The organism is Priestia sp. J2 (genome assembly GCF_020790095.1).
GTDB classification, from domain to species: domain Bacteria; phylum Bacillota; class Bacilli; order Bacillales; family Bacillaceae_H; genus Priestia; species Priestia zanthoxyli.
Genome location: NZ_CP086208.1, coordinates 1,200,632 through 1,315,974, shown reverse-complemented (window position 1 = coordinate 1,315,974; position 115,343 = coordinate 1,200,632). Strand labels below are relative to the sequence as shown.

The 115,343-nt window shown below is 38.4% G+C and carries 120 protein-coding genes and 5 riboswitches (2 of these 125 running past the window's edge); of the genes, 40 read left to right on the top strand and 80 right to left on the bottom strand.

The genetic code is table 11. From position 1 onward, the window contains the following. A protein-coding gene (locus LJY09_RS06700) for a hypothetical protein (RefSeq protein WP_033578411.1) crosses the window boundary here: on the top strand, nucleotides 1-58 show its final stretch. It extends 377 nt beyond the left edge of the window; the window shows 58 of its 435 coding nt (coding positions 378-435); its start codon lies off the left edge, out of view; the stop codon is at nucleotides 56-58. A 26-nt stretch (nucleotides 59-84) separates the two neighbouring features. Here LJY09_RS06700 and LJY09_RS06695 read toward each other — a convergent pair whose 3' ends face one another. After that, on the bottom strand, nucleotides 85-402 hold the full coding sequence (locus tag LJY09_RS06695; RefSeq protein WP_013056067.1) for a YlaH-like family protein: 318 nt from the start codon (nucleotides 400-402) through the stop codon (nucleotides 85-87). Between the two features lie 160 nt (nucleotides 403-562). Beyond that, nucleotides 563-2,401, bottom strand: a complete 1,839-nt coding sequence (typA, locus tag LJY09_RS06690; RefSeq protein WP_013056066.1) for a translational GTPase TypA — start codon at nucleotides 2,399-2,401, stop codon at nucleotides 563-565. A 113-nt stretch (nucleotides 2,402-2,514) separates the two neighbouring features. On the opposite strand from typA, the gene LJY09_RS06685 reads away from it, so the two are divergent. Continuing rightward, a complete protein-coding gene (locus LJY09_RS06685; RefSeq protein ID WP_028414104.1) occupies nucleotides 2,515-2,700 on the top strand; it encodes a YlaF family protein in 186 nt (61 codons plus the stop codon). 108 nt (nucleotides 2,701-2,808) lie between these two features. Here LJY09_RS06685 and LJY09_RS06680 read toward each other — a convergent pair whose 3' ends face one another. Both LJY09_RS06680 and LJY09_RS06675 read right to left on the bottom strand, forming a co-directional pair. After that, a complete protein-coding gene (locus tag LJY09_RS06680; protein WP_014460992.1) occupies nucleotides 2,809-3,615 on the bottom strand; it encodes an inositol monophosphatase family protein in 807 nt (268 codons plus the stop codon). A gap of 195 nt (nucleotides 3,616-3,810) precedes the next feature. Next, nucleotides 3,811-3,996: a hypothetical protein gene (locus LJY09_RS06675; RefSeq protein WP_013056063.1), complete on the bottom strand. Its 186-nt coding sequence runs from the start codon at nucleotides 3,994-3,996 to the stop codon at nucleotides 3,811-3,813. Between the two features lie 268 nt (nucleotides 3,997-4,264). On the opposite strand from LJY09_RS06675, the gene LJY09_RS06670 reads away from it, so the two are divergent. Further along, a complete protein-coding gene (locus tag LJY09_RS06670; RefSeq protein WP_028414105.1) occupies nucleotides 4,265-4,900 on the top strand; it encodes a YktB family protein in 636 nt (211 codons plus the stop codon). Here the strand turns inward: LJY09_RS06670 and LJY09_RS06665 are convergent. Beyond that, the gene (locus LJY09_RS06665; RefSeq protein WP_028414106.1) at nucleotides 4,881-5,132 is read right to left on the bottom strand and encodes a hypothetical protein; all 252 of its coding nucleotides are present in this window, start codon (nucleotides 5,130-5,132) and stop codon (nucleotides 4,881-4,883) included. The genes LJY09_RS06670 and LJY09_RS06665 overlap by 20 nt on opposite strands. Before the next feature lie 125 nt (nucleotides 5,133-5,257). Next, a complete protein-coding gene (locus LJY09_RS06660; protein WP_013056061.1) occupies nucleotides 5,258-5,527 on the bottom strand; it encodes a UPF0223 family protein in 270 nt (89 codons plus the stop codon). 531 nt (nucleotides 5,528-6,058) lie between these two features. Between LJY09_RS06660 and LJY09_RS06655 the strand changes: the two genes are divergently transcribed. Next, nucleotides 6,059-7,534: an aminotransferase class I/II-fold pyridoxal phosphate-dependent enzyme gene (locus LJY09_RS06655; RefSeq protein WP_028414107.1), complete on the top strand. Its 1,476-nt coding sequence runs from the start codon at nucleotides 6,059-6,061 to the stop codon at nucleotides 7,532-7,534. A 39-nt stretch (nucleotides 7,535-7,573) separates the two neighbouring features. On the opposite strand, the gene LJY09_RS06650 is transcribed toward LJY09_RS06655, so the two are convergent. After that, complete coding sequence (locus tag LJY09_RS06650) at nucleotides 7,574-7,699, bottom strand: GapA-binding peptide SR1P (RefSeq protein WP_013056059.1); 126 nt, start codon at nucleotides 7,697-7,699, stop codon at nucleotides 7,574-7,576. Between the two features lie 393 nt (nucleotides 7,700-8,092). Here LJY09_RS06650 and LJY09_RS06645 point away from each other — a divergent pair, with 393 nt between their 5' ends. Further along, nucleotides 8,093-9,613 carry a glycine betaine uptake BCCT transporter gene (locus LJY09_RS06645; RefSeq protein WP_033578409.1) on the top strand — a complete coding sequence of 507 codons (1,521 nt, stop codon included), beginning with the start codon at nucleotides 8,093-8,095 and terminating at the stop codon, nucleotides 9,611-9,613. 49 nt (nucleotides 9,614-9,662) lie between these two features. On the opposite strand, the gene LJY09_RS06640 is transcribed toward LJY09_RS06645, so the two are convergent. The 6 genes from LJY09_RS06640 to LJY09_RS06615 all read right to left on the bottom strand — a co-directional run bounded on the left by LJY09_RS06640 (nucleotide 9,663) and on the right by LJY09_RS06615 (nucleotide 16,318). After that, on the bottom strand, nucleotides 9,663-9,905 hold the full coding sequence (locus tag LJY09_RS06640) for a hypothetical protein (RefSeq protein ID WP_228307617.1): 243 nt from the start codon (nucleotides 9,903-9,905) through the stop codon (nucleotides 9,663-9,665). A gap of 249 nt (nucleotides 9,906-10,154) precedes the next feature. Further along, nucleotides 10,155-11,567, bottom strand: coding sequence for a dihydrolipoyl dehydrogenase (gene lpdA / locus LJY09_RS06635; protein ID WP_013082295.1), 1,413 nt, complete (start codon nucleotides 11,565-11,567; stop codon nucleotides 10,155-10,157). Between the two features lie 3 nt (nucleotides 11,568-11,570). Next, complete coding sequence (locus LJY09_RS06630; protein WP_028414110.1) at nucleotides 11,571-12,872, bottom strand: dihydrolipoamide acetyltransferase family protein; 1,302 nt, start codon at nucleotides 12,870-12,872, stop codon at nucleotides 11,571-11,573. Nucleotides 12,873-12,974: 102 nt separating this feature from the next. Continuing rightward, nucleotides 12,975-13,952, bottom strand: a complete 978-nt coding sequence (locus tag LJY09_RS06625; RefSeq protein WP_013056055.1) for an alpha-ketoacid dehydrogenase subunit beta — start codon at nucleotides 13,950-13,952, stop codon at nucleotides 12,975-12,977. Nucleotides 13,953-13,955: 3 nt separating this feature from the next. Next, the gene (gene pdhA / locus LJY09_RS06620; protein ID WP_013056054.1) at nucleotides 13,956-15,071 is read right to left on the bottom strand and encodes a pyruvate dehydrogenase (acetyl-transferring) E1 component subunit alpha; all 1,116 of its coding nucleotides are present in this window, start codon (nucleotides 15,069-15,071) and stop codon (nucleotides 13,956-13,958) included. Nucleotides 15,072-15,652: 581 nt separating this feature from the next. Next, nucleotides 15,653-16,318 carry a YkyA family protein gene (locus LJY09_RS06615; protein WP_028407940.1) on the bottom strand — a complete coding sequence of 222 codons (666 nt, stop codon included), beginning with the start codon at nucleotides 16,316-16,318 and terminating at the stop codon, nucleotides 15,653-15,655. A gap of 169 nt (nucleotides 16,319-16,487) precedes the next feature. Between LJY09_RS06615 and LJY09_RS06610 the strand changes: the two genes are divergently transcribed. Both LJY09_RS06610 and def read left to right on the top strand, forming a co-directional pair. After that, nucleotides 16,488-16,598 carry a YjcZ family sporulation protein gene (locus tag LJY09_RS06610; protein WP_016763434.1) on the top strand — a complete coding sequence of 37 codons (111 nt, stop codon included), beginning with the start codon at nucleotides 16,488-16,490 and terminating at the stop codon, nucleotides 16,596-16,598. A 174-nt stretch (nucleotides 16,599-16,772) separates the two neighbouring features. Continuing rightward, nucleotides 16,773-17,327, top strand: a complete 555-nt coding sequence (gene def / locus LJY09_RS06605; protein ID WP_028414111.1) for a peptide deformylase — start codon at nucleotides 16,773-16,775, stop codon at nucleotides 17,325-17,327. Between the two features lie 29 nt (nucleotides 17,328-17,356). Here the strand turns inward: def and LJY09_RS06600 are convergent, their stop codons facing one another. Further along, nucleotides 17,357-18,139 (bottom strand): Cof-type HAD-IIB family hydrolase, encoded by a 783-nt coding sequence (locus LJY09_RS06600; protein WP_028414112.1) that lies wholly within the window; start codon nucleotides 18,137-18,139, stop codon nucleotides 17,357-17,359. Between the two features lie 549 nt (nucleotides 18,140-18,688). On the opposite strand from LJY09_RS06600, the gene LJY09_RS06595 reads away from it, so the two are divergent. Further along, on the top strand, nucleotides 18,689-18,898 hold the full coding sequence (locus LJY09_RS06595) for a DNA-dependent RNA polymerase subunit epsilon (protein WP_013056049.1): 210 nt from the start codon (nucleotides 18,689-18,691) through the stop codon (nucleotides 18,896-18,898). Nucleotides 18,899-18,903: 5 nt separating this feature from the next. Next, the gene (gene rnjA, locus LJY09_RS06590; protein WP_013056048.1) at nucleotides 18,904-20,571 is read left to right on the top strand and encodes a ribonuclease J1; all 1,668 of its coding nucleotides are present in this window, start codon (nucleotides 18,904-18,906) and stop codon (nucleotides 20,569-20,571) included. 42 nt (nucleotides 20,572-20,613) lie between these two features. Here rnjA and LJY09_RS06585 read toward each other — a convergent pair whose 3' ends face one another. From LJY09_RS06585 to LJY09_RS06560, 6 genes are all read right to left on the bottom strand, one after another. Continuing rightward, nucleotides 20,614-21,276 (bottom strand): potassium channel family protein, encoded by a 663-nt coding sequence (locus LJY09_RS06585; protein WP_028414113.1) that lies wholly within the window; start codon nucleotides 21,274-21,276, stop codon nucleotides 20,614-20,616. A 149-nt stretch (nucleotides 21,277-21,425) separates the two neighbouring features. Further along, nucleotides 21,426-23,231: an ABC transporter ATP-binding protein gene (locus tag LJY09_RS06580; protein ID WP_099000134.1), complete on the bottom strand. Its 1,806-nt coding sequence runs from the start codon at nucleotides 23,229-23,231 to the stop codon at nucleotides 21,426-21,428. 15 nt (nucleotides 23,232-23,246) lie between these two features. Then, nucleotides 23,247-24,983: an ABC transporter ATP-binding protein gene (locus tag LJY09_RS06575; protein ID WP_033578405.1), complete on the bottom strand. Its 1,737-nt coding sequence runs from the start codon at nucleotides 24,981-24,983 to the stop codon at nucleotides 23,247-23,249. A gap of 259 nt (nucleotides 24,984-25,242) precedes the next feature. Beyond that, a complete protein-coding gene (gnd, locus tag LJY09_RS06570) occupies nucleotides 25,243-26,139 on the bottom strand; it encodes a phosphogluconate dehydrogenase (NAD(+)-dependent, decarboxylating) (protein ID WP_025749395.1) in 897 nt (298 codons plus the stop codon). Nucleotides 26,140-26,326: 187 nt separating this feature from the next. Further along, the gene (locus tag LJY09_RS06565; protein ID WP_028414116.1) at nucleotides 26,327-26,773 is read right to left on the bottom strand and encodes a TlpA family protein disulfide reductase; all 447 of its coding nucleotides are present in this window, start codon (nucleotides 26,771-26,773) and stop codon (nucleotides 26,327-26,329) included. A 102-nt stretch (nucleotides 26,774-26,875) separates the two neighbouring features. After that, nucleotides 26,876-27,424 (bottom strand): peroxiredoxin, encoded by a 549-nt coding sequence (locus tag LJY09_RS06560; protein ID WP_014461006.1) that lies wholly within the window; start codon nucleotides 27,422-27,424, stop codon nucleotides 26,876-26,878. Nucleotides 27,425-27,780: 356 nt separating this feature from the next. On the opposite strand from LJY09_RS06560, the gene LJY09_RS06555 reads away from it, so the two are divergent. Next, entirely contained in the window at nucleotides 27,781-28,644 is an 864-nt protein-coding gene (locus LJY09_RS06555) for a mechanosensitive ion channel family protein (protein ID WP_014461007.1), read from the top strand. A gap of 34 nt (nucleotides 28,645-28,678) precedes the next feature. On the opposite strand, the gene LJY09_RS06550 is transcribed toward LJY09_RS06555, so the two are convergent. The 6 genes from LJY09_RS06550 to LJY09_RS06525 all read right to left on the bottom strand — a co-directional run bounded on the left by LJY09_RS06550 (nucleotide 28,679) and on the right by LJY09_RS06525 (nucleotide 33,154). Continuing rightward, complete coding sequence (locus LJY09_RS06550) at nucleotides 28,679-28,924, bottom strand: YkuS family protein (RefSeq protein ID WP_154989286.1); 246 nt, start codon at nucleotides 28,922-28,924, stop codon at nucleotides 28,679-28,681. Between the two features lie 56 nt (nucleotides 28,925-28,980). After that, nucleotides 28,981-30,108 (bottom strand): N-acetyldiaminopimelate deacetylase, encoded by a 1,128-nt coding sequence (locus tag LJY09_RS06545; protein WP_154989287.1) that lies wholly within the window; start codon nucleotides 30,106-30,108, stop codon nucleotides 28,981-28,983. A 144-nt stretch (nucleotides 30,109-30,252) separates the two neighbouring features. Further along, entirely contained in the window at nucleotides 30,253-30,972 is a 720-nt protein-coding gene (dapD, locus tag LJY09_RS06540) for a 2,3,4,5-tetrahydropyridine-2,6-dicarboxylate N-acetyltransferase (protein ID WP_013082280.1), read from the bottom strand. A gap of 129 nt (nucleotides 30,973-31,101) precedes the next feature. Next, nucleotides 31,102-31,980 (bottom strand): transcriptional regulator CcpC, encoded by an 879-nt coding sequence (locus tag LJY09_RS06535; protein WP_013056037.1) that lies wholly within the window; start codon nucleotides 31,978-31,980, stop codon nucleotides 31,102-31,104. Nucleotides 31,981-32,079: 99 nt separating this feature from the next. Next, nucleotides 32,080-32,535, bottom strand: coding sequence for a cyclic-di-AMP-binding protein CbpB (cbpB, locus tag LJY09_RS06530; protein WP_013056036.1), 456 nt, complete (start codon nucleotides 32,533-32,535; stop codon nucleotides 32,080-32,082). A 382-nt stretch (nucleotides 32,536-32,917) separates the two neighbouring features. Then, nucleotides 32,918-33,154 (bottom strand): YkuJ family protein, encoded by a 237-nt coding sequence (locus LJY09_RS06525; protein ID WP_013056035.1) that lies wholly within the window; start codon nucleotides 33,152-33,154, stop codon nucleotides 32,918-32,920. 280 nt (nucleotides 33,155-33,434) lie between these two features. Between LJY09_RS06525 and LJY09_RS06520 the strand changes: the two genes are divergently transcribed. Continuing rightward, entirely contained in the window at nucleotides 33,435-33,671 is a 237-nt protein-coding gene (locus LJY09_RS06520; protein ID WP_013056034.1) for a glutaredoxin domain-containing protein, read from the top strand. A 29-nt stretch (nucleotides 33,672-33,700) separates the two neighbouring features. On the opposite strand, the gene LJY09_RS06515 is transcribed toward LJY09_RS06520, so the two are convergent. From LJY09_RS06515 to fadH, 3 genes are all read right to left on the bottom strand, one after another. Further along, nucleotides 33,701-34,183 carry a DUF3993 domain-containing protein gene (locus LJY09_RS06515; RefSeq protein ID WP_028414118.1) on the bottom strand — a complete coding sequence of 161 codons (483 nt, stop codon included), beginning with the start codon at nucleotides 34,181-34,183 and terminating at the stop codon, nucleotides 33,701-33,703. A gap of 156 nt (nucleotides 34,184-34,339) precedes the next feature. Further along, nucleotides 34,340-35,551, bottom strand: coding sequence for an EAL domain-containing protein (locus LJY09_RS06510; RefSeq protein WP_013056032.1), 1,212 nt, complete (start codon nucleotides 35,549-35,551; stop codon nucleotides 34,340-34,342). A gap of 105 nt (nucleotides 35,552-35,656) precedes the next feature. Beyond that, nucleotides 35,657-36,421 (bottom strand): 2,4-dienoyl-CoA reductase, encoded by a 765-nt coding sequence (gene fadH, locus LJY09_RS06505; RefSeq protein ID WP_028414119.1) that lies wholly within the window; start codon nucleotides 36,419-36,421, stop codon nucleotides 35,657-35,659. 171 nt (nucleotides 36,422-36,592) lie between these two features. Here fadH and LJY09_RS06500 point away from each other — a divergent pair, with 171 nt between their 5' ends. After that, on the top strand, nucleotides 36,593-37,459 hold the full coding sequence (locus tag LJY09_RS06500; RefSeq protein ID WP_013082275.1) for a metallophosphoesterase: 867 nt from the start codon (nucleotides 36,593-36,595) through the stop codon (nucleotides 37,457-37,459). A gap of 145 nt (nucleotides 37,460-37,604) precedes the next feature. After that, nucleotides 37,605-37,898: a hypothetical protein gene (locus tag LJY09_RS06495; protein WP_013056029.1), complete on the top strand. Its 294-nt coding sequence runs from the start codon at nucleotides 37,605-37,607 to the stop codon at nucleotides 37,896-37,898. Between the two features lie 39 nt (nucleotides 37,899-37,937). On the opposite strand, the gene LJY09_RS06490 is transcribed toward LJY09_RS06495, so the two are convergent. After that, complete coding sequence (locus LJY09_RS06490; protein WP_028414120.1) at nucleotides 37,938-40,061, bottom strand: RNA degradosome polyphosphate kinase; 2,124 nt, start codon at nucleotides 40,059-40,061, stop codon at nucleotides 37,938-37,940. Between the two features lie 73 nt (nucleotides 40,062-40,134). After that, nucleotides 40,135-41,661 (bottom strand): Ppx/GppA family phosphatase, encoded by a 1,527-nt coding sequence (locus LJY09_RS06485; RefSeq protein ID WP_228307616.1) that lies wholly within the window; start codon nucleotides 41,659-41,661, stop codon nucleotides 40,135-40,137. Between the two features lie 102 nt (nucleotides 41,662-41,763). Here LJY09_RS06485 and LJY09_RS06480 point away from each other — a divergent pair, with 102 nt between their 5' ends. Beyond that, entirely contained in the window at nucleotides 41,764-42,276 is a 513-nt protein-coding gene (locus LJY09_RS06480; protein ID WP_098112877.1) for a L,D-transpeptidase family protein, read from the top strand. A gap of 254 nt (nucleotides 42,277-42,530) precedes the next feature. Next, nucleotides 42,531-42,998, top strand: a complete 468-nt coding sequence (locus LJY09_RS06475; protein WP_013056025.1) for a YkyB family protein — start codon at nucleotides 42,531-42,533, stop codon at nucleotides 42,996-42,998. 50 nt (nucleotides 42,999-43,048) lie between these two features. Here the strand turns inward: LJY09_RS06475 and LJY09_RS06470 are convergent, their stop codons facing one another. Further along, nucleotides 43,049-43,954 carry a chemotaxis protein gene (locus tag LJY09_RS06470; protein ID WP_099000136.1) on the bottom strand — a complete coding sequence of 302 codons (906 nt, stop codon included), beginning with the start codon at nucleotides 43,952-43,954 and terminating at the stop codon, nucleotides 43,049-43,051. 297 nt (nucleotides 43,955-44,251) lie between these two features. Here LJY09_RS06470 and LJY09_RS06465 point away from each other — a divergent pair, with 297 nt between their 5' ends. The 5 genes from LJY09_RS06465 to LJY09_RS06445 all read left to right on the top strand — a co-directional run bounded on the left by LJY09_RS06465 (nucleotide 44,252) and on the right by LJY09_RS06445 (nucleotide 47,608). Continuing rightward, nucleotides 44,252-44,851, top strand: a complete 600-nt coding sequence (locus LJY09_RS06465; protein ID WP_013082269.1) for a TetR/AcrR family transcriptional regulator — start codon at nucleotides 44,252-44,254, stop codon at nucleotides 44,849-44,851. A gap of 113 nt (nucleotides 44,852-44,964) precedes the next feature. Beyond that, on the top strand, nucleotides 44,965-45,159 hold the full coding sequence (locus LJY09_RS06460) for a hypothetical protein (protein WP_013056022.1): 195 nt from the start codon (nucleotides 44,965-44,967) through the stop codon (nucleotides 45,157-45,159). 203 nt (nucleotides 45,160-45,362) lie between these two features. Next, on the top strand, nucleotides 45,363-45,584 hold the full coding sequence (locus LJY09_RS06455) for an IDEAL domain-containing protein (protein WP_028414125.1): 222 nt from the start codon (nucleotides 45,363-45,365) through the stop codon (nucleotides 45,582-45,584). Nucleotides 45,585-45,680: 96 nt separating this feature from the next. Then, nucleotides 45,681-46,844: an aminotransferase A gene (locus LJY09_RS06450; protein ID WP_028414126.1), complete on the top strand. Its 1,164-nt coding sequence runs from the start codon at nucleotides 45,681-45,683 to the stop codon at nucleotides 46,842-46,844. Between the two features lie 152 nt (nucleotides 46,845-46,996). Then, nucleotides 46,997-47,608 carry a nitroreductase family protein gene (locus tag LJY09_RS06445; RefSeq protein ID WP_014461024.1) on the top strand — a complete coding sequence of 204 codons (612 nt, stop codon included), beginning with the start codon at nucleotides 46,997-46,999 and terminating at the stop codon, nucleotides 47,606-47,608. A gap of 36 nt (nucleotides 47,609-47,644) precedes the next feature. On the opposite strand, the gene LJY09_RS06440 is transcribed toward LJY09_RS06445, so the two are convergent. Further along, entirely contained in the window at nucleotides 47,645-48,430 is a 786-nt protein-coding gene (locus LJY09_RS06440) for an SDR family oxidoreductase (protein WP_099000140.1), read from the bottom strand. A 144-nt stretch (nucleotides 48,431-48,574) separates the two neighbouring features. On the opposite strand from LJY09_RS06440, the gene LJY09_RS06435 reads away from it, so the two are divergent. After that, nucleotides 48,575-49,270, top strand: a complete 696-nt coding sequence (locus LJY09_RS06435; RefSeq protein ID WP_155010287.1) for a GNAT family N-acetyltransferase — start codon at nucleotides 48,575-48,577, stop codon at nucleotides 49,268-49,270. A 139-nt stretch (nucleotides 49,271-49,409) separates the two neighbouring features. Here the strand turns inward: LJY09_RS06435 and LJY09_RS06430 are convergent, their stop codons facing one another. Beyond that, a complete protein-coding gene (locus LJY09_RS06430) occupies nucleotides 49,410-50,186 on the bottom strand; it encodes a hypothetical protein (RefSeq protein ID WP_033578396.1) in 777 nt (258 codons plus the stop codon). A gap of 241 nt (nucleotides 50,187-50,427) precedes the next feature. Here LJY09_RS06430 and LJY09_RS06425 point away from each other — a divergent pair, with 241 nt between their 5' ends. From LJY09_RS06425 to LJY09_RS06415, 3 genes are all read left to right on the top strand, one after another. Next, entirely contained in the window at nucleotides 50,428-51,303 is an 876-nt protein-coding gene (locus tag LJY09_RS06425; protein ID WP_014461028.1) for a LysR family transcriptional regulator, read from the top strand. A gap of 497 nt (nucleotides 51,304-51,800) precedes the next feature. After that, a complete protein-coding gene (locus tag LJY09_RS06420) occupies nucleotides 51,801-52,169 on the top strand; it encodes a CidA/LrgA family holin-like protein (RefSeq protein ID WP_014461029.1) in 369 nt (122 codons plus the stop codon). Further along, complete coding sequence (locus LJY09_RS06415) at nucleotides 52,166-52,852, top strand: LrgB family protein (protein ID WP_155010288.1); 687 nt, start codon at nucleotides 52,166-52,168, stop codon at nucleotides 52,850-52,852. Before LJY09_RS06420 ends, LJY09_RS06415 begins: the two co-directional genes overlap by 4 nt. Before the next feature lie 40 nt (nucleotides 52,853-52,892). Here LJY09_RS06415 and ptsP read toward each other — a convergent pair whose 3' ends face one another. The 9 genes from ptsP to LJY09_RS06370 form a co-directional block, all read right to left on the bottom strand. Continuing rightward, complete coding sequence (gene ptsP / locus LJY09_RS06410) at nucleotides 52,893-54,614, bottom strand: phosphoenolpyruvate--protein phosphotransferase (protein WP_013082261.1); 1,722 nt, start codon at nucleotides 54,612-54,614, stop codon at nucleotides 52,893-52,895. Beyond that, the gene (locus LJY09_RS06405) at nucleotides 54,614-54,880 is read right to left on the bottom strand and encodes a phosphocarrier protein HPr (RefSeq protein WP_013056011.1); all 267 of its coding nucleotides are present in this window, start codon (nucleotides 54,878-54,880) and stop codon (nucleotides 54,614-54,616) included. Before LJY09_RS06405 ends, ptsP begins: the two co-directional genes overlap by 1 nt. An 18-nt stretch (nucleotides 54,881-54,898) precedes the next feature. Further along, on the bottom strand, nucleotides 54,899-56,953 hold the full coding sequence (gene ptsG / locus LJY09_RS06400; RefSeq protein ID WP_028414132.1) for a glucose-specific PTS transporter subunit IIBC: 2,055 nt from the start codon (nucleotides 56,951-56,953) through the stop codon (nucleotides 54,899-54,901). Nucleotides 56,954-57,223: 270 nt separating this feature from the next. Next, the gene (gene glcT / locus LJY09_RS06395) at nucleotides 57,224-58,072 is read right to left on the bottom strand and encodes a glucose PTS transporter transcription antiterminator GlcT (protein WP_013056009.1); all 849 of its coding nucleotides are present in this window, start codon (nucleotides 58,070-58,072) and stop codon (nucleotides 57,224-57,226) included. 131 nt (nucleotides 58,073-58,203) lie between these two features. Then, the gene (locus tag LJY09_RS06390; RefSeq protein ID WP_098112875.1) at nucleotides 58,204-59,076 is read right to left on the bottom strand and encodes a hypothetical protein; all 873 of its coding nucleotides are present in this window, start codon (nucleotides 59,074-59,076) and stop codon (nucleotides 58,204-58,206) included. A gap of 382 nt (nucleotides 59,077-59,458) precedes the next feature. After that, nucleotides 59,459-59,929 carry a 6,7-dimethyl-8-ribityllumazine synthase gene (gene ribE / locus LJY09_RS06385; protein WP_013056007.1) on the bottom strand — a complete coding sequence of 157 codons (471 nt, stop codon included), beginning with the start codon at nucleotides 59,927-59,929 and terminating at the stop codon, nucleotides 59,459-59,461. A gap of 89 nt (nucleotides 59,930-60,018) precedes the next feature. Then, nucleotides 60,019-61,212 (bottom strand): bifunctional 3,4-dihydroxy-2-butanone-4-phosphate synthase/GTP cyclohydrolase II, encoded by a 1,194-nt coding sequence (locus tag LJY09_RS06380; protein ID WP_098112894.1) that lies wholly within the window; start codon nucleotides 61,210-61,212, stop codon nucleotides 60,019-60,021. A gap of 16 nt (nucleotides 61,213-61,228) precedes the next feature. Next, nucleotides 61,229-61,888 carry a riboflavin synthase gene (gene ribE, locus LJY09_RS06375; protein ID WP_028414136.1) on the bottom strand — a complete coding sequence of 220 codons (660 nt, stop codon included), beginning with the start codon at nucleotides 61,886-61,888 and terminating at the stop codon, nucleotides 61,229-61,231. Nucleotides 61,889-62,166: 278 nt separating this feature from the next. Continuing rightward, nucleotides 62,167-62,317: riboswitch (FMN riboswitch) on the bottom strand. 107 nt (nucleotides 62,318-62,424) lie between these two features. After that, on the bottom strand, nucleotides 62,425-63,459 hold the full coding sequence (locus LJY09_RS06370; RefSeq protein WP_223546455.1) for a YkvI family membrane protein: 1,035 nt from the start codon (nucleotides 63,457-63,459) through the stop codon (nucleotides 62,425-62,427). Nucleotides 63,460-63,791: 332 nt separating this feature from the next. Then, a riboswitch (SAM riboswitch) is annotated at nucleotides 63,792-63,898 on the top strand. Between the two features lie 107 nt (nucleotides 63,899-64,005). Between LJY09_RS06370 and LJY09_RS06365 the strand changes: the two genes are divergently transcribed. From LJY09_RS06365 to LJY09_RS06355, 3 genes are all read left to right on the top strand, one after another. Then, the gene (locus LJY09_RS06365; RefSeq protein ID WP_047751399.1) at nucleotides 64,006-65,844 is read left to right on the top strand and encodes a bifunctional homocysteine S-methyltransferase/methylenetetrahydrofolate reductase; all 1,839 of its coding nucleotides are present in this window, start codon (nucleotides 64,006-64,008) and stop codon (nucleotides 65,842-65,844) included. Beyond that, the gene (gene metH / locus LJY09_RS06360) at nucleotides 65,845-69,288 is read left to right on the top strand and encodes a methionine synthase (protein WP_098112874.1); all 3,444 of its coding nucleotides are present in this window, start codon (nucleotides 65,845-65,847) and stop codon (nucleotides 69,286-69,288) included. It abuts the gene before it with no gap. Nucleotides 69,289-69,665: 377 nt separating this feature from the next. Beyond that, nucleotides 69,666-70,463, top strand: a complete 798-nt coding sequence (locus LJY09_RS06355) for an HAD family hydrolase (RefSeq protein WP_155010290.1) — start codon at nucleotides 69,666-69,668, stop codon at nucleotides 70,461-70,463. Between the two features lie 57 nt (nucleotides 70,464-70,520). Here the strand turns inward: LJY09_RS06355 and LJY09_RS06350 are convergent, their stop codons facing one another. The 5 genes from LJY09_RS06350 to LJY09_RS06330 form a co-directional block, all read right to left on the bottom strand. Beyond that, complete coding sequence (locus tag LJY09_RS06350) at nucleotides 70,521-70,727, bottom strand: hypothetical protein (protein ID WP_014461041.1); 207 nt, start codon at nucleotides 70,725-70,727, stop codon at nucleotides 70,521-70,523. A 48-nt stretch (nucleotides 70,728-70,775) separates the two neighbouring features. Further along, a complete protein-coding gene (locus tag LJY09_RS06345) occupies nucleotides 70,776-71,039 on the bottom strand; it encodes a hypothetical protein (RefSeq protein ID WP_013055998.1) in 264 nt (87 codons plus the stop codon). Nucleotides 71,040-71,243: 204 nt separating this feature from the next. After that, nucleotides 71,244-71,618, bottom strand: coding sequence for a cytochrome-c oxidase (locus LJY09_RS06340; RefSeq protein WP_155010291.1), 375 nt, complete (start codon nucleotides 71,616-71,618; stop codon nucleotides 71,244-71,246). Between the two features lie 173 nt (nucleotides 71,619-71,791). After that, the gene (locus tag LJY09_RS06335; protein ID WP_028414142.1) at nucleotides 71,792-73,090 is read right to left on the bottom strand and encodes an NCS2 family permease; all 1,299 of its coding nucleotides are present in this window, start codon (nucleotides 73,088-73,090) and stop codon (nucleotides 71,792-71,794) included. Between the two features lie 230 nt (nucleotides 73,091-73,320). Beyond that, complete coding sequence (locus LJY09_RS06330; protein WP_097824009.1) at nucleotides 73,321-73,605, bottom strand: hypothetical protein; 285 nt, start codon at nucleotides 73,603-73,605, stop codon at nucleotides 73,321-73,323. A 676-nt stretch (nucleotides 73,606-74,281) separates the two neighbouring features. Between LJY09_RS06330 and LJY09_RS06325 the strand changes: the two genes are divergently transcribed. Continuing rightward, entirely contained in the window at nucleotides 74,282-74,641 is a 360-nt protein-coding gene (locus tag LJY09_RS06325; protein WP_033578386.1) for a YueI family protein, read from the top strand. A gap of 162 nt (nucleotides 74,642-74,803) precedes the next feature. Here LJY09_RS06325 and LJY09_RS06320 read toward each other — a convergent pair whose 3' ends face one another. The 4 genes from LJY09_RS06320 to LJY09_RS06305 all read right to left on the bottom strand — a co-directional run bounded on the left by LJY09_RS06320 (nucleotide 74,804) and on the right by LJY09_RS06305 (nucleotide 77,361). Then, nucleotides 74,804-75,517, bottom strand: coding sequence for a cell wall hydrolase (locus tag LJY09_RS06320; protein WP_154989297.1), 714 nt, complete (start codon nucleotides 75,515-75,517; stop codon nucleotides 74,804-74,806). A 312-nt stretch (nucleotides 75,518-75,829) separates the two neighbouring features. After that, nucleotides 75,830-76,156 (bottom strand): hypothetical protein, encoded by a 327-nt coding sequence (locus LJY09_RS06315; RefSeq protein WP_013082248.1) that lies wholly within the window; start codon nucleotides 76,154-76,156, stop codon nucleotides 75,830-75,832. Nucleotides 76,157-76,303: 147 nt separating this feature from the next. Next, the gene (locus LJY09_RS06310; protein ID WP_033578384.1) at nucleotides 76,304-76,498 is read right to left on the bottom strand and encodes a hypothetical protein; all 195 of its coding nucleotides are present in this window, start codon (nucleotides 76,496-76,498) and stop codon (nucleotides 76,304-76,306) included. A gap of 17 nt (nucleotides 76,499-76,515) precedes the next feature. Next, entirely contained in the window at nucleotides 76,516-77,361 is an 846-nt protein-coding gene (locus LJY09_RS06305) for a patatin-like phospholipase family protein (RefSeq protein ID WP_028414145.1), read from the bottom strand. Nucleotides 77,362-77,669: 308 nt separating this feature from the next. Between LJY09_RS06305 and LJY09_RS06300 the strand changes: the two genes are divergently transcribed. Together LJY09_RS06300 and LJY09_RS06295 are read left to right on the top strand one after the other, a co-directional pair. Next, a complete protein-coding gene (locus tag LJY09_RS06300) occupies nucleotides 77,670-77,855 on the top strand; it encodes a YkvS family protein (RefSeq protein ID WP_013055988.1) in 186 nt (61 codons plus the stop codon). A gap of 316 nt (nucleotides 77,856-78,171) precedes the next feature. Continuing rightward, nucleotides 78,172-78,399 (top strand): hypothetical protein, encoded by a 228-nt coding sequence (locus tag LJY09_RS06295; RefSeq protein ID WP_028414146.1) that lies wholly within the window; start codon nucleotides 78,172-78,174, stop codon nucleotides 78,397-78,399. Nucleotides 78,400-78,430: 31 nt separating this feature from the next. Here the strand turns inward: LJY09_RS06295 and LJY09_RS06290 are convergent, their stop codons facing one another. The 9 genes from LJY09_RS06290 to LJY09_RS06250 form a co-directional block, all read right to left on the bottom strand. After that, nucleotides 78,431-79,132 (bottom strand): NAD(P)H-binding protein, encoded by a 702-nt coding sequence (locus tag LJY09_RS06290; RefSeq protein WP_028414147.1) that lies wholly within the window; start codon nucleotides 79,130-79,132, stop codon nucleotides 78,431-78,433. 68 nt (nucleotides 79,133-79,200) lie between these two features. Then, entirely contained in the window at nucleotides 79,201-79,698 is a 498-nt protein-coding gene (queF, locus tag LJY09_RS06285; RefSeq protein WP_013055985.1) for a preQ(1) synthase, read from the bottom strand. Nucleotides 79,699-79,796: 98 nt separating this feature from the next. Then, complete coding sequence (gene queE / locus LJY09_RS06280; RefSeq protein WP_025749424.1) at nucleotides 79,797-80,528, bottom strand: 7-carboxy-7-deazaguanine synthase QueE; 732 nt, start codon at nucleotides 80,526-80,528, stop codon at nucleotides 79,797-79,799. Further along, nucleotides 80,521-80,961: a 6-carboxytetrahydropterin synthase QueD gene (gene queD, locus LJY09_RS06275; protein ID WP_013055983.1), complete on the bottom strand. Its 441-nt coding sequence runs from the start codon at nucleotides 80,959-80,961 to the stop codon at nucleotides 80,521-80,523. The genes queE and queD overlap by 8 nt, the downstream gene beginning before the upstream one ends. Next, nucleotides 80,961-81,626: a 7-cyano-7-deazaguanine synthase QueC gene (gene queC / locus LJY09_RS06270; RefSeq protein ID WP_228307615.1), complete on the bottom strand. Its 666-nt coding sequence runs from the start codon at nucleotides 81,624-81,626 to the stop codon at nucleotides 80,961-80,963. The genes queD and queC overlap by 1 nt, the downstream gene beginning before the upstream one ends. Nucleotides 81,627-81,856: 230 nt before the next feature. Next, a riboswitch (PreQ1 riboswitch) is annotated at nucleotides 81,857-81,900 on the bottom strand. 72 nt (nucleotides 81,901-81,972) lie between these two features. After that, nucleotides 81,973-83,094, bottom strand: a complete 1,122-nt coding sequence (locus tag LJY09_RS06265; RefSeq protein ID WP_028414149.1) for a GerAB/ArcD/ProY family transporter — start codon at nucleotides 83,092-83,094, stop codon at nucleotides 81,973-81,975. A gap of 22 nt (nucleotides 83,095-83,116) precedes the next feature. After that, the gene (locus tag LJY09_RS06260) at nucleotides 83,117-83,353 is read right to left on the bottom strand and encodes a hypothetical protein (protein ID WP_033578382.1); all 237 of its coding nucleotides are present in this window, start codon (nucleotides 83,351-83,353) and stop codon (nucleotides 83,117-83,119) included. A gap of 11 nt (nucleotides 83,354-83,364) precedes the next feature. Beyond that, nucleotides 83,365-84,564, bottom strand: a complete 1,200-nt coding sequence (locus LJY09_RS06255; RefSeq protein ID WP_028414151.1) for a Ger(x)C family spore germination protein — start codon at nucleotides 84,562-84,564, stop codon at nucleotides 83,365-83,367. 24 nt (nucleotides 84,565-84,588) lie between these two features. Continuing rightward, nucleotides 84,589-86,187, bottom strand: a complete 1,599-nt coding sequence (locus LJY09_RS06250; RefSeq protein ID WP_028414152.1) for a spore germination protein — start codon at nucleotides 86,185-86,187, stop codon at nucleotides 84,589-84,591. Nucleotides 86,188-86,394: 207 nt separating this feature from the next. Here LJY09_RS06250 and LJY09_RS06245 point away from each other — a divergent pair, with 207 nt between their 5' ends. Then, the gene (locus tag LJY09_RS06245) at nucleotides 86,395-87,114 is read left to right on the top strand and encodes a 3-ketoacyl-ACP reductase (RefSeq protein ID WP_028414153.1); all 720 of its coding nucleotides are present in this window, start codon (nucleotides 86,395-86,397) and stop codon (nucleotides 87,112-87,114) included. A gap of 65 nt (nucleotides 87,115-87,179) precedes the next feature. On the opposite strand, the gene LJY09_RS06240 is transcribed toward LJY09_RS06245, so the two are convergent. The 3 genes from LJY09_RS06240 to nhaC all read right to left on the bottom strand — a co-directional run bounded on the left by LJY09_RS06240 (nucleotide 87,180) and on the right by nhaC (nucleotide 89,950). Next, nucleotides 87,180-87,305: a DUF6254 family protein gene (locus LJY09_RS06240; RefSeq protein ID WP_013082238.1), complete on the bottom strand. Its 126-nt coding sequence runs from the start codon at nucleotides 87,303-87,305 to the stop codon at nucleotides 87,180-87,182. Between the two features lie 87 nt (nucleotides 87,306-87,392). Beyond that, nucleotides 87,393-88,274, bottom strand: a complete 882-nt coding sequence (locus tag LJY09_RS06235) for an alpha/beta hydrolase family protein (RefSeq protein WP_228307614.1) — start codon at nucleotides 88,272-88,274, stop codon at nucleotides 87,393-87,395. A 293-nt stretch (nucleotides 88,275-88,567) separates the two neighbouring features. Beyond that, the gene (gene nhaC / locus LJY09_RS06230; protein ID WP_033578380.1) at nucleotides 88,568-89,950 is read right to left on the bottom strand and encodes a Na+/H+ antiporter NhaC; all 1,383 of its coding nucleotides are present in this window, start codon (nucleotides 89,948-89,950) and stop codon (nucleotides 88,568-88,570) included. A 419-nt stretch (nucleotides 89,951-90,369) separates the two neighbouring features. Between nhaC and LJY09_RS06225 the strand changes: the two genes are divergently transcribed. Next, the gene (locus LJY09_RS06225; protein ID WP_228307613.1) at nucleotides 90,370-92,484 is read left to right on the top strand and encodes an ATP-dependent Clp protease ATP-binding subunit; all 2,115 of its coding nucleotides are present in this window, start codon (nucleotides 90,370-90,372) and stop codon (nucleotides 92,482-92,484) included. A gap of 51 nt (nucleotides 92,485-92,535) precedes the next feature. Here LJY09_RS06225 and LJY09_RS06220 read toward each other — a convergent pair whose 3' ends face one another. Next, nucleotides 92,536-92,814, bottom strand: a complete 279-nt coding sequence (locus LJY09_RS06220) for a hypothetical protein (protein ID WP_033578378.1) — start codon at nucleotides 92,812-92,814, stop codon at nucleotides 92,536-92,538. 340 nt (nucleotides 92,815-93,154) lie between these two features. On the opposite strand from LJY09_RS06220, the gene LJY09_RS06215 reads away from it, so the two are divergent. Further along, nucleotides 93,155-94,738 (top strand): PAS domain S-box protein, encoded by a 1,584-nt coding sequence (locus LJY09_RS06215; RefSeq protein WP_228307612.1) that lies wholly within the window; start codon nucleotides 93,155-93,157, stop codon nucleotides 94,736-94,738. A gap of 25 nt (nucleotides 94,739-94,763) precedes the next feature. Here LJY09_RS06215 and LJY09_RS06210 read toward each other — a convergent pair whose 3' ends face one another. Both LJY09_RS06210 and LJY09_RS06205 read right to left on the bottom strand, forming a co-directional pair. Next, the gene (locus tag LJY09_RS06210) at nucleotides 94,764-96,458 is read right to left on the bottom strand and encodes a M3 family oligoendopeptidase (protein WP_155010451.1); all 1,695 of its coding nucleotides are present in this window, start codon (nucleotides 96,456-96,458) and stop codon (nucleotides 94,764-94,766) included. Between the two features lie 170 nt (nucleotides 96,459-96,628). Beyond that, on the bottom strand, nucleotides 96,629-97,099 hold the full coding sequence (locus LJY09_RS06205) for a MarR family winged helix-turn-helix transcriptional regulator (RefSeq protein WP_014461070.1): 471 nt from the start codon (nucleotides 97,097-97,099) through the stop codon (nucleotides 96,629-96,631). A gap of 199 nt (nucleotides 97,100-97,298) precedes the next feature. On the opposite strand from LJY09_RS06205, the gene LJY09_RS06200 reads away from it, so the two are divergent. Next, entirely contained in the window at nucleotides 97,299-98,066 is a 768-nt protein-coding gene (locus tag LJY09_RS06200) for a DUF4931 domain-containing protein (protein ID WP_028414160.1), read from the top strand. Between the two features lie 156 nt (nucleotides 98,067-98,222). Further along, a complete protein-coding gene (locus tag LJY09_RS06195; protein WP_028414161.1) occupies nucleotides 98,223-98,954 on the top strand; it encodes a ZIP family metal transporter in 732 nt (243 codons plus the stop codon). Between the two features lie 64 nt (nucleotides 98,955-99,018). Here LJY09_RS06195 and LJY09_RS06190 read toward each other — a convergent pair whose 3' ends face one another. The 11 genes from LJY09_RS06190 to LJY09_RS06140 all read right to left on the bottom strand — a co-directional run bounded on the left by LJY09_RS06190 (nucleotide 99,019) and on the right by LJY09_RS06140 (nucleotide 109,541). Next, nucleotides 99,019-99,258, bottom strand: a complete 240-nt coding sequence (locus LJY09_RS06190) for an aspartyl-phosphate phosphatase Spo0E family protein (RefSeq protein ID WP_013082228.1) — start codon at nucleotides 99,256-99,258, stop codon at nucleotides 99,019-99,021. A gap of 277 nt (nucleotides 99,259-99,535) precedes the next feature. Further along, nucleotides 99,536-99,673, bottom strand: coding sequence for a hypothetical protein (locus tag LJY09_RS06185; RefSeq protein ID WP_165573317.1), 138 nt, complete (start codon nucleotides 99,671-99,673; stop codon nucleotides 99,536-99,538). A gap of 126 nt (nucleotides 99,674-99,799) precedes the next feature. After that, entirely contained in the window at nucleotides 99,800-101,140 is a 1,341-nt protein-coding gene (locus LJY09_RS06180; RefSeq protein ID WP_028414162.1) for a CoA-disulfide reductase, read from the bottom strand. Between the two features lie 86 nt (nucleotides 101,141-101,226). Then, on the bottom strand, nucleotides 101,227-102,261 hold the full coding sequence (locus LJY09_RS06175) for an ABC transporter permease (RefSeq protein WP_028414163.1): 1,035 nt from the start codon (nucleotides 102,259-102,261) through the stop codon (nucleotides 101,227-101,229). Then, nucleotides 102,258-103,763: a sugar ABC transporter ATP-binding protein gene (locus LJY09_RS06170; protein ID WP_028414164.1), complete on the bottom strand. Its 1,506-nt coding sequence runs from the start codon at nucleotides 103,761-103,763 to the stop codon at nucleotides 102,258-102,260. The genes LJY09_RS06175 and LJY09_RS06170 overlap by 4 nt, the downstream gene beginning before the upstream one ends. A 16-nt stretch (nucleotides 103,764-103,779) precedes the next feature. Then, nucleotides 103,780-104,856, bottom strand: a complete 1,077-nt coding sequence (locus tag LJY09_RS06165; RefSeq protein WP_028414165.1) for a sugar ABC transporter substrate-binding protein — start codon at nucleotides 104,854-104,856, stop codon at nucleotides 103,780-103,782. 122 nt (nucleotides 104,857-104,978) lie between these two features. Then, nucleotides 104,979-105,494 carry a 1,2-dihydroxy-3-keto-5-methylthiopentene dioxygenase gene (locus LJY09_RS06160; protein ID WP_013055961.1) on the bottom strand — a complete coding sequence of 172 codons (516 nt, stop codon included), beginning with the start codon at nucleotides 105,492-105,494 and terminating at the stop codon, nucleotides 104,979-104,981. A 15-nt stretch (nucleotides 105,495-105,509) separates the two neighbouring features. Beyond that, complete coding sequence (locus tag LJY09_RS06155; protein WP_028414166.1) at nucleotides 105,510-106,148, bottom strand: methylthioribulose 1-phosphate dehydratase; 639 nt, start codon at nucleotides 106,146-106,148, stop codon at nucleotides 105,510-105,512. Then, a complete protein-coding gene (locus tag LJY09_RS06150) occupies nucleotides 106,145-106,810 on the bottom strand; it encodes a 2-hydroxy-3-keto-5-methylthiopentenyl-1-phosphate phosphatase (RefSeq protein ID WP_028414167.1) in 666 nt (221 codons plus the stop codon). The genes LJY09_RS06155 and LJY09_RS06150 overlap by 4 nt, the downstream gene beginning before the upstream one ends. After that, nucleotides 106,807-108,051 carry a 2,3-diketo-5-methylthiopentyl-1-phosphate enolase gene (mtnW, locus tag LJY09_RS06145; RefSeq protein WP_155010294.1) on the bottom strand — a complete coding sequence of 415 codons (1,245 nt, stop codon included), beginning with the start codon at nucleotides 108,049-108,051 and terminating at the stop codon, nucleotides 106,807-106,809. Before mtnW ends, LJY09_RS06150 begins: the two co-directional genes overlap by 4 nt. Before the next feature lie 80 nt (nucleotides 108,052-108,131). Further along, nucleotides 108,132-108,238: riboswitch (SAM riboswitch) on the bottom strand. A gap of 130 nt (nucleotides 108,239-108,368) precedes the next feature. Beyond that, complete coding sequence (locus LJY09_RS06140) at nucleotides 108,369-109,541, bottom strand: pyridoxal phosphate-dependent aminotransferase (RefSeq protein WP_155010452.1); 1,173 nt, start codon at nucleotides 109,539-109,541, stop codon at nucleotides 108,369-108,371. 112 nt (nucleotides 109,542-109,653) lie between these two features. Here LJY09_RS06140 and LJY09_RS06135 point away from each other — a divergent pair, with 112 nt between their 5' ends. The 5 genes from LJY09_RS06135 (at nucleotide 109,654) to LJY09_RS06115 (ending at nucleotide 113,686) form a co-directional block, all read left to right on the top strand. Then, nucleotides 109,654-110,436, top strand: coding sequence for a carbon-nitrogen family hydrolase (locus LJY09_RS06135; protein ID WP_028414170.1), 783 nt, complete (start codon nucleotides 109,654-109,656; stop codon nucleotides 110,434-110,436). 91 nt (nucleotides 110,437-110,527) lie between these two features. After that, a riboswitch (SAM riboswitch) is annotated at nucleotides 110,528-110,679 on the top strand. A 135-nt stretch (nucleotides 110,680-110,814) separates the two neighbouring features. Then, on the top strand, nucleotides 110,815-111,987 hold the full coding sequence (gene mtnK, locus LJY09_RS06130) for an S-methyl-5-thioribose kinase (protein ID WP_028414171.1): 1,173 nt from the start codon (nucleotides 110,815-110,817) through the stop codon (nucleotides 111,985-111,987). Nucleotides 111,988-112,022: 35 nt separating this feature from the next. After that, nucleotides 112,023-113,081: an S-methyl-5-thioribose-1-phosphate isomerase gene (mtnA, locus tag LJY09_RS06125; RefSeq protein WP_028414172.1), complete on the top strand. Its 1,059-nt coding sequence runs from the start codon at nucleotides 112,023-112,025 to the stop codon at nucleotides 113,079-113,081. Between the two features lie 192 nt (nucleotides 113,082-113,273). Then, entirely contained in the window at nucleotides 113,274-113,447 is a 174-nt protein-coding gene (locus LJY09_RS06120) for a hypothetical protein (protein ID WP_014461080.1), read from the top strand. 74 nt (nucleotides 113,448-113,521) lie between these two features. Continuing rightward, a complete protein-coding gene (locus LJY09_RS06115) occupies nucleotides 113,522-113,686 on the top strand; it encodes a hypothetical protein (RefSeq protein ID WP_014461081.1) in 165 nt (54 codons plus the stop codon). Here the strand turns inward: LJY09_RS06115 and LJY09_RS06110 are convergent, their stop codons facing one another. Continuing rightward, on the bottom strand, nucleotides 113,687-114,190 hold the full coding sequence (locus LJY09_RS06110) for a methylated-DNA--[protein]-cysteine S-methyltransferase (RefSeq protein ID WP_028414173.1): 504 nt from the start codon (nucleotides 114,188-114,190) through the stop codon (nucleotides 113,687-113,689). Nucleotides 114,191-114,209: 19 nt separating this feature from the next. After that, on the bottom strand, nucleotides 114,210-115,343 hold the 3' portion of the coding sequence (locus tag LJY09_RS06105; RefSeq protein WP_224979971.1) for a PAS domain S-box protein. 1,023 nt of this gene lie beyond the right edge of the window; the window shows 1,134 of its 2,157 coding nt (coding positions 1,024-2,157); its start codon lies beyond the right edge, outside the window; its stop codon occupies nucleotides 114,210-114,212.

Genomic DNA, 115,343 nt, shown 5'->3' with positions numbered 1-115,343 from the left:
TTTAATTTTCGCAGCCGCTCTTGTCTTCGGCTATATCATACTAAAAAGACGCTTGTAGCTACAAGCGTCTTTTTATGTAGTCTTTTATGAACCCAACGTGGAGTTTTGCTTTTTAGCCTGATACAGCCGTATTTTATAAATAATTAATACAAGCGCTGCAACCACAAGCCCTTCAGCTACAGGTAAAAAAATGCCTAAAAACGTTAAAATCGTACATCCAAAAGCTAAAAATAGATAAATAACCACAGATTTTAAAAGCGGCAGCTTCTTTGCAAACCCGAGTTTGTACACAAGAACAGATAGCCCTAAAATAGTAAAGTATAACAGCCACATTCCTATTTTTGCATGTTCATCTACTTGATACAAAGCAGCAAAAAATGAAAGGTGTTCTTTTACATCCATCTTCCTTCCCCCTATTCCTTACTTTACATTATTCGATATAAGCCACCTTTTTCCTTTCCAAATCATCTCTTTATAAAACGCTTTCAAAAAATAGAAAATTCTGATATAATTGATAAAAAACAAGCCGCTAGCAAATAAAGCTAACGACTTCCTTTTTTTATTATTTCGTGTCAGCGTATTTTTTCTTTTTCGCTGCTTTTTCACGTTCATTTTTATCAAGAATTTTTTTACGTAGACGAATAGATTCTGGTGTGATTTCACAATATTCATCTTCGTTTAAATATTCAAGTGATTGCTCTAAAGACATAATACGAGGTTTTTTCATACCTGTTGTTTGATCTTTGTTAGCAGAACGCATATTCGTCATTTGCTTCATTTTACAGATGTTAACAACGATATCGTTTTCACGAGTGTGTTCTCCTACGATCATACCTTCGTATACTTCTGTACCTGGCTCCACGAAAATTGTACCGCGGTCTTCTACGCCTTGGATTCCATAAGTAGATGATTTACCGCTTTCCATAGAAACAAGCACACCTTGACGGCGACCTCCAACTTGACCTTGCTGCATTGGTTGGTAGCTATCAAATGAATGGTTAATGATACCGAATCCACGAGTTAACGATAAGAACTCAGTTGTATAACCGATTAAACCACGTGCAGGAACCATAAAGATCAGACGAACTTGACCGCTGCCGTTGTTAATCATATCAACCATTTCACCTTTACGAGCACCCATTGATTCCATAATAGAACCCGTATGTTCTTCAGGCACGTCGATTTGCACACGTTCAACTGGCTCACAGCGAACGCCATCAATTTCACGAACGATTACTTCAGGTTTTGATACTTGAATCTCATATCCTTCACGACGCATATTTTCAATTAAAATAGATAAATGAAGTTCTCCACGTCCTGAAACGACCCATACATCCGGTGAATCAGTATTTTCCACGCGTAAACTTACATCTGTCTCAAGTTCAGACATTAAGCGCTCTTCAATTTTACGAGATGTAACAAATTTACCTTCACGACCAGCAAACGGTGAATTGTTTACTAAGAACGTCATTTGTAAAGTAGGTTCATCAATACGTAAAATTGGCAGTGCATCTTGGTGGTCAAACGGACATACTGTTTCACCTACGTTGATGTCTTCCATTCCTGATACAGCGATCAGGTCTCCTGCTTTTGCTTCTTCGATTTCAACACGCTTTAAGCCTAGGAAACCGAATAATTTTGTTACGCGGAATTGTTTTACCGTACCGTCAAGCTTCATTAATGCAACTTGCTGGCCTACTTTCATTGTTCCGCGGAATACGCGCCCTACACCGATACGACCAAGATAGTCATTGTAGTCAAGCATTGCCACTTGGAATTGAAGTGGTTCGTCGCTGTTGTCTACTGGTGCTGGAATGTGCTCGATGATTGAGTCAAATAGAGATGACATGTTCTCATCTTGCTTTTCAGGGTTCGTGCTAGCCGTTCCGTTGATTGCTGAAGCATAAACAACAGGGAACTCAATTTGTTCCTCACTTGCACCTAGTTCAATAAATAAGTCAATTACTTCATCAACTACTTCAGTTGGACGAGCAAAGTCACGGTCAATTTTGTTAACAACAACAATCGGCGTTAAGTTTTGCTCTAATGCTTTTTTCAATACAAAGCGCGTTTGAGGCATACATCCTTCGTATGCGTCTACTACAAGTAGAACACCGTCTACCATTTTCATAATACGCTCAACTTCTCCACCGAAGTCAGCATGTCCTGGCGTATCCATAATGTTGATACGCGTATCTTTATAATTAATAGCTGTGTTTTTCGCTAAAATTGTAATTCCACGCTCACGCTCAAGGTCATTTGAATCCATCGCACGTTCTTCAACATGCTCATTAGTACGGAATGTTCCGGACTGATGTAATAATTTATCTACTAACGTTGTTTTCCCATGGTCTACATGGGCAATAATGGCAATATTACGTAAATCTTTACGAATGTTCACGCATTTCACTCCTATGCTTGTAATAACTAAGCTATTATATCACACTAACTCTAGAATTGCAGAATGATTTTGTTGTACACTATAAATATCCGTTACAAATGGGAGGAATCAACATGAGAAACATTAAGTGGGTATTCGTTTTATATGCATTCATCGCAACTGCAGCTATTATGTCAATTGGCATATTTATCGGAGAAGGAAGCGCTCTCGGGGTCATTTTAGCTATCGTAGCTTTAATTGTTGTAATGGGTCTTGGCTTTACGACTAAGAAAAAAATGCGAGAAAAAGGGCAGCTGTAATTTTTTTGCGATGATTGAAAGCGTCATGGCCATTTGCAACATCAAAATGGTTCATGACGTTTTTTCATCACAAAATTCTTTGACTACACGTAAGTCTTCACTTCTATTTTATTTATTCCACTTTCCTTCAAGGTACGTACGAAAGATTTCGTCATGTAATGTTGGTTTGCTTACAAATACACTGCTTTTTTCAAGAATCTCTAACGGCTTCCCTTCTAAATCCGTCATGACTCCTCCAACTTCTTCAATCAACACTTTACCGGCAGCAAAGTCCCATGGAGCCAAACGTAAAGTAATGTATCCATCCAAGCGTCCAGCCGCTACGTAAGCAAGCTCAATAGCTGCGGATCCATATGAACGGGTCCCTCTTACTTTACGCACAAGCGGACTTAATACGGAAGGATCAATACGGCGGTTCTCCGTCACCCACGTTGCATTTAAGCTAATAATAGCTTCTTCAACTGGTACAGGTTCAAGTTTCGGCAATTGGATGTCATTCATAAACGCGCCCTGTCCTTTTAAAGCATGATACAGCTCATTATGAATAACATCATAAATATAACCTGCTTGTCCTACACCATTTTCGAATATACCGATGGAAATAGCAAAATTTCGCTGCTGATGAACAAAGTTCATCGTACCGTCGATCGGATCGATAATCCAAATCGTTCCTTCTTCTGATTCAAGCTCTTCCCCATATCCTTCTTCTCCGAGAATATGATGTTCCGGAAAGGTTTCATTGATTTTTGAGATAAAAAACTGTTCAATTTCTTTATCCATATTTGTTACTAAATCATTTGGATTCGATTTCGTTTGAATGAGAAGTTCTTTACTAAACGACTGTTGAATTTTTTGTCCAGCTTCTTTTAGCCACTCTTTAACGTATGTATCAATTTCTTTCCAGCGTTGTGTCATCTCAATTCCCCCTCAAAAATACGTCTCTTATTTAAGCTTAAAAAAACCTCTGCAAGATGTCAATTAACAGAGCACGTGGGAGAAGAACTGCCGCTTCTTCTCCCACGTGCTCTGTTACCACTTATGAATCTGCTCATTCAGTTTAATCCTTTTTTACAGTTTACCCATATTTGTTCTATTTTATTCCCGTGTCTGCTACTGAAGAGATATCATTTCTTCACGAAGTTTCTCGAGCTTTCGCTTACATTTTTGTTTTTGTTCCTCATTATTCTCCATCATGGCTTCATATAACGTCGCTAACTCGTAATCTAACTCCAACCGAATTACACCTAATCTTTTTTGTCCATCATTCTTCTTATACATATTCACCACTTGTTTCATGTTTCAAACACCCCTCTCAAATTATTGAACCCACTTATAGAAAACTAAATTTTCAGATATTTTGATTGATATAGTCTATGTCGAAACCTAATCTCATGCAACTAAATTGTGTGATTACCTATAAAAAAATGATAGACACGTTTTGACAAGCATATGCGAATTAATTGGTGTTTATGCTTTTCATGTGGTAGAATCTTCGCGTAAATCATACTTACTTGCATAGATGCACAGCAGCTATACATATTCACTAAAAAAACGGAGGTTTCACATGGCATTCTCAGGATTTTCACAAGATGACTTTAACGTATTCCGTATCGAGGGGCTTGATGCACGTATGGAAGCCATCAAGACAACGATACGCCCAAAATTCGAACAATTGAGCAATCATTTTGCTCCTACTCTTTCTTCACTTTGTGGAGATGAAATGTTCGTACACATTGCCAAACATGCACGAAGAACAGTTAACCCGCCAGCAGATACGTGGGTAGCCTTTGCTAACAGTAAACGCGGGTATAAAAAGCTCCCTCATTTTCAAATTGGCCTTTGGGAAACACACGTCTTTGTGTGGTTCGCCGTCATTTACGAATCACCTATTAAAGAACAATTTGGAAAGCTGCTAAAACAAAACATGGAGGAGATTTGTCAAAATATCCCAGACTCGTTTGTTTGGTCGAAAGATCATACAAAACCTGATAGTGAAAAAATGGGCGACTTATCTTCTGAAGACTTAGAGAGTTTGTTTGAACGTCTAGAGACGGTTAAAAAAGCTGAGATCCTATGCGGCATTACGATTCCAAAAGAAGAAGCGATTGCAATGAACGGCGAAGAATGGATGGCTCGTATTGAACAAACATTTCATACGGTAACTCCATTATATGAACTAACTAAAAAAGCATATGCATAATTTTAACGAATTGATATAAAAAAATGAGGGTGACACATAACGAAAGGAAGCTCATCGAAAGACCAATAAATGGGATACATAAGCTGAAAAACGCTTGTGACACCGCAGTTGATTTCCCTGCAAGACTTCGCTTTCCGCGGGCTGCCGGTGAGCCTCCTCGTTGCTTGCGCTCCTGCGGGGTCTCGCCTGTTCCGCTTTCCCCGCAGGAGTCTTCGCCTTGCCTTCCAATCAACTAGAAGAAACGAAACAGATAAACTCTATGTTCACCGTAACAAAAAAAACGAATCATTAATCAAACAATTTGATTAATGATTCGTTTTTTACTTCGGCTAAACTACTTTTGTCCAGTCTCAGTTTTTACATTTTTATGATATCTCCAGAAGAAGCAGCCTTTGCTTTTTGAATCGTTCGATAAGAAGAGTATTTGCTTTGGTCTTCAAAATCGTTACAGATTGTTTTTTCTTCTGCTTTACTTGGCACAATTTCTTTAAATCGGCGATAGACTGCCATTAGGTGATCACGCTCAATACCTTTTTCATAAGCTCGTTCAATGCTTTCAAAAAACTTCACTACATCAATAATTTCTTCTGTACTCCAATCAAGGGAGATAGGGTATTGATATTCCACTTCTCATCACTCCATTTATTTCTTCATTCTATGTATATCTATATTCTTAACTCTATCACAATCTATAATGTACACAAAATTTATTCTCTTTTCACCCAAAAGAATTTCTCCTTTTTTTTCTTTTTATTTTCTCTTTAAAATATCTTTGCAAATAGGTTAATAAGTGCTATAATTCTTTTGTTTTATGGGGATTTTCAAAACATAAAGAACTATAAAATAATAAGTAATAAGCAGTTTACAATTACTTGTATTTTTTTAACTAAAAATTGTATTTATATTATCAAACAGTAGTAAACATACGCGTTTCATTCATTTATATAATGGTTAAAATCAAGAAAACTGCGGAGTAGAATTTCTGTTGAATTTCTTTTGTAGAAAAAAGATCTGATATTTTAATATGTATAATTCAACAGCCATTAGTTTTTGGTATATAAAATTGAATGCTGTAATTTGATAAAAAAACAATCAAAGTCCCTCTAAGCTTTGCTTAGAGGGACTGACAATTTATGATAAAAGAGGTGTATAGCAAAGTTGTCTTCTCAATTTTCAACTCCATTATTTACTGGATTAGTTAATCACGCTAAGAAAAACCCAACACAATTCCATATCCCTGGACATAAAAAAGGAAATGGAATGGATCCTGAATTCCGCTCATTTATTGGCGATGATGCTTTATCCATTGATTTAATTAATATCGGTCCCCTTGATGATCTTCACCAGCCAAAAGGCATTATCAAACAAGCGCAGGATTTAGCTGCAGAAGCATTTGGTGCTGATCATACTTTTTTCTCTGTTCAAGGAACGAGCGGAGCAATTATGGCAATGGTTATGGCGACATGTGGACCTGGAGATAAAATTATCGTTCCTAGAAACGTGCATAAATCTGTTATGAGTGCGATTGTTTTTTCAGGAGCTACGCCTATTTTTATTCATCCTGAAATTGACGAAAATCTTGGCATTTCTCACGGTATTACATCGGACTCTGTAGAAAAAGCCTTAAAGCAGCACCCTGAAGCAAAAGCAGTGCTTGTTATCAATCCAACTTACTTTGGAATTTCCGGAGACCTTCGTAAAATCGTAGAAATTGCCCACTCGTATCAAGTGCCTGTACTTGTTGATGAAGCTCACGGCGTTCATATTCACTTCCATGATGATTTGCCTCTGTCTGCTATGCAGGCCGGTGCAGATATGGCAGCAACAAGCGTTCATAAATTAGGCGGTTCTATGACGCAAAGTTCCATTTTAAACATACGCGAAGGCTTAATTTCTCCAAAACGCGTACAGTCTATTTTAAGCATGCTGACAACAACATCAACCTCTTATCTGCTGCTGGCTTCTTTAGATGTTGCACGAAAACGTCTAGCTACAGAAGGAAAAGAGCTGGCTGAACGTGCAATTTCTCTTGCTGAAAAAGCACGAAAAGAAATTAATACAATTGAGCATATCCGATGTATAGGCAGAGAAATTTTAGGCACAAAAGCTACGTATGATTTAGACCCTACTAAATTAATTATTTCTGTTTCAGATTTAGGAATTACGGGCTATGACGTAGAAAAATGGATGCGTGAAGCTCATAATATCGAAGTGGAAATGTCTGACCTTTATAATATTCTATGTATTATCACGCCCGGAGATACAGAAGAAGATCTTTCACGTCTTGTCACAGCTCTGCGTGAGTTGTCCGCAAAATTCCATAACCTTTCTGAGACAACGGCAAAACCGGCTATTTTATTACCTGATATTCCTGTATTGGCTTTAACACCTCGTGATGCTTTTTACGCTGAAACCGAAGTGGTACCTTTTCATGAGTCAGCAGGTCGTATTATTGCAGAATTTGTAATGGTCTATCCTCCTGGTATTCCTATTTTTATTCCTGGGGAAATCATCACTGAGGAAAATTTAACCTACATTGAAACAAACTTAGAGGCAGGTTTACCAGTGCAGGGTCCGGAAGATTTTGAATTAAAGACATTTCGTGTCATTAAAGAACATAAAGCAATTCAATAAAAAAAAAGGTGCGGAATTCCGCACCTTTTTTTTATTGAATTAATCTAAATCTTCATCTGCTTTTTGACATTCTCCGCTTTTACATGTTGAGTATAATCGCGTCACTTTCTCATCTTCGAAATGATCAATTGTGCAGTTACATGTTTGACATACGATTGTTCCCATTTTGTAAACTCCCCTTTAACCGTCTTTTTTTGTAAGCGTTTTACAACTCTTGATATTATATTATTATGTCACATTGAATATGTCAACAACTAATTAGTATGTCACATTAAAAATATTTTTCTCATAAATGTTATATTTGTTTTCAAAAAACTGACCCCTTAGCATCATCTCTATTTATATGAAAAAACTATGTCTAATTTCATATCTATTTCGGTACTTTAAAATAATTACGAAAAATAAGAATTTGAGATCTTGCGTTTTTTTCTTACTAATAGGGTAGACATTTCATACAAACTTTACTAGAATGTATAACCATGTGGTTTCATGTATAGCTAAAAAGGTTATATGAGAAACTATGTTATGTAAAATAGAATAGGAAAGGAGTGATAATCGATGAAAAAACTGACTCCTGTTTTTATCATTTCGGTTATTATTGCTGCAGTATTTATCGTATGGGGTGTTATTCCGGAATCTGTGCTAGGAAGCGCAGCGCTTACACCTGTCACATCGGCAATACATAGTTTTATCATCGAGAAATTTGGCTGGTATTATTTATTAGCAGCTACATTATTCTTAGTTTTTACGCTGTACTTAATTTTTTCAAAGTACGGAAACATTAAACTAGGTAAACCTGACGAAAAGCCTCAGTATGGTTATGTCTCGTGGTTTGCTATGTTATTTAGTGCTGGTATGGGGATTGGACTTGTATTCTGGGGTGTTTCAGAACCAATCAATCATTTTCATACTCCACCTTCTGGTGAAGGCGGTACAGCAGAATCAGCTCGTGCAGCTCTACGTTATTCGTTTTTCCACTGGGGTTTACATCCTTGGGCTATTTATTCCGTTCTTGCACTGGCCCTTGCATATTTTCAATTTAGAAAAGGTTACCCGTTCATAATCAGTAATATTTTACGTCCACTATTAGGAAAACGTGTTGATGGACCTCTTGGAACGATCATAAACGTCATCGCCGTATTTGCAACTATTTTTGGGGTGGCAACATCTCTAGGACTGGGCGCTATTCAAATTACTGGTGGAGCCTCTTACTTGTCGCCAAGTATTGATAATAATTTCACGACTCAATTAATTGTTATTATTATCGTGACGTTCTTGTTCATGCTGTCAGCACAGACAGGTCTGAACAAAGGTATTAAGTATTTGAGTAACATTAATATTGTTTTAGCTATTCTGTTAATGCTATTCTTGTTATTTGCAGGTCCAACCAACTTTATTATGGACTTATTCGTTACAACAATTGGCAGCTACATTCAAAACTTGCCGTCGATGAGTTTTCGATTGAGCCCGTTTGATAACAGCACCTGGGTTCAAGATTGGACAATTTTCTACTGGGCATGGTGGATCGCCTGGGCACCGTTCGTTGGTACGTTTATTGCTCGTATTTCACGAGGTAGAACCATTCGAGAATTTTTAATTGGTGTACTAGCTGTTCCGACCGTATTTGGCGGATTATGGTTTGCCGTATTCGGAGGTTCTGGGGTCTACTTAGACTTTTTCAAGGATCTTCCTGTTATGGATGTTATCAATAATAAAGGAACAGAAGTTGCTTTATTCTACGTACTTGAACAGTTTCCATTTGGTACGTTCATGTCCATTGTCGCTATTTGCTTAATTGCTACATTCTTCATTACATCAGCTGACTCAGCTACATTTGTTTTAGGAATGCAGACAACAAATGGTGATCTAAATCCTTCAGGCTCTATTAAGCTTACGTGGGGCTTAATTCAATCGTTAACAGCAATCATTCTGCTTTGGACAGGTGGCTTGGATGCACTCCAAACGGCTGCGATTATAGCAGCACTTCCATTTTCAATTGTGCTGGTGTTAACGGTCTTCTCATTAATGAAAGCATTTAAAGAAGAAGGCGCATTAAAAAGAGAAAAAAAATCTGTGTAAGACAAAAAAAGCGTTAGCTTATATAAGCTAACGCTTTTTTTATGCACTCTTACGCCGTGCAAAATAAAATTAGTTGATAACATGTCAAGCAGATAGCTGACGTTGTGCCCGTCATCATAAGCGCCAGTCTTTTAGATTTGACGTTAATTTCTGCTATGCCGTAAGCTAAATAAGCAAATACTAAAAACAAAATAATTTTAGATGTCAATTGATCACGTTTTGATAGCAATTCAACCAGTGAATAACCTATCCAAATAACAATGTGTAAGCTCCAAACGAAATATGTCTTCATAGCTCCTTCGCCGCCTTTTCATTCGTTATCCAAAGAAGCAATTTTTTATCTACCTATAAGGAAAGCACGTCCCACTTCATATGTATGCATCTAGAGCTCATTTAAGACTGCCTCAGCGCTTTTTACACGTTTCTTCTAAAGGAGATATTCATCAGCAATAAAAACTGTCTGACAAGCATCTGATACTTGATGAAAACCGTTTTCTTCAAAAAAAAAAGCTGATGCATACGCATCAGCTTTTTAAAAACATTATTTTACAATGTGAATTGGGCTTCCAATAGCTACTTCAGCAGCTTCCATTGTGATTTCACCTAATGTTGGGTGAGCGTGAATTGTTAATGCGATATCTTCAGCTGTTACGCCAGCTTCGATAGCAAGACCAAGCTCAGCGATCATGTCAGATGCGCTAGGTCCAGCGATTTGAGCACCAACAACTACTCCGTCTTCTTTACGAGTGATAAGCTTCAAGAAGCCTTCTGCAGCGTTAAGTGCAAGCGCACGTCCGTTAGCAGCGAATGGGAATTTAGAAGCTTTAACAGCTAATCCTTCTTCTTTCGCTTGTGCTTCAGTATAACCTACAGATGCAAGCTCAGGCTCAGAGAATACAACTGCTGGAATTCCTAAATAGTCAATTTCAGCAGGTTCGCCAGCGATTACTTCAGCTGCGATTTTACCTTCGTAAGAAGCTTTGTGTGCAAGTGGTGGTCCAGTTACGATATCACCAATTGCAAAGATGTTGCTTACAGATGTACGAGTTTGGTTATCGATTTCGATAAGACCACGGTCAGTCATTTTAACGCCAACTTGCTCAAGACCAAGCTCATCAGTGTTAGGACGGCGACCTACAGTAACTAATACGTAGTCAGCATCGATTACTTTTGACTCTCCGCCTACTTCAAACGTAACTTGTACGCCATCAGCAGTTTCTTCAACACCTTTAGCCATTGCTTTTGTATAGATTTCAACGTTTCCTTTTTTCTTAAGGTTACGTTTAACAAGAGAGCTCATTTGTTTTTCAAAACCAGCTAGAATTTCATCAGCAGCTTCTACAAATGTAACTTCTGTACCGAAGTTAGCAAAAGCAGTACCAAGCTCAGTACCGATGTAACCTCCGCCGATTACAACTAATTTTTTAGGAACTTCTTTAAGCGCTAATGCACCTGTAGAGTTGATTACGCGCTCAGAGAATTTGAATCCAGGGATCTCGATTGGACGAGAACCAGTTGCAAGGATTGCATTTTTGAATTTGTACGTTTGTGCTGAATTTTCATCCATTACACGTACAGTTTCGCTGTCAACGAAGTAAGCTTCACCTTTTACGATGTCAACTTTGTTACCTTTAAGAAGGCCTTCAACACCGCCAGTAAGTTTGTTTACAACGCCGTTTTTGAATTCTTGAACTTTAGAGAAATCAACTGTTACGTTCTCAGCGATAATCCCCATGTCTTCAGAATGTTTAGCATGTTCAAAACGGTGACCTGCAGCGATTAATGCTTTTGAAGGAATACAACCAACGTTTAAGCATACGCCTCCAAGATTACCTTTTTCTACGATTGTAACTTTTTGACCTAATTGAGCTGCACGAATTGCTGCAACGTAGCCACCAGGGCCAGCACCAATGACAAGAGTATCAGTTTCGATTGGGAAATCTCCTACTACCATTTATTACGCCTCCATTAATAATAATTCTGGATCATTTAATAAACGCTTGATTTGGTTAAGAGCGTTTTGAGCTGTTGCGCCATCGATAATACGGTGGTCAAAGCTTAGTGATAATGCTAATACTGGAGCAATTACAATTTCACCGTCGCGTACAACTGGTTTTTCAGCGATACGTCCGATACCTAGAATTGCAACTTCTGGATGGTTGATAACTGGAGTAAACCATTGTCCACCAGCAGAACCGATATTTGTGATTGTACAAGAAGCGCCTTTCATTTCAGCAGGAGCTAATTTACCATCACGTGCTTTTCCAGCAAGGTCGTTAATTTGATCCGAAATTTCGAATACAGATTTACGATCAGCATTTTTCACAACTGGTACTAAAAGACCTTTTTCAGTGTCAGCAGCGATACCGATGTTGTAGTAATGTTTTTGAATTACTTCATCTGTAGAATCATCAATTGAAGTGTTAAGAGCTGGGAACTTCTTAAGTGCTGAAGTTAACGCTTTTACCACGTAAGGTAAGAATGTTAATTTAATACCTTGATCTGCTGCAACTGTTTTGAATTTTTTACGATGAGCAACAAGAGCTGTTACATCGATTTCATCCATTAATGTTACGTGTGGAGCAGTGTGTTTAGAGTTAACCATAGCTTTTGCGATTGCACGACGGATACCGCTCATTTTCTCGCGAGTTTCTGGTAGATCGCCTTCAGGAATAGCTTGTGCTGCTGCTGCTTTTGGTTCAGCTGAAGCAGTTTCCTCTTTAGCTGGAGCTTCAGCAGTTGCTGTAGCTGTAGAGCCACCAGATAAGAAGCTATCGATGTCATCTTTAACAATACGTCCGTTTTTACCTGAACCAGGAACAGCTTTAATGTCTATACCTTTTTCACGAGCATATTTGCGCACTGAAGGCATAGCAATTACTTTGCGGTTAGGATCAACATCAGCTTGTGCTGCAGGAGCTGTTGCTTCTTCAGTCACTTCTTCAGTTGAAGCTTCTTCTTTAGCTTCTTCTGCTGGTGCATCATCATGATCGTCACCTTTGAATTTTAAGTCTTCGTATCCAGGAGCATCAAAAGTAACGATAACTTGTCCTACAGTAGCTACTGTACCTTCGTCAACTTTTACTTCTAATACTTTACCTTTTACAGGAGATGGGATTTCAACAACAGCTTTGTCATTTTGTACTTCTGCTAGTACATCATCCTCATCAATTTCATCTCCAGCTTTTACGAACCATTTTACAATTTCACCTTCGTGGATACCTTCACCGATATCCGGCAGTTTAAATTCAAATGCCACGTGTCTTCACCCTCCTAGTTAGTTGCGTTCAATTTGTTAGTGTTTATTTTATCTAAGACAGAAATCAGCACAAAGCTGATTTCTATCACAGTAAAATGCTAATTAAAATTCAAGTACTTTCTTAGCTGTTTCAACGATGTCTTTGTGGTCTGGTAACCATACGCCCTCAGCTTGAGAGAATGGGAACACAGTATCCGGTGCTGTTACACGTAATACTGGTGCTTCTAAGCTTAAGATTGCACGATCGTTAATTTCAGCTACAACGTTAGCTGCGATACCAGCTTGTTTTTGAGCTTCTTGAACTACTACTACGCGACCAGTTTTTTCAACTGATGCAAGAATTGTATCGATATCTAAAGGTTGAACTGTACGTAAGTCCACTACTTCAGCAGAGATACCTTCTTTTTCTAGTTCTTCAGCTGCTTTTAATGATGAGTGTACCATTGCACCGTAAGCGATAAGCGTTACGTCTGTACCTTCACGTTTCACATCAGCTGTACCTAAGTCAATAGTGTATGATTCTTCAGGTACTTCTTGACGGAATGAACGGTAAAGCTTCATGTGCTCTAAGTATACAACCGGATCGTTATCACGGATTGATGAAATTAAAAGACCTTTTGCATCGTATGGAGTTGAAGGAATTACAACTTTTAGACCAGGTTGAGATGCTACGATACCTTCTAAGCTATCAGCGTGAAGTTCTGGTGTATGAACGCCTCCACCAAATGGTGAACGGAATGTGATTGGTGCATTCCAGCGACCGCCAGAACGGTAGCGCATACGTGCAGCTTGACCTGATACAGAATCAAGTACTTCGTATACGAAACCAAAGAATTGAATTTCAGGAACCGGACGGAAACCTTGAGTCGATAGACCCACAGCAAGACCACCGATACCAGATTCAGCTAATGGCGTATCGAATACGCGATCTTCGCCGAATTCTTGTTGAAGACCTTCAGTCGCACGGAATACTCCACCGTTTACGCCAACGTCTTCACCAAAAACTAATACGTTTTCGTCGTTTTTCATTTCTGTGCGTAACGCATCAGTAATCGCTTGAATCATTGTCATTTGCGCCATGGCTTACTTCGACTCCTTCTCTTTGTAGATTTCATATTGCTCTTGTAAGTTTGAAGGCATAGTTTCGTACATGATTTCCATTAAATCTGTAACTTTTTGTTTTGGATAATCGTCAGCCTTCTTAATAGCTTGTTTGATATCTTCTTTAGCTTGCTCGATTACTTTGTTTTCTTCTTCTTCATTCCAGATGCCTTTAGCTTCTAAGAATTTACGGAAGCGAACAAGTGGATCTTTCTTTTCCCACTCAGTGTCAAGCTCAGCTGTACGATAACGAGTTGGATCGTCACCAGCCATTGTATGTGGACCATAACGGTAAGTTAATGTTTCAATTAAAGTTGGACCTTCACCGTTTACTGCACGCTCACGAGCTTCGCTTACTGCAACGTATACTGCTAGTGCATCCATACCGTCTACTTGAACGCCTGGGATACCAACAGCCGCTGCTTTTTGAGCGATTGTACGTGCTGCAGATTGCTTTTCAACTGGTGTTGAAATTGCAAAGCGGTTGTTTTGTACAACAAAGATTGCTGGAGCTTTGAATGCACCTGCGAAGTTCATACCTTCGTAGAAGTCACCTTGTGAAGCTCCGCCGTCACCTGTATAAGTGATCGCTACTGCTTTTTTACCGCGCTTTTTAAGACCTAGTGCCACACCAGCAGTTTGCACGATTTGTGCACCGATGATGATTTGTGGAGAAAGTACATCTACACCTTCTGGCGCTTGGTTACCGTGGAAATGACCACGAGAGAATAAGAACGCTTGATATAGTGGAAGACCATGCCAAATTAACTGAGGCACATCACGGTACCCAGGTAAAATGAAGTCTTCTTTTTCTAATGCGAAATGTGAAGCGATTTGAGAAGCTTCTTGCCCAGCAGTTGGTGCATAGAAACCTAAACGACCTTGACGGTTCAATGAAATTGAACGTTGATCAAGAATACGAGTGTATACCATGCGAGTCATTAACTCTTTTAATTTTTCGTCAGATAAATCTGGCAACGCTGATTTATTTACTACTTCGCCCTCTTCATTAAGAATTTGGAACGTTTGGTACTGCTCAGCGATTTTATCAAGTTGCTTTGATACATCAATAATAGCCTTTTTAGTTTTAGCAGCCATCTAAGTCACCTCTTCCTTTCATTTAAGCCGTATAAATTCATTTTACTAATCAAACAAACATACACGCTTTTAGAATGTCCCAAATGGACAAGTAAAAGTCATATTTTGTCGAGTAGCTTTTTGAATTCGCTAATCCTTAACATTTCTATGTATTCCCCAGCGAATTCTGTGCAAACATTTACGTAAAAGGAAAGTTTAAGCGAAACGAGCGTTTCGTTAAACTGTATTAATTATTTTGCAAAAATGATTAATACAACACTTACTACGCTACCTAGTTTACAATACACTAAAACAGTTCGTCAATGCATTTACATCAAGAAATTACGCTTTTTTAGTTTGTGAAATAAAACACATAAAAAAGACATGCTGTACTATTACACAGATACAAACTGTATTATATGTTTTATAATAACCTTCTCTTTTTTTACGTCTGCACATCTCCTATCTTGCCACAAATAAACGATTTTTTAAAACAATAACCTTTTGTAATTTTTACTTGAATCGTGTCGAAACTCTTTCTTTATTTCAGAAAACCTTCCTTTTCAGCCAAAAAAAAAGACCTGTAAACTTCACAGGCCTTCTTATTTATCCTCGCTATTTTTCACCTTTAACTTCGTTTTGTTATAAAAATCTTCTTTGGCTTTGTTATAGTCAGCTGTTAGTGTGTTAAACGTTTCTTTTTTCTTTTCAACTTCTTTATAAGTAGCATTGATCGAAGCGATTTGTGTTTCAAGATTCTCTAATTTCACATTGTCTTTTTCAAAGAGCGTATATAGCTGACGATCTAATTCAATGGAATGAAGATAGGCATCATGTAAGGACTGGTAGGCCTTATAACGCTTCTTCATTAACGAAGATAGTTCAAGCGCCTCTTCTTTTGCTTTGCCGTCCTCTAGCTTTTGGATCTTTGGCTCTGTCGCTTCAAACTGTTTTTGCGAAGCGCTGATGCTTTTTTCTTCTTTTTGTAATTTATTTTCACGCTCATCTAATAACTGCTGCGCTTTTTGTGCTTTATTTTTTATTTTCTTTTTATCTTTAATCCCTAGCTCAATAATTTGGTCGTATATCGCATTTTCTTGCTGTTCTAAATCAGCTAACGGTTTTTGCTGATCAGCAAATTGCTTTTCTTGTGCTACCACTTTTTCTAATCCATTATATACCTCAAGTTCAGGCGATGAGCCCTCTGCACAGCCTGCTAGTGACATAGCAGCAATGCCAATAACTATATATCTTCCGACGCATTTCATATTTGGTAAATCCTCCCTTATTCATGGGTCATTATACAATTTTTGTAGGAAATTAGCAATTTATCTACACCCTTTTTCCACCTTTTAATATATTATACTAACCCAATCGTGAAAAAAAGGGAGTTTATTACTTTTTACCTTGGGATTGATAACTACGGGAGGTTACATTATGTTGGGTTATGGTGGATATGGCTGCGGCGGTTCTAATAAAGGTTTCGTGTTATTAATCGTACTGTTCATTTTATTAGTTATTATCGGCTGCAGCTGTGGCGGCTGGTAATTATACAATAAAAGCGGCTAACTGCCGCTTTTATTTTTTCTTATGCATGTTTTTCCAAATGTTTGATACATATAATTAGTAGAAACATTTATGTGGTCAAGGTCGAGGTAATGACTTTTTTATACGGATTTGGTACACTTTATACCTATAAAATAGCCTAGGGAGATGTGAAAGTTGATTACAATGAACGATATTATCCAAGACGGACACCCAACGCTGCGAGAAGTAGCAAAAGAAGTACCGTTACCTGCTTCTGAAGAAGACAAAAAGATTTTACATAGCTTATTAGAATATGTGAAAAACAGCCAAGACCCTGAAATTGCTGCTAAATATGGACTGCGATCTGGTATCGGACTTGCCGCTCCTCAAATTAATGTATCAAAACGAATGATTGGGGTACACGTTACGGATGAAAAAGGCAAGCTATACAGCTATGCATTATTTAACCCTAAGATCATTAGCCACTCAGTTGAAAAGACATACCTTACAGGCGGTGAAGGCTGCTTGTCTGTCGATCAAGATATCCCAGGATTTGTTCCTCGATATGCACGCATCACAGTAAAAGGCACAACGCTTGAAGGCGAAGAAGTGAAAATTCGTTTGAAAGGCCTTCCTGCTGTCGTATTTCAGCACGAGATTGATCATTTAGACGGAATTATGTTTTATGATTACATTAATAAAGAACATCCATTTCAAGAACCTGAAAATGCTTTTCCATATGAACGCTAAAAAACGCGAGCTAGAGCTCGCGTTTTTTCTTATTTTAACAATCCTACTAGCTCTAATCCGTGGAGAATACCACCTTCTGCTACATCTTTTGTAACAAGATCAGCCACTTCTTTCACGACTTCTTCCGCATTTCCCATCGCTACGCCATTTCCGACAAACTCAAGCATTTCGATATCGTTTAAGCCGTCTCCGAATGCATATACATCTTTTTTATCAAAGCCAAGCTTTTCAATCATGGTCTCAATTCCTCGCGCTTTTGATCCACCTTTTGGGAGAACATCAGTTGAAAATTCATGCCAGCGAATAAAGTCAAATTTCTTAAATTTTTCTTCATAAGGAGCTTCTTCTCCCGCTGTACAGAATAAGAGGGATTGATAAATTTCACGCCCTTTGAAATAAGCAGGATCGTGGTGAGGGTGGGTAAATCCAATTTTCAGCGTGCTGATGCTGGATTCGATATAATCATGAAATTCAATGTTTGATTTCATATCTTCATGATCCATGTATACGACAGGATGATCATGCTCAACAGCAAAAGCCGTTAAATCCTGAAGCTCTTCTTTATTTAACGGCTTTTTGTAAAGAACTTCTCCATTTAAGACAATGTACTGACCATTAAAGCTAATATATGTTTGAATATCCAACTCTTCACGCAGATCTTTAAACATAAAAGGAGCCCTTCCAGTTGCAATTGCCACTTCATGCCCCTGCTCTTTTAACAGCTGGACAGCTTTTTTTGTAGAAGCAGGCAGTTTTTTATCATGATCCAATAACGTTCCATCAATATCAAAAAAAATAATCTTTCGTTCCACGTTTATCACCTTATTTTTTATAATTTTTTATCTCTTTGTTAAGCCTTTCCAATTATACCAAACAAGCACTGATTTCTCTATAAATGGACGTTCCTATTTACAATTTTTCCATATTTAACCACGAGAAACCTCTCCCTTTTCATCATATAATAAAAGTACAGAGAGAGACAGGCAGGTATCGCAAAAAAACAAAGGAGCTGAAAAATCATGTTAAAAGATTTTCGAAAAAGGCTGCTAAAACGCTGGAATGAATTATTGCGTAAAAAAACGATGGCATAATCGATTTTTTTAGGGCTTTCTGTTGTAAAATTTGCAGAGTGTGTGTCTGCATCGTACAATGGAATAGCCCTTATTTTTTATACGCCCGGAAAATATAGTCTTGTATCCGTTTCCTATTAATATTATTCTATAATTAATTGACTTGTTATATTTAGATGACTAAAATGTAGTGAAAGCAAGTTTCTTTAGAAAATACATGAAATACATACACATTTTATAATATAATAAAATAAGTTATTTGAATTTCGGAATTAAGGAGAGATTTTTGTTATGATTTTTAAAGTTTATTTTCAAGAAAAAATGAGTGAAGTAGCTGTACGTGAGAATACAAAAACAGTGTATGTGAACGCAGATTCTGAGCGTGACGTTCGTAAAAAGTTAAAAGCGCGTTCAATTAATATTGAGTTTGTTCAAGCAGTGACTGGAGACTATCTAGAATATGAACAACAGCATGAAGATTTTAAAGTATTGGAGATATGATGAAAATGAAATTTGTAAAAAATAATCAAACGGCAGTTTTCGCCCTGGGTGGACTAGGCGAAATCGGTAAAAATACGTATGCCGTACAGTTTCAAGATGAAATTATTCTTATTGATGCAGGAATTAAATTCCCTGAAGATGAGCTTTTAGGAATTGACTACGTTATTCCTGACTACAGTTATTTGGTAAAAAATGCAGATAAAATCCGTGGCCTTTTCGTTACACATGGTCATGAAGATCACATCGGCGGAATTCCTTACTTATTAAGAGAATTAAACATTCCTATTTATGCAGGGAAATTAGCCCTTGGACTTCTTCGCAACAAATTAGACGAGCATGGGTTGCTTCGTACAGCTCAGCTTCATGAAATTACTGAAGATGACGTAATTAAATTCCGTAAAACATCGGTAACGTTCTTCCGCACAACTCACAGTATTCCTGATTCTTACGGAATTGTGGTAAAAACACCAAACGGACAAATCGTACATACAGGAGATTTCAAGTTTGATTTTACACCAGTGGGCGAACCGGCTAACTTAACAAAAATGGCTGAAATCGGTAAAGAAGGCGTTCTATGCTTGCTTTCAGACAGTACAAACAGTGAAATTCCTAACTTTACGATGTCTGAGCGCCGCGTAGGTGACAGCATTCATGACATTTTCCGTAAAGTAGACGGCCGTATTATTTTTGCAACGTTTGCTTCAAATATTCACCGCTTACAGCAAGTAGTGGAAGCAGCCGTATTGCATAACCGCAAAGTTGCTGTATTCGGACGCAGTATGGAAGCAGCTATTGAGATTGGCCAACAGCTTGGATATATTTCATGTCCAAAAGATACGTTCATTGAGCCTTCTCAAATTAACCGAATTCCAGCTAACCGCGTGACTATTTTATGTACAGGCAGCCAAGGTGAACCGATGGCAGCGCTATCTAGAATTGCAAATGGTACTCACCGCCAAATTCAAATTATCCCTGGAGATACGGTTGTATTCTCATCTTCACCTATTCCAGGAAATACAGTAAGTGTTAGCAAAACAATTGATATGCTATTCCGTGCAGGAGCAGAGGTTATTCACGGTGCTCTAAACGATATTCATACTTCTGGACACGGCGGACAGGAAGAGCAAAAATTAATGCTTCGTTTGATGAAACCAAAATACTTTATGCCAATTCACGGTGAGTATCGCATGCAGAAGATGCACATCAAACTTGCAACAGACTGTGGAGTTCCTGAAGAAAACTGCTTCATTATGGATAATGGAGAGGTGCTAGCTTTAAGCGACAGTGAAGCTTCAGTAGCTGGAAAAATCCCTTCAGGCTCTGTATATATTGACGGAAGCGGAATTGGTGACATTGGAAATATCGTACTTCGTGACCGCCGTATTTTATCTGAAGAAGGACTTGTTATTGTCGTTGTAAGCATCAATATGAAAGACTTCAAGATCGCTGCTGGTCCAGACATTATCTCTCGTGGTTTTGTTTATATGCGCGAATCTGGCGACTTAATTAATGATGCACAGTCCCTCATTACAAAACACTTGAACAAAGTGATGGAACGTCGTACGTCACAATGGTCTGAGATTAAAAATGAAATCACAGACACATTGGCTCCATTCCTTTACGAAAAAACAAAGCGCCGTCCAATGATTTTACCAATCATTATGGAGGTTTAATAAAAGAAAAAGAGCAGATGCAATTGCATCTGCTCTTTTTTATTAGGAACTGGCAAATTTATTTTCGAAGCGGTTGATATCTGCGTCTGCTCCAATAACAATCAACACGTCTCCTTCTTGTATCGTTTCGGACGCCTGAGGAGAAACGATGATATCTCGATCACGCTTAATGGCTACAATGTTAATACCATATTTCGCACGAATGTCTAACTCAATCAGCGTATTGCCAGCCATTCTTTTGCTTGCTACTAATTCGACAATGCTGTGTTCTTCAGATAGCTCCAAATAATCCAGCACGCTGTTTGAAATCATGTTATTGGCAATTCTTCGTCCCATATCTCGTTCGGGATGCACGATAAAATTGGCGCCAATTTTTGATAATACTTTGGCATGATAATCATTTTGCGCTTTTACCGTTATTTTTTCAACCCCCAGCTCTTTTAGTATAAGGGTCGTCAAAATACTTGCCTGAATATTGTCGCCAATAGCTACGATAACGTGATCAAAATTACGAATTCCTAAACTTTTTAGAACCCCTTCATCCATTGAATCGCCTACTACTGCATGCGAAGCAACGTTAGCATACTCATTTACCTTTTCTTCATCAATGTCAATCGCCAGAACTTCCATTCCTTGATCGCTTAATGTTTTACAAATACTTCCACCAAATCTACCTAATCCGATGACTGCAAATTCTTTTTTCATTTGAATTCCTCCATTATGTACAGGAAAAAATCTGAACTACCGTTATTTTACCACAATTCTTTTGTATCAACCTCATTTTCCCGTTAACAACGCTTATATGTCTTTACTATTTCTCATAGAAAAACAGAAGGATCAGCTCCTTCTGTTTTTTAAGCTGTAGCATGGGTTTGAACAAGGTAATAATATACGCCTTTTTGCTGCATAAGTTCCCCGTGATTGCCTGTTTCAATAATGCTTCCGTGATCTAACACAATGATGTTATCTGCTTCTCGTATAGTCGATAGCCGATGAGCAATCATGATGGCCGTTCTGTTATTTAACAGCGTTTTAAGCGCTTGTTGAATCTTCACTTCTGTTTCTGTATCGATGCTTGCTGTCGCTTCATCTAAAATGATAATACGAGGATCAGCCAACAGCGTTCGAGCAAATGAAATCAATTGACGCTCTCCCACCGATAAGACGTTTCCTCGCTCTTCTACTTCCGTATCATAGCCTTTTTTCAGACGCTTTATAAAATCTGCAGCCCCTACCGCTTCTGCGGCCTTAATTACTTCATCATCGGTAGCATCCGGTTTTCCAAACCGAATATTCTCCGTGATGGTTCCTGAAAAAATAAAGGTTTCTTGCAGCACAATACTAATTTGTGCTCGTAAACTCGCTAACGTAATATCTTGAATAGGCATATTATCAATTAAAATCTGCCCTTCGTTCACATCATAAAAACGTGTGATTAAATTAGCAATGGACGTTTTTCCAGATCCAGTATGCCCCACTAAAGCAACCGTCTGTCCTTCTTTTATTTCAATTGATACGTTGTTTAGAGCTTTCCGCTTCCCATCATAAGAAAATGAGACGTGCTTGAACTCAACTTTCCCCTTCATATTCTCTAAAGACGTAGCGGTTTCCAAATCTGCGACGAGAGGTTTTTCATCTAGAAATTCAAAAATGCGCTCGGATGAAGCCATTCCCATTAATAATTGATTGTACACTTGCCCTAAACGAGAAATCGGTTCCCAAAACATCCCCAGATAAAAAGCAAATGATACAAAAATACCAATTGTTAGCCGCTCATCTTGAATAAGTGCAGCACCGAACCAAATTAAAATGGCCGTTCCGACAGCATTTGTGAATTCTACAAACGGTCGAAACATGGCATTTTTTCGAGTAGCTTGCCTCCAGCTCTCGTAATTTTCACTGTTTATGCGATCAAAAAACAGCATATTTTCTTGTTCTTGAGCAAATGACTGAGTAACGCGAATGCCTTGAATACTCTCATTTAAATGTGAATTTAATACTGACTGCTTCATACGAACAACTTGCCATGACCGGCGGATTCTTCTTCTCAGCTTTGTAGAAATCAAAAACATAATCGGTAAAATGACTAAAACAGCACATGTCAAAGCAGGACTGAGAGAAAATAATATAACCACAATTCCCACTAACAATAAGAGGTCCATAAACAGGTTAACTACCCCGTTGGTAAATAAATCTTGAAGAGAGTTAATATCATTCATAATCCTTACAAGAATAGAGCCTCCTGAACGCGTATCAAAAAACCGATGCGACAGCCCTTGAACATGCGTAAATAAATGTTTTCTTAAATCATATATCACGTGCTGCCCGAGTTGATTCATCCATTTAATCCGAAAGACATTCGCAATATAAGATAGGATATACAAGCTAAAAATGATGAAAACTAACTGCATGAGCAGCGTGCTATTCTTATTTTTTACAGCATGATCAAGCGTATAGACACCTATCAAAATAGGAATAGCGAGTCTAATGACCGTCGTGATAATGACCATAAGAAACGAGAAAGGAAGCAAGTTTTTTCGATATGGATGAAGATAACGAAACAAGCGGGCCATTTGCTTCCAGTTAAACGTCTTATCAATGATTTGATCTGTTTGATAATAAAAGCGCTCTCGCACAACTTTATTTTTTTCGCCTGCCATTCTATTCCTCCCTTGTTATACGTTCATCACCGACGTACTGCTTTCATATTGAATGTCGTAAATGTTTTTATAAATCCCTTGCTTTTGAATGAGCGTTTCATGGCTTCCTCTCTCTTTTATACGACCTTCATGTAAGACCAAGATTTCATCGGCATGTCGCAAAGAAGAAAGGCGGTGCGCGATAATAAACGTCGTACGATTTTTCATCACTTCTTTTAAAGCCAATTGAATTTCTCTTTCTGTTTTCATATCAACGGCACTGGTGGCATCATCTAATACTAGAATACTAGGATTTAAGATAAGCGCTCGTGCAATCGCAATACGCTGCTTTTGCCCCCCTGATAACCCCAGTCCTCTCTCTCCCAGCATCGTATCATATCCATCTGGAAGTTCCATAATAAAATCATGCGCCTGCGCCCGTTTTGCAGCATCAATAATGTCTTCTCTAGAAATACCCGGCACGCCATAAGAGATGTTGGTTCCTATGCTGCTTGAGAACAAAAACGTTTCTTGAAGTACAAAGCTAATTTCTTTCCGAAGAACAGAGAGCGGATACTCTTTAATCGGACGATGGTTAACTAAGATCTGTCCTGAAGTCGGTTCATAAAACCTCGTGAGCAGCTGTGTTAAGCTTGTTTTGCCGGCTCCAGTTGCTCCGATTAAACCTACTACTTTCCCTTTAGAAGCAGAAAACGATATGTTCTCAAGCGATTTTTTATCCTCGTTTGGATAGGATAAGCTAACATGCTGAAACTCGACCGTTCCATTAATAGAGAAACTTCCGGCATGCTCATGGACTTTTTCTTCTTCTTCTAAAATTTCTAGCAGCCTTTCACCTGAAGCTTTAGACTGTGAAAACATATTGATAACAAACCCTAGATTCATAATCGGCCACATTAAATAAGAGGTTAAGCTAAAGAAAGCAACAAGCTCTCCAGGACGTACGCTTCCGTTCATAACAAGCGCTCCTCCGTAAGCAAGGAGACCAACAATAGATAAATTCCCTATAAACTCCATTAAGGGGAAATAAGTTGCCCACACATTCGCTGTTTCAATGTTTCGATTTTTATAAACTCCGTTGGAATCGTTAAATTTAGAGGTTTGAAATTTTTCTCTTGATAATGATTTGACCGTCTGTATGCCGCTTATATTTTCTTGAACATTTGTATTAAGTTCTCCAAACGATTGGCGAATTAAGCGAAACGCTGGATGAACGCGTTTATCAAAACGATAAACAGCTACCCCCAAAAAAGGCAGCAGGCAGATTGTGACAAGAGTGAGTGAAATAGAGTAATAGAACATAACGGAAAAGCTGGCAGTAAGTAAAATGACGAAGCGAATTAATTCTGAGAAGCCAAAAGATAGAAAAAAACGAAATCCTTCTACATCAGCTGTCAACCTGGACATCAAGTCCCCTGTTTTAGCATTGTCATAATAAGAAAACGGTAAATACTGAAGTTTGCGGTAAAGTTTATTGCGAAGAGTATACACGGACTTAATTCCAAATAAGTCGCCGTAATATTGCTGAATATATGTAAAGATTCCTTTGATGATCATCAGTCCAATAAAAATAAATGCTACATTATCGACTAGCTGATATTGTTTTCCTAACACGATATGATCAATCGTATATTGCAGCACAATAGGGTAAATCACAGTGATGGAGGTTACAAATAACAAGCAAATAGCAGAATAAAAAAAGTACATTCGGTACGGCAAATAAAAATCTTTTAGTTTTTTAAACGTTCCCATATACCCCGTCCTTTCCCTTAGCTAAGATGTGGCACACATATTTAAATATATCGGTTCCCGAAATAAATTACCATAATTTTTAGATATTTTTTCAAAAAAAGGTAAATAGTCATAAAAAAGAGGTTGGGATATAGCTAAATGAATTCCATCTAAAGACGAAACTATTCACCCAAACAAAAAAACGAACCACTAATCAAACATATTGATCAATGGTTCGTTTTTCACTTCGTCTAAAATACTTTTGTCCCAGCTTCTTTTTTTATTGTTTTTCCACTGCATGTCCGCCGAACTCATTGCGAAGAGCGGCAACTACTTTACCTGTAAACGTATCATCTTCAAGTGAGCGATAGCGCATCATTAAAGATAAAGCAATAACTGGCGTTGGCACTTGTAAATCTAAAGCTGATTCAACCGTCCATTTTCCTTCACCGGAAGAATGCATAACTCCTTTAATACTGTCAAGTTTTGCATCTTTTGAAAATGCACGTTCCATTAATTCGATTAACCATGAGCGAATAACAGAGCCATTGTTCCATACGCGGGCTACAGCTTCGTAGTCATAGTCAAATTCACTTTTCTCTAACACATCAAAACCTTCAGCAATTGCTTGCATCATGCCGTACTCAATTCCGTTATGAACCATTTTCAAGAAGTGACCGCTTCCTGCTGCACCTGAATAGAGATAGCCGTTTTCTACGTTGATGTCGCGGAAAATAGGTTCGATTGTAGCAAATGCTTCTTTATCTCCGCCAATCATCATACAAGCGCCGTTTCGGGCACCTTCCATTCCGCCGCTCGTTCCAACATCGAAGTAGTGAATTCCTTTTTCAGCAGAAGCTGCAGCACGTCGTACGGAATCTTTATACTTAGAATTACCGCCTTCGATAATCATATCTCCTTCTTCAAGTAATTCTTGAAGCTCAGAAATTACTTTTTCTGTGAGCTCTCCAGCTGGAACCATTACCCAAGCAATGCGTGGTTTTTCTAATTTGCTTACTAATTCTTGAATGGAAGAAGCGCCTTCTGCTCCCTTTTCTGATACTTTCTGTACGGCTTCGTTGTTCACATCGAATGCTACCACAGAATGGTTATGATCTAGTAAATTCAATACTAAGTTTGCTCCCATTTTCCCTAAGCCAATCATACCTAATTTCATATGTAAATTACCTCCAATAGTAAGTTTCGTATCATGTTGTTAGTGTTAGTATGGTGTAAACTCACAAGAAAAAATCCACATTTTTATATTTCCTTTATCAGTTACTTCCTACACACAAAAAAGAAAAACATTCGATGCAAGTTCTACTAAGCATCGAATGCTTTTCACCTGTTACAACTGCCTGTATTTATTCGTTCTCGCCTAATACACGATTCACGCGCTTTTCAAGCATTTTCATACCGCTTCCACCAGCTTGGAAGTGGCGTAGCTGACCTGTTTTGTCAAATACATAATATGCCGGTACATATTGATTTTCAAATGCATCCGTTAATTTATGTTCACTGTCTACAAAAATTGGCTGCGTAATATCGTGTTCTGCTGCTACTTCTTTAATTTTTGTTAAGTCTAAATCATCTTCAGAGCGCGGCATATGAACGGCTACTACGTTTAGTTGTTCTTTGTATTGGTCGCGAAATTCATTTACTTGAGGCATTGCTTCTTTACATAGATGACAGCTTACTGACCAAAAATGAATAAGCGTTGGCTTTTCGCCAATTAGCTGCTCTTTTGTAACCTCTCCGTTTAACCATTCTGTAGCGCCCGTTAACTCAGGCATTGGCTGACGTAATTTCATGAATAAAAGCCTCCCTTGTTTTCACTATTATTGACTATATGTTCTTTATTATCCGATGAAAAAAAGGCCTAACGTGGACGTTAGACCTTTTAAACGTTGTGCTTACGCGTTTAAAGTAGCTTGACCTGGTTTCCAGTTAGCTGGGCAAAGTCCGCCAGTTTGTAACGCTTGAAGAACACGTAAAGTTTCATCAACGTCACGGCCAATATTGTTGTGGTTTACAACTGAATATTGTAATTCGCCTTCTGGGCTGATGATGAATAAACCGCGAAGTGCTACACCTTCTTCTTCAATTAAAACGCCGTACTCACGAGAAACAACGTGATTTGTATCAGCTGCTAATGGATATTTAAGATCACCTAAACCATTATCTTTACGATCAGTGTTGATCCAAGCTAAGTGTGTATGGATTGTGTCTGTAGAAACACCGATTACTTCTGCGTCAAGATCTTCAAACTCATCATAACGGTCAGAAAGTGCAGTGATTTCTGTTGGACATACAAATGTAAAGTCCATTGGATAGAAGAATAATACTGTCCATTTGTCATTTTTAATATTTTCTTCTAAGCTAACTTTACCGAATTCTTTGTTTGATAATACAGCTTCCATTTCAAAGCGTGGAGCTTGTTTACCTACCATACGTTCTGGCATACATGATCCCTCCAAATAATTATTAAATGAGAAAATGTATAAAACATTCTCACTTATGTACTGTTATAACGGTTTTCATTATAATGGATATTGTTTTTTTAGTCAATATTAATTAAGAATGAATTTAAACAACATCTTATAATGGTAACATAGTTGTTATGCCCGCCTTTAGGGCAAATTAAACCCCGACTTCAGCAAAAAAATGCTATAAAAGGGTTGCATTTATTTACCTTCTCAGTTTAGCATGTCTAATATCGGGAATAAACAAATGTGCTCATACTCTTACAAAATCTTTTCCACAGAATACATTCCCACTTATTAATATTGAAACAGAACATAGGAAGGATGAACAACGAATGTTTAAGATGCAAGACATCAACTGGGAACAGCTTCTTACCAATGCTGGAGTTATTGTGTTAAAACTTATTGCCATTACCATTGTATTTTTGCTTGTACGAGCAATTGGTAAAAAAGTTATTGAGCGTTCTTTTGAAAAAATGAGTGAGCGCGAAAATACTACGCGCGGACGCATGCTCACACTCAAAAGTTTAACCGTTAATGTGTTTTCATATGTACTTATTTTTATTTTTGTCGTCATGCTGCTTGAAGCAGTAAATATCCATGCGACAGCTCTATTAGCCGGTGCCGGAGTTGTGGGTCTAGCAATCGGGTTCGGTGCTCAAGGACTAGTTAGCGACGTTGTAACAGGTTTCTTTTTACTTCTTGAAAAACAGCTGGATGTTGACGACTATGTAACAACCGGAAGTTTTTCAGGAATTGTCGAATCAGTAGGTCTGCGTACTACTCAAATTCGCGGATTTGATGGAACTTTACACTATGTGCCTAACCGTGAAATTACAAGTTTAAGCAATCATTCCCGAGGCAATATGCGCGCGTTGATTGATATTGGCATTTCGTATGATGATGATATTGACAAAGCAATTTCCGTACTAGAAAAAGTATGTGAGCGCGTTGCTGCAACAAATGAAAACATTGTAGAAGGACCAAGCGTGATAGGAGTTCAAGGTCTAGGCGCATCGGACGTTGTGCTTCGTGTAGTTGGCAAAGCTAAAAACGGTGAGCAGTGGGGGGTTGAACGTCAGCTTCGCAAAGAGTTTAAAGAAGCATTTGACGCAAACGGTATTGATATTCCGTTCCCTCATCAAGTAAATATTGATAAAAAGCAGCCTGAAGATGCCAAGCAGCCTCAGCATGCATAAAAATAGCCGAAGGATTTATTCCTTCGGCTTTCTTTTATCCTTGTACCTTGTTGCCTACTTGCTGACAAATTTCTTCTGCCGTTAATCCGCTAGCTGTAATAACTGAGCCTTGCGTTACTGCATCAGAAATCCCCATTACGTTTGAATCCTGTCCTGTTACAACACAGCATTCGCACCCTTGTGCATCACTTTCGTTGCGTAATTGTACCACTTCATGTCCGAGCTGCTGAAGTGCAGCCTGTACATCTGTTAAACCGTATTCTACACCAATTCGTGCCATCGTTGCCCACCTCCTCATGGTATTAATTTAGCCATAAGGAAAAATGATTATACGATTTATTGATTGCCTTTATGTTCAAAATATTTTGTAATAAGTAAAATCGCCGTATCTATTGCGCCTTCATGAGGCTGCAGCTTTGCATGATGAAGCCCATATTCAGACTGAACACCAAGCCAAAACATAAATCCAGGAATATCTTTTAGCATATAGCCAAAATCTTCTCCTGTCATTGCTTCTTTGCACTCAATGACATCCACGTCGGTTTGCGCTTTGGCAAATTCCATAAACTCTCGCGTGACTTCATGGTGATTATATACTTGATGATACATACATCCATAATCAATGGCTGTTTCACACTGATACCCTACTTCTACTCCTTTAACAATCGCTTCAATTCGTTCTTTAACACGCGTCATTGATTCAGGAGATAGCGTGCGAATGGTTCCTTCTATGCGAGCTCGCTCCGCAATAATATTTTGAACCGTCCCCCCTTGAATTTTTCCTACTGTAATTACAGCGCTGTCTAGCGGATCAACGTTGCGAGCAACAATCGTTTGAAGCTGTGAAACGAGCTGACATGCAGCGACTACCATATCATTTGTTGTATGTGGATAAGCAGCATGCCCGCCTTTTCCTTTTAAATCAATAAATAGCTCCGACGTGTTAGCAAATAGTAACCCTTCCTTCAGCGCAATCGACCCAACCGGATATTCAGGAGCTACGTGAAGGGCAAAGATGAAATCTGGAAGCCATTCTTTCATGATATCGCTTTGGAGCATTGGCTGTGCTCCTCCTGGACCTTCTTCTGCAGGCTGAAAGATGAACAGTACGTTATCTTTGATTTCATGCTGAGCAAAGTAAGTCAGTACGCCTAGCCCAATGGCCATATGCATATCATGTCCGCAGGCATGCATGAGTCCTTCATGCTGTGATTGAAAAGAATAATTCGTTTCTTCCGTGATAGGAAGACCGTCAATATCTGCTCGGTAGCCTATTGTTTTAGTTGGGTTTGTACCATGTACTTTAACAAAGAGTCCCGTTTTCCACGTCTTTACTTCTAAGCGCTCTTGCGGAAGAGTGTTAATATAATCAAGCAAAAAACGCTGTGTTTTCACCTCTTGAAACCCTAATTCAGGAATTTTATGTAGCTCTCTTCTTATTTTCACAAATTCATTTTCAGCCATGTGTATGTCCTCCTCACGAAATAAAGAAGAAAGCGTGGTTGCCCACGCTTCCAACTTGTCCATATGATACGTTTAAGGATTCAGTATCCCAATCGCTAAAACCTATTAATTCAGCAAAGAAAAAGCGCAAACTGATCGTTTTTCTTATTCTTCGTTTAATTGACGCAATTCTTGCTTGATTTCTGTTTTAGACTTTGTTTTTTCGTCAATTTCTTTAATAACGCGTGCTGGCGTACCTGCTACTACTGTGTAAGGAGCTACATCTTCGACCACAATTGCACCTGCAGCAACTACGGCACCTTTACCTACTGTTACCCCTTCAAGAACAACAGCATTAGCACCGATTACTACATCATCTTCTACTACAACTGGTTTTGCAGAAGGTGGCTCAATAACACCAGCTAATACAGAACCTGCGCCGATATGACAATTTTTACCTACTGTTGCACGACCACCAAGTACTACGTTCATGTCGATCATTGTTCCTTCACCGATTACAGAACCGATGTTAATCGATGCACCCATCATAATAACAGCGTTGTCGCCGATTTCAACTTGATCGCGAATAATAGCGCCTGGCTCAATACGGGCTTTAATTCCTTTCATATCTAATAAAGGAATCGCAGAGTTGCGGCGATCGTTTTCAATTACGTAGTCTTCAATTTTTCCTTCGTTTGCTTCAATAGCAGCTTTGATTTCTTTCCATTCACCAAATACTACACCTGTGTTGCCCGTTACGAATGTTTTAGAAGATGAACCAAAGTCAATTCCTTCTACTTCACCTTTTACGTAAACTTTTACCGGTGTTGATTTTGTGCTGTTTTGAATAAATGAGATAATCTCATTAGCATCCATCATTTTCATTATGTATTCCTCCTAAGTAAGCAATGTCTCATTTAATGTAACAAAATGCTTTCACAATGACAAGCATCATTATCGTTTTAATAAAAAGATAACGATTGCAAATAAAAAAAGCGAGCACCTGAGCTCGCTTTAGACCGTTTCTCTTACGTATTCACGTACAATATCAACAAATGCTCGAACTTGCTTCAGTTTAAACGCTGATTCATATCCAACTAAAGAAGTGTCTCGTGTAATTGGCTCGCCATTTGCTTTTAGAAGCGGCGTCCGATGAATATGGCTTCCAGCTTCTTTGATAGCAATCGATGGTAAAATAGCGAAACCAAGACCATTTAAAGCCATTTGTTTACACGTCTCAATCTGATCCACTACAATCGTACGCTTCGGTGTAGTATGAAACTCTCGATGCCACCATTCTAAAATTTCTTGATAATACGTTGAGTCACTTTTAAATTGAATAAATGGTCGATGAGTATTTACTACTTCCGCTGCCCTTTCAATTTCTGAATCAACTAGGTAAAGAGGATCTGTAAACAAATGTTCTTTGACGCCTTTCCAATCCGGATTTCCGCGTATGATTCCAATATGTACCTCATCTTCGTACAGGTAGCGAAGCATTTCACTGCTCCAGCCGGTTACAAGAGAGATTTTAGCATGTGGGTAACGATCCATATAGCGTTTTAACACCGCCGGCAGCCAGTGCTGTCCAATAATCGAAGCCACCGCTAATTTGAGTGTCCCATATACTTCATTATCTAAATGATGCAAGTCCTCGCGAACCCGATCTTCTTTTTCTACTACTTCTTTTGCAAATTGAACAATCTTTTCTCCAGCAGGCGTTAATGACAGTCCTTTTTGCGAACGAATGAAGATTTGTGTATCCCATGCTTTTTCAATGGTTTGCAGCCTCTGTGATAAAGCTGGTTGCGATACAAATAATCTCTCTGCAGCTTTTCTCATATTTAATTCTTGAGCTAATACAACGAGCATTCGACATTCTATTAATTGCATTCAGTTATTCCTTTCAAGCCTCTTTTTACTTTCATTTTACCTTTATCATATAAGAAAAAAACGGAGAAAGATAGGCTGAAACACGATTTCTTAAAAAAATTATTGAAATGACTCTTTCGGGAGAATGATGGACTGCCTTCTTAATGACTTTAACAAATTTCTTCGCGTTAAAATCCCTTCAAAAATACCATCTTCATTCTCTACGCACAAAAAAGGATGGTTAATCATGGCATTTATGACTTTTAATACGGATTTTTTCATGGAGACACGAGGAACATTTTGATTCATAACTTCTTCTACTTTCATGGTTTCTAATCGTTCAAATTCAATGCGCTTTAACCCTAAAATCGAATCTAAAATAAGCGTCATGCTCACGAACCCCTGCAGCTGAAACCTTGGATTTAATACGGGAATGGACGTATAGCCAGTCTTTGTTAACACAAGCAAAGCATGTTCTAAATTATTTCCCACTTGAACATGAGCAACTTTATCAGAAGTGACAAGCAAATCTCGAAGTTCAATTTGATTTAACTGATTGTGATCAATATCAATCATTTATACATTCTCCTTCCATTTCTCATAACTTCCACGTGTGTAAAGAGAAAAAGAACAAGCTACAAAATGAAAATAGCTTGCTTACGTAAATGCGAACCTTTAAGAGGGAATAGAAGCAGACACACTCGATGTTCTCCCTTATATGTTAAGTCTAGATTTTTTTAAAACAAGTGTCAACGAAAGTTCATAATTATCTGAATTTTTTATTTTGTTTTTTTTACAGCATTCGACCCTTTCCTTTCATTTATCAGAAAATCCGCTATCACTTTGTCGGTATTTCTCGGGAAAATAGGACAGAAGCCACCGCAAAAACTCCATACGCAGTAACAAAAAAATGCCGCAAAGTATAAAATCCTTTGCGGCATTCGTTTTGCTTTATCCCTTAATGAATAAGTTCAAAAATTTCAATTGCAATCATATCAACGTTATCAAATTGATAAACAGCTGGCTTTTCACCATCTTGATATACTTCAAGTTCGTATGTTTCAGTTTTTGCATGATATTTCACGCTGCAAATTCTTTTTCCCTCTACTTCGAAGAAGCGTTGTGGCGCTTCACTTCCACTTGCTTGCTCACGGAGATTCACAAGACGAGTTAAAATACCTTGTAATTGTGACATATAATCTCTCCTTTCACCTATTACATCATTACGCATTCGACTTTTCTACAATATCAATTCAAATAAGTACTTTATCTAAACTAATACTTAAAAGACACCATTTCACTATATGCCACATACTAAAAAAACACAAGTACTTTACGTGATTTTTCATAAGAAAATGCCTTATTATAGCGATATATGTCGTTTTTTATTATAATAACATAGCGATATACTATGTATCATCCAAAACTTCATTCTACTTTAACACCATTCATTTTGATATAGGGAGGTGCTTTCATTGAGATCTATAGAGCTGTACACACAACCAGCTTGCCCACCTTGCGAAATTGTTAAACAGTTTTTACAGCATCACCACGTTTCCTATAAAGAATTTGACGTATCTAAAGATGCTTCTGCTCGAAAACGAATGACTACTGAGTTAGAGTCTTATTCCACTCCGACTATTCGTGTTGATCAGGAAATTATCAGAGGGTTTGACCTTCAAGCGCTTGAGAAGCTTCTGAACATTGGGTAACAGAAACACTCAAAATAAGCTTTTCTCGGCTATTTTGAGTGTTTCTTACTATATATAAGCTTTTGCACCTTCCATTTCCCCTGTTTTTTTACTAAAGTGATCATTTCATAATGATCTTGGTATTTTACTCGTTCATTATGCACGGCCGGAAAAAATTGATAGACATAAGCTTTGTTTTGGTCGGAATGAAGAGCTACCTTCGTCTGTTCATCGAAAGAAAAGAAAGGGATGTAGTGTGTTAAATATTCAGGTCCCTCTCCGACATACCCTTGAGCTTTTTGTAAGAGAGCCTCATTAAAAAATACGGATGCATACTCATCATCTAAAAATAATTTCAGCTCACGAGCAGCATCTTGATTAGCATGGGCAGACGCAGCTCTTAGCTGAGCCTGATAAGCGTCCTGCAAATTTATAAAGATTTCATGCCTAATCTCTCCTGACACTTCTGCATGAACAGATTTTCCTGAGTACAAGGTCATCATCAAAAAGACAAGTAAGCATATTTTCTTCAAATTAACTCAGCTCCTTCGCTTCTTTTTTATTAGAATTCCGAAATTTCCCCTGCCTATGCATATCTCTATAACCGACTGTCGTTCCCCTCTAAAAAAACATAAAAAACCGGCAACCGCTTTTGCTGATTGCCGGTTTAACTTCAACTTATATATTCTCTACAAAACGTCTCTTTCATATAAAAAAGAATATGAAATATCAAGGAATATATAGTGCATATTATCAATCGGATACGAAAAAGTCCGGATATTCTCACCTGTTTCAATATCATTATACAAATCTGATAATATGCCTTTTTTTTCATAGCTCATTCGAATAATATTCTCAAGAAAATATGGGCGCCAGCTCCAATTTTTCTTTACATATTCAGGCTCAAGAATCCAATCCTCGTTTTTCTTTACATAGTTAGAAGACTTTTGAAATCCATTTTCATCGCAGATGTAAAGGCGAAAACACACGTTGGATAGTTCTTCTGCAATAACAGGCAGCATATCGTCATACGTTTCTAGCTTTCTGCACTTTGTCATTACCTGCTGCATTTTATCTTGAAAGCGTTCCGTCAGCTGGTAAACAGCAAGCAGCTTTTTCTTTTCATGAGCGATATACATTTCGAAACGTTCCTTTAGTTTATCCTTTAAGATGTTCGGATCGACAAGTTCAGCAGCCGGCTTATGTAAATAATAACCTTGAAAATATCTGCCTCCGTTTCTCCATGCATACTGCAGCTGATAGGAGGCTTCTATATCTTCATATAGAAGCGTAGCACCCATTTTTCTTGCTAAAAGAGATAAAGAATACAATACGTCTTGATACGACTGCGCCATGTCCGTTTGTCTTAGAATATGTAAATCTACTTTTAAGATATCTGGTGACAGCAACCCAATTCTGTCTAGATTACTACTTTCTTTTCCTATATTATCAATTGCAATCTTAATACCATATGTTTGATAATACTTTAGTAAGTGTTGAAGCGATTCCAAATCTCCACTAAAATTGTGTTCTGTAATTTCGAGAACAATTCGATCAAGCGATAATCCTTTATTTTCGAAAAGTTGCAATAATTCTAGCAAGGATTCTCCATGATCGTTCATTAATAAATTAGGGTTCTGATTAATAAAAATTAAAAATTGTTCTTCCTGGGTCAACATATGCTCGAGCGCTTGTGTTAAAACAGCATAATCAACTTCTATGCGATATTCATCCGGAATCGCATCATCATGAAAGAATGGGCCGAGACTTTCAATTTCCCCTTCATTTTGAAACCTCGCCAACACTTCATAGCCAATTACTCTATGTCCATCTGCACTAAAAATTGCTTGATAATACGGAAGAGTTTTCTCTATGTTTGTTAATACATCTAACGGGTCCACTCAACTCTCCCCTCTCCTTGTTCACTTTACGTTAGTATAATACGAATAGCATAATTTTGCTAGTCCTTCTAGGTTTGCTTTGTACTTTTTAGTGCGTATCCAACCTTAAAAAGGATGCTGATTTAGCCACTGTCCCCCGTCCATTGTGATGCATTCCCCATTGATATAAGATGCTTCATCGGAGAATAAGAAACTAGCTAATCCTGCTATTTCCTCAGGAGTTCCAAGGCGTCCTAATGGCACAGAATTCAATGTACGCGCTTTCATTTTTTCTGACTCAAATAACTTATCGGCTCCTCCTGTTCGCTCGATCGGCCCCGGCGCAATCGCATTCACCCGTATACCGTATTTCTTTCCCCACTCTACTGCGAGCGTGCGCGTCATGGTTAAAACTCCTGACTTGGCACAAGCTGAATGAATAACACCTGCTCCTGCGTTCCACGCATATGTAGCCACAATGTTTGTAATGGCTCCTTTTGTACCTTTATCGATCCAATATTTCCCTACTGCGGAACTGCAATAAAATGTACCATTTAATACAATATTAATTACGCTGTTCCATCCGTTAACGGATAAGTCTTCAGCTGCACATATAAAATTTCCTGCAGCATTATTAACTAAAAAATCAATTTGTCCAAATGCCTTGTCTGTTTCTTGAACCATTCGTTCCACATCTTCTGGATTGCGTACATCCATCACCACGGAAAGTACCTGTCCATCAAACGTTTTAATTTCTTTTTCTGTCTCTTGTAATCGATCGGCTGACCTACCTGTGATTACCACATGAGCACCTTGTTCTGCAAATCGCTTCGCCATATGTTTTCCCATTCCACTTGAACCGCCAGTAACAATTACGACCTTGTTCTTCAATTTATCTTCCTCCCCAAAACATAAGTGTTTTACAACTATTATTTTACTATTTTTTCTGAATAAAGTGAAACTTTTATCTATTTAACTTAAAAGCAGACTTCTCGTTGTGATGATAAAAAAAACAATGCTATAATGAAAACTTGAAAACTATAAGGAATAGGTTGATTTTGCATGAAAAAGACGTATACAAGACGATCTTTTTTGAAAGGACTAGCGTCTATTTCGTTAGGGTCTTTGCTCACCACGTCTTTTGGGTATACATATGCCAAATATATTGAGCCTAGACGTCTGCAAATTGTTCGTCATACAATTACTTCTAAAAACATTCCGAAAAGCTTTAACGGAATAAAAATTTTACAATTTAGTGATATTCACCTTGGACTCTCTTATGATTTATTACAACTAGAACAGCTTATGGTAACCATAAATAATTTGAAGCCTACTATTATATTATTTACTGGAGATTTAATGGATGTACCTAATGAATACCCGCATCCAGAAAGAATTCCCCCGATTTTACAGAGGCTTCAGGCTCCTCTTGGAAAATATGCTATATATGGTAATCATGATCATGGAGGATATGGAACAAATATCTACAAACAAGCCATTGAAGACGCAGGATTTAGACTTCTAGTAAATGAAGTTGACACAGTGTCCATGCCCGATAAAAGCTACATTCATATTTGTGGACTCGATGATATTATGCTTGGGAATCCACAATATGAGGGAACGCTAGGACAATTACAGCCGGATATCTTTTCTATTGCTATGATTCATGAACCTGACGTTGCTGTCAAAGCAGCTCCTTTTCCAGTGGATCTTCAGCTCTCCGGCCATAGTCATGGAGGCCAAATTCAAATTCCTTTTTACGGTCCTTTGATTACACCGCCCTTTGGGACGGTTTACCCTGAAGGAATGTACGAAGTTGGAGATTCTAAAATGAAGCTTTATGTGAATAGAGGCTTAGGAACCACGCGCATTCCTTTTCGTTTTTTAGCTACGCCTGAAATTACGCTTTTCACCTTGCAATCAACATAAAAACGCCCTTACAGGGCGTTTTTATGTTGATTGTCTTTTTTTAGCTGATCGTGACCGCCTAATTCTAGTCTTAAAGAAATAAACCAGGCTCAAAAGCTTCCGTTCAGCCATACACTACAAAGACAACTGACAAGGAGGTTAAATTATGTACTATCAATATCCCTATACAGGATATCGTAATATTCCAAATGGTGACGAGCGCTTTTTTGGATTTCCTTTTGTTGCTGGCTTAGCTGGTGGGCTGCTTGGCGGACTAGCTGTTGGCGGTTTTGGAGGCAGACCTGGGTGCTGTCCACCACCTTATCCTTATCCAGTTCCGTTTTACGGCGGTGGATTTCCTGGAGGAGGCTACCCTGGTGCCGGTTATGGAGGCGGTGCTCCTGTTTATAACACATACTACGGACCTGGATACGGTCCTGGTGGTCCCATTCCTAGATAATAACATGACTAAAAAGCCGAGCACTCGGCTTTTTTTATGTTATTCTTGATCGTCGCAAAGAGCATATTGACAAAAGATCTCTTGGCTATTAATAGAGAGCTCATGTTCTTTTTTTATGACGTAATGATAATTCCCTTCTTGATCTTGTTCTCGTGCTTTTACATTATCAGCAAGCATAACTTCAAGCCACTTCCACACTTTTTTTTTCAAATGTGTATCCAAGATAGGAAATAAAATTTCTACTCGTTTCACCATATTTCTTGTCATCATATCTGCAGATGAAAAGAAAAACTTTTCCTGTTTATTATGATGAAAATAATAAATTCGGCTATGTTCTAAAAATCGTCCGACAATGCTTCTTACTCTGATATTCTCGCTAACGCCTTGAATTTGAGGGCGCAAGCAGCACGCTCCTCTAACAATGAGTTCGATTGTCACACCCGCTATAGAAGCTTCATATAGCTTCATAATTAAAATTTTATCCGTCAATGAGTTCATTTTCCCAATGATTCTTCCATTGCCATACCGTCTGTGATACTGGATTTCCTGATCAATGAGATGCAAAAAATCGTTTCTTATATCAAATGGTGCAACGGATAAATGATGATATACTGGTTTTTGCGTATAGCCACTTAAGTAATTAAAAAAATTGGCCGCATCTATCCCGATGTTTTGGTTGACAGTAAAAAGACTTATATCCGTATAGATCTTTGCCGTCGCATCGTTGTAATTCCCAGTACCAAGATGAACAAATCGCTTAATATGCTCTCCTTCTCTTCTCACCACGAGCGTAATTTTACCATGCGTTTTTAAATGCGTCATTCCATATATCACGTGGCATCCTGCCCGCTCTAGCTCTTTAGCCCATTGCACATTATTCTCTTCATCAAACCTTGCTTTTAGTTCAACTAGTACCGTCACTTGTTTACCTTTTGCAGCCGCTCGTTTTAATGCTTTAATAACGGGAGAATCTCCGCTTACCCTATATAACGTTTGCTTAATAGCAAGCACATTTTCATCGTCTGCTGCACAGTTAACAAAGTCAAGCACCGGCTTAAACGATTCATAAGGATGGTGAAGCAAAATGTCTCTTTGAATCATTTGATCGAAAACATTTTGATCCGGGTGTAACTGTGTTGTAACCTTAGGAATAAAGGCTTTTTCAGCGAGCTCTTCATGGGTAGATTTAAGTAATCTATAAAACGAAAACAAACTGGTTAAATCCAACTGTTCTTTGATCTCATACACATCTTCATCGTCAATTTCAAGGACTGACTTTAAATACGCTAGTACACCCTGATCGTATGGACTCTTAATCTCAAGCCGAACAGCCGCTCCCCATTTTCGTTTCTGCAACTCTTCTTCAATCTCTTTTAATAAATCTTGAGCGTCTTCTTCGTGAATAGTCATATCTGCGTTGCGGGTAATTCGAAATTGAGAAACGGAAGAAACGCAGTATCCCTTAAACAACTTTTTAATAAAATAGGCAATCACATCCTCTAGCAATACAAATAGACGGGTAGAATCTGACGTAGCTATTTCAATATAGCGCGTTAGCATCGAAGGTACTTGAACGATGGCTAGTCTTCCTTTTATCTCGGCAATTTGCTGCTCATCATTTAACTTTTCTGAAAGGACAACTGCTAAGTTCAAGCTTTTATTCATCAACATAGGAAACGGCCGGTATGTATCAATAGCCATAGGAGTTAATACGGGAAAGATTTGCTCGTCAAAATACTGTTCAAGCTTATCTAGATTTGATTTCTCCAGCTTTTCAACCGAAATGATTTCCACACCGTATTTCTGTAATTCGGGAAGAAGTGTGTGAATATACGTATCATACCGCTGCTTGACAAGCTCGTGGTTTTGTTTGGAGATAGAGAATAGCTGCTGTGTAGGAGTAAAGCCTGCTTTGTTTTCGGGTTTGTTAAATCCAGCCTTCACCTGATCTTTTAACCCCGCTACCCGAATCATAAAAAACTCATCCAGATTCGAACTGAAAATCCCTAGAAATTTAAATCGCTCAAGCAAAGGGTTTTTCGTATCTACAGCTTCTTCCAGCACCCGCTTGTTAAAGGCCAGCCAGCTCAATTCACGATTATTGTAATAAGCTGAATCAGCCACTTGTATGGTTTGCTTATAAGTGCGATTACTTTCTAACATTAGCCTCACCTTCCAGGATAATGAATTTAATCTAGTTAGCTATACTGAATATTCTAACCGATCCAGCGTTATTCTAAAGCTTAGTAAATTCAAGAACAATATTTTTTTTCACTACTTTTTCTAGATGCTTTTTCTGTTTTTCAGCCTGATATTGTTCAGGAAGAAAGGTTTTTGTACATAATAGTTTAATCGTCACTGTGTTTTCATCGCTTTTCACATCAATATGTTGAACAACATTTCGCTTTGTTGCATGTAAGCCATCAGCTATTTTTAAAAGTGCACCGAGCAGCTGGACTTTTTTTTGTTCGTCTTTTGTTAACCACTTTTTAAAAGGAGCAACATATTGCCTAAAAGAAGACTTCCCTTTATATGAAGAAACAAGTGCCAGCTTTAAACGTTCTCTATGTGAAATTCCATCTATTGTACGATTAGCAAGCACATAAAACGTATGCTGGCTGCTTGATTCCGCATCAATATACTTTCCTATATCATACACTTGCGCAGCTTTTATAAGAAGCGCTAAGTCATCCTCTTTTAACTCAACCGGTCCCTGCTCCCTAAGATGCTGAAACATCATACTAGCTGTGCGCGTAAGCTGTTTGACGTAATCTTTACTTACTTCAAACTCTTCCATTATTTCTTGAAAACTTTGCTGTATGACATCGAGGTACATTGGCTGGATATTAGCATCAGATGCTTCTTTAAATAACACCCCTTCTCTCAAGCCTTTGCGGCTTAGGATGAAGCGAGTCGCGTTCACTGTTTCATATAATGATTGAAATACTTCAATCGCTGGCAAAATTGTATCCGCACGATCGTTTGACAAGCGGTCTAGCTTTTGAAGATTGTGATAAGACAACGAGCCTATAGCAGATTTCACATGCAATATATCAGCTAAATTCATATCATATTGATGCAGCCCCGCGAGAGGATAGTGGATAAAACCTTGATGCAGTTGCACCATACTTCTTGCACTTCCTCCAATTGCTACAATCGGCACATGACGATTTAAAAGCCAAGGGACAGCATGGAAATGCCGGATCACGAAATCCCGGATTTTCGCTTTTTCTTCTGCAGTGGGAATATTGCCTTTGACGAACTGCAGACGTAGAGATAAGGCACCGAATGGAAAGCTGTGGTACTGCACTAACTCTCGATTGCGAAAATATGTAACTTCCGTACTTCCCCCGCCAATGTCAATTGTAATGGCTTCTTCGATCGAAGTGGAATGAATAACTGCAACAAAGCCGTAATACGCTTCTTCATATTCAGACAATAGTTGAATAGAAAAGCCCGTTTCTTTTTTTACAAGGGCTAGAACTTCTTTTGCATTAGTCGCTTGACGGATGGTAGCTGTGGCCACACAGGTAACGCACAGCAGCTGATAATGCTTGGTAATAACTCCAAACGTTTTAAGCGTATCAAGCAAGGTATGTATTCCTTTAGCCGTTAACACTCCTTCTTTATCTAAATAATTTCGAATCCGTGCAGCTACTTTCACGTTTTCAATTTGCTTAAACCCTCTGCCTTTTTTGTATTCATAAATAACAAGGCGTATCGTATTTGAACCTATATCAATCAGTCCATGCTTATAAGTCAATGTAATTTCAACACCTTTTTCAAAATAACTTTAAAAAGTCACTTTTACTTTTTTCAATCGTATACTGTTACAGCATAGTCATATATCAAAGGAGCGAAGTTAATGAGATATATAGTAAAGCGCGGTGAAACCTGGCAAAGCGTTTCAGGTGACTACCGGATTCCGGTTGAAGACCTGTGGATGGCTAATCCTTTTGTAAGCCATCATGCGCTGAAGCCTGGGCAAGTAATCATCATTCCAAACCTCCCCGATAAAGAGCTCATTCCTTACACGATCCACGTGTTTATTGCTGAAAAACAGCTTGAATTACGAAGAAATAATATCATACAAAAAGTCTATCCCATTGCAGCAGGAAAAATGCTGAGCGCAACCCCTACTGGAGACTTTGTTATCGTTAACCGGGAACCAAACCCCGGGGGGCCTTTTGGTACAATGTGGCTAAGCTTGTCTAAAAAGTCATATGGCATTCACGGAACAAATAATCCAAGTTCTATTGGAAAAGCCGTATCCAAAGGATGCATTCGCATGTATAATGCCCAAGTAAATGAGCTAGCTCAAATTGTGCCAAATGGTACTGGTGTTTATATTCGACCCTCTCGACGAATGGGTCAATAGTTCGAGATTTACTAATCAATGATTGTTTAACTGTGCGAGCAGCATTTTTTTTAAATAGAAAGTATGGCGTGCTGTTCCACTTTACTTGTATAAGGAAGCGTAACAAAACAAACCCTATACATAGGAAATTTCATTAATTACCAAAATACTTCTTCGTGTAATTATTTTCAAATGGGACAAGACACGCTATAATGAACGTATCAGCTTTCACCTTATAGGTTGAACAGCTGATATGATAGAAAGGGAGTGAACGTATGTCTCAAGCAAATGGACAAGGCTCTTTGACCCCGTCTGTATCTGAGATTGCACAAGCTATTTTCACTGTAAATCGTCACGCAAAAGCTGCTCCTGATCCTAAGCAGTTATATACGTTAAAGAAAATTGCATTAGATCAACTAATTTTAGAAGGAAAAGCAAAAAAAGAAGGACTTCACTTTTCGCCAAACCCTGGTAAAAGTCAACAAAAATCAGATGTACTTGTATCAGTTGGAGACTACTTTTTCCATATGCCTCCAAAGAAAGAAGACTTCAAAGAGTTATCACACCTCGGCCATTTAAACCATCAGTATCGAAATCCCAAAACGACTATGTCATTATCTTATGCGAAGCGCTTATTATCTAAATATACGGGTCATCTCGTACAGCCGGCTAAAAGCCCTGTTTCGACTCCAAGAAAACGGCAAGCACCTGTGTTTAAACCGCTGGGTAAAAGTTATTTTTAAAAAAAGTGCCTGAAGTGGAGCAATCTGCTTTCAGGCACTTTTTTGTCTTCCTACAAAATATAGAGATCAATCAACTCAACAAGCTCTCCGATTTCAGGCTTACTTACTTGTCCTTCCGCTCCTACCATTTTTCCCTTGTGACGTAAATCTTCTGTGATAAGAGAAGAGAAAATAATAACTGGAAGGATAGAAAGCTGAGGATTTTCTTTCACTTTTTTAGTTAAATGATGTCCATCCATTTGCGGCATTTCTATATCTGTAATAAGCAGCTGGACTTGATCACTGATTTCCACTCCTTCATCGATCACCGAGCTTAGATAGTTCCATGCTTCCTCACCGTTCTCGAAAAATTCCGTGTTCTCATAACCTGCTTGTGCAAGAGTATCTTCAATCATTCGGCGCAGCAGCGGCGAGTCTTCAGCCACGACAATCTTTTTATTAGAACGTTCTCTAGCCCCTAGCTTTTTTATTTTCGACTGATTAATACCGGCATCAGGGTTCACATCAGAAATCAACTTTTCGAAGTCTAACAGCAGAAGCATTTGCCCGTTTAATTTTACCACTCCAGTAATCTGCGTTTCCAAACCTTGATACAAATCTGAAGGCTTCTCAATTTCTTTCCAAGAAATACGGTGAATTTGCGTTACTGCGTGTGTGTGAAAGACTATTTTTTGCTGATTGAACTCTGTGACGATTAACTTATCTTTTTCCGGCGTATTTGAAGGTTCCATTTTTAACGCTTTTGCTATGTCAACGACAGGAAGAACTTCTCCTCTTAGCTCTATAATACCTTCTATGTAAGAATGCGCATTTGGAACAGGTGTAAGAGATACGGGATTAATAATCTCTCTAACTTTTACTACATTGATGCCAAATAAAACATTTCCTATCTCAAATTCGACAATTTCCAGTTCGTTTGTACCACTTTCTAACAGTATTCCTTTATCTTGATTCATATCACTTACTCCTCTCATCTCACCCGCTTATCTAATAGTTCATATTTCCTATTATAGTGACCGCCTCTTATATCCGTAAAGAAAAATTTTCTTATTTTATTATCCTTTTTCCCTAAAACATATACATAAAATATTGTTTTACGAATTAACAGAATATTATATACTATATAAAAACATGAGCGTTGATCCCTTTCGTCTTATCCTCTGCTCAGTTTTTTACTTGCTCTACTTTACTTCTCTATACTAGCTTATGAACTTGAGTCAAACGACCACTCCTATTCAAATGAGGTGTAATTTATGAACAGAGGATTACAAAAAGAAGAAACAAAAAAACGCATTCAAAAAGCAGCTATCTCTTTATTCCAACAGCAGGGATATCAAAAAACGACTGTGTCTCAAATTACGCATGAAGCGGGTGTAGCAAAGGGAACATTTTTTAATTACTTCAAAACAAAAGAAGAAGTTCTTCACTACCTTGGAATTAATTTCACAAACCGTATCTCCTATAAATTAGAACAGCTCCTTCAAACCGAAGAATCAACTGCTGCCATTGTTAAACAACTGTTTTTATTACTAGCACAATCAAACGAAGAAGCGAACCCTCACCTAATCCGTTCTTGGTTTCATATTGCTATTACCAACAGTTCCTTTCAACAATCTGAAATTCTTCAAATTGAAAAAATGCGCGCTCATTTTACAAAAGTTTTTCAAACAGGACAAGACCGAGGTGAACTTATAGTCGATATCCCTGCCGAAGAAATGGCTTCTATTGCTATACTTAATTTTTTTGGCACCCTTCTCTACTGGTGTACTAACCAACCCGACTCTGCTACCCTTCAAGAAAGAATAGACAAGTCGGTTACTCTTCTATTTAGAGGGTTTCTTATTCATTCCTAAAAGCCTGTTCACAAATTTTTAACAAGAAATCGAAGATAGCTGTGGACTCTACAGCCAAAACGGTTTATACTACACAAAGTGAATGAATAATCTTAAAAGAAGGTGTTCGTAATATGAAAGGCTCCGTCATTCTTTTTAATGACGATAATGAAATGACCATTATTGAAAACGTAGAAGAAGCTGTATATCAAGATATTAAAGAACAAGAAGGCTCTGATCACTGCGTTGTCACATTGGACGATCATGAAGTTGATTTTGGCTACGTTTCCCCCGTTTATTGGCGTGAAGGCCAAATACACACTGACTAATATACAAGACCTGCATATATATGCAGGTCTTTTTATGCACTTATTTTTTTGAATCTAGAATTGAACGTGAAGCAAGGAACCTCTGATTTCCTAACACATACCTTAGCACATTCGCAGTTAAAAACAGGGTTAACAACTATATAGAAAGGGTACATTTCAAGTAATAGAAGCTGCGTTTTATTTTAAAAAAGGAGGTTTATGTTATGAGTTCTTATCGAAAAAATATGAATCACTATCCTCACTCATCTCAGTACACACCTTACCAACACTATTACGCAAAAGAAGCTGATCGTATTTTAACGGCTATGAGTACAAACTTTAATAAACAGCATTTGAAATCTCTTATCGACGATGCGTTAGATAACAGAGATGAAGAACAATTTTATGAACTAACAACTGCTTATAATAAGCTATATAACACCTAACTTAAAACCACTATTTGCAAAATGCGCAAATAGTGGTTTTTTACCTATTTTCATTGTGATAAAATGAGTTGAAAATACGCGGAAGGATTTGAAACCATGGAGCACTTAATCAATAAACGTGTCAAAGAAATTGAACTATCAGGAATACGTACATTTTATAATATGGTCTCACAATACCAAGATGTTTTATCCCTCACAATTGGACAACCTGACTTCTTAACACCACAGCATGTAAAAGAAGCGGCAAAATCTGCAATTGATGGTAACCAAACTTCTTATACCCACAATGCTGGAACAATCGAACTGCGCGAGGCAGCAGCTCAATTTGTCAAAGAAAAATATGACTTGCACTATAACCCAGCGGATGAAGTGATTGTGACCATTGGAGCTAGTCAAGCAATTGATATTGCTCTTCGCACCATTTTAGAAGAAGATTCCGAAGTTATCTTGCCTGGACCTGTTTATCCAGGATACGAACCGCTTATCCGGTTAAACGGCGCTAAACCTGTACATATTGATACAACCGAAACAGGATTTCGACTAACTGCGGATTTAATCGAACAACATTTGACCTCTAAAACAAGATGCGTCATCTTACCTTATCCGTCTAATCCTACAGGCGTGACGTTGTCACAGCAAGAATTAGAAGAAATTTCCGCTCTTTTAAGCGATAAAAATATTTTTGTACTATCTGATGAAATATACAGCGAGCTCGTTTTTGATAAAAAACATCAGTCCATTGCCTCCATTTCATCTATGAGAGAGAAAACAATTGTTATTAACGGAGTATCAAAGTCTCACTCCATGACGGGCTGGCGAATTGGTCTTTTATTTGCTCCTTCTTATTTAGCCAAACATATTTTAAAAGTTCATCAATACAACGTGAGCTGTGCTTCTTCTGTCTCTCAAGCAGCTGCACTCGAGGCACTGACAGCAGGTAAAAACGATGCGGTGGATATGAAAAAAGAATACGAACAAAGACTGAATTATGTGTATAACCGACTAGTAAACATGGGATTTGACGTAGAAAAGCCGACTGGTGCTTTTTATATCTTCCCTTCTATCCAGAACTTCCACAGTAATTCATTTGATTTTGCCCTGGAGTTAGTCAAAGAAGCGGGTGTTGCACTAGTACCCGGCAGCGCTTTTTCTTCCCAAGGTGAAGGATATGTACGCCTGTCGTATGCGTATTCCATGAACACGCTGCGTGAAGCCTGTGATCGAATTGAAGCTTATCTTACATCTCGTCAATCACGTTAAACCGGTGGTAAGAAGTGTATGCATTTTTTTGTGAGTGATAGCACATAAGAGCGGGTATACTAGAAGCATATAAATTGACTTCAATAGTGTATCATTATAAAATGTGCATCGATTCACTAAAGAAATACATACTTTTAACGGAGGTTTTTATTATGACAAAAGATTTTTTTGATGTGGTAAATGAACGTACATCGATTCGAGAATATGACTCTTCAGCTAAATTAAGCAAAGAAGAATTAACGGAACTTTTAGAAGCAACAGTGAAGTCACCATCAGCTTGGAACTTACAGCACTGGCATTTCGTTGTTATTACAGACCAAGATGCGAAAGAACGTCTACTTCCAATTGCTTACAACCAAAAACAAATTACAGAAGCAGGCGCTGTAGTAGCTGTGTTAGGTGATTTAGAAGCCAATAAAAATGTAGATGACGTGTACAACCCACTAGTCGAAGCAGGTCACATGACAGAAGACGTAAAAAACATTTTGTCAGGACAAATTAATGGCGCTTATAAAAACGGTGCTTTTGCCCGCGATGCCGCGTTTACAAATGCTTCGCTTGCATCTATGACATTCATGCTTGCAGCAAAAGCAAAAGGATATGACACATGTTCAATGGGCGGATTTAACGCACAAAAATTTGTAGAAGAGTTTAAAATTGAGGATCGATACATTCCAGTTATGCTTATTTCAGTTGGAAAAGCAGCTAAAGAAGCACATGCTAGCGATCGTTTACCATTAGATCAAGTTACAACTTGGATTTAACAAAAAACCCTGCAGCTGCAGGGTTTTTCTATGTAACTAAATGGATTTCACCATGCCTCCGTCGATTAGAAATGACTGGCCTGTCATATATGAATTCGCTCCCGAGACAAAGAAAGCAACGGCTTTAGCAAACTCTTCAGGCTGACCGTAGCGCTTAAGAGGAATTTGGTCTCTCATCTCTTCTTCAATTTCTGAAACATCTACTCCCAATTTTTCAGCACGAATGGTATCTAGCTCTTTCACTCGGTCTGTTGCAATTCTTCCTGGCGCAACCGTGTTAATTAAGATACCGTCCTCTGCTAGTTCTGAAGCAAGTGTTTTCGTAAGTCCCACGATTCCTGTACGGAAGGTATTTGACAGAATAAGTCCAGCAATTGGCTCTTTAATGGAAGAAGAAGCAATATTGACAATACGTCCTCCGCTCTTTTTCATAAAGGGCACTACCTCACGAATAATACGAATATAGCTGAGGAGATTTGACTCAAATGCATGCTTCCAATCATCATCTGTTAACGAAAGGAAGTTCCCAGCTTTAGGACCTCCTGTATTATTAATTAAAATATCAATAGTTCCAAACGTATCTACTGTATATTGAATAACATCTTGAATGTCCTCTGTTTTTGTAACGTCTGCCGTTTTATGTAACACTTGTCCGCTTCCAAGGTATGAAATCTCTTCTGCTACTTGGGCTAGTTTCTCTTCTGAACGACTTGCAATCATAACGTTTGCGCCTTCTTCTGCGAGCCTAGCAGCAATCGCTTTGCCAAGCCCTTGGCTGGCTGCAAATACAAGCGCTGTTTTTCCTTTTAATTCAACATCCATTTCTTTCACCTCGTCTAATAGTTCGAATCTTTTTAACTTTATCACGTTCTCGTCAAATTCTTCAATAAATACGAAATAATTTCTTTTTTCCATATGGTATACTTAATTATCTGAAAATTATTTCTTAAAGGAGGCAAAAAAGCAGTGTATAAAAAGCAATGCTTTGTCTTTCATCAAAATAAGCCTGTAATATGTACGGTACGATCATATACATCGAATGATTTTGATGAGTTGATTCGGATTCAAGAAGAAAGTTTTCCCCCTCCTTTCCCTTCTGAATTATTATGGAGCAAAGATCAGTTAAATAACCATGTTTCCCTTTTTCCGGATGGAGCGCTATGCGTGGAGATAGACGGGACAATATGCGGATCTATCACAAGCGCGATTGTTTCAGTGGAAGGAAATGCGGCTCACACATGGGATGAAGTAACAGGAAGCGGATATATTCATACGCACGACTCTTCTGGTAATACGCTTTATGTAGTAGACGTGTGCGTCACTCCTTCGCATCGATCGATGGGGCTTGGCAAGCTTCTTTTGCAGTCTTTATATGACGTAGTGATTCATTACAAGTTAGAAAGGCTGCTCGGCGGGTGCCGCATCCCTGGATACGCACCAGTGTCTTCCTTGTACACGCCCGTTGAATATATGAACCTTGTATCAGCCGGAACTCTCTACGACCCCGTTATGACCTTTTTGATGCGCTGTGGCAGAACGCCTATTGGCCTCGCAGCAAACTATATTGAAGATGAAGATTCACACAACTACGCCGTACTAATGGAATGGAAAAATCCATTTTATACGGCTATTCAAAAAGAGGCTGGGACAAAGGTATTTTAGCCCAAGTGAAAAACGAACCATTAATCAACATGTTTGATTAGTGGTTCGTTTTTTTGTGATGGTGAATATAGTTTTATCTGTTTCGTTCCTTCTAGCAGTTGATTGGGTTCATTTCGTTATGTCTCAACCTCTTTTTAGATTATTGAACTTCTTCAATGCTCCACTCTAGTTCTTTATGAGTGAGAACAAGATGCGCCTGCAATTTACTCATCTCTTTGTGCTCAAACCGATCGTTATACATTTCATTCATATCGTCAAAATCACCGATTGTATACAAAGGAATTTTAATATCTTTACGGGATTGAACCATATGTTCGAAATCAATAAACAAACCGTCATTCGTTAAAGTAAGAAGCGTATTTGCTAACACGAGCGGCAATATTGGATACTCTAACTTCTTCCTTCTAAATACAAATCTTTTTTGCTTAATTGCTGACATTTTTAACGGAATGATTCGGCTTAAAATATGCTTCATATCATATACATCTCGAAAATAGATTTTGTTATAAAATCCATCATCATGAGCTAAATAAACAAATTGATTACCGAGTTTATTATTAAATGGTGAATTGAGCGGTTTTTTTAAATGACCTAAATACAGCAGCGCTGCAATATCTTGAGGTTCTAACAAATCCAACGAAGATATATCCTCAAAATCAATCCAACAAAAGTCACCATAATTATAAACATCATCCTCTGCTAAAAGATGAATTTGTTCTTCTTCTACGTAGTCCATATGGGTTTGGTAGTGGTAATCACTGTCTTCAAAACCATGCTTTAACAATAATATATTTGCAAGCGGCGTAGGAAGGGAATGATAAAACTCTTTAAATTCAATTCCATATGTAATAAAGCATTTTTTATTTACATGGCCATTAATATAAACGATATCTCTTATTTCATCTGCTTTACTCAACCGTTCTAACCACCTTATTGATTGATTCTGTGATCGATATGTAACCGTTCTACTGATTTATATATTATACTTCTAAAATAAACAATGTGTAAATATATATTGTTGGCAATTTCTTTTGTATTCACTACCTCTTCTACTGATCATTTTATTTGATAGGAAAGAAAGGTATAGAGCCGATTGTGAATGTGGTAGAATGTGTGTATCTTATTAATTAGCATGTATGAACACGGAGGTATACAAAATGGATGTTCGCCATTTGCATTACTTAACAGAAGTGGCTAAACATAAAAATTTCACAAGAGCTTCTGAAGCGCTGCATATTTCTCAACCTTCTCTCAGTAAAATGGTTAAATCATTAGAAGAAGAGCTCGGCACCCCTTTGTTTGATCGCGCTGGCAAACAAGTTCAGCTTACCGATGCAGGAATAATCGTGTACGAGCAAGCTGAAAGCATTTTATCTTCTCTCCGAGATTTATCGGATTCCCTCTATGATTTAATGCATTTAAAAAGAGGAACCATCAAAATAGGTATTCCCCCTATTATTGGTACATTGTTTTTTCCTACTATCATTAAAGCATTTCGAGAGCAATACCCTGAGATTCATATTCAATTAGTGGAATATGGAGCTAAAAGAATGCAAAAATTTGTGGAACAAGGAGAAGTGGATGTGGGCGTAGTTTTACTTCCAGTTGATGAAAACATGTTTTTTACGACTCCTTTAGCTCGAGAAACACTGCAGCTTGTTGTGCATAAATCTCATCCGTTGGCTCAGCATTCTACGATTTCATTAAAAGAGTTAAAAGACGAAACGCTTATTTCCTTTCATGAAGACTTCACCATGCATGAAATGGTCTATAACGAATGTTTAAAAAATGGATTTACGCCTAATATTGCTTTTAAAAGCTCTCAGTGGGACTTCATTGGAGAGCTGGTAGCTGCTAATCTCGGCATTGCTCTTTTCCCTTATTCATTATGTGAAAAGCTGGATTTGGAGCATATGAAAGTAATTAATCTCGAGAATGCTATTCCATGGGAAATTGCTTTAATCGTTAAAAAAGATCGCTATATCTCTTATGCTACACAGGCTTTTATTGATTATATTAAAAGTACAGTTTAACAAAGCTGAGACAAAAGTAGTTTAATTAAAAATCCGAATGAGTTTGATTCTTGATGGAGAATCAAACTCGTTCGGATTTTTTTCATGGCGGTGTAACAAGTCATTCATACTAAATCATTTATCCTATTGGTTCGTTTTGAGATGGAATTGATTTAGGCATGTCTCCATCTCTTTTTTTGATTGCCTTTTATTAAATAATTACACCTTATATTTCACAAACTCTTTTTTGAAAAGGTTACCAACGCATTTGTAAAGAGATTTCTTTCAACTATAACTAAAAAGAATAGTTATCATAGTTATTATATATTTCATATTATAGTCGTTTTTTTGTAAGATAAGTATGTAGCATTCATTTACTTAAGTTGTATCCCCATTTGCAAAATCCAAATAGTTTCTCTTTTCCCATGATGGAGTCGTCTTTTCAGCATAGACGACTCCATTATTGTCTCAACAAACTAGGAATGAATGAATAAAAACATAAATAAAGGAGGCTAATCATGAAATTGATTATGGTGATTTTACAGATTTTATTACTAACGGCTCTGTTTTTAATAGGAGAAAGTATTTCACAGTGGTTTGACCTCCCAGTGCCAGGTAGTATCATCGGATTTTTCTTACTGTTTTTCTTACTGTACTTTAAAGTAATTAAATTAAGCTGGGTTGAACAAGGTGGAACACTGTTAGTGGGAGAACTATTATTATTTTTCATACCAGCCGTCGTTGGACTCATCAATTATGGAGATGTCTTGATGCATTTTGGAATCCAGATTGTGATTATTATCACAATCAGTACGATTATTGTGATGTCTGTAACGGGAATCATTGCAGAACATATTTCAAGAAGAAAGGAAGGTTCGCTAAAATGACATTACTCACATGGATTGCTCTTCCGCTTACACTGCTCGTCTATGTCGGCACAAAAGTGCTCTATAAAAAATATAAGTCTATGCTAGTTTCCCCTATTTTACTAGCCCCCATTCTTTTAATTGGCATCTTATTAGTAACGAATGGCTCTTATAATCATTATAAGCAAGGTGCCAGTGCTATTAGCTTTATGCTTGGACCAGCAACCGTTGCTTTTGCTGTTCCTATGTTTAAGTATTTTGATTTACTCAAAAAACATCGTGTTGAAATCAGCTTAAGCGTAGGGCTCGGCACGTTTGCTGCCATGATATCTTCCATGCTGTTAGCATTAGTGTTTCATTTACAATCAACGCTGGTTCATAGCTTGATTCCAAGATCGGTTACGATTCCTATTGCTGTTAATGTATCTCAGACGCTAGGAGGAGATCCGAATATTACCATTATGTTTGTGATTATAACCGGTGTAGTGGGATGTATGGTCGCTCCAAAACTCATTAAGCTCCTCGCACTGCACTCTTCTCTAGCAAGAGGTCTTCTTTTAGGCGTAGCTTCTCATGGGACAGGTACAGCAAGAGCTTTTGAATTTGGAAAAATTGAAGGTACTTTTTCTAGCCTTGGCATGATCGTAGCAGCACTTCTTACAATGCTGTTTGCGAATATGCTTCTGCCTACTATTTTCGCTTAAAAGATAAAAAGGTGTGATCATATATGATCACACCTTTTTATTATCCAATATGAAAAGTTGATTTTACGAACTCAATAACTTCTTCCGTAGAAGACATTGATAGAATTGTATCTAAATGAGGTTCGATATCAGCTTTTGATAATTGACGGATTTGAGAACGAGCTTTCAGAATAGATGTTGCACTCATTGAGAATTCATCTAAGCCTAAGCCTAAAAGAATTGGAATGGCAATCTCATCTCCTGCCATCTCTCCGCACATGCCTACCCACTTACCTTCTTTGTGAGCCGCTTTGATTACCATATTCACTAAGCGAAGAATCGCTGGGTTATACGGTTGGTATAAATAAGACACGCGCTCATTCATGCGGTCAGCAGCAAGCGTGTATTGAATTAAATCGTTTGTTCCGATAGAGAAGAAATCTACTTCTTTAGCAAATAAATCTGCTATTACCGCTGAAGAAGGAATCTCTACCATCATCCCGACTTCGATGTCTTCCGAAACTTGTACGCCTTCTTGTTGAAGTTTAGCTTTTTCTTCTAAAAGAATAGCTTTTGCTTGACGGAACTCATCAACAGTAGCGATCATAGGAAACATAATTTTCAGATTACCGTATACGCTTGCACGTAGAAGCGCACGAAGCTGTGTACGGAACATGTCTTGCATCTCTAGACATAAGCGAATGGCACGGAATCCTAAGAATGGGTTCATTTCTTTTGGTAGATTTAAATAAGGAAGCTCTTTGTCTCCACCAATATCAAGAGTACGAACAACCACTGGTTTGCCTTCCATACGTTCAAGAACTGTTTTATAAGAAGTAAACTGCTCTTCTTCCGTCGGAAGATCTTCGCGGCCCATATATAAGAATTCTGTACGATAAAGGCCAACGCCTTCGCCGCCGTTTTCTAATACGCCTTTTACATCTTCTGGTGTACCAATGTTAGCTGCAAGTTCAACGTGATGATCATCAGCTGAAACCGTTTTTTCATTTACAAGCTTAGCCCACTCAGCTTTTTGTTCTGCATACTCAGCGGCTTTTTTCTCGTAAGCTTTTACTGTTTCTTCGCTTGGATCAACGATAACTTCGCCATCTAAACCATCAACAATTACTAATACGCCGTTTTGAATGTCTTCCATAACTGTTTTTGTACCTACAACAGCTGGGATTTCCATTGAACGCGCCATAATTGCTGAGTGAGAAGTACGTCCGCCAATATCTGTTGTAAATCCTTTTACGAACTTACGATTTAACTGTGCTGTATCAGACGGCGTTAAATCTTCTGCGATAATGACAACTTCTTCTGAGATTAAGCTTGGATTTGAAACGTTTACACCTAAAAGATGAGCTAATACACGTTTTGTTACGTCACGGATATCAGCAGCACGTTCTTTCATATATTCATTGTCCATTGACTCAAACATATTAATAAACATTGCCGCTACTTCATCAAGTGCATGTTCAGCGTTTACATTTTCATTCGTAATTTTATCTTTAATTGGATTAATAAGTTCAGGATCGCTTAGAACTAATAAGTGAGCTTCAAAGATTTCTGCTTTGTCATCTCCAAGTTCTTTACGAGCGTGCTCTCTAATAATTTCAAGTTCTGATTTTGATTTTTCTAGCGCAGCTTCTAGACGTGCTACTTCTGCTTCAACTTCAGTTACTGATTTTTTTTCAACGGTTAATTCTGGATTTTCTAGACGAAATGCTTTAGCAATAGCAATGCCGCTAGAAGCGGCAATGCCTTGAATTTCCTTTGTCATTATTCGCCTAATCCTTCTTTGCTCATTGTATCTTCAAGAGCAGCAAGTGCATCTGCTTCGTCAGAACCTTCTGCAGAGATAGTGATTGTAGCGCCTTTTTGAATACCTAAAGACATAACGCCCATGATTGATTTTAAGTTTACAGTTTTACCGTTGAATTCTAAGTTGATGTCAGAATCAAATTTGCTTGCTGCTTGTACTAAAGTTGTTGCTGGACGTGCGTGAATTCCTGAGTCTGCTGTTACTGTAAATGTTTTTTGTGCCATGTTAAATCAATCTCCTTTTTACTTTGAAATGTTAATAATATTTGCTTCTTGTTGAGAAACTTGGCCCTGCTTTAAGATATCAATTTTTTCATCAGCTTGTAAATTCGTGAAAATGATCGGCGTAATCGTCGATGGCGCATTTTCTTTTACAAAGTCTAAATCAATTTTCAATAGAGGCTGTCCTTTTTTCACTTCATCGCCTTGGGCAACTAAAGCTTCAAAACCTTCGCCTTTTAAATTAACTGTATCAATACCAACGTGAATTAAAATTTCACGTCCAGTCGTTGATTCAATACCTAAAGCATGTTTCGTCGGGAATAAGTTTACTATTTTTCCGTCCACTGGTGCAACTACTGTGCCTGTTTTCGGAATAATCGCAAAACCGTCACCCATTAATTTTTGTGAAAATACCTGATCTGGTACTTCCGATAAAGGTACCAATTCTCCCTCAATCGGTGAAACAATATCATTACCATTATCGCTTCCTACTTCAGATGTTGCAACAGGTTTTTCAATTGTTTTTGTCTCTTCTTTTGTGACAACCGGCGTTTTGCCATTCATAATGTCTTGAATTTGACCTTTTAACGTGTCAGATTTCGGACCGAAAATAGCTTGAATATTGTTACCAACTTCAAGAACACCAGCTGCTCCAAGTTTTTTCAAACGGTTTTTATCAACGTTACCCACATCATCTACTGAAACACGTAGACGCGTAATACAAGCATCTAAATGTGTAATGTTTTCTTTACCGCCAAGTGCAGCCAAAATATTTGTCGGAAGCTCTGCTGCTTCTACTTTTACATCTTCTTCTCCTTCTTCTTTATCTTCACGACCCGGTGTTTTTAAGTTAAATTTACGGATTGCAAAGCGGAAACCGAAGTAGTAGATAACTGCTAGAACTAAACCTACTGGAATAACTAGCCACCATGCTGTGCGGTTTTGCATAACTCCAAATAGAACGTAATCGATAACCCCACCTGAGAATGTCATACCGATTTTAACATTTAATAATTGCATAACCATAAACGACAAACCAGCAAATACTGCGTGAATTGCAAATAATACTGGTGCTACGAATAAGAATGAGAACTCAAGCGGCTCTGTAATACCCGTTAAGAAAGATGTTAAAGCAGCTGAACCCATGATACCAGCTACATATTTTTTGTTTTCAGGACGCGCTTCGTGATAAATCGCAAGAGCGGCTGCTGGCAATCCGAACATCATGAACGGGAATTTACCAACTTGGAATGTTCCTGCTGTTAAAGGCACGCCATCTGCTAATTGAGCAAAGAAAATCTTTTGGTCACCGTGAATATGTTGACCTGCTTTATTGACATAATCACCAAACTCAAACCAGAACGGAGAGTAGAAGATGTGATGAAGTCCAAATGGAATTAATGAACGTTCAATTAATCCAAATACAAACGCTGATAAAGTTGGGTTTGCATCAATCATGTTAGTAGAGAAAGCATTTAATCCGCTTTGAATTGGCGGCCAAATGAAAATCATAATAACACCTAAAAGAATTGAAAATACCCCAGTAATAATTGGTACAAATCGTTTTCCTGCAAAGAAACCTAAGTAAGATGGTAATTCAATATTGAAATAACGATTATACATGGATGAAGCTAAGATACCTACTATGATACCCCCGAATACACCCGTAGCTAACGTAGGAATTCCTAAGATGCTAGTGTAAGCTGGATTGGCACCCATTTTGTCAGGATCTAGTTGTCCTGTAGCAACTAAGATTGTGCTCATCGTTTTGTTCATAATTAAGTAACCTACGATTGCAGCAATACCTGCTACACCGTCACCACCGGCTAAACCAACGGCAACACCAACGGCAAACAATAGCGATAAGTTGTCAAATACGATTTGACCCGCCTGCGACAAAACATTTGAAACTAATTGAACCCAGTCTGCACCAAGTGCTGGTACTGCATCCAACAATGTAGGGTTTTGAAGCGCTGTCCCTACTCCAAGTAAAATCCCTGCTGCCGGTAAAATCGCAACCGGTAGCATAAGCGCTTTTCCGACTTTTTGTAATACTCCAAAAAGTTTTTTAAACATGGCGCTTACCTCCTTTTATATATTTAGTGTGCAACAAGCTATTTATTTGATACGTGAATCATTAACGCGCTTTCATAAAACGCTTTCTTTAACTAGAAAACTCATTACATTTCCCGGTGTTATGAGGCGAAGTCTTCAATGATTGCGCTTTCTTATAACAAAAAAAAGCATGAGGAAAAAGAAACGACAAATGGATACACTCATCCAATTACACATCGCTTCATTTCTCACTCATGCCTGATCGTATCAGTAACACGTATTGAAATGATTTTATAAATCCGTTTTTGTTATAAGTCGCTGCAAATGCATCGTTAAGTAAACTGCTTCTGCTTCATACACAGGTAAATGTAACGCTTGCTGCATTACTTTTATCACTTTCCAAGACACATTGTAACACAGAGGATATTCTTCTTTCAATAGCAAAGCAATTTTTTTTGGCTCTTCTATTTTTTCTCCTGTTTTTACTCGATCAATGGCAAAATGCAAATGACGAATCAATCTCATATAGTGTACAGATTCTTTGTCTACCTGCAGATGAAGCGATTCTTCAATCACATTAATAATCGTTTGAATAAGCTGCGAGTCTTGATTCACTTCTAACAGGTTTTTTTCAGTCAGCGCACTATGGATATGAAGCGCGATAAAACCAATCTCTCCTACCGGAAGCTGCACGCCTATTTTACGACTAATGATCTCTACCACTTCAGATGCGATCGTATATTCCTCTGGATATAAGGCTTTTGTTTCAAGTAAAAATGGATTTTTAAGACCCATCCCCTGCTGAAAACGTTTTATCGCAAAGGCGATATGATCTGTCAATGAAATGTGTATATGCTCATTCAAAGGGATATTAACGCGTTTTTGAATATGCGTTACAATATCATTCATCATTTCAATTACATCTTCATCCACCTGAGCTAAAAGCTGCTTGTACTGTTCTTGCTCTTCTTCACTCTTTAGCAAAAACATTTTTTCCACAGCTTTTGCATCGATTTCATCGCCTTTTTTCTTGTTGAACCCTATTCCTTTCCCAATTAGCACAACTTCATCATAGGTAAGGTGTTTAGCAATTAATACATTATTATTAAGTACCTTTTCTACAAAAAAGGACTCTTTCACGAATCCTTCACTCCCCTGTTTCGGCTTTCTATTATTTGCTTTCCTATCTTACAAATAATACGCATAACCGTCAATTCATTTTTCTTTGTTTCAAATATTATTGAACTAAACTATTTGAGTTACGTATTATCTTAGTAGTTCTTCGCTGGAAACGCAACGTCTTTTTTACTCGTCCCATAACAATTTTTCATAATAAAATGTTGAAGCATAACGCTCAGAATGAATATACCTGCTTGTAAAAGCGTAAAAAGAACAAGTGAAGTGGTAATAGATACCAGTAAAATCCCATAGTGAATTAGTAAAATATCTACTATACGCAGCCCTGCTATAATCATTCCAGCTCCCACAAAAAATTCTTTAGCTACACTCCAAACGAGGAGAATCGTAACAATACAAACGTAAATTATCGTTGCATTTACGGAATCATGAGTAGCCGACGCAAACCATCCTGTATAAAACCAATTGTTATGAAAATATGCTAACAGCAGAAACATAATAGTAGAAGTAATGGCGAGCATTCCCAGAAAAAATGTAGCGTAATGTACAAATGTCATATACCGTTCTGTTAGCCATACATACCAAATCTTTGAAATACTAAAGCCTATAGTCATTAAAACGCCTGTATAAATTGTTTTCCACCAGTGATGTGTATAAATATCCCAGTGTAAAAATAATTCTTCAATCCCCATAAACATAGCCGAAATGATTAAAATATAGCGAAATTTTAATTGATAAGCAGCTACCACCATAGCCATGATTGGAAAAGCAAACGTTTGAGAAGTTAAGGACCCAAACAAATTATCAAAATATTCATTGGTCATAAAATCAGGATCGTACTCGTAACTTTCAAACAACACAAATACAACATACTCTAGTACATAAGCCATTCCAATGATAAAAAAAAGCAAAACGACTAGCTTTTTATCTTTTTTACGTATGAATACTGTAAGCAAAACGGCTGTGCTGATAATAATCAATGCAAAAAAAGCAGTATAATGAGGCATAGACGTCTCCCTTTTACGACCTAATTATTACTTAGAGTAAGACGTTTTAGCCAAATTATACATAGCTAGCTTCTATTCAAAAGAGATTGAGACATACTACATCAATCCAATCTAAAGGCGAACAAATCGGATACATGAGATAGTATGGATGGCTTGCTGCACTGCAGGTGATTTCCCTGCAAGGCTTCGCTTTCCCTACAGGAGCCTTCGCCCTGCTCTCCACTCAACAGTTAGAAGCCTACATACAGGAAACCTACGTTGTAATGTAACCCTAACCATGAAAAAATCCGAACGATTCATCGTTCGGATCTTCTTTCAACTACCATACTTTTGTTTCAGCCTCTTTTAACTCTTTAACTTACAAAAATTGGAACGTCCTCTATTATCCTTCAATCATTTTTGAAAGGTTAGCCATTTCGATAGCTGATGCTGCAGCTTCCCATCCTTTGTTTCCTGCTTTTGTTCCTGCACGTTCAATTGCTTGCTCAATTGTTTCAGTTGTTAATACACCAAAGATAATTGGTACGCCTGTTTGTAAGCTTTGAGATGCAACGCCTTTTGCTACTTCATTACATACAAAATCAAAGTGTGGAGTAGCTCCTCGAATAACCGTTCCTAGTGTAATAACCGCGTCATATTTTTTAGATTCAGCTAATTTTTTAGCGATTAATGGAATTTCATAAGCGCCCGGTACCCAAGCCACATCTACATCTTCATCAGCTACGCCGTGACGTTTAAGCGCATCTTCTGCTCCACTAAGTAAACGCCCTGTAATAAATTCATTAAAACGCCCTACCACGATTCCGATTTTTAATCCTGTGCCAACTAAATTTCCTTCATATAAATGATTCATCTCTTGTTCCTCCTGCTAGTAGTAATATAGTTATTTACATTTCTTTTCATGAATTAGCTTCATTTGTTATAACGAAAAAAAGTGTAAACTTATAAATGTAATAAATGACCTAGTTTTTTAGCTTTGGTATCTAAGTATTTTTTATTGGCATCCACTGCCGGCATTTGAAGAGGCACTCTCTCTACCACTTCAAGGTCGTAGCCTTTTAGCCCAGTAATTTTGCGAGGATTGTTCGTTAAAAGCTTCATTTGTTTGACTCCAAGGTCCTTTAAGATTTGAGCACCGATTCCATACTCTCGTAAATCCGCAGCAAACCCGAGTTTTTCATTCGCTTCTACGGTATCGTATCCTTCTTCCTGCAGCTTATATGCTCTTAGCTTATTTAATAAGCCAATACCTCTGCCCTCTTGACGCATATACAGCAGAATGCCGCGTCCTTCTTCTTCAATTTGCGTAAGAGCTGCGTGAAGCTGAGGACCGCAGTCACAGCGCTCAGAGCCAAACACATCTCCAGTCAAGCACTCGGAGTGAACCCGCACGAGAACGGGGCTATTATGATCGATATCACCCTTGATAAGAGCCACATGTTCTTTATTATCAAGTTTATTTGTATATCCTACAGCCTTAAAATCACCAAATGCCGTAGGTAAGCTTACTTCTACTTCACGGCTAATCAGCTGGTCATGTTTGCGGCGGTAGGCAATCAAATCTTTTATTGTAATCATTTTTAAATCAAATTGCTCTGAAATCTTTGTTAAATCCGGTACGCGTGCCATTGTTCCATCTTCATTCATGATTTCACAAATAACACCCGCAGGCTTTCCTCCTGCTAACACGGCTAAATCAACAGCGGCCTCTGTATGACCCGCACGCTGCAGAACGCCCCCGTCTTTTGCAATCAACGGAAAAATGTGTCCTGGTCGTTGAAAATCACTTGCTACCGTTGCTTCATTTACAAGAGCCATAACGGTAGCAGAACGTTCGTACGCACTGATACCTGTTGTACTTGAAATATGATCAATACTTACTGTAAATGCTGTTCCATGTACATCCGTATTGTTCACTACCATCGGGTGAAGATTCAATTTATGCGCAATTTCTTCATTAACAGGTGTACAAATTAATCCTCTTCCATGAGTAGCCATAAAGTTAATAACCTCAGGCGTCGTTTTTTCGGCTAATGCAATAAAATCTCCTTCATTTTCTCGATCTTCATCGTCGCATACAATAACCACTTTTCCCTTTTTTAACTCTTCAATGGCTTCTTCTACTTTATGAAACATCTCTTTCACCTCACTGTTAATTTGTAAAACCATGCTGCTGCAATAAATCCTTCATATTACCTGACCGATTCGAGGCGCCAGGAGTTGACTTGTTAGCCATCATCTGATGCATATATTTAGCTAACATATCACATTCAATATTCACCTTGTCTCCTCGCTGTTTGTCTCCCACGACTGTGTGAAGTACCGTATGAGGAATAAGAGAAATAGTAAATGATTGGTTGCTGACATCAAAAATAGTAAGACTTGTTCCGTCTACAGAAACAGATCCTTTTAACATCATAAATTCACGAAGTTCAGGATCCACTTGAATTTCATAATAAAAGGCATTTCCTTTACGTGTTTTGCTTACAATGGTTCCAATTCCATCAACGTGTCCGCTGACGAAATGCCCTCCAAAGCGGCCATTTGCAGCCATCGCCCGTTCTAAGTTAACACGTGATCCAACGGTTAGAAGCTGCAGGGTACTTGCTTTAATCGTCTCCGGCATGACGTCGACCGTAAATTCATTTTGAGAGTAAGCCGTTACGGTTAAACAAACGCCGTTAACTGAAATGCTGTCCCCTAAGTTCACATCTTCTAACACGGTCTTCGCATCAATCGTAAGAACAATTGCTTCTGTAGCCTTTTGAATCCGTTTTATTTTTCCAATTTCTTCAATAATACCTGTGAACATTTTCTTCACCTGCTTTGGCGCTATTCCAACTTCTTATGCCTTTTTGAAATAGCAGCTGCTTTTTTTTAATATTTATCTTTCCCCCAACCACTGAAAATAAAAAAGCCCCTTGAACAAATGTCCAAGGGGTCGGCTGAGCTGAATCAGTTTTATCTATGCAAAATTCCGCTAATTGTATACGAAATAAACAGTTATAATTTGTGTACAAAAACAAGGGTAGCTTTAAAAAAGGCAAACCTGTCCCTTATTAATACAACACAAAAAAACAACTGTGCTTCCTGATCCTTCTCCCATCCAGACTTTTACTGTCGGCTCTAGATTTTAACTAGATCCACCGCTAACATACATCGTATGAAAACGGGTCACGGGCTTAAAAGCATATGCTTTATCACCGCCGGTTGGGACTTACACCCGACCCCGAAGGATAATATATTCGACTGCTAGAGTCTTATTTGTTTTACATTATAGCAAAGTAAAATCGACTTGTCACATCATTTAACTTCGTTTTTTCACATCTGCTCTTCAAAATCCAGCTTTTAGCTTATTTTTTCTTTTTTAATACATAGCATCCATACAAAAGCTAGTCCAATATAGCCAAATATCGGATACAAAAACTCAAGAAGCTGAGCATATCCAAATTGCCCGATAATAAAGCATGCCAAGATAATAAACGCAAAAGCTTGTTTGTCATTCAGGGGAAGAAATGATTGAAGCTGTTTAGCGATTCCAAATACATTTCCAATCAATGTAGTAAAAATCTCACCTAACACAACTACCGTAAATAAAACATTCACCCACGCTGAGATATTTTTAACAACGGCACTCATAGGAATATCAAGTTGAAATGAATAAGGCAAATTGGAAAGGGCAAGATGAGTAGAAACAAGCATAAACGTAAGTACACATCCTCCTATTACGGCCCCTTTTTTGATCACGCTCTTATCTTTCACGGAGCTTCCTAATGGAACTAAAACGGCCTGAGCCAAAGCTAGATTTAGGGAAATATATAAAAAGGGACTAACCGCCCACTTCCACTGTGTGACGAGCGTTAAGTCTGGCTTCGTTTGAATCAGTGAGAAATAGCTGACATTTGGCACAAAGATGATAAAAGCAAATGAAAGCATCATCGGCACAACAAGAGAATTAACCATTAAAATACCGTTAATTCCTCTTGCGATAAATATATAAGTTAAAACAATTGTACAAATCATCCCAACAGGAGGCCACAGCCCGAACTGTTCTTTTCCTATTGCCCCCGTACTCGCTAGCATGACTGAAGTTACTCCAAATAAAATGACGATCATTACACCGTTTACCGCTTTTCCAAGTACATCACCAAATAAATATGTATTAAGCTGCTGATAAGAAGAAGCCCCAATTGCGTGCGAAAGCAGCATCATTTTCGAACCTAGCCAAATAAAAAACAAGCCGCTGACCAAAATTCCAACCATTCCAAGTTCCCCGTACTGTGTAAAAAATTGAACAATTTCCTTGCCTGTTGCAAAACCGGCTCCTACAACGGTGCCTACATACGTAGCAGCAACCTGCAGCGTGAGTTTCCACCTTTTCATGCCCATCACCCTTCTACCCTTCATAGTTCACTATATGTAGAAACGGTTAAAAAAAGACGAGCCTTTTATATGTAAATCCTCGCCTCACCCGGTGCTGTTCCTTTTTCGTTTTTTTATTTCCTTCTTGTTTTTTTCATGAAAACCCTTTATCCCTTAACATAACGGCAGTTTTCAAACAAAATATACGGATATTTTCCCTTTAGCTTTTAAATTTTCCTCAATATTTGCTGGAAATTCACAATTTACTGTTGTATAATTTCTAAAAATCAGATAAATTATTAAATAAGTATTCTTTCTATTTAAAAAAATATGTTTCAATTATATACAATTGATTCTTATCATGAGAGGTGGAGGGACTGGCCCTTTGAAACCTCAGCAACCAGTCGTTAGAGACATGGTGCTAAATCCAGCAAGCAATTTATTGCTTGGAAGATAAGAAGGCGAAAAAAGTCTTCTTCTTAAGAAGACTTTTTCTATTTTATCGGCATATTGCATAAAACGAATCACTCGTGAAATAGAAGCGGAACAATTTAAGGAGGTTTTGACATGGGGTTACTTGAAGATTTAAAGTCTAAAATTTTAATTGGGGATGGTGCCACTGGTACCCTCCTTTACTCACACGGTATTGACAGCTGTTTTGAAGAACTAAACATCACCAAACCAGAAGAGGTTTCTCGTATTCACAGAGCCTATGTAGAAGCTGGTGCAAACGTTATTCAAACAAATACGTACGCTGCTAATTATCAAAAACTTGCCCGTTATGGATTAGAAGATTCAGTCAAAGACATCAATGTTGCTGGTGTAAAATTAGCGAAACAAGCTGCAAACGATCAGGCTTACGTGGTTGGTACACTCGGCGGAATTCGTTCTTTCCAAAAAAATGCTATTAGCTTAGAAGAGGTTAAGCGAAGCATTCGTGAACAAATGTTTTGGCTTTTAAATGAAGGCGTGGATGGCCTTTTATTTGAAACATACTATGATTTCGAAGAATTAAAGACCGTTCTTACACTAGCAAGAAAAGAAACGGATAAGCCTATTATTACCCACGTTTCCCTGCATGATATTGGCGTACTGCAAGATGGGCGTCCTTTAGCAGATGCATTAAAAGAATTAGAAGACTTGGGAGCAGATGTTGTCGGGCTAAACTGCCGTTTAGGTCCTTATCATATGATTCAGTCTCTTGAAGAAGTACCGCTTCCTGATCGTGCTTTCTTATCTGCTTACCCTAATGCCAGCCTTCCGGCGTATGTGGAAGGCAAGCTGGAATATGAAACGAATGAAGACTACTTTGTAGAAAGCGCGCGTTTATTCCGCGAACAAGGGGTTCGCTTAATTGGAGGATGCTGCGGTACAACACCAGCTCACGTACGCGCCATGTCGTCTGCCTTAAAAGACCTGCCTCCGATTACAAGCAAAGTCGTTAAAATGAGACCAGCCGTTACGGTTCAAGAGCGTGAGCAGCAGGATAAACCTCATATGCACGAAATTGTGAAGAAGCGCCGCTCGGTTATCGTCGAGCTGGATCCGCCTAAACAGCTTGGTCCGACGAAATTTTTAGAAGGCGCAAAAGCACTTGATAAAGTCGGCGTAGATGCTATTACATTAGCTGATAATTCTCTTGCCTCACCTCGCATCAGCAACTTGGCAATGGCAACACTGATGCAACAAGAAACAAAAGCACGACCGCTTATTCATATTACCTGTCGCGACCGAAATTTAATTGGACTTCAATCTCATTTAATGGGACTTCATACGCTAGGAATGAATCAAGTGCTTGCAATTACCGGTGATCCGTCAAAAGTTGGCGATTTCCCTGGCGCCACTTCGGTTTATGATTTATCTTCATTTGACTTGATTAGTTTAATCGCTCAGTTTAATGAAGGACTATCTTATTCCGGCAAACCGCTTGGTCAAAAAACCAATTTTTCCATTGCAGCTGCCTTTAACCCAAACGTGCGTCACTTAGACCGAGCCGTTCAGCGCTTGGAAAAGAAAATCGACTGCGGGGCTCACTATTTCATTACTCAGCCTCTCTATTCAACTAAGCAAATTGAAGAGGTATATGAAGCAACCAAACATTTAACAACACCGGTATACATCGGGATCATGCCGTTAACAAGCGCAAGAAATGCTCGATTTATTCACCATGAAGTACCTGGAATTAAATTATCAGAAGATATTCTAGAACGTATGGACGCAACGGGAAATGACCGGATTCGCGGTGAAGTCGAAGGCCTTGCGATTGCAAAAAACTTAATTGATACAGCATATGAGCTATTTGACGGTATTTACTTAATTACGCCGTTTATGCGCTATGAAATGACCGAAATTCTAACACGCTATATTCATGACAAGCAACTCGTTACATCAGAAAGGAAGATATAAATGAGCTCACTTATCGAACAACAACTAAAGAAGCGAATACTCGTCATCGATGGAGCAATGGGAACGATGATTCAAGATGCTGATTTAACCGCTGAAGATTTTGGCGGCGAAGAATATGAAGGCTGCAACGAATATTTGACCCGAACAGCGCCTCATGTGATTCAGCGCATTCATGAAGAGTACTTTGCAGCGGGTGCTGACATCATTGAAACCAATACGTTTGGCTCAACATCTACCGTACTTGATGAATACGATTTAGGCCACTTGGCGTATGAATTGAATATCGAAGCTGTGAAGCTTGCTTGTGCAGCCCGCGATAAATATTCAACTCCCGAATGGCCTAGGTTCGTAGCTGGAGCTATCGGTCCTACCACTAAAACTCTCTCTGTTACGGGAGGTATTACATTCCCTGAGTTAGTAGAATCGTACGAAGAGCAAGCTCGGGGTTTGTTAGACGGCGGCGTTGACTTACTTCTAGTCGAAACCTGTCAAGACATGCTGAACGTAAAAGCTGCGTTTTTAGGCATTACAGCGGCGTTTGAAAAACTGAAAATAGAAGTTCCAATTATGATTTCAGGAACGATTGAGCCAATGGGAACAACTCTCGCTGGTCAAGATATCGAATCTTTTTACTTATCACTGGAACACATGAAGCCTCTTTCAGTCGGACTTAACTGCGCGACAGGTCCTGAATTTATGACGGATCATATTCGCTCTCTTTCAGACCTAGCCACTTCAGCTGTTAGCTGTTATCCAAACGCTGGACTTCCGGATGAAGAAGGCAATTATCATGAGTCCCCTGAGCTGCTGGCTCAAAAAATTAAAGGATTTGCTGATAAAGGCTGGCTGAACTTTGTAGGCGGATGCTGTGGTACAACGCCTGCTCATATTAAAGCACTTGCTGAAGCAGTAAAAGAGGTTGCGCCTCGTTCGCTTGATCGCTCCGAGCATAATCATGCTGTAACCGGTATTGAACCGCTTGTATATGACGATTCTATGCGCCCTCTTTTTGTGGGAGAACGTACGAATGTAATCGGTTCTCGCAAGTTCAAGCGTCTGATTGCGGAAGGAAAAATTGAAGAAGCATCTGAAATTGCGCGTGCTCAAGTTAAAAATGGTGCTCACGTTATTGATATTTGCTTAGCAGATCCAGACCGTGAAGAAATGGAAGACATGGAGGAATTTATTCAAGAAGTTGTAAAAAAAGTGAAGGTTCCTCTTGTAATCGATTCAACTGACGAGAAAGTTATTGAAAAAGCTTTAACGTACTCGCAAGGTAAGGTCATTATCAACTCCATTAACTTAGAAGATGGTGAAGAGCGTTTTGATGCAATCTTGCCGCTAGTAAAAAAATTCGGTGCAGCTCTGGTTGTCGGTACAATCGATGAAACAGGCATGGCCGTTACTGCAGAAAGAAAAGTAGAGATTGCTAAACGCTCACATGATTTGCTTGTTAAAAAACATGGCTTTAATCCAAAAGATATTATTTTTGACCCTCTTGTGTTTCCTGTAGGGACTGGTGATGAACAATATATTGGTTCTGCTGAAGAAACAGTTAAGGGAATTAAAATGATTAAAGAAGCCCTGCCTGATTGCCTGACCATTCTTGGCGTAAGTAACGTGTCATTCGGTCTTCCTCCAGTCGGACGTGAAGTACTAAATGCGGTTTACCTTTATCACTGTACGCAGGCTGGACTCGATTATGCCATTGTTAATACAGAAAAATTAGAGCGCTATGCTTCTATTCCAGAAGCTGAAATTGAGCTTGCTAATGCGTTATTATTTAACACAACTGATGAAACGCTAAGCACGTTTACAGACTTTTATCGTGATAAAAAGAAAGAAGCAAAAGTAGAAATTTCTACGTTAACACTTGAAGAACGATTGGCAATGTATATTGTCGAAGGTACAAAAGAAGGATTGCTTCCTGATTTAGAACAGGCTTTAGCTCAATATGATGATCCGTTAGATATTATTAACGGACCGCTTATGAAGGGGATGGCGGAAGTCGGACGTTTGTTTAATGACAACCAGCTGATTGTAGCAGAAGTGCTTCAAAGTGCGGAAGTTATGAAAGCATCCGTTGCCTTTTTAGAACCTCATATGGAAGCAACTGAAAATGATTCTGGAAAAGGAAAAGTGATTCTTGCAACGGTTAAAGGCGACGTGCACGATATCGGTAAAAACTTAGTAGACATCATTTTAAGCAACAATGGTTTTAAAGTCATTGATTTAGGAATTAAAGTAACGCCGCAGCAGCTGATTGAAGCAGTAAAAGACGAAAAGCCAGACATCATTGGCCTGTCAGGTCTTTTAGTAAAATCTGCTCAGCAAATGGTTTTAACTGCACAAGATTTAACGCAATCAAGCATTGATGTTCCAATTATGGTAGGAGGCGCTGCCCTTTCCCGTAAATTTACTGACTTTAAAATTGCCCCGGAATATGAAGGTGCCGTCCTCTACGCCAAAGATGCGATGGACGGATTAGCGTTAGCAAATAAGCTGCAGAACAAAGAAGAAGTTATTCAGCTTTTAGCAGATTTAAAAACGCGTCAAGAAAAGAAAGTAACGGTTCGAGAACGCCAGCCTCAAACCGCTCAAGCAGCTACGGCTGTTTTAGAAAGATCCGCCATTTCAACGGATGTTCCTGTTTTTGTACCGGCTGATTTAAAGCGCCACGTTGTCAAACACTACGATTTGGCACAGGTTCTTCCGTATATTAACTGGCAGATGCTTTTAGGCCATCACTTAGGACTAAAAGGAAAAGTGAATAAGCTGCTTGCTGAAAAAGACGAGCGTGCTGTTCAATTAAAAGAAACCGTTGATGACCTTCTCGAACTGGCACTAAAAGAAAACTTAATTAAACCAGCGGTTATTTATCAGTTCTTCCCTGCTCAAGCAGACGGAAATGATTTAATTATTTATGATCCTGCTGATGAAAAAACAGAAATTGAACGCTTTACCTTCCCTCGACAAGCAAAAGGACAGTTCCTGTGCTTATCTGATTTTGCAAAGCCTAAAGAAAAAGAGATGGACTATGTATGTTTCTTCTCTGTAACAGCAGGAACAGGCATTCGCGAACGCGCGGCGAAATTCAAAGAAAACGGCGAGTTTTTAAAGAGTCACGTGTTCCAAGCTCTTGCGCTTGAACTAGCTGAAGGATTAGCAGAACGTGTTCATCAGCAAATTCGTGACCGCTGGGGATTCCCCGATTCGCCTGACTTTACAATGGCGGAGCGTTTTTCAGCCAAATACCAAGGTCAGCGTTTTTCATTCGGATATCCCGCATGTCCAGACCTTGAAGACCAAGCAAAACTGTTTAAATTAATTAAACCTGAAGACATCGGCATTCAGTTAACAGACGGTTTCATGATGGAACCAGAAGCTTCTGTTACAGCCCTTGTTTTTGCACATCCTGAAGCGAAATATTTTAACGTATTGTAAAACATGGCTGCGGTCTTTTAGACCGCGGCTGTTTTTTTACAGTGAACAAACCTAAAAAAAAGGCTGCGACAAATGGATTTTAGTTGAAGAAAAATTCGAACGGAGTTAATTCTTAATTGAGAATCAACTCCGTTCGGATTGTTTTCATTATGATGGTGAACTAGATTTCATGTAGCTGTTTCTAGCTGTTGATTAGAGGGCAAGGCGAAGACTCCTGCGAAAAAAAGTGATGTAGTTATGTCTTAATCTCTTTGAATTCACCGCCGGTTTGAGCTTTTTTTATGAGTTTCTTGGGAAACACTGATAGAATAAGGAATGTAATAAATTTGTAACACTCTTATCAAGGTAATTTTTTTAGGGAAAGGAATTTTCAAGAGATGATTAAATTATTTGTAAGCGACTTAGATGGAACTCTTTTACACGAAGAAAAATACGTAGAACAGCATAATGCAGACGCACTTAGTGAACTTCAGCGCCAAGGAGTAGAGGTTTGTCTTGCTTCTGGACGAATGGATACGGAAATTTTAAAGATTTCTACTGATATTAATAATACATTTCATCGCATTAGCCAAAACGGAGGATTTGTGTGGACCAAAGAAAATCAAGAACTTCATGGAAAAGTGTTTGAAGATGATTTAGCGGTTCAACTTTATAAAAAAACGATAGATCCTAACCGTATTACGCTTGTCTGTTCAAACGACACGAATTATGTAGAGCAGCGAAATGAAATTATTGAAGCAATTGAAACTCACATGTTTTTCCCTATCGAAGAACAAATTGAAATGACAGATTCATTTGGTCACGCTCTTTCTCCATCTAAAATCACGGTTCTTGGAGATCATGATGAAATGGTAGCTCTGCAAAAAGAAGTGAACGAAGAGTTTGGTGATTATATTGATACATATATTTCTGCCAAGCAGTGTTTGGATATTATGCCTAAACATATCAGCAAAGGAAATGCCATTGAAATTTTATTAAATCATCTTCAGCTAAAACCAGAGGAAATTGCATGTGTGGGGGATTCATTTAATGATATTCCTATGTTTCAATTAACACCGAACAGTTTCGCTATGGCTACAGCTCCTGAAGCTGTTCAGCGCTATGCCTCTGCTGTTGTGTCATCTGTTAGTGAAGCAGCGCGTATTGTTTTAGAAAAAAATAAGCAAACAATCTAAAAAAAGCGGTCAACGTTTAAATTGACCGCTTTTATCTATTTAATAAGAAAACGGTAGTTATTTTTTTCGTAAAGAACGAAAAAAATCACCTAAGCTTTTTTGCTTCCCATCTGCATGCTCTCCATGATTAACCAAGCTGCTGATTCTTTCTCGTCGAACAACAACCATAATAAGAGTGGCAAAAAAGATAATGGAAACGGCAATGACAACCAGTGCAAGAACGGATGCTACAATAGCTTCAGAAGTCGTTAGTGACGATAGCATCTGCCTCGTACACCTCCATTTCGTTTGTGGCGAAAAGGAGCCTAGCAATTAGAAATGCAAATAATCTTTTTTCTCAGCTTGATGCATGTTATTATACACCATTTTCATTTTAGAAGCTGTAGCTTTTAAAGACGTAGACGAATCCACATCTTCGGCTAACATAATGTTTACTAAGTCAACCACAGAACGAGACAACAACTCTACATTATTTTGCAACTCTAATTCGTCATAAGTCGTACGGTCTTGAAGACGAAGTCGAATAATTTCATTTGCTAGCTCCCTAACACGCACTAATTGTTGATGTTCTCCCATAGTATCTCCGCCGCAAGAAACTTATAATCAGCCCTTTTATTGGCTTTTATAAGAGCTAGAAATTCCTGCAGCTTACCCCTCCTTATAAAGATGCCTAGCACACCTTTATGTAAATCGCACTTTCACCTTGTTTACATGTATATTCGCTATAGCTGGTTCTTTTTCCTTTTGAAATTAGCAGCCATCGTCAACGACCTTCTTGGTTTATCGTTCAGGTTTCAAATTTTTAAGGATGTGATATACGAAAATTAAAACGCCAATAGCCGTAAGTGTTGCTCCTACTGCCACTAGGGGTGTAAAAGCTTGGTTTTCTAGTACGATCATGAGAAATAAACCAATCATCATGACCGGTAATCCTATATTATGCAACCATACGTGCAGTTTAGCTAATTTACTTTCGCTAAACGCAGGAAACAAATAATAAATAAGTCCCGCTAACGTAAGCGACGTCCATCCTAATAAATTAATGTGCACGTGAACAGGCGTCAAAGCGTAGCTGTGAACAATTGACATATAATACCCCAATATGATGCCAATTCCAAAATAAACGGCTGATAGTTTAATTAATTTAATTCCCATCGTTTTCTCCCCCTTATATCCCCTCCGACTTCTGTACTACTTTACGCAGGAAACATCATTTTAGAAGCGGCTGATTAACCAAAGGACACGAAATACGGAGTATGATATCTAAAAAGAGGATTCTTTACCGCAAACACAAAAAACAGCTGAGCAAAAGTACTCAGCCGTCTATTTTAAGCAATATAATGCAGCACAAAATTCAAGAAAAACAATAGCGCGCTTACATACATAAACATCGATACTTCACGCATTTTACCAAGGAATAATTTAAGCAGTGGATACGCAATGAACCCAAATGCAATTCCATCAGCAATGCTGTACGTAAGAGGAATAAGCGCAATAATTAAAAATGCAGGGAAACCTTCTGTTAAGTCCTGTAAATTGATGTTTTTGATATTTTGAATCATTAGTGCTCCAATAACAATAAGAATAGGTGCAATAGCACTATCTGGAACCAGCTTGATAAATGGAATAAACAGAAGTGAACTTAAAAATAAAACTCCTGTAATCAGCGATGTTAAACCCGTTCGCCCTCCAGCTGCAATACCAGATGCTCCTTCTACAGAAGACACCGTTGGACTTGTTCCAAACACGCCGCTTAGTAACGCTGAGGCAGCTGTTGCTTGAAAGGCCCGCGGAAATTTGCTATCTTGATTCATCATACCTAGCTGACCATGCAGCAACCCGATATTTTCAAAAATCAATACCATTGTTAATGAAAAGACAGCTGCCCAAAACGCAACGTCTCCAATAGCTCCAAAAGACAATGTGCCAAAGCTGCTAAAGAAGTCGTTCACGCTCCCAGCGGAATGTCCTTTTTCTGCACTGCTTCTTACACCAAGTAAGAAGGCAAGGACGGATCCAGCAATCATGCTTAACAAAAAGTTACCTTTCACATTTCGGATAAACAGTACGATTGTGATAATTAACGTCAACAGCGTACTGATTACAAACGGATCTGACAAGTCTCCAAGTGCTACAAAAGTGTTCTCGCTTGGAACTACAAGCTTCCCTTTTTGCAAACCGATAAATGTTAAAAATAAGCCAACACCGACTGTTATCGCTTCTTTTAGCGAATGCGGAATCGAAGAGACAATTTTGGCAGACAGTCGTGAAAAAGCTAATGCTATAAAAAGAAAGCCGGATATCACTACTGCTAATAACCCTTCTTGCCAAGATAACCCCATTGATTGAACCATCGTATACGTAAACAACGCATTAATCCCCATACCTGGCACCAGGATGAGAGGCGCATTTGCCCAAAAAGCCATAATAACACAGCCTACAAAAGCCGAAGCTACTGTTGCGAATATTCCTGCTTCAAGCGGAATACCGGCATCAGACAAAATGGTTGAATTAACAGCTATAATATACACGATGGAAAGAAATGAAATGACCCCAGCTAAGCTTTCTTTTCCGACAGTTGTTTGGTGGTCGTTTAAACGAAACAACTTTTCAAATAATGCGTTCAATCTAATTTCCTTCTTTTCATCTATCCCTCGCCCACCCAGTGACCAAAAATGCCACCGAAGTTATTATAGCAAAATCAACAATTGTTGCAAGGAAAACTTGTCTTCTTTAGCTTAAGCGTTCATTCCTTATTTAAAACTGTTATCATTTTCTAAACGCAACGTCTTGCATTCATTCTATATATACCTTGGATTGGACATAATAAAAGAGCGCTTTATCAGCGCTCACTGTTTTAATAATAAGGATAATATGGTGGGTACGGCGGATAATATGGGGCTGGATAACCGTAATAACCTGGACCTCCTAGTGCACTTCCAAGAACTAATCCTCCAAGAAATGGAGCTCCAAAGCCCCAACCCCAAGGGCGACCAAAGCCAAAGCCGAACCCCGGACGGCCGAAGCCAAAACCAGGACGACCAAAACCAAAACCTGGGCGACCGAAACCGAATCCTGGACGACCAAATCCTCCAAAACCACCGAATGGTCTTCTTATGTCATTAATATCAAATTCTTGCATGATACATGCCTCCTCAAATTATATTTCATTCTCTTTATTACATATGTTATTCACCTACTTCTTGCATAGGCAATCGCCTCTTTTTTTGTGATTTCTTAAAAAATATTCATTTTCTACCACCTCATTAGGATTAAACAAGCGTACAAACATATATTTTTTAAGGCTTTGAAACATACTACATGTAACTTATGTAAAATAAGAGAGATGAAACGAGGAATGCACCTTTATAATTTGCAGCAGCTGCTGCAATGAGAAATAAACATAATATGAAAGCATAAAAAGAACGCTCAACAAACATGTTGACCGTTCTTCTTATGAAAATACATAGCGATTTTTTATTAATTTATCTGACCCTTTGCTTGACCGTATATGCCCTAAAGCTATATAATCCCCTTTTTATACAATGCGCTTTGAACATAAAATCATAGGAGCGTCTCCCCAAACGCTGCTATGTATGTATATCTGTAATCGCTTACAAACCTTTAATAAAAAACCGATATGATTTTCTATCTATTTACATTAAACAATATTTTAGGCTAAATTTCAACACATTTTTTGTTTTTCTTTGTACTCAGCAAAAAAAACAGGTGATATAGCACAGTGATTTTCCTTTTTTCCTGTCCCTTTTACTTATAGCCATAATCGTTTATAGTTTATAACGAAAGGAAGTGACGCAATGTCTGATCAACTAGAAGAATACTTAGAACGAGGAATGTACGGAGCAAAGGAAACAAAAAGAGACGAAAGAAGATATTTCTTAACTGCTCTACGTGAGAATATTGAAATTGCGCTAAAAAAGGGGCAAGTCATGAAAAAGGATGCAGCAAAAATAAAGCCTCTTTTAAAAAAAGTGAAAGACGGTCATTTGTTTTTAAATGGCTCTTTGTCTTATTCATACCTCTCCCCTTATATTCAAGTGGCTAACCAACATAAAGTGCCTTTTACCATCGTTCAGAACTTAGAAGCTGATACCGATATTGGTCTAGTTTTAACGGGTTCTGAAGGCAGTTTGGAACGAGATATCTTTTTAGACTAAAAAAAGAGGTTGACACATAACGAAATGAATCCAATCAACTGCTAGAAGGAACGAGACAGATAAAACTATATTCACCATCAAAAAAAAACGAACCCTTGATCAACATGTGATCAAGGGTTCGTTTTTCACTTCGTCTAAAATACTTTTGTTGCAGCCTCTTTTTTATTTAGCAAACACGTGATGATCAATTGTTTTAATTACAGCACGTGAACGAATCCAGTTATCGGTAGCTGTTTTTGGATTATAAAAGTAAATGGAATCGTCTAAACGATCTTTTCTAGTCAACGCTTGCTCTACTGCTTTTTTCGAATCTTCTGAAGCAGGTTTGTTAATTGATCCGTTTTGAACCGGTGAAAAAGCGTATGCTTTTCCGACAACTTGTTTAATAACTCCTGTTACCGTATCTGGAAACTTCGGAGAATCTACACGGTTTAACACCACTGTTGCTACCCCTACTTTTCCTTCATACGATTCGCCTTTTGCTTCAGCTTCTACTAAGCGAGCTAATAAATCTTTTTCACTTGCCGAAATCGAAACTGCAGGTGTTTCCTGGTCTGCGGGTTTGGCTTCTGGTTTTGGTTCTGGCTTAGCCGTATTAGCAGGTGCTGCCGTTGAAGGTTCCGTTGTTTCAGCAGCCAGCACTTTTGTCTTACTCGGAATAGCTAATGTTTCACCAATATAAATCATATCTCCTTGACGATTGTTTAATTTTTTAATATCGTCAATTGTTACACTATATCTTTTACCTAACTTCCAAAGACTATCGCCTTTGACTACTTTATAATTAGTTGCAGCCGTAGCTGTTGCATTAAAACCTATAAATGAAAGAGTAGCTAAACAAGCTACTACCATTGATTTCATATAACTATGTTTCATAGGTAATACCTCCTGAAATTTCGTATGGTATTACTCTATCATAGCTATATGGGGGTTTCACCGAACGATTCAATTACATTTCTTTAAGTTTGATGAACAAAATTACGTTCGGAACACAAATATGACATTGTACCTTATTTTTTGTCATAATCACGGTAATTTTTCTAAAATACAGGTATATTTTCCCGCCTTATTTCAGTTTAATCAGAAATTTCTTCATTCATCTTTCCCTTATAATTCTTATGATAAACATTTAAATTCATCTACTTTTACACAAAAGAGCTGAATGTTGTAATCAACATTCAGCTCTTTTTAATCTTCGATCTCAATTTCTACAACATCATAGAAATCAATCACTAGCTTAGCACCCGTATCATCCATAAACGTAAAAACGTCTTGATCATCTGATAAATGTATCACGTATCCGGTCAACTGCTGTTCACTGTTGTCGTAAACAGTAGTAATTAGAATTTTTTTATGATCTACATATGCTTCTTCTAATAACGAATGGAGGTCATAGTCCCCGTCATCTTCGGGCCGGTTCGTTAACAGCATCCCATAAGTCGTCATTCCATTTTTATCTTTCCATATATGATCTGCAAAATAAAAAGGTGCTGTACTTTTTCGAAACTCATCCATAATATCCCTCCTATAACTAAACACGTTTATTCGCTCTTACTATACGTTACTAAATAAACGCACAAGCACTTGTAACAGTATATTCTCTACTGTACAGGCTCATACATCCATTATATAAGGCATAATCAAATAATGCCATCATTTCGTTTAACTCCTAGGAATTTCTAGATACGTATAGGTAAAATCGCCTCCGCGTCCGGCGATTCCACGAAAATGTTTGAAATCAGGGCGATTTACTAAAAAAGGGCGAAAAGCAAGAAAGTCTTCTTTTTTAACTTTAATTTCGGTTACTTTTCCTTCACTTAACTCATTTAACATATTGATTACTGTTTGTTCATCCATTCAGTTCCACCTCGTTTTTAGCTGTTCAGCCAATTTTGCAGAGACGCAAATTGAGCTTCAGCTTCTTTATATCCTTGGTTATAAAGAGCGTCGAGACGCTCACGATTCTTCTCAATTCGCCCTACTACAAGAGGGGATTGCGGACGAATCACAAAGATATTCCCCTGTCTTTCCTGCTCTTCAATATATGACAATGTTTCATTATACAATTTATAGCGGTTCTCAAGCGCACGAGTCAGCCCATCATAATGACGATATTTGCGCTTCAATAACCAAAGCATATTTGATTTCTTTTTTCGATATCCTTCATTTCGCGTTAGCACAACAATATTTTTTCTATATCCATCCTGCACTGCTTTTTTGATTGGAATCGGATCACTGATTCCTCCATCTAACAGCTCTTTTCCTTTATATGTAACGACAGGTGCTAAAAATGGAAGGGAACTAGAAGCGCGAACCGCTGTCAAAATATCCCGATCATACTCATCAAAATAAACGGGTTCTCCCGTCACGCAGTCCGTTGCTCCTACTACAAGCTTCTCTGTACGCTCAGCAAATGCCTCAAAGTCAAATGGAAGAAGCTGATTAGGAATTTCATCAAAAACGAAATCCATTCCAAATATCTCTTTTGTTTTAAAATAATTTTTCCACGACAAGTAGCGAGGATCCTCTAAAAAATCTAAATTAGCTTTGCGACTTCTTCCTATTTGTCTAGATAAATAAGAAGTGGCATGACAAGCGCCGGCTGAAACGCCAATTACATACGGAAGGTACAGATTTCTTTCCATAAAGTAATCTAAAACTCCGGTTGTATAAAGGCCTCTCATACCGCCTCCTTCGAGCACGAGTCCAGTATCTTTCAATTTCTACACCTTCTAATTCTTATAATTTATGACAAGATTATACCTCGTTTATTATAACGAAAGATGAACAAAGATGGAACTGTGTTGCTTCTCTCTTTCGTTAAAGCTACCAATTCCTTTTATTCCTCAGCACATTTTACTTGTTTTTTCAATTTTATTTTATATTTTTTCAAAAAACCCTTTACTAATTCCCAGTTTTAAGGCAAAATTGTAAAAAAAGAAAACGCTAACTAGTTTTACTATTTTCAAAATTAAAATTATTTAAAAAATTAATAATGAACTAATTTAAAACAAAGGAGCGATGAATGATGAAAATAGCAGAGGTAGGAAACTTGATAGAATTTAAAAATGGCTTACAGGGCATTGTCGAAAAAGTAAATGAAAACTCCGTGATTGTTGATTTGACTTACATGACAAACTACCGGGATTTAGACTTAGAACAGCGAACTGTTGTCAACCACAAAAACTACACGATTATTAATCCCGCTATGTAAAGGGAAAAAGCAACCGGAACGCAAAAACGGTTGCTTTTTTAGTGGTTTTGAAAGAACTGATTCTTTTGTTCTTCTGTAATAATTCCCAGCTTATACATGAGATAAATATACTGTTGAACCTTAACATCCTTCGAACTTTTTTTCACTGTACTCCCTCTTTTCTAAAATGTTTCTTCATACAATAATATATGGCTAAGATAAAAAAAGTTTCCTTAAAGAAACAAAACCAGGCCCCATTTTTTCTTGAAAGGGTCTTATTTTCGTGTGACAATAAGAACAAGCTACTACTACCTACTTACTGAAAGGAATTACTAGCATGTTTGATACTGTATTGTTTATCGTTGCACTTATTGTCATTCTTTTTTTCATCGTGCAGTTCGTTTTTAAACGCAAGCAAACTTCAAATAAAAAAACATCCGTTGAACCCATGAATTATGCCGAAGAAGATTCTAACTCCTACACAAGCTGGAGTGAATCTGCTTCTAATCACGATCACGATGGTGATGGTGATGGTGATGGGAACGGGGATGCTGACGGAAGATAGAAAAAAGCCTCTTCTTATGAAGAGGCTTTTTTTATTTTGATAACACGCGTTTGCCGTTGGTAAACGAATAATAGCATTCACCTGTATAGATGTCTTGGCTTTCATGTACATGAACACCACATTTATCTTCAAGTGCAGCTTTCATCATGGATTTGGCTACGTTATACGCTTTAATTGGACGATATTTTCTCCACTTTCCTACAAGGCAAAATGAACACGACTTTAACGTGTATCCCCCAAGCTTTTCAAATAGGCGAAACTCTTGGCGCTTGCCTAATAATAACGATGGGCGGAAAAAGTGAGTAGAACGGATATACAAGCTTGCGATATCTTCTTCTACTTGCCCCTTTACTTTACTGTAAAAGAATGGCGAACGAAGATCAGCACCAATTGCTGTAATCGTTAAAAAGTTTTTGCAGCGATATTTTTCTGCACATTTAGCCGCTTTTAAAGGAAATTCGTAGTCAACTTTAATGAATTTCGCTTTTGTTTTTGCTTTTTTCATTGTCGTGCCTAAACAGCAATATACATCATCAACTGCAAAGCATTCTTCGTGCTTATCAAGCTCTGAAAAATCAATTTCAAGCTGACGTAGCTTTGTGTGTTCGATTGGTAGCTTTTTTCGAACAAACACTGTCACATGGTTATATAAGCTGTTGCTTAATAACATTTTTAAAAGTTCTTGACCAACAAGTCCGCTTGCACCTAATACTAATGCTGATCTCTGTGACATTCTTTCACCTTCTCATCTGTTGTTTTTGCAATGGAAAACAGGTTGCATACACAACCTGTTTGTTCGAATTAACGATTATCAATTGTTTCTGGGTATAAATCATGATTCATCAGGCGATAATTAGCCATTTCTTCATACTTCGTACCAGGACGGCCATAGTTTGTATATGGATCAATTGAAATCCCGCCGCGTGGTGTGAATTTTCCCCATACTTCAATATATCTTGGATTCATCAGTTTAATTAAGTCATTCATAATAATATTCATACAGTCTTCATGGAAATCTCCATGGTTACGGAAGCTGAACAAATAAAGCTTTAACGACTTGCTTTCCACCATTTTTTCATCTGGAATGTAACTAATATAAATGGTTGCGAAATCCGGCTGACCCGTTTTTGGACATAAGCTCGTAAATTCCGGACAGTTAAATTTCACAAAATAATCACGATTTGGATGTTTGTTATCAAATGCTTCTAGAATCTCTGGTGAATATTCAAACAAATAGTTTGTTCCTTGATTTCCAAGGAGTGATACACCTTCTAATTCTTCATCTTTTCGACCGCTCATTTGCATTTCCTCTCTTTCTACGATTGTCATTCTAACAGCGTTTTTTTATTTTGTATATATCTGTTTTTATTTTTCTTTGTAAATTTTTTGCTATGCGCTTACACGCCTCGTTTATTTCCCCAAACAAGGGCGTGAACCTGCGGCAGAACTCTTACATCGTTCATGTTTTTAGCTGCCACTGCCTTGTCGATTAACCACTCATACTTTTTAAGCAATTCTTGTGTTAACGACGCATTATCGATTGTCGTTAAGTCCTCGTTGCCTACTTGAACAAAAAATGGAACCTCAGGATAACGTTCATGAACAGACGCTGCATACTCAAAGTCCTCATCATTAAATACAACGACTTTTATGCTTATGTGCGCCATGCGTTTTTCCTTTATTAATGTCTCTATAATATCGTCTAATACGGAGAAATTTGTTTTCATTAATGAACTTGGAGGCTTAGGAGAAATCGTTAAATCATCGATCTTTAGGAACCAATCCTGATAACGGCTTCCCTGTGTTTCAAGAGCTGCTTTTACCCCATGACTGTGCAAAAGCTCTACAAGTGAACCAATCGCCTTGATAAGCGCAGGGTTTCCTCCAGAAATGGTGACGTGATCAAAGCACTCTCCTCCAATTTCTTTAAGCTCCGTCCAAATTTGTTCTGCTGTTAGCTGACGAATATCGTTTTTAGCTGATCCATCCCATGTAAAAGCTGAATCACACCAGCTGCAGGAATAATCACAGCCTGCGGTACGAACAAACATCGTCTTACGTCCTACAACCATTCCTTCCCCTTGAATCGTTGGGCCGAATATTTCAAGTACTGGAATTGTATTAGCCACGTTTTTTCACCTTCTTTGGGCGGTAAACTACGTAACTTGTCGGCGTTTCCCGCACGAATACTTGTACGCAAGAAGGCTTATTTGGTAGTGTGTCTAGATATTCTTGAACCAACTCATAAATTTTACGAGCAACAACTTCAGTTGTAGGAAAATCATTTGGATTTTCTTCGTTAAAGATAGAATGATCGTTCAATAATGTATGATCAAATTGACCAGAAACAATTTTTTTCAATAGCGCAAAGTTTACTAAAAAGCCCGCTTCGTCTAATGTATCTCCGGCAACAGTTAAATTTACAAAATACGTATGTCCATGGACTTGACGGCATTTTCCTGCTTCTGTATGAGGAACAAAATGTGCCGCAGCAAACTGCATATCTTTGTTCAATTCATATTCATAGTCATGAAAGACTTGAGGATACATTTGTTGCAGCATTATTTTTCTCCTCCTTCTTTTGTTTGCAGGTATTGATCTAACCCGCGTTTTCGCAATTGACATGCGGGACATTCGCCGCACCCATCAGCAACAATACCGTTGTAGCACGTTAATGTTTTTTCACGCACATATTCAAGCGCTCCTAGCTCATCCGCTAACGCCCACGTTTCTGCTTTATCAATCCACATAAGCGGCGTATGAATCACAAACTCGAAGTCCATTGATAAATTAAGCGTGACGTTTAACGATTTCACAAATACGTCTCGACAGTCTGGATATCCCGAAAAATCAGTTTCACAAACGCCTGTTACGATATGACGGCCTCCGCTGTTTTTAGCCAGTACGGCAGCAAATGATAAAAATAACAGATTGCGGCCATCCACAAACGTTGTAGGCAACTCTCCTTCTTTTTGCTCAATTTCAATATCATCTCGCGTTAAGGCATTTGGTGCTAATTGATTTAAAAGTGACATATCTAGGACGGTATGCTTCACACCTAAATCAGCTGCGATAGCTTTTGCTACCTCTATCTCTTGACTATGACGCTGACCGTATTGGAAAGTAACCGTTTCTATTTCTTTAAAGTTTTTCAAAGCCCAAAATAGACATGTTGTACTATCTTGACCTCCGCTAAATACAACAATAGCTTTTTCATTTTTCATCATTATTGTTCGTCTCCTTTTTGATTGAAATCAAAAGAAGAAGAAACTTTATTGAACCGTTCGTTCCCTTTGTGACTAATTTTATAACACAAAAAAGAGACTGCTCTTTTCCAGCAATCTCCCTAAAAAGCAACTAAGATACACGTCCTCGCCAGCATACACGTCAAAAAGACGTGTTGATAGAAAAGCACGTGAAAGAAGACACGCTAAAACCGTGTCTTTTGTCATCAACGATGATCTTAGTTTTTTATAGAGGGAGTTTTCGAACCTCTCCCGTACATATACAAACGTGTACGGCGTTTCTTCTTGAATTGTCATCGTATACTATACCACATACGTATAAATAATGCTATGTTTGTTGGCTTCTATCACCTTTAGCTGCCTTATTTCTCTTTATATAAGAAAGCGCAATAAATAACAACGGAAAACAGACGCTTAGTACAAATAAATAAAACGGCCAGTAATATTTTTCAAAATAATTGAAGTATGCTGTATTTGGAATAATGTAATACGCCACGCCTGTAATGATTAGACCTAAAGGAAAGCTCAAAAAATTGCGCACCCGTAAATTACATAATTGAGCGATACTTAACTGAATAGCATAGAACACAATGACAACTTTAAAAAAGATAGATAACATCCAAATAATAGCTACTAATACTTCAACATGCTGTATCGTTGCACCTAACGAAATCATTTTTCCTAATAAATAAACTGGGTAGCTGTGCATTGATGCAATATTCGCGCCAAGAGCTAATATACAAGCCGCAACTGCAATCGTAATCGTCAAGCCCGATGCCACAGTGCCGATAACAATCATTCTTTTTACCTTTTTTCCATCTTTTATATGAGGCGTAATCATTAGCACAAAAATCAATTCCATAAACGGATTTCCTAAGAAATACGTGGTCCCTAACACTAAATCATCCATGCGGAATTCAAACAAAGGGTAAAGACGATCCAGTTTCATCTGAGGAATATTTAACGAAATTAACAATAAAAAAGGGACGACGATCCACGGTAAAAAGATTTCCGCGGTTCTCGCTATCACTTCAATGCCTAAATATCCTCCGTATATAACCGCTAAAATCACAAGAGCATGAATCCACGTAGGCAGCGTTTCAGGGACAATTTGCGTCGTCATAAATGTACTGATATCTCGAAGGGAAAACGTAGATTGAATGAACATAAAAAAAATGTAAATAAGAGACATACACGCTCCGGCGTAAGGACCTAGCGCTTTTTTAGCTATTTCAATGAACGTTTGCTGAGGGTAACGGTGCATCAGCCATAACAGCACCGCAACAATTAAAAGGGCAAAGCCAATAGCAAGCACACTACATACCCAGGCATTTTGTCTATTCGTTTCTAATAACGTAGCCGGAACTGCCAAAATAGCGCTTCCGATACAAAAAAAATAAATGAGAAAAAGAAGTTGTTTCGGAGTAATAAATTCTTTTATTTGCATCATACACCCCTTCTCTCCTACATACTTACGTAAATAACAGATGATGAACGGTTTTAGTAAGAGGCTTAATGAGTTCCTCTAAAAAGTACAGAGGCGTAGGTACTTCTTTACGGAGTGTAATGGCTCCCCAAAAGAATAAACCCATACCTATAAGACAAAGATAGACAACGATTTCACGGTAATACTTTTCCTTTCGGAAGTTAATCATGATTTTTTTAGTCAAATAAGCAAGAAGTACCAGTAAGGCGATAAATCCCTCCATTTGCTTTCTCCTTAATGCTTCATTTGCTTCATATATGAGTTATTTAACGTGCCTAAGCGACGGATTTGAACTTTGGCATCTAAATCGACGGTTAAATCTTCTGCGTAAATTCTGTTCCAGTCTCTTTTCATTTTGTACCATCTCTTTACATCTTGTCTGTAAAACGTTTCTCCAAAACCGAAGATATCACTTTTATAATCTTTTTGAGCTTTTTCCACTGCGTCATTCATTTTTTCTTTTACGTCCGCTGCTGTTTTTCGTTCGAGCATATTGATTACAGCTGGGTCCTGTAAGTTTACTTGACACTCTACATCTGCCACGTTTGCTTCACCTTTTAAATCCACGTGAATATGAGGCTTATGGTTTTTCATAGAAGCCGTTACCTTCACGTTCGTTCGAAGCATTTCTACTCCGATGATATCGTGCTGTTTTTCTTTTCCTTCGCATGGAATAACAATTAACGTACTTTTTACATTTCCTGTAATATAGTTATATCCTTTACTTTCGTCTTCATTGAACCAGCCGATCAGCTTATCATTTTGAAAGACACCTAATCCTTTAAAATTGAGCAGGGTGGACAGATTGGTGCGGGAAATGCTGGACATATCTCCTGCCTTTTTCACGTCGCCTTTGACCAATACTCCCGATAACACCGCCTGTTTTCCTTCGCTCGTTAAGTTACTAATCAGTTCATTTAACTTTACGCCTCTCGTGGGTGCCCAAATACGCTGAGAGACGTCTAATGAAGCAAACATATGGTTAGCTGGTATTTTTTCAATTGTTGTTAATACGTTCAGAACGCTCGATGCTTTCGTGTTTTTAGCAACAACAACAAAATAATCGGTACGCACTTCATGATCCCGAGCAAAGAAATCAAGCACTTCAGCAATACCCTCTTCCGCCATGCTTTCGCTAATGACTAGCATTCGTAAATGAGAAAGATAAATTTTCCGCGGGGATTTTGTCGTTATTTTTCTTAACCCTTCCATTACAGACGAAGCCTTAATAGAGAATGTGGTAACAGAAGGCCCGTTTGTAGGGGTTTTGGCCTGAATATCACCAGGGTTAATCAGCTGAACTGTAACAATAATGCCATCTTCTGCTTTATCAATTCCGACAGCAACCGTAATGGCTAGCTCATTCAACTCTCGACTGCTCCAGCAGCCGCTTAACAGCAATGAACAGATACATAACATCAGAAATGCTTTCATAGTAACCGGCCACCTTTGCACAGTTTAGTTTTTTTGCGTCTTTTGACGTGAAATATTCTTCTCGTTAATAAGCTTTGGCCTTGTTTTCATTTTTTTGATTGAACGTCTAATTAGAACATCCTTTTGATCACGCTTCACAAAGGGAGCCATAGGTGTCATATAAGGGACTCCAAATGACCTTAAGCTGCATAAATGTAAAATCATTAAAATTAGCCCGAGGATAATACCGAACAAGCCAAAAGTAGCTGCTAAAACCATTAAAATAAAGCGCAGCATCCTTACTGCAATGGCCATATCATACACCGGTGAAACAAAGTTACTAATAGCGGTGATGGATACAACGATAACCATTGCAGGCGATACTAATCCAGCTTGTACGGCGGCTTCTCCTAAAACGAGTGCTCCCACGATTGAAATAGCTGAACCTACTGCTCGAGGCAATCGGACTCCCGCTTCTCGCAAAATTTCAAACGTGATTTCCATAATAAACGCTTCAATAATAGCTGGAAAAGGCACACCTTCCCTTTGAGCTGCAATACTAATTAACAAAGCAAAAGGAAGCATCTCTTGATGAAAAGTAGTTAAAGCAATATAAGCAGAAGGTGTTAAAAGGGCTAAGAAAAATGCCATGTAGCGCATTAAGCGAATCAATGTACTAATATCTGCGCGCTGGTAATAATCTTCGGCCGCCTGAAAAAATTGAATAAATAGGGCAGGAACCATCAATACAAAAGGTGTACCGTCTACTAAAATGGCTATCCGCCCCTCTAAAAGACCTGCTGCCACGGAGTCTGGACGCTCCGTGTTATGCATAGTAGGAAAAGGTGTATAATCTTCATCTTGAATCAACTCTTCGATATATCCGCTCTCCAAAATACCGTCTATATCAATTTTAGAAAGACGCTCTTTTACCTCTTGAATGACCTGTTCATCCGCAATGCCGTCTATATAAACGAGCGCAATATCCGTTTTTGTAAACTCTCCTATTTGCTGAGATTCAATCCAAAGTTTTGGAGATTTTATTCGGCGCCGAATCAATGCGGTATTCGTTCGCAGTGTTTCTGTAAAACTGTCTCGAGGTCCTCTTACAACGGTCTGAGATTGTGGTTCAGAAACAGCCCTGTCTCTCCACCCTCTTGTACTTGCCACAATACACGTTTGATACCCTTCTAAAAACAGCACGGTATCTCCTGATAAAACATGAAGAAGAGCATCATCCAATGTTTTGGCTTCCATAATTTCACCGGCCGCCAAACTATAGCTTTTAATCAATTCGTACATATTAACGACACCGTCATCATGAGTTAAATGCTCATCGTGATAATGCATAATGGAGTCCAGCGCATAGTGTTCAACTTCATCTTTATTTACCAATCCGTCGATGTAAGCAACACCTAAAGTGAATTTTTCTTCAATTGAAATTCGAAACTCTCTTGTCACTAAGTCCGTGCTCTGTCCTAATGCTTTTTTCATGTGGAATATATTATCTCCCACTCTCTCCGACAATTTCTGCTCTTCCTCAGTGGAAGAAGCACTAGTTGCCTTAGAGTCCTTCGATTCACCAGCTTTTTCTTTCCGCTGTTTGGATTTATTCGTTAACTCCGATAGTTTTTTAATACGCATTGTTCATCCTCCACTACATTGAACGAAAAGAAACGGAATTTCTTCTTTTTAGTCTCTATAGTTTTTGTATGAAAAGGAAATTTATACTTGAAGCCATTTTAATAATCTTTATTTTTGACATCATTTGTGCATTTCTATAGGATAGTAATGGATAATTCTTCGTTATTATGAAGAATGTTTATACGGAACATTGAAAGGAGTCTATACATGGCACAATCACTTAAAGGCAAAGTAGCTCTTATTACAGGAGCAGGAAAAGGCATCGGTCGTTCAACTGCAATTGAATTAGCAAAAGAAGGCGTAAATATCGGTTTAATTGCTCGTACAGAGGCAGATTTAAAGGCTGTGGCTTCTGAACTGGAAGCATTTGATGTACAAGTTGCTTATGCAACAGCAGACGTTTCTTCTATGGAAGAAGTAAACGCAGCAGTTGAGCATCTACATACAAAATTAGGGGCAACGGATATCTTAATCAACAATGCGGGAATCGGTAAATTCGGAGGCTTTTTAGAGCTAGACCCAGCTGAGTGGAAACAAATCATTGATGTGAATTTAATGGGCGTTTACTACGTAACGCGCGCCGTTCTACCTCAATTAATCGAAAAAAATGGTGGAGACATCATCAATATTTCATCCACTGCTGGTCAAAAAGGCGCTCCCGTTACAAGTGCTTACAGCGCTTCAAAATTTGGCGTGCTTGGCTTAACTGAATCTTTAGCGCTAGAAGTGCGCAAACACAATATTCGTGTAACAGCTCTAACACCAAGTACAGTAGCAACGGAATTAGCATATAAAGAAAACTTAACGGATGGCAATCCTGATAAAGTGATGCAGCCTGAAGACCTAGCAGAAATTATGGTAGCACAATTAAAGCTGCATCCGCGTATTTTTATCAAATCTGCGGGCATGTGGTCTACAAATCCATAAACAAACATAGAAAAAGGAGAGCTTCAGCTCTCCTTTTTTGTGTCTTCTTTTATATGATGGTTAGCTTATTTACGTTTAGGCGTGATTTCTTCTGATAGTTCTTCAAAAGACTTTACTTTTCCATGCGATGGGTTTTGTGATTGCTTTCGTACGTTCCACTGACGCTCTTTTTGACTTTTAGACTGAGTCATTTTGCTTCATCCCCTTTTTATATGCTTACATGTAGTAGGATAAAACAAGCTGCTTATTTCCATTCATCAAAACTGCTTCCAATTTCTTTACTGCTTAGCTAAATGTATTTTAAACCATTTATCAATTTCCGCGTTGTATTGATCATAATAAGCAGTTAGCGGATGGTCTCCATTTTTGTACAGTACATATTTGTATTCTTTTCCCTGCTCATCTAGCTGTTTCACAAGTTTTTCAGCCTGAGTGTGGTGAACTTTACAATCATGATCGCCCTGTAAAATTAAAAGAGGTGAATTTACTTTATCGCTCCAGTAGACAACAGAACGAGTTTTATACCTCTCTGGATACTGCGCCGGATCTCCTACAATTGTCCGCAGCACTTGTTTCATTTCAGGCCCTCTTTGGTCGTAGAATTGAAACATGTCTGTAATACCTGATTGTACGACAACAGCATCAAATTTAACGCCGTTTTTCATCGTTAAATACGTCATCATACCGCCGCGTGAATATCCTAGCGCTACCTTTTGCTGGTGATTTACATAAGGAAGCTGTTCTCCCCATTTAATAAGATTTAATACGTCGTCAATATCTTTACCGCCGTACGTCTCTGTTCCTTCACTTCCGCCATTTCCCCTGTATTGAGTCGCAACAACGACGTAGCCTTTACTTGCCCAGTATGACAAATACTGAAGTGTTTTTGCGCGAATCATGCCATGTTCTCGATTTCCTCCGCGATTATATACTAAAAGCGGATAATGTTTGTCTGCAATGTCTTTAGGCTGTACTAAAAACCCTTTTATCTTTAAATTATCACTAGGATACGTAATGCTATATACGTCTACTTTATTTGAATAAGGCGATAATAAATTCAATTTTTCTTTATTTACATCATCACTTTCAGCTCGGTTAAAAACCGCTGTCACACCGAGCACAGCTACAGTGATTAATGCAATGATGCCCCATTTTTTCAACAGAAACCCTCTCCTCAATAAATATCTTTTCTCTTTTATAATGAGTGTTTTCATTTGCCTTTACCCTTCTTAAATGTTTGCTAAAAAGGGCATTCATCCCATCGCCAATACAGCTTATTTATCATACCGCAAAACCCAAATTTCTTCATTAATAAAGAAATAAGAATTCATACAAATACATGAACAGGAAAGACGTATAGTAAATTGTATTATTAAATTATAGATTTGAAAAGTGGAATGATACTTTTTTTGTCGTTTTTTACCTGTCCTTTTTTAAAAAGAAAAAAGCCCAGTTAAGACTGAGCTTTTTTCTTGGCAATACCAATGCCTGTATATGCTAAAATAATTGAAAAAATCGGACATAAAATGCTAAAGAATGTAAATGGAATATAGTCAGCCGCTGGAATATTTAATGCAGTTGAAATAAAAGCTCCGCTGACACCCCACGGAATAATAGCATTAATAACCGTTCCACCGTCTTCAAGCGTTCGTGATAAGTTTTTCGGATCTAAGTTCCACTTTTCATACAGCGGCTTAAACGTTTGCCCAGGCAGAAGAATTGATAAATACTGTTCTCCTGTAATAACGTTCACTCCAATTGAAGATAGAAGCGTAGCAAAAATAACGTCTCCGCTGCGGCGGATTTGTTTTGCTAATCCTTTTAATAAAGCATCAATAATTCCAACCGCTCTCATCAAGCCACCTAGCGACAAGGCAATCATGATAAGAGAAATAGAAAACATCATGGACTGTAATCCGCCTTTGTTTACAATCGCATCGACTACTTTATTTCCTGACTCGATTGCCGGCCCGCTTTGAAGAACCCCTAGCAATTGACTCAGCGTAAATTCATGCTGTGTAATCATTCCTGTAATAATGGCCGTTACAATCCCTAAAACTAACGTTGGCAATACATCGACTCTTCTCATCGAAAAAATAAGAACTAAGAGTGGAGAAAGCAACGTTAACACGTGTAAATTAAACGTATGTTTTAATGCTTCTTGAATTCCTTGAATTTCTCCGTAATTGACGCTTTCATGATTTCCGTTCATTCCGATTACCAATGCAATGATTGCTGTAATAACAATACTTGGAACCGTCGTCCACGTAATATGCTGAATATGTTTAGGGAGCGGCACTTCAACGATACCAGAAGCAAAATTTGTTGTATCAGACAATGGAGACATCTTATCTCCAAACACAGCTCCTGAAACAATCATCCCTGCTGCTAGCCCTGGATGTACACCAATAGCAGTTCCCACGCCAAATAAAGCGACTCCTACCGTACTGACGGTTGTTAATGAACTTCCCGTGAATGTTGAAACTAACACGGTGATAACCAAAGCACTAATTAAAAAGTACTGCGGTGAAATCCAGTGGAAGCCGTAGGATAAAATCGTCGGTATCGTTCCTCCTACCATCCAAATCGCAATGAGCATCCCGATCAGCATTAGAATAAGGATAGGCTTAATGCCAAGTCTAACACCGTCTAAAATGCCTTTCTCCATTTCTGTCCACTTATATTTCAACAAAAAGCCAATCACACTAATAAATGCTACACCAAATATTAGCGGAATATGAGGCGGCAGCTTTAACATAAATAATGAAACAAAAATAATAGCTAATAGCACCAAAACCACCGCTATTGATTGTATAAATGAAATTTCTTTTTTCATGAGGTATTCCCTTTCTATCTTTCTTTTTCACTTAAACGCTTTTATGCTTTTACGCAGTTAAGTGCAAACCTTCTTGAGTATAATTTTTATCCTTCTTGCTGTCAATAACTTATTTTATCCAACGGCAGGCTCTGCACTCATTTTTCCACTTTTCTTCTTATTAATATTTATTCTCTATCTAAGCAAATCATTGTACAAAATGCTTCTAATGTTTTTATATATATAAAACGGGTACACACAAAACACACGTTTTTTTAATGTACTACCTTTTGTACATAAGCGAGGAACTTCCCTCAAAAAATTTTTAAGCAAAAGACTTGAAAGTCAAAAAAGGTCAAAGTATAATGAGATTACGAAAGGTCAAGAAAGGTCAAACACCTGCTGATCTTCGATTAAAATCATTTAGGGAGGCTAATTAAATGATTTGTCAAAACTGTAATAAACGTGAAGCATCTATTCAATTAAATGTACAAACAAATAATCAAAAATCTCAATATCGTTTATGTCATACATGTTATCAAGCACTAATGAAAGAACATAAAATCCCATCAGGCTTTGGAGGTGGCGGCTTTATGAACATCGATGATTTATTCAAGCAAATGGCGCACGAACAAGCTGCACCGGAGCAGCCACAGCAAGGAAACGGCGGCGGAGGCTTTTTAGATCAATTTGGTCGAAACTTAACTCAAATTGCGAAAACGGGATTAATTGACCCTGTTATTGGCCGCGAAGAAGAAGTAGAGCGCGTCATTGAAATTTTAAATAGAAGAAACAAAAACAACCCGGTACTAATTGGAGAACCCGGTGTTGGTAAAACAGCTGTAGTCGAAGGGTTGGCTTTAAAAATTGCGGAAGGAAAAGTTCCTGCAAAGCTGCTAAATAAAGATGTATATCTGTTAGATGTAGCATCACTCGTAGCTAATACGGGCGTGCGAGGTCAATTTGAAGAGCGTATGAAACAGTTAATTTCTGAGCTTCAACAGCGAAAAAACGTGATTTTATTTATCGATGAAATCCACCTTCTTGTAGGAGCAGGTTCAGCGGAAGGTTCAATGGACGCAAGCAATATTTTAAAACCTGCTCTTGCACGAGGTGAACTTCAAGTAGTCGGAGCTACAACTTTAAAAGAGTACCGTTCCATTGAAAAAGATGCGGCTCTTGAACGACGTTTCCAGCCGGTTATGGTTCACGAACCGTCTGTAGAAGAAGCCGTTGAAATTCTAAAAGGAATCCAAAGTAAATATGAAGATTATCACGGCGTTAGCTATACAGATGAAGCGATCCGCGCTTGTGTAAATTTATCACACCGCTACATTCAAGATCGTTTCTTGCCTGATAAAGCAATTGACTTGCTAGACGAAGCAGGTTCAAAAATGAACTTACAGGCAGGCATTACAAATAAAGACGACGCGGCCGCTCGCTTAAAAGAAATTACAAAAGAAAAAGAGCAGGCGCTAAAGGATGAAAAATATGAAGTAGCGGCAAAACTGCGCGATGAAGAAGCTGCTCTTGAAAAACAACTAAACGAAGAACAGCAAAAAATGAATGTGGATATTGCTGACATTCAAGCCATTATTGAAAAGAAAACGGGTATCCCTGTTGGTAAACTTCAAGAAAATGAATCAGCAAAAATGAAGCATTTAGCAGAGCACTTAGCTCAAAAAGTAATCGGACAGCAGGAAGCTGTCGAAAAAGTAGCAAAAGCGATTCGACGTTCTCGCGCTGGATTAAAAGCGAAGCATCGCCCAATTGGTTCATTCTTATTTGTTGGTCCAACAGGTGTCGGTAAAACAGAGTTAACCAAAACATTAGCTGAAGAACTATTCGGCTCAAAAGATGCTATGGTTCGTCTAGATATGAGTGAATACATGGAAAAACACGCGGTGTCTAAATTAATCGGTTCACCTCCTGGCTACGTAGGTCACGAAGAGGCAGGACAATTAACAGAGAAAGTACGCCGTAACCCTTATTCCATCATCTTACTAGATGAAATTGAAAAAGCTCATCCAGACGTTCAGCATATGTTTTTGCAAATTTTAGAAGATGGACGTCTAACGGATAGTCAAGGTCGCACAGTAAGCTTCAAAGACACGGTTATCATTATGACAAGTAACGCTGGTGTAGGTGAAAAGAAAATTACGGTTGGGTTTGACGCAGAAAATGATGCGCTTAAGCAGGCATCCGTTTTAGATTCACTTTCATCTTATTTCAAACCAGAGTTTTTAAATCGATTTGATACAATCATTGAATTTAATCACCTTGAAAAAGATAACTTGATTAAAATCGTTGACCTTATGCTTGCTGAATTGAAAGAAACATTACAAGAACAAAACATCACGCTGAGCGTAGCAGATGAGGTAAAAGAAAAACTGGCTGAACTTGGCTATCACCCTGCATTCGGTGCTAGACCACTCCGCCGAACAATTCAAGAACAGCTTGAAGATCGAATTACAGATTTACTGTTAGATGATGCGGACGTATCAACAGTGAACGTAACGTTAAATGAAGCAAGCGAAATCACCGTACAAAACTAATAGAAAAAGCGACTCTACTTGAGTCGCTTTTTTTTATAGAAATACTTTCGTTTATTTACTTTCATCTGTTTTTTCATCTGTTTTTTCGTCCGCACTATCCGTTGATTCTTCTTGATCATCAGCTGCTTCATCCCCAGATGAATCATCTGCTTCGTCTTGCTTCATTGTTTCCTGTGAATCATCTGTCGTTGTATCCTCCGATTGAGTATCATCCGACTGTTCGGTTTGCTGTTCTGTTGCATCTTTTTCATCCGTTTGTGAGTTGCATGCTGTGATTAACATAATTGCTAGAAGTGATCCAAATAACTTGACTAATAAACTTTTGTTCATTTTACCGTCTCCTTTCGAATCATCTGAGCCTCTATGTAGTCACCATTCATATGGCTCTACTGGCAGTATAGCCTATCCAATTGGAAAAAAGTTCACTTTTACAAGGTTATCACAAAAGCTTTACATCTCCTTCATTTCGTTCATATTCCCCTCATATTTCCTTAATAGTTTATGACCAGCCACATTCTAGATCTATCTTCCTTGGTCTAAGTGCTCAATTCGGCTATTCACATAGTTGTAACTATGCTAATATGAGTGATATATTACTGTATCGTGCGACTAGCTGACTATGAAGTTATTCTCCTATAAAGTTATTCACCATTTAAGAAAGGGATTTTTTATGGAATCACACAACCTCATAAAAAAACGTAATTTTATTCTTTTACTTGTTTTCTGGCTGCTGTATTTTGTCCACATTGTGTTATATCACTTTATTGCAGCTGATCCTCACCTGATTGTTTTTATAAGCGGAGGAATTTTATTATTGGTAGTGACGGCTATGTATTACTTTCATTTTCATCCTGCTATCATTATGTATTCTTTTTTTATATGCTATTATGCCTATATTGCGTACATAACATCTATTGAACCTGCTGTTATTAATTATTTGTTTTTGTTTCTTGGAATAATTGTTAGCTTTATTTACTATAGCTATATCGCTATTGTAACTTCTACATTAATGTCCATAATAATTGTTTTGTACTTTTATGTAAGCAACACTCTTTTTACATCTGTGACTTTCGTGAAATTAGATATCGTTTATTTCATTTTGTTTACGCTGATCACAATGATTATTTTGTTGTATTGTGCTCATTTCTCTAAAAAATTGATTGCTATTACGACGGTCAAAATGAACAAAACCGAAGATGAACTTTACTCAGCTCAAGAGTATTTACAATCTTTTTTCACATACAATCGCGACGCCATTTCCGTGTTCAGTCTAGACGGCAAAGTGATTAAAGTAAACGATGCTTTTGAGCAAATATACGGATGGAAAGCGGAAGAAATTGTCGGAAAAGCCATCCCATTTATTCCTGCTGGCTTAAAAGGCGACGCTGAAAACCGATTAGAAAGGGTTAAAAAAGGAGAAAAGCTGGTAGCCTTTGAAACCCAAGATAAGCGAAAAGACGGAAAAATAATTGACGTAGAAATTACTGTTTCACCTATTTTTAATCGTGATCAGCAAGTCGTTGCGCTTTTTGGTATTTCACGCGATCTTACAGAAGAAAAGGAAACAGAAAAATTTCTTCGCCAAACCGATAAATTATCTTTAGCCGGCGAAATGGCAGCTGGCATCGCTCATGAAATTCGAAATCCGCTTACTTCCCTGAATGGATTTATTCAGCTTATTCATGAAGACAGCAGCCGCTATCATTCTTATACAACAATCATGCTGAGTGAACTGAATCGTATTAACTCAATCGTTGGAGAATTTTTATTGCTCGCTAAACCTCATGATACGGTTATGAAAAAACATGCATTCTCTACTATTTTAAATGACGTTATTCTTCTGTATGAATCAGAATGTGTATTAAAAAACGTCGTAGTTAAAACGCAGGTGGAAGCTCCGCATACATACATCTGCTGTGATGCCAATCAAATTAAGCAAGTACTCATTAATTTATTAAAAAATGCGCTCGAAGCTATGCCTAGCGGAGGAGAAATTCATTTAAACGTTACTCAGCATACTAAAGGCCTTACTATTTTCATTAAAGATACAGGAGTAGGTATTCCCTCAAATTTGCTTACGCACATTCAAAAGCCCTTTTTTACTACGAAGCCATCAGGCACCGGTCTTGGACTTGTTGTGATTAAAAACATTCTGTATCAGCATAAAGGAACATTTGAGATTAAAAGCACTGTGGGCGAAGGAACCAGCGTTACCCTTACGATTCCTTTATGGAAAGAAGGAACATGTCAATAAAAAAAAGCCGCAAACGCGGCTTTTTTTATAGCTTTTTATCATTAATACTATTTAAATAGCTTTCAATTTCATCTACTACAGACTGCACGCAGCCCTCTTCGAATGGAGAGATCAAATTCGCTTCCTCTACTAATTCTAAAAATGGTTTACTTCCGCCAAGCTTACACAAATGAACGTAATCTTGCCATGCTTGTTCATGATTTTCCCGATCTTTTTTCCAAAATTGAAATGCACAAATTTGAGCGAGCGTGTAATCAATATAATAAAACGGAGACGTGTAAATATGAAGCTGACGCTGCCAGAAGCCCCCGCTTTCTAGATAGTGATGGCCGTCATAGTTTTTAGAAGGCATATATTTCTTTTCAATTTCTCGCCACGTTTGTTTTCGTTCCGAAGGCGTCATCTCAGGACGTTCGTATACAGCATGCTGAAATTCATCAACTGCTACCCCGTAAGGCAAGAAAGTTAAGCCTGAGCTTAAATGAGAAAACTGGTATTTATCTTTGTCCTCTTTAAAGAACAACTCCATCCAAGGCCATGTAAAATACTCCATGCTCATCGAATGAATTTCAGCTCCTTCATGCGTAGGCCAGTGATACTCATTGGTTTCCATATCTCGGCTGGAATACACTTGAAAAGCATGCCCTGCTTCGTGCGTTAACACATCAATATCGCCTGATGTTCCATTAAAGTTTGAAAAAATAAACGGCGCTTTGTATTCTTCAATAAACGTACAGTAGCCTCCGCCTGCTTTGCCCTTTTTAGCGACTAAATCCATTAAATTATTTTCAAGCATAAAGGAAAAAAATTCGTCCGTTTCTTTAGAAAGCTCCTTATACATAACCCGTCCATTTTCAATAATCCACTTTTCATCACCTTTTGGCACTGCGTTTCCTGTTTCAAACTGAAACGGTTCATCATAATAAGTTAAGCTCTCTACTTGAATTCTTTCCTGCTGACGCTTTTTTAGTTTTTCAGTAAGGGGAACAATATACTCTTTCACTTGTTGGCGAAAAGCGGCAACCATTTCAGCATCGTACCCTATTCTAGACATACGAGCATAGCCCACTTCTACGAAATTTTTATAGCCTAATTTTTCAGCAAGCTTAGTCCGCACTTTTACAAGCTTGTCGTAAATATCATCAAATTCCTCTTCATGATCAGTAAAAAATTGAAACTTCGCTTCTGCTGCTTTTTTTCTCATTTCTCGATCAGGTGACTCCATAAACGGATCGAGCTGAGCTAACGTTCTTTCTTCTCCTTCAAATACAATTTTAGCTGACGCCACTAGCTTCGTATATTGAGATGATAGCTTATTTTCTTCCTGCAGCTCTTTTACTATTTCAGGAGAGAACGTTTTTAACTGCATTTCAGCAAGAGAAAACAGCTGCTTTCCCCACTTTTCTTCTAGTTCCGGTTTAAAAGGTGAAGAGATTAAGGCTTTGTAAAATTTCTCTACGTATCCTTCTAAAAGCGGCTGTGTTTCATCAAAATAGTCTTGTTCTTCTTTATAAAATTCATTGGCTGTGTCGATAGAATGACGAATATAGCAGATGTTCCCCATTGTACTGTACTGAGAATACGCATCGTTTGCTAGACGAATTGCCTCATTTTGCTGACTGACTGACGCTGCTTCCGTAAAATGTGTAATGGCCTTTTCAAACTGCTTTTCAATTTCATTCATATCAGGTCGCGTATATGTATAATTCTCAAATTTCATCATTTGTTCCCCTTCCTCTATTGTCTGTATGTAACCTAATTCGTTTTTATCCAGCTGTATTCCTGTTAATTTCAATTTTTTGTCACTTTTTATTTTTGATGTCGATTGGCCATGAAAGAAGTCATAGAAAAAACTCGTTTGTTCAACAGAAACAAACGAGCTTTCCTTAATTAATTAGTCGATTCCGGCAAAAATTCATCTGCATAGTGCCCTAGTTTCTTAAGCATCGAAATGGCAACTTCCTTTTCTTCGCTAGATAAAACGGATAAAATATCATGAATTCTTTTTTCGTGACTCGGAAACATGCTTTCAATCATTTCCTTGCCTTGCTTGGTGATAGCTGCATAGGTTACGCGACGATCGCTCGGACAAGCAACGCGCTCCAAGAAGCCTTTTTTCTCAAGCTTGTCTACTACATACGTAATACTGCCGCTTGCCAACAGAATTTTTCCGCCAATTTGCTGAAGAGGCTGCTGGCCTTTGTGGTACAATAACTCTAGGACAGCAAATTCGGTTGGATTCATTCCATGCTGTTGAATAAATTTATGCACATGATCATTAATTGAACGATTGGCACGAGATAGTACAATAAATAATTTAAGAGATTGGTCTAACTCTTCTCTAGTTACATCATTCGTCATTTTAATCAGTTCCTTTGATATTATCTTGATATCAAGATAATACTAAAATTTCCCTTCAAAGTCAATCAAAGCAGGCTTATTTCATCGGTTATTCTCTCTGCTTGTACAATTTTTTTGATAAAAAATGTATATAAGTGGATTTATACATATGCTTTTAATACAATAAACATATGAACATTACATAAAAAGGTGAATGATTATGAAACCAACCCATTTATTATTTAATTCCGCGATTGGTTCGCAAAAGCCTGAAACAATCGTTAACCGGCAAAACCCCTGTCCCTTTTGCGACGTAGAATCTCTTACAGGCATCATTGAAAAACAAGGACCTATCATTTGGCTAAAAAATAAGTTTCCCGTTCTGCAAGATGCTTATCAGACGGTTATCATTGAGACCGATGAGTGTTCTTCAGAACTATCTATTTATCCAAAAGAACATCTGTATACCTTGCTGAGTTTTGCTACTGAACGATGGATATCGATGATGAACAGCGGAGAATATGCTTCTGTTCTTTTCTTTAAAAATCACGGCCCCATGTCCGGAGGATCATTACGACATCCTCATATGCAAATTATTGGTTTAAATGAGATGGATGTAAATGAAAATGTGAAGCTAGAGCAGTTTGAAGGAGTCACAATTGCCAAAAATGAACACGTCACATTTAATTTATCTGTAAAACCTCGAATGGGCTTTTTTGAATTTAACGTGATAACAGATCAGCTTGACAAAGAGCTGCACACGTTTGCAGATTATCTTCAAACGGCTGCTCACTATTTATTAAATCATTTTCATCGTAGCTGCACGAGCTACAACTTGTTTTTTTATAATCTTAAAAACGGCAAAATTGCAGCGAAAATCATTCCTCGCTTTGCCACATCTCCTTTGTATGTAGGATATGGCATTCCTCAAGTTTCCAATAAGCTTGAGCACATTGCTAACCAAGTTCAGGAGCTGTACTTCACCTAAAAAGTTGAACCTTCACTGGTTCAACTTTTTTGTAAAATTATTGCATAAAGCTGTTCATTTTTAAAATAGTCATGCTCATAGAAAACAAAAAAACATACACTAAAAGAACGATGTGAATTGAGGATAAAAAGAAGAATACGTAAAAGGAGACGGTTTATGACTGAGGTACTAATTGGAAGCATTCTTTCTGCGCTATCGACTGGAGTAGGCGCTTTGCCTATTCTATTTTTGAATCAAGAACTCACTCATCGCTGGAAAGATATACTTCTTGCGCTCACTGCAGGCATTATGACAGCAGCTTCTACTATGAGCTTAATTCCAGAATCTCTTCAAAGCGGCGGTTTTTTTTCCTTAGCGATTGGCTTACTGCTTGGCGTGGTAACATTAACACTGTTGGAGCAGAATATTCCTCACATTGATCTTGAGCATTCTAAAACCGGCATACAGTTTGATGAAAAAGCACTTTTAATTGTTTCCGCTATTACGTTGCACAACCTTCCTGAAGGACTGTCTGTTGGTGTGAGCTACGCTTCAAATGTTGAAAATACAGGGAACTTAATTGCCCTTGCAATCGGTCTTCAAAATGCACCTGAAGGACTGTTGGTCGCGCTATTTTTAGCTCAGCAAAATATCAGTAAAATAAAAGCATTTTTAATTGCTACCCTTACAGGATCAGTTGAAATTGTAACGTCTTTACTCGGGTTTTATTTAACTAATTTTGTGGAGTCTCTCGTTTCATATGGATTAGCGTTTGCTGCCGGAGCCATGCTTTTTATTATTTATAAAGAGTTAATTCCGGAAAGTCACGGCGATGGAAACGAAAGATTTGCTACTTATTCGTTTATTTTTGGTATTTTGTTTATGATTTTTTTAATTAACATTTTTTAAAGCTGAAGAGAGGCCACGGGCAGCGTAATTGTTTCACTGCCCGATCCCGAATGCTTGTCCTGCATTACAGCTTTGAAAAAGATAAAAAGCGGCTAATCAGTGTGGCAAACGATGTCTTTTCTTCCTCTTCTTTTAAACGCTGCTTTTGATAAACGAGTAAGAGCTGATCAAGCTCTTGACTACAGGTAACGGTTTCTTCATTAGTCAGACCTTTTTCTTCTCCGAGCTGCACCATCTTTTGTCTTTTTTGGACGATTTCCACTAATAATCTCTCTGATTTCGTTCTATTTCTCACTCCAAACACAAAATCCTCTCCTATGACAAAGAAATTAGCTTATAACGCATTATTACAAATTCTACTAAATATGTAAATAGAGTCGCAATAATAGACATTTTTTTCGCAAAAAAATTATTTTGTCGGAATTTATAAACGCTTACATTACTATAGGAATACCGTTTATCTTTTTTTTACAAGTTGTTTTTCGACAAAAGATGCTGCTTGTCGAATAAAAAAGAGGTTGAGACATAACGAAATAAATCCAAACGAAAGACGAACAAATGAGATACATGAGCTGGACTGCTTATGACACCGCAATTGATTTCCGTGCAAGGCTTCGCTTTCCGCGGGCGGCCGCTGAGCCTCCTCGTCGCTTTCGCTCCTGCGGGGTCTCACCTGTTCCGCTTTTCCCGCAGGAGTCTTCTCCTTGCCCTCCAATCAATTGCTAGAAGGAACGAAACAAATAAAACGATGTGCACCATCAAAAAAAAAAGAACCACTCATCAAACAGGTTGATGAATGGTTCTTTTTTTACTTGGACTCAACTACTTTTGTCCCAGCCTCTTTTTTATTCAGCTTTTTGAGCAGCGATTTGTACAGCATCCCATACCGTAGCAAAAGGAGGGGCATACGAAAGATCTAGCATGGTTATTTCATCTGTTGTGAGGCGGCAAGTAATAGCTGTCGCAAATACATCGATTCTTTTTGCAACTCCTTCTTTCCCAATCATTTGAACCCCCAAAATCTCTTTTGTTTCAGGATGATAAACAAGTTTTATCACAATCTTTTCAGCTCCTGGATAGTAAGAAGCATGACTCGGAGCCCCGGCTGTGATGGTTTTGTATAAAAGAGAATTTTCTCTTGCTTCTCTTTCTGAAATGCCGGTTTTTCCGATTTCATAGTCCATCACTTTGACAATGCTTGTACCTAGAACACCCGGAAATTTTCTATTTTCTCCCCCTAATCGGTAACCAAGAACCCTTCCCTGCTTATTGGCAATGGTTCCAAGAGCAATATGAACATCTTTTTTTAATACGCGGTGATAGCTCGTTGCACAATCTCCCGCTGCGTAGATATGAGGCACGTTGGTTTCCAACTTCTCGTTTACTAAAATAGCTCCATTTTCAAGCATTCTTAGTCCGTTTCTTTCTAAGAATTGCGTATTCGGACGAACTCCTACATTTACAATCACTAAATCCGTTTGGTACGTTTGACGGTTTGTTTGAACGTGAGTGACGGAACCATCTGAATGCAGCAATGCTTCCACTTCTTCTTCGAAATGAAATAAAATATCGTCATCTAGCTGCTTTTGTAGATGCTCTGCCATGTCTTGATCTAAAATAGATAGAATCTGCTTTCCCTGTTCAATGACCCGTACTTCTTTTCCCAAAGCCTTCATTGCTTCAGCTACTTCCATTCCGACATATCCTCCACCAATAATAGTGACTTTTTCTACGGAGTGAGCCTGTAGATATGTATAGATTCTTTCGCTGTCTTCTAATGACTTTAATGTGCATACATTCGGCATGTTATCACTCATAAAATTAGGTTTAACAGCCGTTGTTCCAGTTGCAATGATGAGTTCATCATATGTTATCTCTTTTTCAGCGTGCGTTTTGACATTTTGTGCTACTATGTATTTCTTTGTATGGTTTACTTCTTTAACTTCGTGAAAAAGATGGACGGAGATATTTCGCTCTTCAAACTCTTGTTTCGTACGAGCAATCAAATCGTCTTTTTCTTTTACAACACCTGACAGATAGTAAGGCATGCCACATGCGCTGTAAGAGATATCTCCACCTTTTTCAAACACAAGGATTTCCACTTCTTCTTTTTCTTTCATCCGGCGAAGCTGTGAAGCTGCGCTCATTCCGGCGGCTACTCCTCCTATAATGACGACACGTTTCATCTATACTCCCTCTTTCTACATAAATAATAGATTATACTATTGTTTTTCCTTATTCTTCCCGATTTCAAACGAAAAAAAACGGCTGTTTACACAGCCGTAGATGTTTGTTTCGAGCGGTAATACGTTAAAGCCAAGGCTCCTGCTAATACAGCTCCTTTAATAATATCTTGCATATAATACGGAACATTTAGCATCGTTAATCCATTTAACAGCACACCAATTAAAATAGAGCCAATCAGCGTCCCGAATACATTCGGTTTCCCTGCTCCAAATACGGAAAAACCAATGTATGTCGCAGCTACGGCATCCATTAAAAATGGTGAGCCTGCGTTCACTTCTCCTACTCCAATACGGGCAGCTAAAACGACTCCTCCAATTCCAGCAAGCAAACCTGAAAACATATAGGCATACATACGATAACGATTAACCGGTACACCCGAAAGTCTTGCTGCTTCTATGTTACCTCCTGTTACGTAGAAAAAACGACCAAACTTTGTATAGGAAAAAACGATATGAACAAGCAGCACAGTCAGCAGCATAATGATCACAGGGACGGGAATACCTAGAAAGTGACCTTGCCCCAGCGCAAGGAAAGAAGGAATGAAAATTCCCGGAGCTCTTTCTCCGCTTGGTAAAGGCATATTGGTATAAATAGCTGAGCCTTTTGTATACGTTAATAAAATCCCCTGTACGATAAACATCATGGAAAGCGTGGCTAAAATATCAGGAATCTTTACTTTCACTACTAAAAAAGCATTCACTAACCCGATGAGAAGCGATGCAATAATCGGAACAATGATCGCGACTGCAATTTCTTGTCTATGTAAAACGAGCATAGAAGCTGATAAAATAGTGGCTAAACCAGCCGTAGATCCTACAGATAAGTCGAGTCCGTTGACGGTTAACGATATCGTTACACCAAGCGCAATTAAGGTAACAATGGAAATAGAGCGCAGAATATCACTAATGTTTTCTCCTGTTAAAAAGTTAGGTGTGGCAATGGAAAAAATAATCATAATAACAAAAATCATTAAGACTGTCCCATATTTGTAAAAAAAGTCGAAAACGCTTATTTTTCTCTTTGGTTTCGCTACAGGTTCTGTTACATACTCCGCACTCATCCTTTTACTCCTCCTGCTGTATAATAAAATAATTTTTCACTAGTTGCTTCTTCTTTGGATAATTCTTTCACGATTTTCCCGTTGTACATAACATAAATTCGATCCGCTACCCCTAGCAGCTCCTCGAATTCACAGGTTGCATAAACAACGCCTTTTTGCTGTGACACAAGCCCTGTAATTAAGTCGAATATCTCTCGCTTAGAGCCCACATCAACCCCTTTAGTTGGCTCATCGAACAACAGTACGTCAGAATCCGTAACAAGCCATTTTCCGATTGCTACTTTCTGCTGATTTCCACCGCTTAACGTTCCAACTGACTGCTCGATAGAATGAGACTTTACGCCAACTTGCCCAGTCGTTTTCTGCGCTTTTTCTTTGATCTTTCCTCGCTTTAGAAACGAATAATTTGTAAAGCGGGACAGACTTGGCAAAACTAAGTTATCGGCAATCGATTCATGAACAAAAATTCCTTCTTTTCTTCGTTCTTCAGGAACAAGAGAAAGACCTTGTGCAATATAATAATACGGCTGCTTATTCAACTTTAGTTTCTTGCCTTTTAACCGAACGCTGCCGCTGACATATTGCTCTAAACCAAATAGACTTCGGCAAAGCTCCGTTTTCCCTGCTCCTACAAGCCCTGCAATACCGACTACCTCTCCTTCTTTTACATGAAAAGAGATATTCGAAAGGCGCCCTGGAAGGGATAATGCTTCTACATGTAAAAGTTCGTTTCCAACTTCTACTGATTTTTTGACCCACTGTTTTACAGAAGACGTTCCTAACATGAGCGTAATCACGTCTTCAATTGATGTATGTGAAGTTTCTTTTGTAGCTACATAGCGTCCGTCCTTTAAAACCGTTAAGCGGTCGCAAATATCAACCACTTCTTGAAGGCGATGTGAAATATAAATAATGCCTACTCCGCTTTTCTTCAGCTCTCTCATCACAGAAAACAATTGTTTCGTCTCTTCCACACTAAGAGGTGCGGTTGGTTCATCCAAAATTAAATAATCAACATTCTGTACAATTGCACGTGCAATAAGCACCTGCTGTTTTTCTGATAGAGTTAGATCAACAACATTTTTTTTAACGGATAAAGAAGAACCAAGTAAAGAAAGAGCTTCTTCCGCTTTCTTATAAATAGATTTCCAGTTTACAAATGTCTTACTTTTCTTAGAAACCTGCACGTCTAACACAATGTTTTCAGCTACTGATAGCGAAGGAATCAGCGCTACATCGACTTCTTGGTGTACAATGCCGATGCCGTGGCTCTTCGCTTCTTTAGGAGAAGAAATAGAGATTTCTCCTCCGTCTTTGTAAATCTTTCCTTCGTACTCGTCGTAAGCTCCGCACAATATTTTCATCAACGTACTTTTACCGGCACCATTGGCTCCCAATAAAGCATGAATTTCCCCTTTTTGAACAGTAAAATCAACTTTGTTCAGCGCTTGAAAAGAACCAAAGTTTTTTGTAATGTTCTTCATTGAAAGCTCGTTCGTCATGTCTGTCCCTCCACTTCTACTCTTTTTTACCCCATTCTTCTACGTACTGACTAAGCTGGTCCATATTAATCGTTTGATTAGGCAAGTCAGTTTGTTTGACTAAAACCGGATCAAAGGAATAATAACGAGGGATCTCTTGACCGGAAATCTTTTTAAGAAGCAGATCAACCTGCTTTTCTCCTACTGAAGCTGGGTTTACAGCAGCTGACGCTTTCCACGGGCTGTTTTTTGCCTGCATCATTTGCAGGTCTTCATCAGATAAGTCCACTCCATATACCTTAATCTCATCTCGTCCTGCTTCTTTAATCGCTCTTGTGACTCCTTTTGCAAATTCGTCCCAAGGTGCCCAAACGGCTGCAATGTCTCCTTTATTTGGATACTGCTTTAATACAGCCGCCATTTTATTTTGAGTGTCTAGAGAGGTGTTGTCTGTTGCGCTTCCAAACGTGGCAATTTGTTTTACATCTGGATAGCGATTCATCATAATTTTATAAATGCTGTCGCGTTTTTCCATCGGTGCAAAGCCTCCAACAAACGCATATACAATATTTCCTTTTCCGTTAATGTCCTGCATCATTTGCTTCAGCCCCTGGAGCGCAAGCATATAATCATCTTGGTCAATCGTTGTAACGCCTTCTACCTTTAATTCTACGTCTGTTGCAATAACGGGAATCCCTTTTGCAATCGCGCGCTTCACGCCAGGTTCAAGGGTTTCAGCCCGGCCGTGGTCAATCATAATACCGTCAACATTTTGGTTAATAGCCGTGTCTAAATACGCCGCCATTTTAGATTGATCATTATTAGAATCAGAAACGGATAGCTGTACTCCTGCTTTTTTAGCCGCTTTTGTCACACCTGTTATGTACTGAGCAGCGTGAGTGCCTGACGTAAATTCAGAAATAAGAGCAATTTTTGTATCTTTCGTAATCTTTTTTCCTTCTTGCTGTACAGGCTTAGCAGAAGCCGCTTGCTGCGCTGGAGCTGCCTGTGCTTTCTCGTTTAGACTTGGCTGTTCTTTCGTGCAGGCAGCCAGCGCAAAAACTAGAAGCACGAGCAAAGTAAGTGGCCACAGCATTTTTTTACTCTTTTTCATGGTGTTCCTCCTATTAAACTTATTATTCATATAAAAATAGTTAGTTTTATAATAATCCAAAGAATACCCCGCTTTTAGATGTAAAAGCGGGGTGATCATGACCTATGCTTTACAAGTAGTTGTTATGCGTAAATAGGTACCCATCCTTCAGTTGTCACGAAAATTCGCACAGCGACTACTTTACGATCTTCCATTAGTGTAAAGTAATGAAGAATGTTTTCTGGTACTGAAATTAAATCGCCCGGCTCTAATTCAACATCAAAAAATTCACCGTCTTTTCCTTGAATAACAAAGATTCCATGACCGCTTACGATAAAGCGAACTTCGTCATCTGTATGAATATGCTTGCGCTGAAAGTTTTTTAACAATTCATCAATGTTTGGTGTAGATTCCGATAACGAGATAACATCTTGAGCTTTATAGCCGCGGCGTTCAGAAATATCTTTAATATCCTCACCAAAAGCGTTTAAAATTTCTGTTTTTTCTTCATCAGTTAAATCATATTTTTCACGAAGATTTTCTGGAAGTTTTGTAATATCCCAGTTTTCATAAATAACTTCATTGTTTGCCAGAAAAGCTGATACTTCCTCTTGAGTTTCAATTCTTTTATTATTTACATGTAAGCGAATTTGCGCCATTTTTATTTCCTCCTTTTATAAATGCACCTTTGGCTTAATGCCTTTAAGTGATAGTAATTTCACATGGTAGCTAAATAGAAATTCATAGGCTTCTAGCGCTTTTTTTGTTTCAAACGCATTTTTTCCCCATACCGTAATCCCGTGGTTACGAATTAAAATCGCGCCTTGATCGCCTTTTATATGGTGAGAAAATTCTTCTGCTAGTGTCGGAATATCCGCGTAATTCGGAATAATCGGAACAGTAATTTCCGCATCTTCCTCCCAAATACCCAGTGCCTTAATAATTTCTTGACCTTTGAATGAAATAAACCCTTCATCTCCGTACAGTTCAGAGATCACGTTGTTGTCGATTGTATGTACATGAAGGCTGCACCCAGCATTCGTTGACTCGTAAATCTTAACGTGTAAAAGCGTTTCAGCAGAAGGCTTTAAATGCGTTTCTTCTGCAGGCTTCCCGTATTGATCAACTAACAAAAAGTCTTCATTTGTGCGTTTTCTTTTATCTTTTCCACTTGCTGATACAAAGAAAGTTGTCGGATTTTGATCCACTTTAATCGCTAAGTTTCCGCTTGTACCGAAGAACCAATCGCGCTCTGCCAACTCATCTTTTATATCTGCAAGCTCGTGTAATCTTTGCTGAGCCATAATACTCATGCTTTCACCTCTTCTGTTAATTCTTGTAAATGGTGAATCACATCATAAAAAGTAGAAAAAGGACGATACGGTAGAGATAGCTCTTCGCATTTTTTAATTAAAAAGTCACGCGCAATGACAGTGTCAGCTAATTTGGCAGCCTGCAAATCTGTAATTGAATCGCCAATAACAACCGTATGATCTCTTTCATCTGCAAGATGGCGAATAATCGTTGGCTTACAGCAGCCGCAGTCATTTGTACACTGTTTATCACATGTATGAGGCCACGTAATGGAAATATGCTCACCGGAAAAATCAGATCCGTTGCAGTAGAACATTTCCTCTGCAACTCGATTTCCCAAAAGCGGTTTTACAAAAAAGTCAATTCCTCCGCTTACAATATAAAGCGGAATATGATGCTCTTTTGTATAGGCAATAAAATCATCAAATCCATCTCGAATAGCAGACGTCTCTAAAATATAAGAAATAATATCTTCCTTTAATTCCACGGGAAGCAAGGCAAACATTTGCCCTACTCCTTCTTGAATGGAGACGCGCTGTGCTAGCACGTCGTCTTTAATACTTTCCCACTCCGGAGGAGCAAATTGTTTCATAATAGCAATAATGTTATCGCTATTTGTGATTGTTCCATCAAAGTCACAAAAGATTTTTAACGATGTCATGCTTTCACCTCTACTGTTCCCCATAGTTGCAAAGCTTTTTGCAACTCTTTTGATTCTTCCGCTTTTTCGGCTAGCGTTTGATGAGAGAGTACTCCATCTATCGCCACACGGAATGCTTTTCCTCCTCCGATAGCGCCGTCTGGATGACCGTGAACTCCGCCTCCTGCATTAATAATGCTGTCGATTCCAAAGTCCTTCACAAGCTGCGGTACCATTCCAGGATGAATTCCTGCTGAAGGAACCGGGAAAGTCTGCTTATATTTGTACACAGGACGCGTTAATTCGTAGGCAATGCCTGTCGTATCTTCAAGAGAAAGCGCTACGCTTCCGTATGGTGATGGAAACAGTGAGAAATCCGCTCCGGCTAAGCGCAATAGTTTTCCAAGCAGTAATGAATTTGAAAAACCGTAAAACTCTGATGGCGTAAGCGCTCCGCTAACAGCTGGGTGTGCCATAATCGGCAAGTTAATTTCATCATCTTCTCGAAGTGCCTGCAGTACGTCTAACCCGTAAGCAAATACGTTGAATAAAAGAGCATCGGCTCCTAGCTCAGCTGCTTTTCTCGCTTTTTCTTTTAATTCAAACGTTCGTCCCGTTAAATTAACAGCATACAGCGTGCGGTGTCCCGTTTTTTCGTATACTTCATTCAGTACTTTTTTTCCTTCTGTAACGCGAGTTTCAAAAGGTGTTCGTTCACTATCAAACAAAATCTCGTCGTCTTTAACCAAATCCACTCCGCCAAGCGCTTGCTCACGCAGCTGAGTTGTTAAGTACGTCATGTCTCTTCCAATCACGCCTTTAAAAATACTCATCACAAGCGGACGGTCATAAACGCCTAGTTTCTCTCGTATACCTTCTATTCCAAAGCGCGGTCCTGGGAATTCAGCTAATAATTCATCAGGAAAATCCAAGTCTAATAATTTCACTTTTCCATCAAGTGATAGTTTTCCGAAAACCGTAACTAAAATAGCCGGTAAATCTCTTGAAAAGTTGGCAGTTGGATAAGCAATTTTGACAATAGCCTGCTTAACCTCTCCGCCTAAATATCCGTTAACACGTTCGCAGTCTTGAAGCTCAGTTACGGATACGACGCGCCCTTTATGCTTTTGAAGCTGCTGTTGATCTAAAAGCGGCAGATCTGTCCATGAGCCGACGGTTAGTCCTAAAGCAATTCCTTCCGCTTTTTTATGAAAATTTCCTTTATTGTCATGTAGTAAGTAGCTTGCAACGATTTCACTCATTATGCTAAAAACTCCCTTGCTGTTTAATATCGTTAATAAAAAAAACCTCTTCTGTGATTAAGAAGAGGCTTTCGTTGCTCTTCTTATCTCTCAGCTGCTGCTGCAAGAATTAGCACCGTGCTTAACATGCGTTAAGTCGGTTGCCGGGCTTCATCGGGCTAGTCCCTCCACCTACTCTTAATAAGAAAGTTGCTATTTATTTAAATTAAATTCGTAGATTATATACTAAATAAAAAATACCGCTAGGATTTATCGGTTATTAATCTCGTTAACTTCTTACATATTAAGCCAACTCAAAAAGGATTGTCAATGCGTTTTTAAAATAAATTTAATTTTTTTATTCGAGATACAGCTTCTCTCATGCGCTCTTCATCCGTCAGCAGTCCTACGCGCACATAGCCTTCACCATATGTTCCGAAGCCTACTCCAGGTGCCACTACAACGTGGGCTTTTTTAAGAAGTAAATCTGAAAATTGTTCAGAAGTATATCCTATAGGAACTTTTAGCCATGCAAAAAAGGAACCCGCTGGAGATGTAACGTCCCAACCAATTTCTTGAAGCCCTTGAATAAAGGTATTGCGTCTAGATTCATAGCGCTTAACTAAATCATTCACACATTGTTGAGATTCTAACAGAGCTACCGCTGCTGCCTCTTGAACCGCCCCAAAGAGGCTGACATACATATGATCTTGAAGAAGATTAATAGCTTCTACTACACTTTCATTTCCTACAGCAAATCCAACTCGCCATCCCGCCATGTTATACGTTTTAGAAAGAGTATAAATTTCAATTCCCGTCTCTTTTGCACCAGGAGTCTGTAAAAAGCTGATTGGCTTTTTACCATCAAATCCAATGGCTCCGTAGGCAAAGTCGTGTACCACACAAATATCGTGCTTGGCAGCAAACGCCACGGTGTCTTCAAAAAATTCTGCTGTTGCCACTGCACCGGTAGGATTATTCGGATAGTTTAAAAACATGAGCTTTGCCTGTTCTTTAGCACGTTCACCTATCTCTTCGTATACGGGCAGAAAATGATTTTCAGCCGTGAGCGGCATCACTTCCATCTTTGCTTTTGCAAGCTCTACTCCAGACCAGTAATCAGGATATCCAGGATCCGGAACCAGCACCGTATCTCCAGGGTTTAATAAGCACTGCGGAATTTCTACAAGTCCACCCTTCCCGCCAAACAAAATAGCTACTTCTTTTTCAGGATCCACATCAACGCCATATTCTCGTTTATAAAAAGTCGCAACGGCCTCTTTTAAAAACTGGTGCCCCCGAAATGGAGAATATTTATGATGCATAGGATTAGCACTTGCTTTTTGGAGTGTTTCTACAATATGTGAAGGAGTAGGCTGATCAGGATTTCCCTGCCCTAAGTTAATAACGTCGTGCCCTTGGGCCATTACTTTTCCTACCTTGCCTACAAGTGATGCAAAAAATTGTTTTGGTAAACTTTTTAATAGTTCCGATTGCTCAAATTGTTTCATCATCGCACACCTTCTCAAAAAATTCTTGAAATTCTAGTCACAAATAATATATTGTAATACTCAACTTGTAAAGTCATTTTTTTCAACTACTAAAAAAAGGACGGATGATAAAGTGAGTGTAAAAATCACGTGTTTGCAGCTTGATATTGCGTTTGGAAACCCAACTAAAAACCGAAAATATATTCAACAAAAAATGACGGAAGCTCTAAAAGAAAACCCTGACATCCTTGTGCTTCCTGAGCTATGGGATACAGCTTATGATTTGACGCGGCTAGACGAAATTGCCGATGATGAAGGACAGCAGGCCAAGCAATTAATCTCTCAATTTGCTAAAACGAACGAAGTAAATATTGTGGCAGGTTCGATCGCGAAAAAAACAGAGCAAGGCGTCACAAATACGATGTATATTTTTGACCGAAAAGGTCGTGAAGTATCACAATACAGTAAGCTGCACTTATTTAAATTAATGGATGAGCACCTCTATCTAGAAGCAGGAACAGCAAAAAATCTTTTTACACTTGAACAGTCTTTATGCGCAGGAGTTATTTGTTACGATATTCGTTTTCCAGAATGGATTCGCGTGCATACTAGCAGCGGAGCAGAAGTCTTATTTGTTGTTGCTCAGTGGCCGGCTCCAAGACTTGCCCATTGGAAAGCACTGCTCATTAGCCGCGCAATCGAAAATCAATGCTATGTAATCGCGTGTAATCGTGTAGGCCAAGATCCTAATAACACATTTGCCGGACATTCCTTAGTCATCGATCCGTGGGGAGAAATAATCGCTGAAGCTGGCGATAGCGAAGAACTTTTAAGTGCCGACGTTAACCTGGAACTTGTAAAAGAAATTCGTAAACAAATTCCTGTCTTTACAGATCGCCGCACAGAATTTTATTAATTATGTATTGACAGCCGTTTTTTTGCATGATACGATTTTCACCAGATAACATAAAATTTTCAAACAAATCAAAATTGAATAAGTAATCGTACTCTTATCAAGAGTTGGCTGAGGGATTTGGCCCTGTGAAGCCCAGCAACCGACCGTCATTCCATCCTAAGATGGATCACACCCGTAAAAAATGTTTTTACAAAGGCACGGTGCTAATTCCAACAGAAAGTAATTCTTTCTGGCAGATAAGAGGTTTGAACACTACAATCAAGCCTCTTTCCAACGAAAGAGGCTTTTATATTTTCTAAAATTATAAAAGCCTCCATACATTCTTAAACCTATTAACTTAGTAAACAAATCAGTTTAATAAACTATGGAGGGATTCTAATGTCAACAACGAAAACAGAGAAGTATCAGCCTTTAACAGAAATTTCAGCAATCAAACTTGTAAAAAAGCTAGGTCTCTTTGATGCCACAGAAGCACTGACTGCCCGTGAAATCGGTGATGGCAACTTAAATCTCGTCTTTCACATCATAAATGATCAAACGAATAAATCCATTATCGTCAAACAAGCACTTCCCTATGCAAAAGTTGTAGGCGAAAGCTGGCCTCTATCCTTGAACCGTGCCACGATTGAAAGCAATGCGCTCAAGCAATTCGGTGCATTTACCCCTGAACTCGTACCAGCTGTGTATTACCACGATGAAACGCTTGCTGTTACGGTCATGGAAGATCTGTCTCATTTAACGATTTCCCGCGCCGGACTTATTCAAGGAGAAAGTTATCCCCTGCTTTCACAGCATATCGGTTCTTTTCTAGGACATATTGCGTTCAAAACGTCGGATTTTGCCTTAAAGCCTCAGGATAAAAAAGAAGAAGTCGTCAAGTACAGCAATCCGGACTTATGCAATATTACGGAAGATTTAGTTTTTACAGATCCTTTTTTTGATATCGATACAAATGAATTTGAAGAAGCGCTGCGTCCTGATGTAGAAGAATTGTGGAACGATGGAGATGTAAAGCTACAAGCAGCAAAATTAAAATATAAATTTTTAACAAATGCCCAAACGCTAATTCACGGTGATTTACATACAGGAAGCATATTTGCTAGCAGTCAAGAAACGAAAGTGATTGATCCAGAGTTTGCTTTTTACGGTCCGTTTGGATTCGATTTAGGCCAATTTGTTGCGAATTTATTTTTAAATGCTCTTTCTCGAAAAACAGATCGCGAACCGTTATTTGCACACATTACGAACACATGGAACGTATTTAAAGATACCTTTACTGCGCTTTGGCATTCTGAAAACACTGAACCTTTCGCTAAAGATGAGCGCTTGTTACATGAAATTTTAACGCAAACGTGGCAAGATGCTGTTGGATATGCAGGGTGTGAAATCATTCGACGTACGATTGGCTTAGCTCACGTGGCGGACTTAGACGAAATTTCTTCAGAGGAAAGAAAAATTAACGCTAAACGTACTGCGTTAAAAATTGGACGCTATTTACTTCTGCACCAACAAGACGTTTCACCAAATGAATTTGAACATTTACTTCGATAACGAATAATGTACACAATGAAAGGATCGGTATCAGCATGACAAATACACTATCACTTCCGCGCTCAGTGGAATGGAATGAATCATATATTACTTTATTAGATCAGCAGCAGCTTCCTGGCAAAGTTGAATATATTAAGCTGCAAACCATTAAAGACGTATGGGATGCTATTACTACCTTGAAAGTACGCGGAGCCCCTGCAATTGGCATTACGGCGGCTTTTGGTCTTGCTCTTTCTGCGCTTAGCTATGACACGGATTCAGTCAAGGAATTTAACAAAAAGCTAGCTCTAGATCAACAGTATTTAGCTAGTTCACGCCCGACTGCCGTCAATTTATTTTGGGCATTGGACCGCGTAGCGAAAAGCGCTGAATCCGCTTCGTCCGTTAATGAAGCTAAAACAAAAGTTGTTCATGAAGCGATTCAAATTCAAGTAGAAGATGAAGAAACGTGCTACCGAATTGGAGATCATGCCCTTTCTTTATTTAAAAAGAAAGATAAAATCATGACAATATGTAATGCTGGTTCAATTGCTACAGCTTATTATGGAACAGCATTAGCACCTTTTCACTTGTCTAAGCAGCGCGATATTCCGCTTGAAGTATTTGCTTGTGAAACAAGACCCGTTCTTCAAGGTTCTCGCTTAACAGCATGGGAACTTCAGCAGTCGGGAGTAGACGTTACGCTGATTACGGATAATATGGCTGCTCATACCATTAAAACAAAAGGAATTAATGGGATCATTGTAGGTGCTGACCGCATTGCAGCAAATGGCGATACGGCTAACAAAATTGGAACGTATGGACTTGCTCTTTTAGCGAAAGCATTCGGTATTCCATTTTACGTAGCAGCGCCGCAGTCCACATTTGATTTATCTATTCAAGACGGAAGCAGCATCCCTATTGAAGAACGTTCACCTAAAGAAGTAACGCACATTGGAGATACGCAAATTGCTCCAGACGGAATCTCTGTGTACAATCCAGCTTTTGATGTGACGCCAAGCGAACTGATTACGGCCATTATTACAGAGCATGGAGTTATCCATTCCCCGTCTTTTGAATCCATTCAAAAAGTTTTGCTGCAATCTGCTCAATAACAAGAGGCTGAGACAAAAGTATTTTAGCCCCACTGCAAAACGAACCATTAATCAACACGTTTGATTAATGGTTCGTTTTTTTTGTTATGGTGAATGTAGTTTCATCTGTTTCGTTCCTTCTAACAGTGGATTGGAGGGCAAGGCGAAGACTCCTGCGGGAAAAGCGGAACAGGTGAGACCCCACAGGAGCGTATGCGACGAGGAGGCTCAGCGGCCGCCCGCGGAAAGCGAAGTCTTGCACGGAAATCAACGTCGGTGTCACAAGCGATTCAGCTCATGTGTACGAGTTGTTCGTCTTTAGATGGCATTAATTTTGTTATGTCTCAACCTCTGTTATTAAACAGTGCTTTTCGGCTGCATTTGTAACACAATTGTAACAGTACTCTCTGCTTTTTCTACATATATTATAGGGGATTCTTTTTGAATAAGGGGGAGTAAATATGAGTGCAGAGCAAAAAACGGATAAAAACAAAGCGTTGAATCGCAAGCAGCAATATCAGCTATTCGATTTATCCAAAGATGAAGAACTAAATTCCCTCCCTTCTCCTCAGCAAATTGACGGTGTGTTTGTGCAAGGAGAAGGCTGGAAATTAGACGGTGAATAGTTATTTTAACTCCAGAGCGCCTTTTGCTACATTTCTTTCAAGCATTAATAGTTTTTCTTTTATATGAGTTTGGGAACCTGCATAACCTGTTAAAGCTCCATTTTTACCAATAACACGGTGACAAGGTAAAATAATAGGCAGTGGATTTCGACGATTCGCTTGTCCCACAGCCCTTACGGCTTTAGAGCGATTAACAGACTCCGCTACATCACTATAAGACCACGTTTGTCCATAAGGTATACCTTTAAGCGTTAACCACACTTCTTTTTGAAAGTCTGTTCCTTTTATATCCAAAGGCACATCAAATGTTAGCGTGCGCCCTTCAGCATAATCCTGAAGCTGCCGCTTCGCTTCTTTCACAAGGTGATAATTCTCGTCATGGACAAGTTTTTTAAGCTGCTCGTTGTGATCATCGCTATCAAACCAAATATGTTGAACCCCTTTTTCCGAGGCTACAATATAAATTTTCAAATCAGAAAATAAGTTCATTTCTCCATAGTACATACTCGCTTATCCTTTCTAATTAGGCTGGAAGAATAACACGAAAAGCCGTTCCTTCTCTTATTTTGCTTTCCACTTCAATTCGCCCTTTATGTTCTTCGATAATTTTATATGAGACCATCAAACCAAGCCCCGTTCCTTTTTCTTTTGTCGTATAAAATGGTTCTCCTAAGCGCTTGATGCGCTCTTCGGGCATTCCGTCTCCTTGATCTCGAATGGAGACCGTCACGTAGTGCGGCTCTGTAGAATAGACTTCAACAAAAATTCTTCCCCCGTTTGACGTGACTTCAATTGCGTTTTTAATTACATTTATTAGTACTTGTTTAATTTGGTTCGGCTCGCAGTATACCATTGGCAGCTGAGGGGACACACTTAGTTCAAACTGAATATTTTCTAAAAGCGCTTGAGCATTTAATAAATCAATCGTTTCTTTAACAACCGCAGCTAGATTTTTCTTTTCGAACTTTACGGCCTGTGGCTTAGCGAGTACTAGAAACTCTGTAATAATGGTTTCGATTCTTTTTAATTCGGATTTAATAATATCAAAATAAAGAGAGTGATCTTCTTGAATGCTGCTTTCTAGCAGCTGAACAAACCCTTTTAAAGCCGTCATCGGATTGCGGATTTCATGCGCAATCCCAGCTGCTAACTGTCCGACTACTTGAAGCGTATCCGATTTCCGAATCTGCTCCTGCATTTGATTTCGTTCCGTTACGTCTCTTAAAAGCGTCATATATAGACCTGGCAAGATATCTTTTTTCGTAGAGAATTCGATATTTTTAACTTTTTCGTTCCCCGTAACGTACGTAATCTCTCCTTCAGCTTCCCCTTTTTGCTCAATTGTTTCTTTATGCTCAATGACCGCATCTAAATTCGCTGAAGAAATAAAATCCTCCATGGAATGCGCACAAATCTCCTCTTTGCTGAGTTCGAGAATATCACAAAGAGAAGAATTCACATCAATAATATTTCGCTTGCCGTCCCATAAAACTAACCCATCGATCGAACCATTAAAAATCTGTCTGAATTTCTCTTCGTTATTCCGAAGCTCTTGTTCGATTTTTGTACGTTCACTAATGTTTCGAAAAATGGTTAAATGGTCTCCTTCTATAATGCCTTTTTTCCCTGTGAATTCCAACTGTTTGATTTCTCCATT

Bases quoted from the DNA above. Each gene is read 5' to 3' on its own strand.
- LJY09_RS06695 (WP_013056067.1), bottom strand. From the start codon at position 402: ATGGATGTAAAAGAACACCTTTCATTTTTTGCTGCTTTGTATCAAGTA.
- LJY09_RS06685 (WP_028414104.1), top strand. From the start codon at position 2,515: ATGAGAAACATTAAGTGGGTATTCGTTTTATATGCATTCATCGCAACT.
- LJY09_RS06680 (WP_014460992.1), bottom strand. From the start codon at position 3,615: ATGACACAACGCTGGAAAGAAATTGATACATACGTTAAAGAGTGGCTA.
- LJY09_RS06675 (WP_013056063.1), bottom strand. From the start codon at position 3,996: ATGAAACAAGTGGTGAATATGTATAAGAAGAATGATGGACAAAAAAGA.
- LJY09_RS06670 (WP_028414105.1), top strand. From the start codon at position 4,265: ATGGCATTCTCAGGATTTTCACAAGATGACTTTAACGTATTCCGTATC.
- LJY09_RS06650 (WP_013056059.1), bottom strand. From the start codon at position 7,699: ATGGGAACAATCGTATGTCAAACATGTAACTGCACAATTGATCATTTC.
- LJY09_RS06645 (WP_033578409.1), top strand. From the start codon at position 8,093: ATGAAAAAACTGACTCCTGTTTTTATCATTTCGGTTATTATTGCTGCA.
- LJY09_RS06640 (WP_228307617.1), bottom strand. From the start codon at position 9,905: ATGAAGACATATTTCGTTTGGAGCTTACACATTGTTATTTGGATAGGT.
- lpdA (WP_013082295.1), bottom strand. From the start codon at position 11,567: ATGGTAGTAGGAGATTTCCCAATCGAAACTGATACTCTTGTCATTGGT.
- LJY09_RS06625 (WP_013056055.1), bottom strand. From the start codon at position 13,952: ATGGCGCAAATGACAATGATTCAAGCGATTACTGATGCGTTACGCACA.
- pdhA (WP_013056054.1), bottom strand. From the start codon at position 15,071: ATGGCTGCTAAAACTAAAAAGGCTATTATTGATGTATCAAAGCAACTT.
- LJY09_RS06615 (WP_028407940.1), bottom strand. From the start codon at position 16,318: ATGAAATGCGTCGGAAGATATATAGTTATTGGCATTGCTGCTATGTCA.
- LJY09_RS06610 (WP_016763434.1), top strand. From the start codon at position 16,488: ATGTTGGGTTATGGTGGATATGGCTGCGGCGGTTCTAATAAAGGTTTC.
- LJY09_RS06595 (WP_013056049.1), top strand. From the start codon at position 18,689: ATGATTTTTAAAGTTTATTTTCAAGAAAAAATGAGTGAAGTAGCTGTA.
- rnjA (WP_013056048.1), top strand. From the start codon at position 18,904: ATGAAATTTGTAAAAAATAATCAAACGGCAGTTTTCGCCCTGGGTGGA.
- LJY09_RS06585 (WP_028414113.1), bottom strand. From the start codon at position 21,276: ATGAAAAAAGAATTTGCAGTCATCGGATTAGGTAGATTTGGTGGAAGT.
- LJY09_RS06580 (WP_099000134.1), bottom strand. From the start codon at position 23,231: ATGGCAGGCGAAAAAAATAAAGTTGTGCGAGAGCGCTTTTATTATCAA.
- LJY09_RS06575 (WP_033578405.1), bottom strand. From the start codon at position 24,983: ATGGGAACGTTTAAAAAACTAAAAGATTTTTATTTGCCGTACCGAATG.
- gnd (WP_025749395.1), bottom strand. From the start codon at position 26,139: ATGAAATTAGGTATGATTGGCTTAGGGAAAATGGGAGCAAACTTAGTA.
- LJY09_RS06565 (WP_028414116.1), bottom strand. From the start codon at position 26,773: ATGAAATTACGTCAGCCAATGCCTGAGTTAACGGGCGCTACAGAATGG.
- LJY09_RS06560 (WP_014461006.1), bottom strand. From the start codon at position 27,424: ATGCCAGAACGTATGGTAGGTAAACAAGCTCCACGCTTTGAAATGGAA.
- LJY09_RS06555 (WP_014461007.1), top strand. From the start codon at position 27,781: ATGTTTAAGATGCAAGACATCAACTGGGAACAGCTTCTTACCAATGCT.
- LJY09_RS06550 (WP_154989286.1), bottom strand. From the start codon at position 28,924: ATGGCACGAATTGGTGTAGAATACGGTTTAACAGATGTACAGGCTGCA.
- LJY09_RS06545 (WP_154989287.1), bottom strand. From the start codon at position 30,108: ATGGCTGAAAATGAATTTGTGAAAATAAGAAGAGAGCTACATAAAATT.
- dapD (WP_013082280.1), bottom strand. From the start codon at position 30,972: ATGAAAATGATGGATGCTAATGAGATTATCTCATTTATTCAAAACAGC.
- LJY09_RS06535 (WP_013056037.1), bottom strand. From the start codon at position 31,980: ATGCAATTAATAGAATGTCGAATGCTCGTTGTATTAGCTCAAGAATTA.
- cbpB (WP_013056036.1), bottom strand. From the start codon at position 32,535: ATGATTGATATTGATCACAATCAGTTAAATCAAATTGAACTTCGAGAT.
- LJY09_RS06525 (WP_013056035.1), bottom strand. From the start codon at position 33,154: ATGTCACAATTACAAGGTATTTTAACTCGTCTTGTGAATCTCCGTGAG.
- LJY09_RS06500 (WP_013082275.1), top strand. From the start codon at position 36,593: ATGAAAAAGACGTATACAAGACGATCTTTTTTGAAAGGACTAGCGTCT.
- LJY09_RS06495 (WP_013056029.1), top strand. From the start codon at position 37,605: ATGTACTATCAATATCCCTATACAGGATATCGTAATATTCCAAATGGT.
- LJY09_RS06490 (WP_028414120.1), bottom strand. From the start codon at position 40,061: ATGTTAGAAAGTAATCGCACTTATAAGCAAACCATACAAGTGGCTGAT.
- LJY09_RS06480 (WP_098112877.1), top strand. From the start codon at position 41,764: ATGAGATATATAGTAAAGCGCGGTGAAACCTGGCAAAGCGTTTCAGGT.
- LJY09_RS06475 (WP_013056025.1), top strand. From the start codon at position 42,531: ATGTCTCAAGCAAATGGACAAGGCTCTTTGACCCCGTCTGTATCTGAG.
- LJY09_RS06470 (WP_099000136.1), bottom strand. From the start codon at position 43,954: ATGAATCAAGATAAAGGAATACTGTTAGAAAGTGGTACAAACGAACTG.
- LJY09_RS06465 (WP_013082269.1), top strand. From the start codon at position 44,252: ATGAACAGAGGATTACAAAAAGAAGAAACAAAAAAACGCATTCAAAAA.
- LJY09_RS06460 (WP_013056022.1), top strand. From the start codon at position 44,965: ATGAAAGGCTCCGTCATTCTTTTTAATGACGATAATGAAATGACCATT.
- LJY09_RS06455 (WP_028414125.1), top strand. From the start codon at position 45,363: ATGAGTTCTTATCGAAAAAATATGAATCACTATCCTCACTCATCTCAG.
- LJY09_RS06450 (WP_028414126.1), top strand. From the start codon at position 45,681: ATGGAGCACTTAATCAATAAACGTGTCAAAGAAATTGAACTATCAGGA.
- LJY09_RS06445 (WP_014461024.1), top strand. From the start codon at position 46,997: ATGACAAAAGATTTTTTTGATGTGGTAAATGAACGTACATCGATTCGA.
- LJY09_RS06440 (WP_099000140.1), bottom strand. From the start codon at position 48,430: ATGGATGTTGAATTAAAAGGAAAAACAGCGCTTGTATTTGCAGCCAGC.
- LJY09_RS06425 (WP_014461028.1), top strand. From the start codon at position 50,428: ATGGATGTTCGCCATTTGCATTACTTAACAGAAGTGGCTAAACATAAA.
- LJY09_RS06420 (WP_014461029.1), top strand. From the start codon at position 51,801: ATGAAATTGATTATGGTGATTTTACAGATTTTATTACTAACGGCTCTG.
- LJY09_RS06415 (WP_155010288.1), top strand. From the start codon at position 52,166: ATGACATTACTCACATGGATTGCTCTTCCGCTTACACTGCTCGTCTAT.
- ptsP (WP_013082261.1), bottom strand. From the start codon at position 54,614: ATGACAAAGGAAATTCAAGGCATTGCCGCTTCTAGCGGCATTGCTATT.
- LJY09_RS06405 (WP_013056011.1), bottom strand. From the start codon at position 54,880: ATGGCACAAAAAACATTTACAGTAACAGCAGACTCAGGAATTCACGCA.
- ptsG (WP_028414132.1), bottom strand. From the start codon at position 56,953: ATGTTTAAAAAACTTTTTGGAGTATTACAAAAAGTCGGAAAAGCGCTT.
- LJY09_RS06390 (WP_098112875.1), bottom strand. From the start codon at position 59,076: ATGCCTCATTATACTGCTTTTTTTGCATTGATTATTATCAGCACAGCC.
- ribE (WP_013056007.1), bottom strand. From the start codon at position 59,929: ATGAATCATTTATATGAAGGAAATTTAGTTGGCACAGGATTAAAAATC.
- LJY09_RS06380 (WP_098112894.1), bottom strand. From the start codon at position 61,212: ATGTTTCATAAAGTAGAAGAAGCCATTGAAGAGTTAAAAAAGGGAAAA.
- ribE (WP_028414136.1), bottom strand. From the start codon at position 61,888: ATGTTCACAGGTATTATTGAAGAAATTGGAAAAATAAAACGGATTCAA.
- LJY09_RS06370 (WP_223546455.1), bottom strand. From the start codon at position 63,459: ATGAAAAGGTGGAAACTCACGCTGCAGGTTGCTGCTACGTATGTAGGC.
- LJY09_RS06365 (WP_047751399.1), top strand. From the start codon at position 64,006: ATGGGGTTACTTGAAGATTTAAAGTCTAAAATTTTAATTGGGGATGGT.
- metH (WP_098112874.1), top strand. From the start codon at position 65,845: ATGAGCTCACTTATCGAACAACAACTAAAGAAGCGAATACTCGTCATC.
- LJY09_RS06355 (WP_155010290.1), top strand. From the start codon at position 69,666: ATGATTAAATTATTTGTAAGCGACTTAGATGGAACTCTTTTACACGAA.
- LJY09_RS06350 (WP_014461041.1), bottom strand. From the start codon at position 70,727: ATGCTATCGTCACTAACGACTTCTGAAGCTATTGTAGCATCCGTTCTT.
- LJY09_RS06345 (WP_013055998.1), bottom strand. From the start codon at position 71,039: ATGGGAGAACATCAACAATTAGTGCGTGTTAGGGAGCTAGCAAATGAA.
- LJY09_RS06340 (WP_155010291.1), bottom strand. From the start codon at position 71,618: ATGGGAATTAAATTAATTAAACTATCAGCCGTTTATTTTGGAATTGGC.
- LJY09_RS06330 (WP_097824009.1), bottom strand. From the start codon at position 73,605: ATGCAAGAATTTGATATTAATGACATAAGAAGACCATTCGGTGGTTTT.
- LJY09_RS06325 (WP_033578386.1), top strand. From the start codon at position 74,282: ATGTCTGATCAACTAGAAGAATACTTAGAACGAGGAATGTACGGAGCA.
- LJY09_RS06320 (WP_154989297.1), bottom strand. From the start codon at position 75,517: ATGAAACATAGTTATATGAAATCAATGGTAGTAGCTTGTTTAGCTACT.
- LJY09_RS06315 (WP_013082248.1), bottom strand. From the start codon at position 76,156: ATGGATGAGTTTCGAAAAAGTACAGCACCTTTTTATTTTGCAGATCAT.
- LJY09_RS06310 (WP_033578384.1), bottom strand. From the start codon at position 76,498: ATGGATGAACAAACAGTAATCAATATGTTAAATGAGTTAAGTGAAGGA.
- LJY09_RS06300 (WP_013055988.1), top strand. From the start codon at position 77,670: ATGAAAATAGCAGAGGTAGGAAACTTGATAGAATTTAAAAATGGCTTA.
- LJY09_RS06295 (WP_028414146.1), top strand. From the start codon at position 78,172: ATGTTTGATACTGTATTGTTTATCGTTGCACTTATTGTCATTCTTTTT.
- LJY09_RS06290 (WP_028414147.1), bottom strand. From the start codon at position 79,132: ATGTCACAGAGATCAGCATTAGTATTAGGTGCAAGCGGACTTGTTGGT.
- queF (WP_013055985.1), bottom strand. From the start codon at position 79,698: ATGAGCGGTCGAAAAGATGAAGAATTAGAAGGTGTATCACTCCTTGGA.
- queD (WP_013055983.1), bottom strand. From the start codon at position 80,961: ATGCTGCAACAAATGTATCCTCAAGTCTTTCATGACTATGAATATGAA.
- queC (WP_228307615.1), bottom strand. From the start codon at position 81,626: ATGATGAAAAATGAAAAAGCTATTGTTGTATTTAGCGGAGGTCAAGAT.
- LJY09_RS06265 (WP_028414149.1), bottom strand. From the start codon at position 83,094: ATGATGCAAATAAAAGAATTTATTACTCCGAAACAACTTCTTTTTCTC.
- LJY09_RS06260 (WP_033578382.1), bottom strand. From the start codon at position 83,353: ATGGAGGGATTTATCGCCTTACTGGTACTTCTTGCTTATTTGACTAAA.
- LJY09_RS06255 (WP_028414151.1), bottom strand. From the start codon at position 84,564: ATGAAAGCATTTCTGATGTTATGTATCTGTTCATTGCTGTTAAGCGGC.
- LJY09_RS06250 (WP_028414152.1), bottom strand. From the start codon at position 86,187: ATGCGTATTAAAAAACTATCGGAGTTAACGAATAAATCCAAACAGCGG.
- LJY09_RS06245 (WP_028414153.1), top strand. From the start codon at position 86,395: ATGGCACAATCACTTAAAGGCAAAGTAGCTCTTATTACAGGAGCAGGA.
- LJY09_RS06240 (WP_013082238.1), bottom strand. From the start codon at position 87,305: ATGACTCAGTCTAAAAGTCAAAAAGAGCGTCAGTGGAACGTACGAAAG.
- nhaC (WP_033578380.1), bottom strand. From the start codon at position 89,950: ATGAAAAAAGAAATTTCATTTATACAATCAATAGCGGTGGTTTTGGTG.
- LJY09_RS06225 (WP_228307613.1), top strand. From the start codon at position 90,370: ATGATTTGTCAAAACTGTAATAAACGTGAAGCATCTATTCAATTAAAT.
- LJY09_RS06220 (WP_033578378.1), bottom strand. From the start codon at position 92,814: ATGAACAAAAGTTTATTAGTCAAGTTATTTGGATCACTTCTAGCAATT.
- LJY09_RS06215 (WP_228307612.1), top strand. From the start codon at position 93,155: ATGGAATCACACAACCTCATAAAAAAACGTAATTTTATTCTTTTACTT.
- LJY09_RS06210 (WP_155010451.1), bottom strand. From the start codon at position 96,458: ATGAAATTTGAGAATTATACATATACGCGACCTGATATGAATGAAATT.
- LJY09_RS06205 (WP_014461070.1), bottom strand. From the start codon at position 97,099: ATGACGAATGATGTAACTAGAGAAGAGTTAGACCAATCTCTTAAATTA.
- LJY09_RS06200 (WP_028414160.1), top strand. From the start codon at position 97,299: ATGAAACCAACCCATTTATTATTTAATTCCGCGATTGGTTCGCAAAAG.
- LJY09_RS06195 (WP_028414161.1), top strand. From the start codon at position 98,223: ATGACTGAGGTACTAATTGGAAGCATTCTTTCTGCGCTATCGACTGGA.
- LJY09_RS06180 (WP_028414162.1), bottom strand. From the start codon at position 101,140: ATGAAACGTGTCGTCATTATAGGAGGAGTAGCCGCCGGAATGAGCGCA.
- LJY09_RS06175 (WP_028414163.1), bottom strand. From the start codon at position 102,261: ATGAGTGCGGAGTATGTAACAGAACCTGTAGCGAAACCAAAGAGAAAA.
- LJY09_RS06170 (WP_028414164.1), bottom strand. From the start codon at position 103,763: ATGACGAACGAGCTTTCAATGAAGAACATTACAAAAAACTTTGGTTCT.
- LJY09_RS06165 (WP_028414165.1), bottom strand. From the start codon at position 104,856: ATGAAAAAGAGTAAAAAAATGCTGTGGCCACTTACTTTGCTCGTGCTT.
- LJY09_RS06160 (WP_013055961.1), bottom strand. From the start codon at position 105,494: ATGGCGCAAATTCGCTTACATGTAAATAATAAAAGAATTGAAACTCAA.
- LJY09_RS06155 (WP_028414166.1), bottom strand. From the start codon at position 106,148: ATGAGTATTATGGCTCAGCAAAGATTACACGAGCTTGCAGATATAAAA.
- LJY09_RS06150 (WP_028414167.1), bottom strand. From the start codon at position 106,810: ATGACATCGTTAAAAATCTTTTGTGACTTTGATGGAACAATCACAAAT.
- mtnW (WP_155010294.1), bottom strand. From the start codon at position 108,051: ATGAGTGAAATCGTTGCAAGCTACTTACTACATGACAATAAAGGAAAT.
- LJY09_RS06140 (WP_155010452.1), bottom strand. From the start codon at position 109,541: ATGAAACAATTTGAGCAATCGGAACTATTAAAAAGTTTACCAAAACAA.
- mtnK (WP_028414171.1), top strand. From the start codon at position 110,815: ATGTCAACAACGAAAACAGAGAAGTATCAGCCTTTAACAGAAATTTCA.
- mtnA (WP_028414172.1), top strand. From the start codon at position 112,023: ATGACAAATACACTATCACTTCCGCGCTCAGTGGAATGGAATGAATCA.
- LJY09_RS06120 (WP_014461080.1), top strand. From the start codon at position 113,274: ATGCGACGAGGAGGCTCAGCGGCCGCCCGCGGAAAGCGAAGTCTTGCA.
- LJY09_RS06115 (WP_014461081.1), top strand. From the start codon at position 113,522: ATGAGTGCAGAGCAAAAAACGGATAAAAACAAAGCGTTGAATCGCAAG.
- LJY09_RS06110 (WP_028414173.1), bottom strand. From the start codon at position 114,190: ATGTACTATGGAGAAATGAACTTATTTTCTGATTTGAAAATTTATATT.